The organism is Enterobacter sp. Taxon_8 (assembly GCF_058354585.1).
Window position 1 is genome coordinate 342,801 of the sequence record NZ_CM177989.1, and the last position, 111,691, is coordinate 454,491.

120 protein-coding genes, 2 tRNA genes and 4 rRNA genes (2 of these 126 only partly in view) are annotated in these 111,691 nt (G+C 54.4%); 84 read left to right on the top strand and 42 right to left on the bottom strand.

Annotated elements, in window-relative coordinates:
* A protein-coding gene (malT, locus tag AC4IBF_RS01565; RefSeq protein WP_008503059.1) for an HTH-type transcriptional regulator MalT crosses the window boundary here: on the bottom strand, window positions 1–1,694 show its 5' portion. Its footprint begins 1,012 nt before the window's first position; the window shows 1,694 of its 2,706 coding nt (coding positions 1–1,694); its start codon is at window positions 1,692–1,694; the stop codon falls past the left edge of the window.
* Window positions 1,695–2,279: 585 nt separating this feature from the next.
* Here malT and malP point away from each other — a divergent pair.
* A complete protein-coding gene (gene malP / locus AC4IBF_RS01570; protein ID WP_252093622.1) occupies window positions 2,280–4,673 on the top strand; it encodes a maltodextrin phosphorylase in 2,394 nt (797 codons plus the stop codon).
* 9 nt (window positions 4,674–4,682) lie between these two features.
* On the top strand, window positions 4,683–6,761 hold the full coding sequence (gene malQ, locus AC4IBF_RS01575; protein ID WP_115876846.1) for a 4-alpha-glucanotransferase: 2,079 nt from the start codon (window positions 4,683–4,685) through the stop codon (window positions 6,759–6,761).
* A gap of 87 nt (window positions 6,762–6,848) precedes the next feature.
* Here the strand turns inward: malQ and gntT are convergent, their stop codons facing one another.
* The 3 genes from gntT to gntX form a co-directional block, all read right to left on the bottom strand.
* Window positions 6,849–8,165, bottom strand: a complete 1,317-nt coding sequence (gene gntT, locus AC4IBF_RS01580; protein WP_024907902.1) for a gluconate transporter — start codon at window positions 8,163–8,165, stop codon at window positions 6,849–6,851.
* 316 nt (window positions 8,166–8,481) lie between these two features.
* Window positions 8,482–9,057 carry a Fe-S biogenesis protein NfuA gene (nfuA, locus tag AC4IBF_RS01585; RefSeq protein WP_008503055.1) on the bottom strand — a complete coding sequence of 192 codons (576 nt, stop codon included), beginning with the start codon at window positions 9,055–9,057 and terminating at the stop codon, window positions 8,482–8,484.
* A gap of 61 nt (window positions 9,058–9,118) precedes the next feature.
* A complete protein-coding gene (gene gntX, locus AC4IBF_RS01590) occupies window positions 9,119–9,802 on the bottom strand; it encodes a DNA utilization protein GntX (RefSeq protein ID WP_127732505.1) in 684 nt (227 codons plus the stop codon).
* A 35-nt stretch (window positions 9,803–9,837) separates the two neighbouring features.
* Between gntX and bioH the strand changes: the two genes are divergently transcribed.
* Both bioH and AC4IBF_RS01600 read left to right on the top strand, forming a co-directional pair.
* Entirely contained in the window at window positions 9,838–10,611 is a 774-nt protein-coding gene (gene bioH / locus AC4IBF_RS01595; RefSeq protein ID WP_136195947.1) for a pimeloyl-ACP methyl ester esterase BioH, read from the top strand.
* A gap of 111 nt (window positions 10,612–10,722) precedes the next feature.
* Entirely contained in the window at window positions 10,723–10,992 is a 270-nt protein-coding gene (locus AC4IBF_RS01600; protein WP_048976276.1) for a YdgH/BhsA/McbA-like domain containing protein, read from the top strand.
* 33 nt (window positions 10,993–11,025) lie between these two features.
* On the opposite strand, the gene feoC is transcribed toward AC4IBF_RS01600, so the two are convergent.
* The 5 genes from feoC to greB form a co-directional block, all read right to left on the bottom strand.
* Window positions 11,026–11,262: a [Fe-S]-dependent transcriptional repressor FeoC gene (gene feoC / locus AC4IBF_RS01605; RefSeq protein ID WP_136195946.1), complete on the bottom strand. Its 237-nt coding sequence runs from the start codon at window positions 11,260–11,262 to the stop codon at window positions 11,026–11,028.
* Between the two features lie 10 nt (window positions 11,263–11,272).
* Complete coding sequence (gene feoB / locus AC4IBF_RS01610) at window positions 11,273–13,591, bottom strand: Fe(2+) transporter permease subunit FeoB (protein ID WP_127732501.1); 2,319 nt, start codon at window positions 13,589–13,591, stop codon at window positions 11,273–11,275.
* A 30-nt stretch (window positions 13,592–13,621) separates the two neighbouring features.
* Entirely contained in the window at window positions 13,622–13,849 is a 228-nt protein-coding gene (gene feoA, locus AC4IBF_RS01615) for a ferrous iron transporter A (protein WP_008503050.1), read from the bottom strand.
* Window positions 13,850–14,152: 303 nt separating this feature from the next.
* Window positions 14,153–16,483, bottom strand: a complete 2,331-nt coding sequence (locus AC4IBF_RS01620; protein ID WP_115876851.1) for a Tex family protein — start codon at window positions 16,481–16,483, stop codon at window positions 14,153–14,155.
* Window positions 16,484–16,571: 88 nt separating this feature from the next.
* A complete protein-coding gene (greB, locus tag AC4IBF_RS01625) occupies window positions 16,572–17,045 on the bottom strand; it encodes a transcription elongation factor GreB (RefSeq protein WP_133295259.1) in 474 nt (157 codons plus the stop codon).
* A gap of 232 nt (window positions 17,046–17,277) precedes the next feature.
* Here greB and ompR point away from each other — a divergent pair, with 232 nt between their 5' ends.
* Complete coding sequence (gene ompR / locus AC4IBF_RS01630) at window positions 17,278–17,997, top strand: osmolarity response regulator transcription factor OmpR (RefSeq protein ID WP_001157751.1); 720 nt, start codon at window positions 17,278–17,280, stop codon at window positions 17,995–17,997.
* Window positions 17,994–19,340: a two-component system sensor histidine kinase EnvZ gene (gene envZ / locus AC4IBF_RS01635; protein WP_136195945.1), complete on the top strand. Its 1,347-nt coding sequence runs from the start codon at window positions 17,994–17,996 to the stop codon at window positions 19,338–19,340. The genes ompR and envZ overlap by 4 nt, the downstream gene beginning before the upstream one ends.
* Window positions 19,341–19,406: 66 nt before the next feature.
* Here envZ and pckA read toward each other — a convergent pair whose 3' ends face one another.
* The 5 genes from pckA to AC4IBF_RS01660 form a co-directional block, all read right to left on the bottom strand.
* Window positions 19,407–21,026, bottom strand: a complete 1,620-nt coding sequence (gene pckA, locus AC4IBF_RS01640; RefSeq protein ID WP_023309493.1) for a phosphoenolpyruvate carboxykinase (ATP) — start codon at window positions 21,024–21,026, stop codon at window positions 19,407–19,409.
* A 360-nt stretch (window positions 21,027–21,386) separates the two neighbouring features.
* Window positions 21,387–22,271, bottom strand: a complete 885-nt coding sequence (gene hslO / locus AC4IBF_RS01645) for an Hsp33 family molecular chaperone HslO (RefSeq protein ID WP_161495995.1) — start codon at window positions 22,269–22,271, stop codon at window positions 21,387–21,389.
* Between the two features lie 17 nt (window positions 22,272–22,288).
* Window positions 22,289–22,690 carry a ribosome-associated heat shock protein Hsp15 gene (gene hslR / locus AC4IBF_RS01650; RefSeq protein WP_115876852.1) on the bottom strand — a complete coding sequence of 134 codons (402 nt, stop codon included), beginning with the start codon at window positions 22,688–22,690 and terminating at the stop codon, window positions 22,289–22,291.
* Entirely contained in the window at window positions 22,687–23,370 is a 684-nt protein-coding gene (gene yrfG / locus AC4IBF_RS01655; RefSeq protein WP_032641117.1) for a GMP/IMP nucleotidase, read from the bottom strand. The genes hslR and yrfG overlap by 4 nt, the downstream gene beginning before the upstream one ends.
* Window positions 23,371–23,436: 66 nt before the next feature.
* A complete protein-coding gene (locus tag AC4IBF_RS01660; RefSeq protein ID WP_491463124.1) occupies window positions 23,437–25,572 on the bottom strand; it encodes an intracellular growth attenuator family protein in 2,136 nt (711 codons plus the stop codon).
* A 324-nt stretch (window positions 25,573–25,896) separates the two neighbouring features.
* Here AC4IBF_RS01660 and nudE point away from each other — a divergent pair, with 324 nt between their 5' ends.
* Entirely contained in the window at window positions 25,897–26,457 is a 561-nt protein-coding gene (nudE, locus tag AC4IBF_RS01665; RefSeq protein ID WP_008503041.1) for an ADP compounds hydrolase NudE, read from the top strand.
* Window positions 26,458–26,537: 80 nt separating this feature from the next.
* On the opposite strand, the gene mrcA is transcribed toward nudE, so the two are convergent.
* A complete protein-coding gene (mrcA, locus tag AC4IBF_RS01670) occupies window positions 26,538–29,090 on the bottom strand; it encodes a peptidoglycan glycosyltransferase/peptidoglycan DD-transpeptidase MrcA (protein ID WP_164850641.1) in 2,553 nt (850 codons plus the stop codon).
* Window positions 29,091–29,210: 120 nt separating this feature from the next.
* On the opposite strand from mrcA, the gene AC4IBF_RS01675 reads away from it, so the two are divergent.
* The 12 genes from AC4IBF_RS01675 to trpS all read left to right on the top strand — a co-directional run bounded on the left by AC4IBF_RS01675 (window position 29,211) and on the right by trpS (window position 39,194).
* Window positions 29,211–29,987, top strand: coding sequence for a type IV pilus biogenesis protein PilM (locus tag AC4IBF_RS01675; protein WP_252093615.1), 777 nt, complete (start codon window positions 29,211–29,213; stop codon window positions 29,985–29,987).
* Complete coding sequence (locus tag AC4IBF_RS01680; protein WP_133295254.1) at window positions 29,984–30,478, top strand: PilN domain-containing protein; 495 nt, start codon at window positions 29,984–29,986, stop codon at window positions 30,476–30,478. Before AC4IBF_RS01675 ends, AC4IBF_RS01680 begins: the two co-directional genes overlap by 4 nt.
* Before the next feature lie 51 nt (window positions 30,479–30,529).
* Entirely contained in the window at window positions 30,530–30,937 is a 408-nt protein-coding gene (locus tag AC4IBF_RS01685; RefSeq protein ID WP_248175403.1) for a HofO family protein, read from the top strand.
* Window positions 30,927–31,331 (top strand): HofP DNA utilization family protein, encoded by a 405-nt coding sequence (locus AC4IBF_RS01690; protein WP_133295253.1) that lies wholly within the window; start codon window positions 30,927–30,929, stop codon window positions 31,329–31,331. The genes AC4IBF_RS01685 and AC4IBF_RS01690 overlap by 11 nt, the downstream gene beginning before the upstream one ends.
* The gene (gene hofQ / locus AC4IBF_RS01695) at window positions 31,243–32,481 is read left to right on the top strand and encodes a DNA uptake porin HofQ (RefSeq protein WP_133295252.1); all 1,239 of its coding nucleotides are present in this window, start codon (window positions 31,243–31,245) and stop codon (window positions 32,479–32,481) included. Before AC4IBF_RS01690 ends, hofQ begins: the two co-directional genes overlap by 89 nt.
* Before the next feature lie 286 nt (window positions 32,482–32,767).
* On the top strand, window positions 32,768–33,289 hold the full coding sequence (gene aroK, locus AC4IBF_RS01700) for a shikimate kinase AroK (protein ID WP_003861630.1): 522 nt from the start codon (window positions 32,768–32,770) through the stop codon (window positions 33,287–33,289).
* A 57-nt stretch (window positions 33,290–33,346) separates the two neighbouring features.
* Complete coding sequence (gene aroB, locus AC4IBF_RS01705) at window positions 33,347–34,435, top strand: 3-dehydroquinate synthase (protein WP_491463125.1); 1,089 nt, start codon at window positions 33,347–33,349, stop codon at window positions 34,433–34,435.
* A 92-nt stretch (window positions 34,436–34,527) separates the two neighbouring features.
* Window positions 34,528–35,844 carry a cell division protein DamX gene (gene damX / locus AC4IBF_RS01710; protein ID WP_133295250.1) on the top strand — a complete coding sequence of 439 codons (1,317 nt, stop codon included), beginning with the start codon at window positions 34,528–34,530 and terminating at the stop codon, window positions 35,842–35,844.
* Window positions 35,845–35,911: 67 nt separating this feature from the next.
* A complete protein-coding gene (gene dam, locus AC4IBF_RS01715) occupies window positions 35,912–36,724 on the top strand; it encodes an adenine-specific DNA-methyltransferase (protein WP_111963774.1) in 813 nt (270 codons plus the stop codon).
* A 41-nt stretch (window positions 36,725–36,765) separates the two neighbouring features.
* Complete coding sequence (rpe, locus tag AC4IBF_RS01720) at window positions 36,766–37,443, top strand: ribulose-phosphate 3-epimerase (protein ID WP_133295249.1); 678 nt, start codon at window positions 36,766–36,768, stop codon at window positions 37,441–37,443.
* Window positions 37,436–38,197: a phosphoglycolate phosphatase gene (gene gph / locus AC4IBF_RS01725; RefSeq protein WP_127732478.1), complete on the top strand. Its 762-nt coding sequence runs from the start codon at window positions 37,436–37,438 to the stop codon at window positions 38,195–38,197. The genes rpe and gph overlap by 8 nt, the downstream gene beginning before the upstream one ends.
* On the top strand, window positions 38,190–39,194 hold the full coding sequence (trpS, locus tag AC4IBF_RS01730) for a tryptophan--tRNA ligase (protein WP_288462050.1): 1,005 nt from the start codon (window positions 38,190–38,192) through the stop codon (window positions 39,192–39,194). Before gph ends, trpS begins: the two co-directional genes overlap by 8 nt.
* 143 nt (window positions 39,195–39,337) lie before the next feature.
* Here trpS and AC4IBF_RS01735 read toward each other — a convergent pair whose 3' ends face one another.
* The 4 genes from AC4IBF_RS01735 to nirB form a co-directional block, all read right to left on the bottom strand.
* The gene (locus AC4IBF_RS01735) at window positions 39,338–39,508 is read right to left on the bottom strand and encodes a YhfL family protein (RefSeq protein ID WP_491463126.1); all 171 of its coding nucleotides are present in this window, start codon (window positions 39,506–39,508) and stop codon (window positions 39,338–39,340) included.
* Window positions 39,509–39,651: 143 nt separating this feature from the next.
* A complete protein-coding gene (gene cysG / locus AC4IBF_RS01740) occupies window positions 39,652–41,025 on the bottom strand; it encodes a siroheme synthase CysG (RefSeq protein ID WP_491463127.1) in 1,374 nt (457 codons plus the stop codon).
* 135 nt (window positions 41,026–41,160) lie between these two features.
* Window positions 41,161–41,487: a nitrite reductase small subunit NirD gene (nirD, locus tag AC4IBF_RS01745; RefSeq protein ID WP_143345612.1), complete on the bottom strand. Its 327-nt coding sequence runs from the start codon at window positions 41,485–41,487 to the stop codon at window positions 41,161–41,163.
* The gene (nirB, locus tag AC4IBF_RS01750) at window positions 41,484–44,027 is read right to left on the bottom strand and encodes a nitrite reductase large subunit NirB (protein ID WP_127732470.1); all 2,544 of its coding nucleotides are present in this window, start codon (window positions 44,025–44,027) and stop codon (window positions 41,484–41,486) included. Before nirB ends, nirD begins: the two co-directional genes overlap by 4 nt.
* Window positions 44,028–44,267: 240 nt before the next feature.
* Between nirB and AC4IBF_RS01755 the strand changes: the two genes are divergently transcribed.
* Complete coding sequence (locus tag AC4IBF_RS01755) at window positions 44,268–45,569, top strand: cytosine deaminase (RefSeq protein ID WP_288462042.1); 1,302 nt, start codon at window positions 44,268–44,270, stop codon at window positions 45,567–45,569.
* Window positions 45,570–45,587: 18 nt separating this feature from the next.
* On the opposite strand, the gene tsgA is transcribed toward AC4IBF_RS01755, so the two are convergent.
* A complete protein-coding gene (tsgA, locus tag AC4IBF_RS01760; RefSeq protein WP_136195933.1) occupies window positions 45,588–46,772 on the bottom strand; it encodes an MFS transporter TsgA in 1,185 nt (394 codons plus the stop codon).
* A gap of 277 nt (window positions 46,773–47,049) precedes the next feature.
* Between tsgA and ppiA the strand changes: the two genes are divergently transcribed.
* The 4 genes from ppiA (at window position 47,050) to argD (ending at window position 50,214) form a co-directional block, all read left to right on the top strand.
* Window positions 47,050–47,622, top strand: a complete 573-nt coding sequence (gene ppiA / locus AC4IBF_RS01765) for a peptidylprolyl isomerase A (protein ID WP_014885514.1) — start codon at window positions 47,050–47,052, stop codon at window positions 47,620–47,622.
* Window positions 47,623–47,728: 106 nt separating this feature from the next.
* Complete coding sequence (locus AC4IBF_RS01770; protein ID WP_115876871.1) at window positions 47,729–48,313, top strand: putative adenosine monophosphate-protein transferase Fic; 585 nt, start codon at window positions 47,729–47,731, stop codon at window positions 48,311–48,313.
* A gap of 30 nt (window positions 48,314–48,343) precedes the next feature.
* Window positions 48,344–48,907, top strand: a complete 564-nt coding sequence (gene pabA / locus AC4IBF_RS01775; protein WP_115876872.1) for an aminodeoxychorismate synthase component 2 — start codon at window positions 48,344–48,346, stop codon at window positions 48,905–48,907.
* Window positions 48,908–48,993: 86 nt separating this feature from the next.
* Entirely contained in the window at window positions 48,994–50,214 is a 1,221-nt protein-coding gene (gene argD, locus AC4IBF_RS01780; RefSeq protein ID WP_205734057.1) for a bifunctional acetylornithine/succinyldiaminopimelate transaminase, read from the top strand.
* On the opposite strand, the gene AC4IBF_RS01785 is transcribed toward argD, so the two are convergent.
* Window positions 50,211–52,298 carry a YccS/YhfK family putative transporter gene (locus tag AC4IBF_RS01785; RefSeq protein ID WP_136195981.1) on the bottom strand — a complete coding sequence of 696 codons (2,088 nt, stop codon included), beginning with the start codon at window positions 52,296–52,298 and terminating at the stop codon, window positions 50,211–50,213. The genes argD and AC4IBF_RS01785 overlap by 4 nt on opposite strands.
* 57 nt (window positions 52,299–52,355) lie before the next feature.
* On the bottom strand, window positions 52,356–52,988 hold the full coding sequence (gene crp, locus AC4IBF_RS01790; RefSeq protein ID WP_000242758.1) for a cAMP-activated global transcriptional regulator CRP: 633 nt from the start codon (window positions 52,986–52,988) through the stop codon (window positions 52,356–52,358).
* A 311-nt stretch (window positions 52,989–53,299) separates the two neighbouring features.
* On the opposite strand from crp, the gene AC4IBF_RS01795 reads away from it, so the two are divergent.
* Window positions 53,300–53,704: an OsmC family protein gene (locus tag AC4IBF_RS01795; protein ID WP_008503018.1), complete on the top strand. Its 405-nt coding sequence runs from the start codon at window positions 53,300–53,302 to the stop codon at window positions 53,702–53,704.
* A 66-nt stretch (window positions 53,705–53,770) separates the two neighbouring features.
* On the opposite strand, the gene AC4IBF_RS01800 is transcribed toward AC4IBF_RS01795, so the two are convergent.
* The 4 genes from AC4IBF_RS01800 to AC4IBF_RS01815 all read right to left on the bottom strand — a co-directional run bounded on the left by AC4IBF_RS01800 (window position 53,771) and on the right by AC4IBF_RS01815 (window position 57,925).
* Window positions 53,771–54,640, bottom strand: a complete 870-nt coding sequence (locus tag AC4IBF_RS01800; RefSeq protein WP_008503017.1) for a phosphoribulokinase — start codon at window positions 54,638–54,640, stop codon at window positions 53,771–53,773.
* Window positions 54,641–54,670: 30 nt separating this feature from the next.
* Window positions 54,671–54,889 carry a YheU family protein gene (locus AC4IBF_RS01805; RefSeq protein WP_008503016.1) on the bottom strand — a complete coding sequence of 73 codons (219 nt, stop codon included), beginning with the start codon at window positions 54,887–54,889 and terminating at the stop codon, window positions 54,671–54,673.
* On the bottom strand, window positions 54,886–55,908 hold the full coding sequence (locus AC4IBF_RS01810) for a hydrolase (protein ID WP_115876875.1): 1,023 nt from the start codon (window positions 55,906–55,908) through the stop codon (window positions 54,886–54,888). Before AC4IBF_RS01810 ends, AC4IBF_RS01805 begins: the two co-directional genes overlap by 4 nt.
* Window positions 55,909–56,020: 112 nt before the next feature.
* The gene (locus AC4IBF_RS01815; RefSeq protein ID WP_248223047.1) at window positions 56,021–57,925 is read right to left on the bottom strand and encodes an ABC transporter ATP-binding protein; all 1,905 of its coding nucleotides are present in this window, start codon (window positions 57,923–57,925) and stop codon (window positions 56,021–56,023) included.
* A gap of 138 nt (window positions 57,926–58,063) precedes the next feature.
* Between AC4IBF_RS01815 and kefG the strand changes: the two genes are divergently transcribed.
* From kefG to slyD, 4 genes are all read left to right on the top strand, one after another.
* Entirely contained in the window at window positions 58,064–58,615 is a 552-nt protein-coding gene (gene kefG / locus AC4IBF_RS01820) for a glutathione-regulated potassium-efflux system ancillary protein KefG (RefSeq protein ID WP_014885493.1), read from the top strand.
* A complete protein-coding gene (gene kefB, locus AC4IBF_RS01825) occupies window positions 58,615–60,420 on the top strand; it encodes a glutathione-regulated potassium-efflux system protein KefB (RefSeq protein WP_491463128.1) in 1,806 nt (601 codons plus the stop codon). The genes kefG and kefB overlap by 1 nt, the downstream gene beginning before the upstream one ends.
* A gap of 13 nt (window positions 60,421–60,433) precedes the next feature.
* Window positions 60,434–60,634 (top strand): YheV family putative zinc ribbon protein, encoded by a 201-nt coding sequence (locus AC4IBF_RS01830; RefSeq protein ID WP_010436300.1) that lies wholly within the window; start codon window positions 60,434–60,436, stop codon window positions 60,632–60,634.
* Between the two features lie 94 nt (window positions 60,635–60,728).
* Window positions 60,729–61,319 carry a peptidylprolyl isomerase gene (slyD, locus tag AC4IBF_RS01835; RefSeq protein WP_288462032.1) on the top strand — a complete coding sequence of 197 codons (591 nt, stop codon included), beginning with the start codon at window positions 60,729–60,731 and terminating at the stop codon, window positions 61,317–61,319.
* Window positions 61,320–61,370: 51 nt separating this feature from the next.
* Here the strand turns inward: slyD and AC4IBF_RS01840 are convergent, their stop codons facing one another.
* A complete protein-coding gene (locus AC4IBF_RS01840; RefSeq protein ID WP_008503009.1) occupies window positions 61,371–61,589 on the bottom strand; it encodes a protein SlyX in 219 nt (72 codons plus the stop codon).
* A 238-nt stretch (window positions 61,590–61,827) separates the two neighbouring features.
* Between AC4IBF_RS01840 and fkpA the strand changes: the two genes are divergently transcribed.
* From fkpA to bfr, 11 genes are all read left to right on the top strand, one after another.
* Window positions 61,828–62,649, top strand: a complete 822-nt coding sequence (gene fkpA, locus AC4IBF_RS01845; protein WP_111963789.1) for an FKBP-type peptidyl-prolyl cis-trans isomerase — start codon at window positions 61,828–61,830, stop codon at window positions 62,647–62,649.
* A 165-nt stretch (window positions 62,650–62,814) separates the two neighbouring features.
* Window positions 62,815–63,537 carry a helix-turn-helix transcriptional regulator gene (locus tag AC4IBF_RS01850; protein ID WP_003861697.1) on the top strand — a complete coding sequence of 241 codons (723 nt, stop codon included), beginning with the start codon at window positions 62,815–62,817 and terminating at the stop codon, window positions 63,535–63,537.
* Window positions 63,537–63,923 (top strand): sulfurtransferase complex subunit TusD, encoded by a 387-nt coding sequence (tusD, locus tag AC4IBF_RS01855; RefSeq protein ID WP_115876878.1) that lies wholly within the window; start codon window positions 63,537–63,539, stop codon window positions 63,921–63,923. The genes AC4IBF_RS01850 and tusD overlap by 1 nt, the downstream gene beginning before the upstream one ends.
* Window positions 63,923–64,282 (top strand): sulfurtransferase complex subunit TusC, encoded by a 360-nt coding sequence (gene tusC / locus AC4IBF_RS01860; RefSeq protein WP_111963791.1) that lies wholly within the window; start codon window positions 63,923–63,925, stop codon window positions 64,280–64,282. Before tusD ends, tusC begins: the two co-directional genes overlap by 1 nt.
* Before the next feature lie 7 nt (window positions 64,283–64,289).
* A complete protein-coding gene (gene tusB, locus AC4IBF_RS01865; protein WP_045909310.1) occupies window positions 64,290–64,577 on the top strand; it encodes a sulfurtransferase complex subunit TusB in 288 nt (95 codons plus the stop codon).
* 124 nt (window positions 64,578–64,701) lie between these two features.
* Window positions 64,702–65,076, top strand: a complete 375-nt coding sequence (rpsL, locus tag AC4IBF_RS01870) for a 30S ribosomal protein S12 (protein ID WP_000246815.1) — start codon at window positions 64,702–64,704, stop codon at window positions 65,074–65,076.
* A gap of 96 nt (window positions 65,077–65,172) precedes the next feature.
* On the top strand, window positions 65,173–65,643 hold the full coding sequence (gene rpsG / locus AC4IBF_RS01875; protein ID WP_004106370.1) for a 30S ribosomal protein S7: 471 nt from the start codon (window positions 65,173–65,175) through the stop codon (window positions 65,641–65,643).
* A gap of 96 nt (window positions 65,644–65,739) precedes the next feature.
* Window positions 65,740–67,854, top strand: coding sequence for an elongation factor G (gene fusA, locus AC4IBF_RS01880; protein WP_008503004.1), 2,115 nt, complete (start codon window positions 65,740–65,742; stop codon window positions 67,852–67,854).
* A 69-nt stretch (window positions 67,855–67,923) separates the two neighbouring features.
* Window positions 67,924–69,108: an elongation factor Tu gene (gene tuf, locus AC4IBF_RS01885; RefSeq protein ID WP_014068448.1), complete on the top strand. Its 1,185-nt coding sequence runs from the start codon at window positions 67,924–67,926 to the stop codon at window positions 69,106–69,108.
* Between the two features lie 179 nt (window positions 69,109–69,287).
* Window positions 69,288–69,482, top strand: coding sequence for a bacterioferritin-associated ferredoxin (bfd, locus tag AC4IBF_RS01890; protein WP_008503493.1), 195 nt, complete (start codon window positions 69,288–69,290; stop codon window positions 69,480–69,482).
* A 72-nt stretch (window positions 69,483–69,554) separates the two neighbouring features.
* Window positions 69,555–70,031, top strand: coding sequence for a bacterioferritin (gene bfr / locus AC4IBF_RS01895; protein WP_143345607.1), 477 nt, complete (start codon window positions 69,555–69,557; stop codon window positions 70,029–70,031).
* Here the strand turns inward: bfr and AC4IBF_RS01900 are convergent.
* On the bottom strand, window positions 70,015–70,488 hold the full coding sequence (locus AC4IBF_RS01900; RefSeq protein ID WP_133295476.1) for a prepilin peptidase: 474 nt from the start codon (window positions 70,486–70,488) through the stop codon (window positions 70,015–70,017). The genes bfr and AC4IBF_RS01900 overlap by 17 nt on opposite strands.
* Before the next feature lie 380 nt (window positions 70,489–70,868).
* On the opposite strand from AC4IBF_RS01900, the gene rpsJ reads away from it, so the two are divergent.
* The 31 genes from rpsJ to AC4IBF_RS02055 all read left to right on the top strand — a co-directional run bounded on the left by rpsJ (window position 70,869) and on the right by AC4IBF_RS02055 (window position 85,699).
* A complete protein-coding gene (gene rpsJ, locus AC4IBF_RS01905; RefSeq protein WP_001181005.1) occupies window positions 70,869–71,180 on the top strand; it encodes a 30S ribosomal protein S10 in 312 nt (103 codons plus the stop codon).
* Between the two features lie 32 nt (window positions 71,181–71,212).
* Window positions 71,213–71,842 carry a 50S ribosomal protein L3 gene (rplC, locus tag AC4IBF_RS01910; RefSeq protein WP_003863274.1) on the top strand — a complete coding sequence of 210 codons (630 nt, stop codon included), beginning with the start codon at window positions 71,213–71,215 and terminating at the stop codon, window positions 71,840–71,842.
* A 10-nt stretch (window positions 71,843–71,852) separates the two neighbouring features.
* Window positions 71,853–72,458, top strand: a complete 606-nt coding sequence (gene rplD / locus AC4IBF_RS01915; RefSeq protein ID WP_000424395.1) for a 50S ribosomal protein L4 — start codon at window positions 71,853–71,855, stop codon at window positions 72,456–72,458.
* Window positions 72,455–72,757 carry a 50S ribosomal protein L23 gene (gene rplW / locus AC4IBF_RS01920; protein WP_000617546.1) on the top strand — a complete coding sequence of 101 codons (303 nt, stop codon included), beginning with the start codon at window positions 72,455–72,457 and terminating at the stop codon, window positions 72,755–72,757. The genes rplD and rplW overlap by 4 nt, the downstream gene beginning before the upstream one ends.
* Before the next feature lie 17 nt (window positions 72,758–72,774).
* A complete protein-coding gene (rplB, locus tag AC4IBF_RS01925; protein ID WP_008457150.1) occupies window positions 72,775–73,596 on the top strand; it encodes a 50S ribosomal protein L2 in 822 nt (273 codons plus the stop codon).
* A gap of 16 nt (window positions 73,597–73,612) precedes the next feature.
* A complete protein-coding gene (gene rpsS / locus AC4IBF_RS01930) occupies window positions 73,613–73,891 on the top strand; it encodes a 30S ribosomal protein S19 (protein ID WP_001138117.1) in 279 nt (92 codons plus the stop codon).
* 14 nt (window positions 73,892–73,905) lie between these two features.
* On the top strand, window positions 73,906–74,238 hold the full coding sequence (gene rplV, locus AC4IBF_RS01935) for a 50S ribosomal protein L22 (RefSeq protein WP_002919773.1): 333 nt from the start codon (window positions 73,906–73,908) through the stop codon (window positions 74,236–74,238).
* Between the two features lie 17 nt (window positions 74,239–74,255).
* A complete protein-coding gene (gene rpsC, locus AC4IBF_RS01940; protein WP_000529945.1) occupies window positions 74,256–74,957 on the top strand; it encodes a 30S ribosomal protein S3 in 702 nt (233 codons plus the stop codon).
* 12 nt (window positions 74,958–74,969) lie between these two features.
* On the top strand, window positions 74,970–75,380 hold the full coding sequence (gene rplP / locus AC4IBF_RS01945; RefSeq protein ID WP_002919759.1) for a 50S ribosomal protein L16: 411 nt from the start codon (window positions 74,970–74,972) through the stop codon (window positions 75,378–75,380).
* Window positions 75,380–75,571: a 50S ribosomal protein L29 gene (gene rpmC, locus AC4IBF_RS01950; RefSeq protein WP_003863282.1), complete on the top strand. Its 192-nt coding sequence runs from the start codon at window positions 75,380–75,382 to the stop codon at window positions 75,569–75,571. Before rplP ends, rpmC begins: the two co-directional genes overlap by 1 nt.
* A complete protein-coding gene (gene rpsQ, locus AC4IBF_RS01955) occupies window positions 75,571–75,825 on the top strand; it encodes a 30S ribosomal protein S17 (protein WP_008503489.1) in 255 nt (84 codons plus the stop codon). The genes rpmC and rpsQ overlap by 1 nt, the downstream gene beginning before the upstream one ends.
* 166 nt (window positions 75,826–75,991) lie before the next feature.
* Complete coding sequence (rplN, locus tag AC4IBF_RS01960; protein WP_002919748.1) at window positions 75,992–76,363, top strand: 50S ribosomal protein L14; 372 nt, start codon at window positions 75,992–75,994, stop codon at window positions 76,361–76,363.
* Between the two features lie 10 nt (window positions 76,364–76,373).
* Window positions 76,374–76,688: a 50S ribosomal protein L24 gene (gene rplX / locus AC4IBF_RS01965; RefSeq protein WP_003863287.1), complete on the top strand. Its 315-nt coding sequence runs from the start codon at window positions 76,374–76,376 to the stop codon at window positions 76,686–76,688.
* A 14-nt stretch (window positions 76,689–76,702) separates the two neighbouring features.
* On the top strand, window positions 76,703–77,242 hold the full coding sequence (gene rplE, locus AC4IBF_RS01970; RefSeq protein WP_001096202.1) for a 50S ribosomal protein L5: 540 nt from the start codon (window positions 76,703–76,705) through the stop codon (window positions 77,240–77,242).
* A gap of 14 nt (window positions 77,243–77,256) precedes the next feature.
* Complete coding sequence (gene rpsN, locus AC4IBF_RS01975) at window positions 77,257–77,562, top strand: 30S ribosomal protein S14 (protein WP_003863291.1); 306 nt, start codon at window positions 77,257–77,259, stop codon at window positions 77,560–77,562.
* A gap of 30 nt (window positions 77,563–77,592) precedes the next feature.
* Window positions 77,593–77,985, top strand: coding sequence for a 30S ribosomal protein S8 (gene rpsH, locus AC4IBF_RS01980; RefSeq protein ID WP_006178918.1), 393 nt, complete (start codon window positions 77,593–77,595; stop codon window positions 77,983–77,985).
* 12 nt (window positions 77,986–77,997) lie between these two features.
* On the top strand, window positions 77,998–78,531 hold the full coding sequence (gene rplF / locus AC4IBF_RS01985) for a 50S ribosomal protein L6 (RefSeq protein ID WP_003863296.1): 534 nt from the start codon (window positions 77,998–78,000) through the stop codon (window positions 78,529–78,531).
* A gap of 9 nt (window positions 78,532–78,540) precedes the next feature.
* Window positions 78,541–78,894 carry a 50S ribosomal protein L18 gene (gene rplR / locus AC4IBF_RS01990; RefSeq protein WP_003863297.1) on the top strand — a complete coding sequence of 118 codons (354 nt, stop codon included), beginning with the start codon at window positions 78,541–78,543 and terminating at the stop codon, window positions 78,892–78,894.
* Between the two features lie 14 nt (window positions 78,895–78,908).
* A complete protein-coding gene (gene rpsE, locus AC4IBF_RS01995; protein WP_003863299.1) occupies window positions 78,909–79,409 on the top strand; it encodes a 30S ribosomal protein S5 in 501 nt (166 codons plus the stop codon).
* A gap of 6 nt (window positions 79,410–79,415) precedes the next feature.
* Window positions 79,416–79,595, top strand: coding sequence for a 50S ribosomal protein L30 (rpmD, locus tag AC4IBF_RS02000; RefSeq protein ID WP_003863301.1), 180 nt, complete (start codon window positions 79,416–79,418; stop codon window positions 79,593–79,595).
* 3 nt (window positions 79,596–79,598) lie between these two features.
* Window positions 79,599–80,033: a 50S ribosomal protein L15 gene (gene rplO / locus AC4IBF_RS02005; protein ID WP_003863304.1), complete on the top strand. Its 435-nt coding sequence runs from the start codon at window positions 79,599–79,601 to the stop codon at window positions 80,031–80,033.
* 7 nt (window positions 80,034–80,040) lie between these two features.
* Complete coding sequence (gene secY / locus AC4IBF_RS02010; protein WP_003863305.1) at window positions 80,041–81,372, top strand: preprotein translocase subunit SecY; 1,332 nt, start codon at window positions 80,041–80,043, stop codon at window positions 81,370–81,372.
* 31 nt (window positions 81,373–81,403) lie between these two features.
* A complete protein-coding gene (rpmJ, locus tag AC4IBF_RS02015) occupies window positions 81,404–81,520 on the top strand; it encodes a 50S ribosomal protein L36 (RefSeq protein ID WP_000868187.1) in 117 nt (38 codons plus the stop codon).
* A gap of 146 nt (window positions 81,521–81,666) precedes the next feature.
* Entirely contained in the window at window positions 81,667–82,023 is a 357-nt protein-coding gene (rpsM, locus tag AC4IBF_RS02020; protein ID WP_003863308.1) for a 30S ribosomal protein S13, read from the top strand.
* A 16-nt stretch (window positions 82,024–82,039) separates the two neighbouring features.
* The gene (gene rpsK / locus AC4IBF_RS02025) at window positions 82,040–82,429 is read left to right on the top strand and encodes a 30S ribosomal protein S11 (RefSeq protein ID WP_003863312.1); all 390 of its coding nucleotides are present in this window, start codon (window positions 82,040–82,042) and stop codon (window positions 82,427–82,429) included.
* A 33-nt stretch (window positions 82,430–82,462) separates the two neighbouring features.
* Window positions 82,463–83,083, top strand: a complete 621-nt coding sequence (gene rpsD / locus AC4IBF_RS02030) for a 30S ribosomal protein S4 (RefSeq protein WP_004868345.1) — start codon at window positions 82,463–82,465, stop codon at window positions 83,081–83,083.
* Between the two features lie 25 nt (window positions 83,084–83,108).
* Window positions 83,109–84,098, top strand: a complete 990-nt coding sequence (locus AC4IBF_RS02035; RefSeq protein WP_002919219.1) for a DNA-directed RNA polymerase subunit alpha — start codon at window positions 83,109–83,111, stop codon at window positions 84,096–84,098.
* A 40-nt stretch (window positions 84,099–84,138) separates the two neighbouring features.
* Window positions 84,139–84,522, top strand: a complete 384-nt coding sequence (rplQ, locus tag AC4IBF_RS02040; RefSeq protein ID WP_001216368.1) for a 50S ribosomal protein L17 — start codon at window positions 84,139–84,141, stop codon at window positions 84,520–84,522.
* 107 nt (window positions 84,523–84,629) lie between these two features.
* Window positions 84,630–84,998, top strand: coding sequence for a DnaJ family domain-containing protein (locus tag AC4IBF_RS02045; RefSeq protein WP_491463129.1), 369 nt, complete (start codon window positions 84,630–84,632; stop codon window positions 84,996–84,998).
* Window positions 84,999–85,000: 2 nt separating this feature from the next.
* The gene (gene zntR, locus AC4IBF_RS02050) at window positions 85,001–85,426 is read left to right on the top strand and encodes a Zn(2+)-responsive transcriptional regulator (RefSeq protein ID WP_491463130.1); all 426 of its coding nucleotides are present in this window, start codon (window positions 85,001–85,003) and stop codon (window positions 85,424–85,426) included.
* Window positions 85,427–85,483: 57 nt separating this feature from the next.
* The gene (locus AC4IBF_RS02055) at window positions 85,484–85,699 is read left to right on the top strand and encodes an alternative ribosome-rescue factor A (protein ID WP_115874279.1); all 216 of its coding nucleotides are present in this window, start codon (window positions 85,484–85,486) and stop codon (window positions 85,697–85,699) included.
* On the opposite strand, the gene mscL is transcribed toward AC4IBF_RS02055, so the two are convergent.
* The 5 genes from mscL to def form a co-directional block, all read right to left on the bottom strand.
* Window positions 85,700–86,110: a large-conductance mechanosensitive channel protein MscL gene (mscL, locus tag AC4IBF_RS02060; RefSeq protein ID WP_023309449.1), complete on the bottom strand. Its 411-nt coding sequence runs from the start codon at window positions 86,108–86,110 to the stop codon at window positions 85,700–85,702. It lies immediately after the preceding gene.
* 146 nt (window positions 86,111–86,256) lie between these two features.
* A complete protein-coding gene (trkA, locus tag AC4IBF_RS02065) occupies window positions 86,257–87,633 on the bottom strand; it encodes a Trk system potassium transporter TrkA (RefSeq protein ID WP_008503482.1) in 1,377 nt (458 codons plus the stop codon).
* Between the two features lie 22 nt (window positions 87,634–87,655).
* On the bottom strand, window positions 87,656–88,942 hold the full coding sequence (rsmB, locus tag AC4IBF_RS02070) for a 16S rRNA (cytosine(967)-C(5))-methyltransferase RsmB (RefSeq protein WP_111966071.1): 1,287 nt from the start codon (window positions 88,940–88,942) through the stop codon (window positions 87,656–87,658).
* Window positions 88,943–88,994: 52 nt separating this feature from the next.
* A complete protein-coding gene (gene fmt, locus AC4IBF_RS02075) occupies window positions 88,995–89,942 on the bottom strand; it encodes a methionyl-tRNA formyltransferase (RefSeq protein ID WP_115874278.1) in 948 nt (315 codons plus the stop codon).
* A 23-nt stretch (window positions 89,943–89,965) separates the two neighbouring features.
* Complete coding sequence (def, locus tag AC4IBF_RS02080) at window positions 89,966–90,475, bottom strand: peptide deformylase (protein WP_008503479.1); 510 nt, start codon at window positions 90,473–90,475, stop codon at window positions 89,966–89,968.
* Window positions 90,476–90,602: 127 nt separating this feature from the next.
* Here def and dprA point away from each other — a divergent pair, with 127 nt between their 5' ends.
* From dprA to AC4IBF_RS02110, 6 genes are read left to right on the top strand one after another with little or no spacing between them, the layout of a single operon-like run.
* Window positions 90,603–91,727, top strand: coding sequence for a DNA-protecting protein DprA (gene dprA / locus AC4IBF_RS02085; RefSeq protein ID WP_491463131.1), 1,125 nt, complete (start codon window positions 90,603–90,605; stop codon window positions 91,725–91,727).
* Window positions 91,699–92,172, top strand: a complete 474-nt coding sequence (smg, locus tag AC4IBF_RS02090) for a DUF494 family protein Smg (protein WP_008503477.1) — start codon at window positions 91,699–91,701, stop codon at window positions 92,170–92,172. The genes dprA and smg overlap by 29 nt, the downstream gene beginning before the upstream one ends.
* Window positions 92,173–92,198: 26 nt before the next feature.
* Complete coding sequence (locus AC4IBF_RS02095) at window positions 92,199–92,753, top strand: DNA topoisomerase family protein (RefSeq protein WP_045909528.1); 555 nt, start codon at window positions 92,199–92,201, stop codon at window positions 92,751–92,753.
* The gene (gene tsaC / locus AC4IBF_RS02100; RefSeq protein ID WP_063622998.1) at window positions 92,746–93,318 is read left to right on the top strand and encodes an L-threonylcarbamoyladenylate synthase type 1 TsaC; all 573 of its coding nucleotides are present in this window, start codon (window positions 92,746–92,748) and stop codon (window positions 93,316–93,318) included. The genes AC4IBF_RS02095 and tsaC overlap by 8 nt, the downstream gene beginning before the upstream one ends.
* Before the next feature lie 4 nt (window positions 93,319–93,322).
* Entirely contained in the window at window positions 93,323–94,141 is an 819-nt protein-coding gene (gene aroE, locus AC4IBF_RS02105) for a shikimate dehydrogenase (protein ID WP_491463132.1), read from the top strand.
* The gene (locus AC4IBF_RS02110; RefSeq protein ID WP_491463133.1) at window positions 94,138–94,386 is read left to right on the top strand and encodes a DUF1488 family protein; all 249 of its coding nucleotides are present in this window, start codon (window positions 94,138–94,140) and stop codon (window positions 94,384–94,386) included. The genes aroE and AC4IBF_RS02110 overlap by 4 nt, the downstream gene beginning before the upstream one ends.
* On the opposite strand, the gene AC4IBF_RS02115 is transcribed toward AC4IBF_RS02110, so the two are convergent.
* Window positions 94,362–94,916: a gamma carbonic anhydrase family protein gene (locus AC4IBF_RS02115; RefSeq protein ID WP_491463134.1), complete on the bottom strand. Its 555-nt coding sequence runs from the start codon at window positions 94,914–94,916 to the stop codon at window positions 94,362–94,364. The genes AC4IBF_RS02110 and AC4IBF_RS02115 overlap by 25 nt on opposite strands.
* Window positions 94,917–95,387: 471 nt before the next feature.
* On the opposite strand from AC4IBF_RS02115, the gene AC4IBF_RS02120 reads away from it, so the two are divergent.
* The 6 genes from AC4IBF_RS02120 to rrf (AC4IBF_RS02145) all read left to right on the top strand — a co-directional run bounded on the left by AC4IBF_RS02120 (window position 95,388) and on the right by rrf (AC4IBF_RS02145) (window position 100,612).
* A 16S ribosomal RNA gene (locus AC4IBF_RS02120) occupies window positions 95,388–96,927 on the top strand.
* Between the two features lie 84 nt (window positions 96,928–97,011).
* Window positions 97,012–97,087, top strand: a tRNA-Glu gene (locus AC4IBF_RS02125).
* Window positions 97,088–97,271: 184 nt separating this feature from the next.
* Window positions 97,272–100,175: ribosomal RNA gene (locus tag AC4IBF_RS02130) — 23S ribosomal RNA — on the top strand.
* 72 nt (window positions 100,176–100,247) lie between these two features.
* Window positions 100,248–100,363 (top strand): 5S ribosomal RNA (rrf, locus tag AC4IBF_RS02135).
* A 14-nt stretch (window positions 100,364–100,377) separates the two neighbouring features.
* A tRNA-Thr gene (locus AC4IBF_RS02140) sits at window positions 100,378–100,453 on the top strand.
* Window positions 100,454–100,496: 43 nt separating this feature from the next.
* Window positions 100,497–100,612: ribosomal RNA gene (gene rrf / locus AC4IBF_RS02145) — 5S ribosomal RNA — on the top strand.
* The 16S, 23S and 5S rRNA genes sit together here with 2 tRNA genes alongside, the layout of an rRNA operon.
* 106 nt (window positions 100,613–100,718) lie before the next feature.
* On the opposite strand, the gene AC4IBF_RS02150 is transcribed toward rrf (AC4IBF_RS02145), so the two are convergent.
* The 7 genes from AC4IBF_RS02150 to AC4IBF_RS02180 all read right to left on the bottom strand — a co-directional run bounded on the left by AC4IBF_RS02150 (window position 100,719) and on the right by AC4IBF_RS02180 (window position 110,132).
* Window positions 100,719–101,477: an amino acid ABC transporter ATP-binding protein gene (locus tag AC4IBF_RS02150; RefSeq protein WP_014171880.1), complete on the bottom strand. Its 759-nt coding sequence runs from the start codon at window positions 101,475–101,477 to the stop codon at window positions 100,719–100,721.
* A 7-nt stretch (window positions 101,478–101,484) separates the two neighbouring features.
* Window positions 101,485–102,588, bottom strand: a complete 1,104-nt coding sequence (locus AC4IBF_RS02155) for an amino acid ABC transporter permease (RefSeq protein WP_133295475.1) — start codon at window positions 102,586–102,588, stop codon at window positions 101,485–101,487.
* A 9-nt stretch (window positions 102,589–102,597) separates the two neighbouring features.
* A complete protein-coding gene (locus tag AC4IBF_RS02160) occupies window positions 102,598–103,779 on the bottom strand; it encodes an amino acid ABC transporter permease (protein WP_133295232.1) in 1,182 nt (393 codons plus the stop codon).
* Between the two features lie 66 nt (window positions 103,780–103,845).
* The gene (locus AC4IBF_RS02165) at window positions 103,846–104,871 is read right to left on the bottom strand and encodes an amino acid ABC transporter substrate-binding protein (protein ID WP_024906309.1); all 1,026 of its coding nucleotides are present in this window, start codon (window positions 104,869–104,871) and stop codon (window positions 103,846–103,848) included.
* Window positions 104,872–105,344: 473 nt separating this feature from the next.
* A complete protein-coding gene (locus AC4IBF_RS02170) occupies window positions 105,345–105,566 on the bottom strand; it encodes a lipoprotein (protein WP_008502867.1) in 222 nt (73 codons plus the stop codon).
* A gap of 304 nt (window positions 105,567–105,870) precedes the next feature.
* The gene (locus AC4IBF_RS02175; protein WP_252093507.1) at window positions 105,871–108,984 is read right to left on the bottom strand and encodes an efflux RND transporter permease subunit; all 3,114 of its coding nucleotides are present in this window, start codon (window positions 108,982–108,984) and stop codon (window positions 105,871–105,873) included.
* Window positions 108,985–108,995: 11 nt separating this feature from the next.
* Entirely contained in the window at window positions 108,996–110,132 is a 1,137-nt protein-coding gene (locus AC4IBF_RS02180) for an efflux RND transporter periplasmic adaptor subunit (protein ID WP_136195020.1), read from the bottom strand.
* A gap of 385 nt (window positions 110,133–110,517) precedes the next feature.
* On the opposite strand from AC4IBF_RS02180, the gene envR reads away from it, so the two are divergent.
* Window positions 110,518–111,234: an acrEF/envCD operon transcriptional regulator gene (gene envR, locus AC4IBF_RS02185; protein WP_133295229.1), complete on the top strand. Its 717-nt coding sequence runs from the start codon at window positions 110,518–110,520 to the stop codon at window positions 111,232–111,234.
* Here the strand turns inward: envR and AC4IBF_RS02190 are convergent.
* Window positions 111,153–111,691, bottom strand: partial view of a putative bifunctional diguanylate cyclase/phosphodiesterase gene (locus AC4IBF_RS02190; RefSeq protein ID WP_111965003.1) — the 3' portion only. The gene runs 1,540 nt beyond the window's last position; the window shows 539 of its 2,079 coding nt (coding positions 1,541–2,079); the start codon falls outside the window, past its right edge; it ends in the stop codon at window positions 111,153–111,155. The genes envR and AC4IBF_RS02190 overlap by 82 nt on opposite strands.

A 111,691-nucleotide genomic window follows, 5' to 3' on the forward strand; every position in this document is an offset into this window, starting at 1 on the left:
TGTTCCAGATGCTGTTCACGAATCAACTGGAACGCTTTTTCCTGGTTTTCCCAGGCAGCCTGCAGGAACCCCTGCGCGAATAAAATCTCGCTCTGTTGGATCAGGCTCCACAGGGCGTAATGCCAGACATCATGACGACGCGCCATCTGTTCGGTTTGCTGCATCAGTGAAAGCGATCGCGTGAGATCGCCTTTGCAGTGCAGCACTTCGCCGTGCACGGAGGTCGCCACGATGCGGCTGTAGAAGTTGGCCAGCGGCAGTTCATCCAGCGCGACCATCGCCAGCCGTTCAGCTTCGTCCGGGTCGCCATCGTTAATCGCCACCTGAGCGCGCAGCGCGTTGAACTCGCCGTGCAGGGTGGTATCCATTTCGCTTTCCATCTCCTGCTCGGCGCGCGCCAGCAGGGTGTTCACTTCGCTGTAGCGATGCTGGCTCTGCATCAGCCAGGCCTGCAGCAGCACCAGACGCGGATTCTCAAGCAGGCTTTCCCACGGCAGCGCTTTCAGGGATTCTTCCAGCAGCGTCAGCTCGCTGTGGTTAAACAGGCCCCACGCATGATTGAGGAGGATATCACGTAGCATGCTGGCATCACCGGCTGCCAGCGCGTGGTGGATGGCTTCGCTCGGGAAGCCTTGCGCCATCCAGCTTTCGGCAGCGGCGCGGTGGATCTCCGGCAGTTCAACCGCCAGCTCCCACTGACAGCGCTGGCGCAGGAAGCTGCCAAACAGCGGATGATAGCTAAACCACTCGCCCGGATCGTCCATGCGCGTCAGGAAAAGGCCCTGACGTTCAATCTCTTCGAGCTGCAGCTGGCCGTTTTCACAGCCCGTCACCCGCACGATGAGCGCATCGTTCATGGAGCGCAGCAGAGAGCTTTTCAGCAGGAAATTACGCGTTGAGGGATCGACGCTGTCCAGCACCTCATCCACGAGATAGTCAGAAAGGTGGCTGGCGTTAATGCCCGCCAGGCGCCGCGCAGACTGATGCGCCGGACTGTTGTTTTGCCGGGCAGAGAGCGCGATGAGCTGCAGCGCCGTGGCCCAGCCGGCAACGTCATCACACAGGCGGCTGCTTTCGGCGGCCTCAATCGGTGAGTTCAGGCGGCAGTCAAAGAACTGTTTCGCTTCCTGGTGGGTAAAGGCCAGCTGCTGGCTGCCCACTTCCAGGAGCTGATCGCGCACGCGCAGGTTGGCAATACCCAGCTGCGGCAGGTTGCGTGACAGCACGACTAAGGTCAGGTTTTCCGGCTGATGGCGCAGGAAGAAACGCATCGATTCATGAATTACCGGGTTAGTGATGAGATGGTAATCATCAATCACCACGTAAAGCGGGCGATGCCATTCGGCCAGTTCGATAAACAGCTGAGAGAAAAGGGAGGACAGGCTTGCGTACTGGCGCTTTTGCACCATCACCTCACTGGCGACACAGTGTCCATGGGTTGCTTGCTGTATGGCGGCAATCAGATAGCTGGCAAAACGCTCCTGCTGGTTATCGCCCTCGTCGAGAGAGTACCAGCCAAGATCGCTCTTACCCGCGGCCCATTGCGAAATGAGCGTTGTTTTTCCATAACCTGCAGGGCTCGTAACCAGCGCCAGTCGGAAATTATGCGCGCCGGAAAGTTTAGCCAACAGACGCTCGCGGACCACTGTATGGTCAAGGCGAACCGGGCGACTTAATTTAGACGGAATCAACATAGGTTTCACTTCACTGTGGGGAACGAGAGATTTTATTTTTTTTGCGCTTCGTAATTAATGGATATAAGGTCGGCCAATAAGTTAACTATTGCAAGTTATGTCTGGATTTGGTGGCTGTGAATTTGCACTCTGTCACAAAACATTCAGGCAGAGGAGGGAACTTTCTGAAAAGGTCTTTGATGCCCCGTCAATGCTGGCTTGTATGGCTGTGCTGCGGCTGCGCTGAAACTGGTTTCAGAAAGGGATAGTGACGTCGAATTTAATATACTTCTGGTAAAGTTAAGGGAGATTAATAATCTCCTTAGCGATTTCCCGATTGCCGAAATATTATTCTACGTAAGTAATTATTTCGGCGGGGTTTAATTTCACCCGAAACCGCATTTCATTTCTTTGACATTCTCCTCGGTTACTTTTTTATCTTCCGGGCACACTCGAACTATGCTCTGAGAGTGGCCTCGATCACACTTTTATGCTCATCCCCGCTACTCCTCCCTGTCTAATCCCCCACAGGAGGAGGAAGAGGGGAAATGAGCCAGGCACACTAGCGCCAACTTGTGTTTTCTTTCTAAAGGATGCCGATCCCCTATGTCACAGCCTACCTTCAACAAAGCTCAATTCCAGGCTGCCCTGACGCGTCAGTGGCAGCGTTTTGGCCTTCATGCTGCAAACGAAATGACGCCTCACCAGTGGTGGCAGGCAGTGAGCGGTGCGCTCGCAGAGCAGCTGGATGCTCAACCCCTGGCAAACCCGGTAAAAGGCCAGCGCCATGTAAACTACATTTCAATGGAATTCCTGATTGGCCGTCTGACGGGCAACAACCTGTTGAACCTCGGCTGGTATCAGGAGGTCGGTGACGTTCTTAAAGAACACGACATTAACCTGACCGACCTGCTGGAAGAAGAGATTGACCCGGCGCTGGGCAACGGCGGCCTGGGACGCCTGGCGGCCTGCTTCCTGGACTCCATGGCGACCGTCGGCCAGTCGGCGATTGGCTATGGTCTGAACTATCAGTACGGCCTGTTCCGTCAGTCGTTTGCCGACGGGCATCAGATGGAAGCGCCGGACGACTGGCATCGCAATACCTATCCGTGGTTCCGCCACAACGCGCAGCTGGACGTACAGGTTGGCATTGGCGGGAAAGTGACAAAGCAGGGTCTCTGGGAACCGGCGTTCACCATCACCGGCGAAGCCTGGGATCTGCCGGTGCTTGGCTACCGTAACGGCGTGGCGCAGCCGCTGCGTCTGTGGCAGGCGAAGCACGCGCATCCGTTTAACCTGACCAAATTCAACGACGGCGATTTCCTGCGCGCCGAGCAGCAGGGCATCGACGCCGAGAAGCTGACCAAAGTCCTCTATCCGAACGACAACCACCTGGCCGGTAAAAAGCTGCGCCTGATGCAACAGTACTTCCAGTGCGCCTGCTCCGTGGCGGACATTCTGCGTCGCCATCACCTGGCGGGCCGCAAGCTGGCGCAGCTGCCGGACTTTGAAGTGATTCAGCTCAACGACACGCACCCGACCATTGCCATCCCGGAGCTGCTGCGCGTGCTGATCGACGAGCACCAGCTGAGCTGGGATGACGCCTGGGCCATCACCAGCCGTACCTTTGCCTACACCAACCACACCCTGATGCCAGAAGCGCTTGAGTGCTGGGATGAGAAGCTGGTGAAAGCGCTGCTGCCGCGCCACATGCAGATCATCAACAAGATTAACGACCAGTTTAAAAAGCTCGTGGATAAAACCTGGCCGGGCAACAAGGCGGTCTGGGCGAAGCTGGCGGTGGTTCACGATAAGCAGGTGCGCATGGCGAACATGTGCGTGGTCAGCGGCTTTGCGGTGAACGGCGTGGCGGCGCTGCACTCGGATCTGGTGGTCAAAGATCTCTTCCCGGAATACCACCAGCTGTGGCCAACCAAATTCCACAACGTGACCAACGGCATCACGCCGCGTCGCTGGATCAAGCAGTGCAACCCGCTGCTGGCCGGCCTGCTGGATAAGACCCTGAAGAAAGAGTGGGCCAACGATCTGGACCAGCTCATCAACCTGGAAAAATACGCTGACGACGTGAAATTCCGCGAGCAGTACCGGGCGATCAAGCTTGAGAACAAGGTTCGCCTGGCGGAGTTTGTGAAAGTGCGTACCGGGATTGAGATCAACCCGAACGCCATATTCGATATCCAGATCAAACGTCTGCACGAGTACAAACGCCAGCACCTGAACCTGCTGCACATTCTGGCGCTGTACAAAGAGATCCGCGAGAACCCGCAGGCCGACCGCGTGCCGCGCGTGTTCCTGTTCGGTGCGAAAGCGGCGCCGGGCTACTACCTGGCGAAAAACATTATCCTCGCCATCAATAAAGTAGCGGCGGCGATCAACAGCGATCCGAAAGTGGGCGACAAGCTGAAGGTGGTGTTCCTGCCGGATTACTGCGTCTCGGCGGCGGAAATGCTGATCCCGGCGGCGGATATCTCCGAGCAGATCTCAACCGCAGGGAAAGAAGCCTCCGGTACCGGCAACATGAAGCTGGCGCTGAACGGCGCGCTGACCGTCGGCACGCTCGACGGGGCGAACGTCGAAATCGCCGAGAAGGTGGGCGAAGAGAACATCTTTATCTTCGGCCATACCGTGGAAGAGGTGAAAGCCATCAAGGCCAAAGGCTATGACCCGGTGAAATGGCGTAAGAAAGACAAAGTCCTCGATGCGGTGCTGAAGGAGCTGGAGAGCGGTAAATACAGCGACGGCGATAAGCACGCGTTTGACCAGATGCTGCACAGCATGGACAAACACGGCGGTGACCCGTATCTGGTAATGGCGGACTTCACGGCCTACGTTGAAGCGCAAAAGCAGGTCGACGTGCTGTATCGCGACCAGGAAGCGTGGACCCGCGCGTGCATCCTGAATACCGCCCGCTGCGGTATGTTCAGCTCTGACCGCTCAATCCGTGATTATCAGGCCCGTATCTGGCAGGCAAAACGCTAAGGAAGCGCGATGGAGAGTAAACGTCTGGACAGTGCCGCGCAGGCGGCGGGAATTAGCCTCAGTTACATCAATGCGCACGGCAAACCGCAGTCTATTGGTGCGGACACCAAAAGACGTTTGCTGGATGCCATGCACAAAACCGACGCGAAAGCGTCGGCTGCTCCGGTGCCGAACGTGAAGGTATTCACCGCAGGCAAAAAGATGCCGCTGGCGGTGGAGGGGCGCGGCGAGTTTAGCTGGCTTCTTACCACCGAAGAGGGGCATCAGCATAAAGGCCACGCCACCGGCGGCAAAACGTTAAACCTTCCGGCAAAGCTGCCGGAGGGGTATCACACCTTAACGCTCACCCAGGACGATCTGCGTTTCCACTGCCGGGTGATCGTCGCGCCAAAACGCTGCTACGAGCCGCAGGCGCTGCTTGAAGGCAAAAAGCTGTGGGGCGCCTGCGTGCAGCTCTACACTCTGCGTTCCGACAGCAACTGGGGCATCGGTGATTTTGGCGATCTGAAAAAGATGCTGGCATCCGTGGGCGAGCGCGGCGGCGCGTTTATCGGTCTCAACCCGATCCACGCGCTCTATCCGGCCAACCCGGAGAGCGCCAGCCCGTATAGTCCGTCGTCCCGTCGCTGGCTGAACGTTATTTATATCGACGTTAACGCCTTAGATGATTTCAAAAACAGCCAGGAGGCGCAGGCGTGGTGGAAACTCAGCACCACACAGCAGGCGCTGAAGCAGGCGCGCGAAGCCGACTGGGTGGACTATTCCACCGTCACGGCGCTGAAAATGGCCGCGCTGCGTCTGGCGTGGAAAGGCTTTTCGCAGCGCGATGACGAGCAGATGGCGGCGTTCCGCCAGTTCGTGACGCAGGAGGGCGAGAGCCTGTACTGGCAGGCGGCGTTCGATGCGCTGCACGCATATCAGGTAAAAGAGGACGAAATGCGCTGGGGCTGGCCGGTCTGGCCCGAAGCGTATCAGAGCGTCGACACGCCTGAAGTGAAAGCGTTCTGTAAAAAAAATGCCGATGAAGTGGACTTCTACCTGTGGCTGCAGTGGCTGGCTTACAGCCAGTTTGCCGCCTGCTGGCAGGTGAGCCAGGGCTATAAAATGCCGATTGGCCTGTACCGCGATCTGGCCGTGGGCGTGGCGGAAGGCGGCGCGGAGACCTGGTGTGACCGTGAGCTTTACTGTCTGAAAGCCTCTGTCGGCGCGCCGCCGGATATCCTTGGCCCGCTGGGCCAGAACTGGGGATTGCCGCCGATGGATCCGCACGTCATGGCGGAGCGCGCCTACGAGCCGTTTATCGACCTGCTGCGCGCTAACATGCAAAACTGCGGCGCGCTGCGTATTGACCACGTAATGTCCGTTCTGCGTCTGTGGTGGATCCCATACGGTGAAACAGCCGATCACGGGGCGTATGTGCAGTATCCGGTTGACGATCTGCTGTCGATCCTGGCCCTGGAAAGCAAGCGCCATCAGTGCATGGTGATCGGTGAAGATCTCGGTACCGTGCCGGTGGAAATTGTCAGCAAGCTCCGCGACAGCGGCGTCTACTCCTATAAAGTGCTCTATTTTGAAAACGACCATGAGAAAACCTTCCGCGCGCCGCAAGCGTACCCTGAACAGTCAATGGCAGTCGCGACGACGCATGACCTTCCTACGCTTCGTGGCTATTGGGAAAGCGGCGATCTGACGCTCGGCAAAACGCTGGGCCTGTATCCTGATGAGGAGGTGTTACGCGGCCTGTATCAGGATCGCGAGCTTTCCAAACAGGGGCTACTGGATGCGCTGCACAAGCAGGGCTGTCTGCCGAAACGTGCGGGACATAAAGCGTCATTGATGTCGATGACCGCGACCCTCAACCGCGGTTTGCAGCGCTATATTGCCGACAGCAACAGCGCGCTGCTGGGGCTGCAGCCGGAAGACTGGATTGATATGGCGGAGCCGGTGAACATCCCAGGCACCAGCTATCAGTACAAGAACTGGCGTCGAAAGCTGTCCACCACGCTTGAGGCGATGTTTGCCGATGATGGGGTGAACAGGCTGATCAAGGATTTGGATAAGCGGCGAAAAGCTGCTGGTAAGAAGTAATAAAAAACCCGCCAGTGGCGGGTTTTTTATTATCAGGCGGTGCTCATGCAGGTCGGGTAAGGCGTAGCCGCCACCCGACTTAGGGTATCAGACCACCATGTTGAGCAGCAGCACCCCGACCAGACCACACACCGAAATAATGGTTTCCAGCGCGGACCAGGACTTGATGGTTTCACCGATCGTCAGGTTGAAGTACTCCTTGAACAGCCAGAAGCCAGGGTCGTTAACGTGAGAGAAAATCACGCTACCGGAACCGACGGCGATAACCATCAGCTCAGGGCTTACGCCCGTGGTCGCAATCAGCGGGGCAACGATACCGCCTGCGGTGATCGCCGCAACGGTCGCTGAACCCAGCGCAATACGCAGAACCGCGGCAATAGACCAGGCCATCAGGAGCGGCGATACGTTGGTTTCATGCATCATGGCGGCGATGTATTTGTCCACGCCGCTGTCGACCAGAACCTGCTTGAATGCACCGCCACCGCCGATGATCAGGAGCATCATGGCAATGATTTTGATTGAAGAGGTCAGCGTGTCGTTGATCTGATCCATGGAGCGGCCACGGTTCAAACCGAAGGTGAACATCGCGATCAGCACGGCAATCAGCGTTGCCATCACCGGGTCACCCAGGAATTCCGCCACGGACAGGAACGCATGACCTTTAGGCAGGATCATCTCCGCCACGGCGCGCATCGCCATCAGGATCACCGGTACCAGGGAGGTCCAGACGCTGACGCCAAAGCCCGGCATCTCTTCTTCGGTGAAGGTTTTGGCGCTGTACAGACCTTCCGGAATCGGCTTATCAATGCCTTTCAGGAAGCGGGCATAAACCGGGCCGGCCAGAATCACCGTCGGGATCGCCAGAATCGTACCGAACAGCAGAGTTTTACCCATATCCGCGTGGAAGATGGTCGCGATAGCGGTTGGACCCGGGTGCGGCGGCAGGAAGCCGTGGGTCACGGACAGCGCCGCAGCCATTGGCACGCCGACATACAGCAGCGGGATGCTCGCGGCAGCCGCAATGGTGAACACCAGCGGCAGCATCAATACGAAGCCCACTTCATAGAACAGCGCGAAACCAACGGTAAAGCCGGTTAACACCACTGCCCACTGAATGTTCTTCTTACCGAATTTGTCGATAAGCGTGGTGGCAATACGCTGCGCGCCCCCGCAGTCCGCCAGCATTTTACCGAGCATGGCGCCGAAGCCCATGATCAATGCCAGGCTGCCGAGCGTGCCGCCGACACCGGCTTTAATCGAGCTGATAACTTTCACCAGCGGCATCCCCTGCATCAGACCGACTGCAAGTGCCACCAGAACCAGAGCGATAAATCCGTTCATTTTGAAACGGATCATCAAGAGCAGTAATAACACAACACCGATAGCAACGATGACTAATGGCATGATTTACCTGGCCTTTGAATTGTTATGGGTAACGTCATTGTTTCAACGACAAATTCCGATTGTCCCAACTGGGAACAGAGAAGTAACGGCACTAATACTGATGCCTTTTAAACGATTAAGTTTAGTCGGCTGTTATGGGTGTGCTTAGTGCCCATGAGAATGATACGGGTAACATGACGTGATTGAGAATCACCCTGGCAGGCAAAATGTGAATTATGAGACGCAGGTCAACATATAGAGGGGAGCGAAGAGGGGGAGCAGGGTTTTGTAGGCCCGGTAAGCGCAGCGCCACCGGGCAATACAGATGGGCAATGAATCAGTAGTAAGAGTGCTCGCCGCGCTGGTGTTCGGTCAGGTCACGCACGCCTTTCAGTTCCGGGAACTCGTTCAGCAGCTGCTTCTCGATCCCCTCTTTCAGGGTGACATCGACCATTGAACAACCGTTACAACCGCCGCCAAACTGCAGAATGGCAAAACCTTCGTCGGTGATTTCCATCAGGGAAACACGGCCGCCGTGGCCCGCCAGCTGTGGGTTGATCTGGGATTGCAGCAGATACTCAACGCGCTCCATCAGAGGGGCATCGTCAGACACTTTACGCATTTTCGCGTTCGGCGCTTTCAGGGTCAGCTGAGAACCCAACTGATCGGTGACGAAGTCGATCTCCGCATCTTCAAGATACGGTGCGCTCAGCTCATCAACATAGGCGGTGAGCTGTTCAAACTTAAGGGCAGTGTCAGTAGCTTCCACAGCGTCCGGAGGACAATAAGAAACACCACATTCTGCATTCGGCGTGCCTGGATTGATCACAAACACACGGATCTGCGTCCCTTCTTCCTGATTTGCCAGCAGTTTGGCAAAGTGCGCTTGTGCAGAATCGGAAATACGGATCATAGCTTTGGCCTAATAGTTGACTAAATTACCTGGGTATAATCATACGCCCATTGAAGAAGGGCTACAAGGTACGGCACAGACACCATACCTGAACCGATGCGGCGCCGCTTTGCAAAAGCAGTCGGGAAAGTTCAGCAACGGTACTGCCTGTGGTGACAACATCATCCACAATCGCGATATGGAGCCCGTCGACCGGCAATTCAAGGCGAAAGGCATTTTTGAGGTTTCTTTTGCGAAGCCGGGCGCTGAGCTGATGCTGGATGGCGGTGGCATGAACACGTGTCAGCGCGCGGGCATCATACCGACAGCCGAGCCACCGTGCGAGGGGACGGCAGAGCAGGTCACTCTGGTTATAGCCGCGCCGCCAGTGACGACGTCGGTAAAGGGGGACACTCACCACCATGTCGATTTTCGGCAGTGCCCGCTGACGTCGCGCCTGCAAAACCGCCAGCAACAGCAGGCGAGCAAGGGGCTGTGCCAGCGAGCTCTGCCCGGAAAACTTCAGCGCGTGGATCAGCCTGTTCAGCGGTGGAACATAATCATCCACCGCCACCATCGCGCTCCACGGCGGGGACTTTTTCAGGCAACGGCCACAGGGCAAAGCGGGATTCGTGGCCGGTAAACCACATTGTGGGCAGATCCCGATACGCCATTGCAGCGATCGCGTACAGACGGAGCAGATGCCCCACCCGCCTAGTGCCAGCGGCATTCGGCATAGCCAGCACAACCCAGGTACTGTTAGCATGTGCAACCTCCATGTGAAAAAGAGAACAGTAACTGATGAAGACGCTGTGGTGGCAGACCGTCGGGACAGGAAATTGCCATCTTGTGCTGCTGCACGGATGGGGACTGAATGCTGAAGTATGGCGTTGCGTAAGCGAGGAACTCGCCTCGCATTTCACGCTGCATCTGGTGGATTTGCCGGGTTATGGCCGCAGCCGCGGTTTTGGGGCCATGTCGCTTGATGAGATGGCGGAGCAGGTTCTGAACGCTGCTCCGCAAAATGCCATCTGGCTGGGCTGGAGCCTGGGCGGGCTGGTGGCGAGCCAGATTGCGCTGTCGAGACCTGACCGCGTAAAAGCGCTAGTGACCGTGGCGTCGTCGCCCTGTTTTAGCGCGCAGGACGCGTGGCCAGGGATAAAACCCGAGGTACTGGCGGGCTTTCAGCAGCAGCTGAGCGACGATTTCCAGCGGACCGTAGAGCGGTTCCTCGCGCTGCAGACGATGGGTACCGAAACCGCGCGTAAGGATGCCCGAACGCTGAAGCAGACCGTGCTTTCGCTGCCGATGCCGGAGGTTGAGGTGCTAAACGGCGGACTTGAGCTCCTGAAAACGGTTGACCTGCGCGAGCCGCTGGCCGCGCTGACGGTGCCGCACCTGCGTATCTACGGTTATCTCGATGGGATTGTGCCGCGCAAAGTGGTTCCGCTGCTGGATTCGCTCTGGCCGGAGAGTGAATCGCAGATCATTGCCAAAGCCGCACATGCCCCGTTTATCTCTCATCCGACGGAATTTTGTTCAGCGCTGATTGCGTTAAGTCAACGTTTCGACTGATTATTTTCTATCCTGCCTGGAAAAAGTAACACACCGCAACCATACTCCAGATGTCGTTGCGGTTGTTCTGCCTTCGATAATCAAAACAACAATCCTATGGAGAGTCAGGCTATGAAACTTGTTACAGGTATTGTCACTTCTCTGGTTATTGGGTCACTGTCATTTGGCGTCTTTGCGGCAAAAGAGCTGGAAAAAGATAAAGTTGCCAGCATGAATCTGACGAAAATTGGTGAGATTTCTACGTCTGACACCACCGCGCCGATGGATGCTCGCAGAGAGCTGTCGAAGAAAGCGGATGAGCTGGGCGGAACGTACTACGTCGTCACCAGTGCAGAAAAACAGACCAAAAACGTACGCGCAACGGCGGACGTCTACAAGTAATACGATAAAGCCGGGCAGCGATGCCCGGCTTTGTTAACGCAGCGTCCACCACTCCCTGAGGCAGGCCTTTCCTTCCGGACAGCTTTTACAACTGCCGGAGAGACAGCCGTCAGCGTCTTCCTGAATCCGCACGGCTTTCCCCATGGCTTCCAGTCTTTCCAGCATGGCATCGATCATCGGCTGCGGCGTATGCAGGCTGAGGCTCAGCTGTTTCGCCTCCATTCGCCCCTGCAGTGCCAGCAGGTCACGAACCTGAATCAACGATGCCATGGTTTACTCCTTAGTGACAGTCGCCCGCCGGGCTGCTGCAGCAGGTCGCGGCGGTTTTACGGTTTGCCAGCAGGTCGATGTCGACGCGGCTGCGCGCACGCCGCAGCAAACCGAGCACTATCACGTTAAACAGCACAACCGCGAGAATGCAGACCAGGCTGTAGCGCGGATGCTGGCTGAAATTAACGGTTTGATAAAAGAGCGTCGAAAGCGAGTACGCAATGTTTAACCCCCACAGGATGGAGAAGCCCATCCAGCCGCGGCTGGACTCGCGGGCAATCGCCCCCATCACGGAGATGCACGGAATGTAGAGCAGGACAAAGATGAGGTAGCTGTAGGCCGCGGACGCGCTGCCAAATTTCTCGCCCATCACGCCCATGGCTCCCGTCGCCATTTCGCCGTCGCCTTTGCTGGCCTCAATAGGGTTCGCCAGCACGCTCAGGCTGAAGGTGTCTTTCAGGCTCTGCCAGGTCTCCTCTACGGCACCCAGCAGTTCATGACCGAGATGAAACTCTGCCGGATTAAATTCCTGTTCCTGAATGTTCTCTGCGGTGTAAAGCGTGTTCAGGGTGCCGACAACCACCTCTTTCGCCATCGCGCCGGTGAACAGCCCGACGGTTGCCTGCCAGTTATCCTCATGCACGCCAATCGGTTTAAAGACCGGCGTGATGACGCGGCTGACGGAGGCGAGGGCAGAGTCGTTAATGTTATCTGCCGCCTGTCCGCTGAGGGTGAAGCTGTTCAGCGCGCTCAGGAAAATGCTGACGATGACAATCACCTTACCGGCGCGCAGCACAAAGCCCTTCAGGCGCTGCCAGGTCTGGATCGCCAGGCTTTTCAGATGCGGCACGTGATACACCGGCAGCTCCATTACAAACGGTGACGCTTCACCGCGCATGATGGTGTGCTTCAGCATCAGACCGGTGAGGATCGCCATCACGATGCCCAGCACATACAGCGAGAAGACCGCCAGCGCGCCCTGCTGACCAAAGAAGGCTGCGGCAAAGACCGCAAAGATGGCCAGACGGGCACCGCAGGACATAAACGGCGCCATCATGATGGTCATCAGACGTTCACGCGGCGCATCCAGGGTGCGTGCGCCCATCACCGACGGTACGTTACAGCCGAAGCCGACAATCAGCGGGACGAAGGATTTACCCGGCAGACCCAGCGCCTGCATCAGACGATCCATCACGAACGCGGCGCGCGCCATGTAGCCGGAATCTTCCAGGAACGAGAGGAACAGATACATCATGCCGATCTGCGGCACCAGAGGCAGAACGGTGTTGATACCGCCGCCGATCCCCTGCGCGAGGAAGATGGTTAACCATTCCGGGAAGTGAAGGGTGTATCCCACCCACTGAATGCCGTGCACGAAGACCGCGACGGAACCGGCGTCAAAAATCGGCTGCAGTGCGCCACCGATGTTAATGGCAAGCAGGAACATCACGTACATCACCAGCAGAAAGATCGGCAAACCCAGGAAGCGGTTAAGCACGACCTTATCCACCGCCGCCGTAAAGCGGCTGGGTTCCGCCGTCAGCGCGTTACTCACCACGTCGCAAATCGAGGCGATGGCCTGGTAACGGGCATCGGCGATGTGCAGCGCCGGGTCGTCCAGCTCGTCGCTAAGACGGGCCACCGTCGCGTCCAGCTTATCGGCCGCATGCCCGGCGTAAGCGCGGCTGTAGATATCCCCTTCCAGCATCTGCAGGCCAAGCCACAGGCGCTGTTTTGCTGGCATACCGGTGTCCATCTCCTGCGCCAGCACGTTGGCTTCGCGCAGGAGAGGCTGGGCGTAATGCACCAGCTCAACGTCGCGATTTCCCGCGTGACGGTCAATGGCCAGCTTCAGCGCATCAATACCGCGAGCCCGCGTCGAAACCAGCGGAACGACCGGGCATCCCAGGCGCGCGGAGAGGGCATCGACGTCGATGCGCAGCTTTTGTTTCTCTGCGATGTCGAGCATGTTGAGCGCCACGATGCAGGGGATACCCAGCTCCAGCAGCTGCAGCGTCAGATAGAGGTTACGCTCGAGGTTTGAGGCATCGACCACGTTGATCAGCAGATCCGCGTCGCCGCCAAGAATATAGTGACAGGCGATTTGCTCATCGAGCGAGGTTTGTGACGAAATGGTGGTTAAGGAGTAGGTGCCGGGAAGGTCAACCAGCGTCACCTGGTTGTCTGTCGTCGTGAACTGGCCCTCTTTACGCTCAACCGTCACGCCCGCCCAGTTGCCTACGCGCTGGCGTGCCCCGGTCAGCTGGTTAAAAAGCGTGGTCTTGCCGGAATTAGGATTGCCAATTAAGCCAATAGTTAACTTTTTCATTTTTTTAGACTCACTGAAACCGCTGGCTTGTTATCGGGATAAGGCTTCGACTTCTATTAATGCGAGGTCTTTCTTACGCAGCACCAGATTTACGCGGCGGGTTTCGATATGAACCGGATCGCCCAGCGGCGCCACGCGCACGACCTGGAATGACGAGCCGGGCAGCATGCCCAGCGACAGCAGCTTTTGCCGATAGGCAGGGCTAATTTCGCGGGTAAAACCGGTAATCTTCCATGCACTGTCTGGAGTGAATTGCATAACGCCTGATTCCACGAAAGGTTAAATTATCTACTATGGGATGATAATGAGAATAGTTTTTATCAGCAATATTAAAACTGTGACGGAATGTTGTTTACGGTATTAATTTACGGCCTGTTTGACCTGGCTCAATATTTGCTGAATTGCCTGGAAAACGAAAAGGGGAGTATTTGTTAACGGGGTGATAATTCGTGGTTTAAATATGGCTATGCAATCGGTTTCATATATTTCGATATGATTATTCCCCTCATCCCGGCCCTCTCCCTTCTGGGGAGAGGGTTAGGGTGAGGGGCATTTACAACCTTAGCGTTTTTTACCCATCGCAGCCGCCAGCGCATCCATCATCGCGCTGTTGCCTGCAGGCTGAGTATCACGTCCGCGCGGTTTTGCCGCTTTCGCGGCGGGACGCTGCTGTTCGCGGCCTCCGCCATTGCCGCCGCGGCGCGCGTTGGTGTCGCCCGGCTGCTCGTCCAGACGCATGGTCAGCGCGATACGCTTGCGCTGCAGATCCACTTCCAGCACTTTGACCTTCACGATGTCGCCCGCTTTGACCACGGTGTGCGGGTCTTCAACGAACTTGTCGGCAAGGGATGAGATATGCACCAGACCATCCTGATGCACGCCGATATCCACGAACGCGCCAAAGTTGGTGACGTTGGTCACCGCGCCTTCCAGCACCATGCCGGGCAGCAGGTCGTTCATGGTTTCCACGCCGTCGGCAAAGGTCGCCGTTTTGAACTCAGGACGCGGATCGCGGCCCGGCTTTTCCAGCTCTTTAATAATGTCGGTGACGGTTGGCACACCAAATTTGTCGTCGGTGAAATCAACGGCTTGCAGGTTGCGCAGGGCGCTACTGTCACCCATGAGATCTTTCAGCGCCTGCTGGGTGGCGGCCAGGATGCGTTCCACCACAGGGTACGCCTCCGGGTGCACGGTGGAGGCATCCAGCGGGTTATCGCCGTGGTTGATGCGCAGGAAGCCCGCACACTGCTCAAAGGCTTTTGGCCCCAGACGGCTCACCTTCAGCAGCTGCTGACGGTTCTGGAACTGGCCGTTCTCATCACGCCAGGCGACGATGTTCTGCGCCATCATGCGGGTTAAGCCCGCCACGCGGGTCAGCAGGGGAACGGAGGCGGTATTCAGGTCAACGCCAACGGCGTTTACGCAGTCTTCCACCACCGCATCCAGCTTGCGCGCCAGCTGAGTCTGGCTCACGTCATGCTGATACTGGCCCACGCCGATGGATTTCGGATCGATCTTCACCAGCTCCGCCAGCGGATCCTGCAGGCGGCGAGCGATAGAAACCGCCCCGCGCAGGGAAACGTCCAGGTCCGGGAATTCCTGGGCCGCCAGCTCGGACGCGGAATAGACGGACGCCCCGGCCTCGCTGACGATCACTTTCTGTGCCGTCACTTTCGGGAACTGCTTCTGCACGTCGAGGTAGAAACGCTCGGTTTCACGAGAGGCCGTACCGTTGCCGATGGCAACCAGCTCGACGTTGTATTTTTCGCACAGCGCCGCCACCACGACGGCCGCTTTCGCTGCCTGGCCGGTGTGCGGATAAATGGTATCGGTCGCCACCAGCTTGCCGGTGCCGTCAACCACAGCGACCTTCACGCCGGTACGCAGACCCGGGTCGAGACCCATTGTCGCGCGCAGGCCGGCAGGGGCGGCCATCAGCAGGTCGTGCAGGTTACGGGCGAAGACGTTAATCGCTTCATCTTCGGCGCGTTCGCGCACGGTGCCCATCAGCTCGGTTTCGAGGTGCATCAGCACCTTGATGCGCCAGGTCCAGCTTACTACGCCTTTACGCCAGCTGTCCGCCGGGGCGTTGTTCAGGCGCAGGCCGAGATGGTCGATAATGATCTGCTCGCAGTGGCTCTCTTTCGGCGGCTCGTCAAACTGCGGATCGGCGTTCAGGGAGAGCTGGAGCACGCCTTCGTTGCGGCCGCGGAACATTGCCAGCGCGCGGTGGGAAGGGGTGGTGGAAATCGGTTCGTGGTGATCGAAATAGTCGCGGAATTTCGCGCCTTCTTCCTCTTTACCCGCGACGACGGTAGAGACGATGTGGGCATTCTTCCACAGGTAATCACGCACTTTAGCGAGCAGCGCGGCGTCTTCGGCGAAGCGCTCCATCAGAATGTAGCGTGCGCCGTCGAGGGCGGCCTTGGTGTCCGCCACGCCTTTGTCAGCGTCGATAAATTTCGCCGCTTCGGTTTCCGGATCGTGCGATGGCTCGTTCCACAGCAGGTCGGCCAGCGGCTCAAGGCCCGCTTCAATCGCAATCTGCCCGCGCGTGCGGCGCTTCGGTTTGTACGGCAGATAGAGATCTTCTAATTCGGTTTTGCTTAGGGTGCCGTTAATGGCGCTTTCCAGATCGCTGGTCAGTTTGCCCTGTTCGCCGATGGATTTGAGGATCGCCTGACGACGTTCTTCCAGTTCGCGCAGATAACCGAGACGGGTCTCCAGGTTACGCAGCTGCGTGTCATCCAGACCGCCGGTGACTTCCTTACGATAGCGTGCAATAAACGGCACGGTGTTCCCTTCATCAAGCAGGCGAACGGCAGCTTCTACCTGTTCGGCTCTGGCCTGAATATCACCCGCAATAATGCGGCAGAGCGAATCATTCATCATGGCTTTATCATCTGTTGAGTCGAAAAAATCAGGGGATAGTTATACGGGCTGACACGGCAAAATGCCAGCCGGGGAGGGCGCTCTCGGACTATTTTACGTAGATGATCTCATTGACGTACCAGCTGGCTTCACCAGCTGGAGTCTGAACGATGGCCAGATCGCCCACTTCCTTTTTCAGCAGCGCGCGGGCCATCGGGGAGTCGATGGAGATGTAATCCTTACGACCAAAAATTTCATCGTAGCCGACAATGCGAAAACGCAGGGTGTCACCATCGTCGTTTTCAATCTCCACCCACGCGCCGAAGAACACTTTGCCCTCCTGCTGCGGAGAGTAATCGACAATTTTAAGATTCTCGAGGCACTTCGTCAGATAGCGAACCCGGCGGTCAATTTCGCGTAGCCGCTTTTTGTTGTACTGGTAGTCAGCGTTTTCGCTGCGATCGCCCAGGCTTGCCGCCCAGGTCACCTTTTTGGTTACTTCAGGACGCTCTTCGCGCCAGAGGTAATCCATCTCTTTTTTGAGCTTTTCGTACCCTTCGCGGGTGATCAGGGGCGTTTTCATGGTAAAGCCTTTGCTGCCTGCCGGTTAACTGTCTTGCGCACAATACGTACCACACAGTGTAACAGACAGGATTAATAATGATTTATGTGATGAAATGAGCAGATAAGCTGCTGTTAAATATGCTTTGTAACAATTTCGACTAGAATTTATACCAGAATTAACTGGTCGAATACGTGCACTTTTTTAGAATACGCTGTTACAAAGACTATCCGAACCTTTGGGAGTACACACAATGCAAGAGAACTACAAAATTCTGGTCGTGGATGACGACATGCGCCTGCGTGCGCTGCTGGAGCGTTATCTGACCGAGCAGGGCTTCCAGGTTCGTAGCGTCGCGAACGCTGAGCAGATGGACCGTCTGCTGACCCGTGAATCTTTCCACCTGATGGTTCTCGACCTGATGCTGCCTGGCGAAGACGGGCTTTCTATTTGCCGCCGTCTGCGCAGCCAGAGCAACCCGATGCCGATTATCATGGTGACGGCGAAGGGCGAGGAAGTTGACCGTATCGTGGGCCTCGAAATCGGCGCGGACGACTACATTCCAAAACCGTTTAACCCGCGTGAACTGCTGGCACGTATTCGCGCCGTGCTGCGCCGTCAGGCGAACGAGCTGCCGGGCGCGCCGTCGCAGGAAGAAGCCGTTATTGCCTTCGGCAAGTTCAAGCTGAACCTCGGCACGCGCGAAATGTTCCGTGAAGACGAGCCGATGCCGCTCACCAGCGGCGAGTTTGCGGTCCTGAAAGCGCTGGTCAGCCACCCGCGTGAACCGCTTTCCCGTGACAAGCTGATGAACCTGGCGCGCGGTCGCGAATACTCCGCAATGGAACGCTCTATCGACGTGCAGATCTCCCGTCTGCGCCGCATGGTGGAAGAAGATCCGGCGCATCCTCGTTATATTCAGACCGTATGGGGTCTGGGCTACGTGTTCGTCCCGGACGGCTCTAAAGCATGAGGCGAATGCGCTTCTCGCCGCGAAGCTCGTTTGCCCGCACCCTGTTACTGATCGTCACCCTGCTGTTCGTCAGCCTGGTGACGACCTACCTGGTGGTGTTGAACTTTGCGATCCTGCCGAGCCTCCAGCAGTTCAATAAGGTCCTGGCCTACGAGGTCCGTATGCTGATGACCGATAAACTGCAGCTGGAGGACGGCACGCAGCTCGTCGTTCCCCCGGCGTTTCGCCGTGAAATCTACCGTGAACTGGGCATTTCGCTCTATTCCAACGAAGCGGCGGAAGACGCTGGCCTGCGCTGGGCGCAGCACTACGAATTCCTAAGCCAGCAGATGGCGCAGCAGCTGGGCGGTCCAACGGAAGTGCGCGTTGAGGTCAACAAAAGCTCGCCCGTCGTCTGGCTGAAAACCTGGCTGTCACCCAATATTTGGGTTCGCGTTCCGCTGACCGAAATCCATCAGGGCGATTTCTCACCGCTGTTCCGCTATACCCTGGCGATTATGCTGCTGGCGATAGGCGGCGCGTGGCTATTTATCCGTATACAGAACCGACCGCTGGTCGACCTTGAGCACGCTGCGCTGCAGGTCGGTAAAGGGATTATTCCTCCTCCGCTGCGCGAGTATGGCGCCTCGGAAGTCCGTTCAGTGACGCGTGCCTTTAACCATATGGCGGCAGGCGTGAAGCAGCTGGCGGATGACCGTACGCTGCTGATGGCGGGCGTCAGCCACGACCTGCGCACGCCGCTAACGCGTATTCGTCTGGCGACGGAGATGATGGGAGAAGAGGACGGTTACCTTGCCGAGTCCATCAATAAGGACATTGAAGAGTGTAACGCCATCATTGAGCAGTTCATCGACTACCTGCGCACCGGGCAGGAGATGCCAATGGAGATGGCGGATCTGAACGCGGTGCTGGGCGAAGTCGTGGCGGCGGAAAGCGGCTACGAGCGCGAGATTGATACCGACCTTCAGGCCGGTGAAATTCAGGTTCGTATGCACCCGCTCTCCATTAAACGTGCGATCGCCAACATGGTGGTCAACGCGGCGCGCTACGGCAACGGCTGGATTAAGGTCAGCAGCGGGTCTGAGCTCAACCGCGCCTGGTTCCAGGTGGAAGACGACGGTCCGGGCATCAAGCCCGAGCAGCGTAAGCATCTGTTCCAGCCGTTTGTGCGCGGCGATAGCGCGCGCAGCACCAGCGGTACGGGCTTAGGCCTGGCGATTGTGCAGCGTATTGTGGATAACCACAACGGACTGCTGGAGATTGGCACCAGCGAGCGCGGTGGGTTGAGCATTCGCGCCTGGTTGCCGGTTCCGGTGACGCGAGGGCAGGTGAAAGAGAGTTGAAAAAAGGGTGGCACGAGCCACCCTTTTTTGTAGGTCGGGTAAGGCGAAGCCGCCACCCGACATGGACTACAGTTTTGGACCCGCACTCACCAGCGCAGCACCCGCCGGGGTATCGGTATACTTCTCGAAGTTCTCAATAAACAGCTTCGCCAGCGATTCCGCCTTCTCGCGCCACTGCTCCGGAGAACCGTACGTGTTGCGCGGGTCGAGGATATGCGTATCCACACCCGGCAGCGACGTTGGGATCGCCAGGTCAAACATCGGCAGCGTGAAGGTTTCGGCGTCGTCCAGAGAACCATCCAGAATGGCGTCGATAATGGCGCGGGTATCTTTGATAGAGATACGTTTGCCGGTGCCGTTCCAGCCGGTGTTCACCAGGTATGCCTGCGCGCCGGATGCCTGCATGCGTTTCACCAGCACTTCAGCATACTGCGTCGGGTGCAGCGACAGGAAGGCCGCGCCGAAGCAGGCGGAGAAGGTTGGGGTTGGCTCCGTCACGCCGCGCTCGGTACCCGCCAGCTTGGCGGTGAAACCGGAAAGGAAGTGGTACTGCGTTTGGCTGGCCGTCAGGCGAGACACCGGAGGCAGAACGCCGAACGCATCCGCCGTCAGGAAAATAACCTTCGTGGCATGACCCGCTTTTGACACCGGCTTCACGATATTGTCGATGTGGTAGATCGGATAAGAGACGCGGGTGTTTTCCGTTTTCGACGCATCGTCGAAGTCGATGGAGCCGTCGGCACGCACGGTGACGTTTTCCAGCAGCGCATCGCGACGGATCGCGTGGAAGATATCCGGCTCGGCCTCTTCAGACAGGCGAATGGTCTTCGCGTAGCAGCCGCCTTCAAAGTTGAATACGCCATCGTCATCCCAGCCGTGTTCGTCATCGCCAATCAGGCGACGTTTTGGATCGGTGGACAGGGTGGTTTTACCGGTGCCGGACAGGCCGAAGAAGACCGCCACGTCGCCTTTTTCACCGACGTTAGCCGAGCAGTGCATGGAGGCAATGCCCCGCAGCGGCAGCAGGTAGTTCATGACGGAGAACATCCCTTTCTTCATTTCGCCGCCGTACCAGGTACCGCCGATCAGCTGGATACGCTCGGTCAGGTTGAAGGCCACAAAGTTTTCGGAGTTCAGACCCTGCTCTTTCCACTGTGGGTTGGTGCATTTCGCGCCGTTCATCACGATGAAATCAGGGGTGAAGTCCTGCAGCTCTTCGTCGGTTGGACGGATAAACATGTTTTTCACGAAATGCGCCTGCCAGGCCACTTCGGTGATAAAACGCACGGAGAGACGGGTATCGGCGTTAGCGCCGCAGAAAGCGTCGACAATAAACAAACGCTTGCCGGAAAGTTGATGGGTGACGAGCCCTTTCAGGTGCTGCCAGGTTTCCGGGGAGAGCGGTTTGTTGTCGTTCTTCCCTTTGCCCTTGTCAGCCCACCACAGCGTATCGCGGGTGGTTTCGTCTCGGACGATATACTTATCTTTCGGCGAACGACCGGTAAAAATACCGGTATCGACGGCGATAGCACCAAGATTTGTCAACACACCACGCTCGTATCCTTCCAGTGCTGGATTGAGCTCTTCCTGATACAGCGTATCGTAGTCGGGGTTGTAGACGATTTCCTGGACGTCGTGAATACCATAAGCCTTGAGATCTTGCGGGGTTAAACCAGTAACACGCATATCACTGCTCCTTAGCCAATATGTACTGCCTGAAATTGTAGGGTTTTTCTGAGGTTGTTTACCGCGACGGGGCTCATAGATTCACGCATCTGGACAAAACCCTTACTAACGGAAAACGCTGCGACTCCAGTCACGGCGCAGGCGGATTATCGCAGGAATCGCTTTTTGGGTGGGGAAAATGTTCCGAAAAGGTTAAAGGCTGGTGATTTTATCGGAAAGAATGTGAATGTAATCGCATACACGTAAGAAAATTACGTAAGAGTTACATTGGGAAAACGATTCAGCTTGGGTGGAGTTTTTTGCCCCTCAGCCCAGCCCTCTCCCCTTTGGGGAGAAGGTTAAGGTGAGGGGAAGAGAGGTTTAATGAACCTGCGGATCCGCCGGGGAGGCGTTGTTGCGGATCTCAGCGATATCCATCGAATTGAATACATAGTGCGTACCGCAGTAGTCACAGTGCATATCAATTTCGCCGTCTTCCGCCATGATGCTGTCGATCTCTTCATCCGGCAGGGTTTTCAGTGCGCCAGCGCAGCGCTCGCGGGAGCAGGTGCACTTAAACTCCACGGACTGCGGGTCGTAGACGGTCACTTCTTCTTCGTGGTACAGACGCCACAGCACGTCTGTCGCCGACAGGTTGAACAGCTCTTCCGCCTTGATGGTTTCGGTCAGCGTCGCCAGGTGCTCAAAATCATTGGTCTGAGCGTCCTGGGCAGGCAGAACCTGCAGCAGCATACCGCCCGCAGCAGGCTGGCCGTCCACTTCACCGGTGCGGATGAACAGACGCGTCGGCAGCTGCTCGGAGCGCATGAAGTAATCTTCCAGGCAGGCTGCCAGGGTATCGCCTTCCAGACCGACCACGCCCTGATAGCGCTCACCTTCCTCTGGGGAGATGGTGATCACCAGGTAGCCATTACCTACCAGCGTTTTGAGGTCAGCATTCTCAGGCACGTCGCCCTGAACGCGCGCCACGCCGCGCATCTGCTGCTGGTTATTGCCGTTGATGACCGCCAGCGTCATCGGGCCGTCGCCCTGCAGCTGCACGGTGATATCCCCGGCAAACTTCAGCGTTGCGGTAAGCAGGCTGGTGGCAACCAGCAGTTCGCCCAACAGGGTCTTCACCGGCAGCGGGTAATTGTGGTTTTCCAGAATCTGTTTCCAGGTTTCGGATACGGTGACCAGCTCGCCGCGCACGGCGAATTGTTCAAACAGATAGCGGTGTAATTGGTCGTGTTGGGCCATTTTCATCTCTCGTGCGGGTGAGGTTAATCAGTCTCACCGTGTTTAAATTTCATCAGATCGCGGCGCTCTTTTTTGTCCGGCCGCCGGTCCGGGTGAGGCATCGTCAGCGCGTTCATTTTGCGCGCCAGCGCGGTCTTCTCGCGCTTTTCAATGCTCTCCGCCGTCTCTTCATAAAGCATTACGGCTTCCGCTGCGGGTCGACGTTGTTCGGTAATGGCTTTAACCACCACCGTACGTTCATCGTTGCCCTGACGCAGCGTTAAGGTGGCATTCAGCTCAACCATCTTGCTCGGTTTGCTGCGCTGGCCGTTGTAATGCACTTTTCCGCCGTCAACCATCTCGCGGGCAAGGGCGCGCGTTTTATAAAAACGCGCTGCCCACAGCCATTTATCCAGTCTTACCCCGTCTGAGGGTTTTTCTTTCATGGCGTCTCCTTCACGGTCAGTGAGGGGATCATCTGGCGATAGTCGTTCAGTCCCGGGTGGCGCAGATAGCTTTTTTCAGCCAGGCCAGAGTCAGGATTGGTGACGCCCAGACAGTAGCGAATGCCAAACCTTGCGGCAGAATCCAGAATGGGCTCGCTGTCATCAATGAACAACGTACGTTCCGGCTGCAAACCCGTCTCTTCCTTCACCGCATGCCACAACCGCTGATCCTCTTTCGGATAACCAAATGTGTGGGTGGAAAGTAATAAATCAAGGTGCGACGCCAGACCCGTATGTTCCAGCTTCACCGCCAGATTATGTGGATGCGCGTTGGTCAGCAAGATACGACGCTTGCCGCTTGCTTTCAGCGCATCCAGAAAGGGCACTGTATCTTCGCGCAGAACGGCGCGCGGGCCCTGGGCGGTAGTCATGGCACAAATATCCAGACCGAGGCGCTCGCTCCAGTAGTCAAGACAGTACCAGTTTAGCGTATGTTGCACGGCGCTATATTGTGAACGAATGAATGCCTGCGCTTCTGCCGGGGAGATCCCCTGCTGTTCGCCATAGGTTTCTGGAACCAGCGTTTGCCAGAAATAGTTATCAAAGGCGAGATCGAGCAGCGTGCCGTCCATATCCAGCAGAACGGTATCAACCTCCTGCCAGGCGATATCAAGATGCATTAGGGGAACTCCAGCCAGATGAAACGTGCGCGACAGGGTAGCACATCTTGTCGCGCAACGACGTTATCAGATCAGGCTCTCAGACGAGGGGATCAGCTTAGGATTGAGGCAGTTTTCGTAATATTGCTGGATGTCGGCAAGCCGCGTGCGCGAGCGCTGGTAGCGGCGCAGGGCCATAAAACCGTTCCAGAAAATGGCGATCAGCATCGCGGTCATCAGCAGCGAGGTGCCGATGTAGCGCCACAGCCCAGCGCTATCCGGCATCCGGTGCAGGCCGATATGGCGAGTGCCGTTGGCGTCGGTATAAATACTCGTGACAATCCCTTCTGCGCTGAACGGCGTTTGCATCAGCATCTGCGCCAGGCGCTGGAATTGGCTCCACTGCTCCTGCGCCGGATAATCATAAAGCGCCACCTGCGGATAAGGCTGATCGACCAGGTCGCTGCCCTCATCGCTTGCAATTACAAAGCCGCCCGGTGCCGGGCTGTTCAGCGCCTGAGCCGCACGGGTGGTCTCGCGCATCATGAACGGTGACGTCGAGGTAGCGACCAGGTTATCCAGAGATTCAGCGCTAACCGGCCGCAGCAGCACGTTAACGCCATCCAGTCGTCCCGCTTCGGCGCGTTTCACCAGCGAGTCCCAGTCTTTACTGTTCCCGAGGTTTACCAGGGCATTTTTAAGACGTATGCACTCATCCTGAGAGGAACAAAGATCCTGCGTTTTCAGGACGATGTCACCAAAATCATCCAGCAGAACCATGCCTGATTTTTGAATGGCCGAACGCAGTGCGGGACTAACGCGTGAATCATCGTCCGGTTTCGGGTGCAGCTGGCGGTTAACCGTCTGGGTAAGAGCCGTGGCTTTATTCACGACTTCGGATTCCGGTAGCGGCAGCGGCGGTGCGTCGTTCCAGATAATTTGTGAGCAATCGAACGGCATAAACGGTGAGTTCTGGCGCGTGTTCCACGCCCCCGGGGTGTGAATATTACACATTCCGGTTCCCTTCAGGCGCAGCGTGTCCCCCACGCGCACACCGGCTTCATCCAGTTTGTTGACGCTGGTCGCTTCAATGGTTTGCGCCCCTTTGATCCACGACAGGGTGAATTTAATGGGCATATCCAGCGGCACGAAAAGCAGCAGCATGACTAAGACCAGCGCGGCGCCGCCGGCAATGACCGTGCTGCGAAGCCAGTGCTGAAGCGGGAAATTTTTCACTTCATCATGCAGGGATAAGAAGCGCCCCTGACGCACAACGTGGCGGTCAAGGTAGATATCAATATCGGTTTTCTGCCCCAGGTCCTGCGCGATCCACGGTTGCCAGTGGCGCGGGTAGATCAGGTCGATAATACCGAGCGAGATATTGTTGAGATGTTCCTGATCGTTTTCACCGAAGAGGCCCCAGCGCTTTGGCGTTCCGCGCAGGCAGTGGATTTCGCGCAACGAGGTTCTGGCCGGTGGGGCAAAGAGCCCCCAAAGCCCGCCCGCCAGCAGCAGAACCGCACCTCCAGCCAGCCAGGGGACAAACACATCCGGCATGAGGAGGCAGATAAAAAAGAGCAGGAAGGCAGCAACGATCAGAATGGCTTCGCGGATGCCGTCCGGGCGGCTCAGAGCGTACTCTTCATGGGTTTCCTGGCGAATATTCAGCAGTTCAATCTGCTCAGTCTCTTCGCCACGAATGGAGGCCTGCGTTGAACTGGCGCGTTCCAGCGCAAAACGAGGGGCTTCCTGAAGGTATTCATTCAGCGTATGGCCGTTAAGCGAGATAACCAGGGGCAACGAGTCGGTGTGAATCAGCTCAACGCTGTTTTCGTCGTTAATGTATTGCTCCCAGGACGGGGGCAGATGCACTTCGACGGAATCAAGGTAATAGCGCCATTTGTTAGGGTCATCAGTAGTGATGCCATAGCGCGTGATGGAGCGCGTCACGCAGAGCACGGTATCACTTTGTGCATTAAGATTTAGCGCGACGGGCGCAGCGGTGGCTCCCGTTGGCCCAGGCGTTAATTGAGTACGGTTCAGGATTTCGAGATAGTTTTCAACCGCATCGCGCTCGTCTTGCGTAAGTTTACGCGTGCTTGCACCCGCAAATGCATTTAAAAAGGGCAGGCGATAACGGCGCTGTACGCGGCGCCTGTAAAACCACCCTGCAACCAACGCACCGGCCAGCATAGCAGCGAGAACAATCAAAATGGTGCTCATGCTTTCCCCATCTTACTTATCTTCTTACAGGTGTAGTCAGTAGCACCTTTACATTGAATGAGAGTCTGTGGTTGGCTATCGGCAAGTATGGAGTCGAACTTGAGCATTCTGAAGCGCATCCCAGTGACCGGTGATGATAGCAAAGCCTGTTATGGCGCGATATCAGCAAATTCCTGGAAACATTTCAACCTCTTGACATTTGTTTTGAATTGAGGATTGATCTCAAATACGTTGCATAAATGTAAATAAAGAACAATTGACATTGCCGAAACCGTGCAGCGTATCGCACAATAACGCCAGTTCTCACTGCTAAGACCCATCAAGATGAGCAAACCACTACAAAAACCCACCATTCTGAATGTTGAAACTGTCGCCAAATCGCGCCTGTTTAATGTCGAAAGTGTGGATCTGGAGTTCAGCAACGGTGTGCGTCGCGTTTATGAACGTATGCGCCCTTCTTCGCGCGAAGCGGTGATGATTGTTCCCATTGTCGACGATCATCTGATTTTGATCCGCGAATACGCTGTGGGAACGGAATCTTACGAGCTCGGGTTCTCGAAAGGGCTTATCGACCCGGGTGAAACCGTCTTTGAAGCGGCAAACCGCGAGCTGAAAGAAGAGGTGGGGTTCGGGGCGAATGAGCTTTCATTCCTGAAAAAGCTGAGCATGGCACCGTCCTATTTTTCCAGCAAAATGAATATTGTGGTGGCTGAAGATCTCTATCCTGAATCGCTGGAAGGGGATGAGCCGGAGCCGTTGCCGCAGGTTCGCTGGCCGTTAGCGCACCTGATGGATCTGCTGGAAGACCCTGACTTTAATGAGGCCCGCAACGTGAGCGCGCTGTTCCTGGTACGGGAGTGGTTGAAGGGGCAGGGGCGACTGTAGGCCATAAAAAAAGCCGGGTGGCGACTTCGCCTTACCCGGCCTACGATGCTTTGCCCGGTTTTTACCGGGCATTCTTATTTTTAGAACAGCTCGTGCGTTTCGCCGTTATCGATAATCTCTGTACCCACCTCGTGCACCGCCTGTGTGGTTGGCTGGGTGCCCTCAATGAAATACTCTTCGCGACTATTACCGCCGTTGGCAAGCTGACCGGTGCTGCGGTCGATATTGACCGTCACCACGCCTGGCGGCGGCGTTAACGGCTGCTCCGGCACACCTTCAAGAACGGACTTCATGTAGGCATCCCAGGCCGGCTGCGCGCTCTTCGCTCCGCCTTCGTAGCCGGAAATCTGATCCTTAATCGCGCCGGATGCCGTGGTACGACCTAAATCACGGCGGTGATCGTCGAAGCCGATCCAGACTGATGTCACCACGCCCGGGCCGTAGCCGGAGAACCACGCATCTTTCGAGCTGTTGGTTGTCCCCGTTTTACCGCCGATATCATGGCGCTGCAAATCACGCCCTGCGCGCCAGCCGGTACCCTGCCAGCCCGGTTCACCGAAGATGTTGGTGTTCAGCGCGCTCTTAATCAGGAACGACAGCGGCGTGTTGATCACATGCGGTGCGTACTCCTGCGCGCCGGTCTGCGCCACCAGTGCCTGGTTCGCCTGCTCGAGCTGCGGCTGCGGCACAACGCCGTTCTGCTGCTCCTGCGACACGGCAGGGTCTTCCATGTCCTTATTCTCAAGCACCTCGGATTTCGGCGTATTGCCGTAAATGACCGGGATATCGCACTCAGGACAGGCAATTTTCGGCTTCGCTTCGAACAGCACGCCGCCCTGATCGTTCTCGATTTTACTGATGAAGTACGGGTCAACCAGGAAGCCGCCGTTAGCCATCACCGAGTACCCGCGTGCGACCTGAAGCGGCGTAAAGGAGGCCGAGCCTAACGCCAGCGACTCGGTGCGAACGATGTTCTGTGCCGGGAAACCAAAGCGCTGCAGATACTCTGCGGCATAGTCGACGCCCATCGCGCGCATGGCGCGCACCATCACCACGTTTTTCGACTGCCCCAGACCCTGACGGAGACGAATAGGACCGGCATACTCCGCAGGGGAATTCTTCGGCTGCCAGTCGGAACCCGCACCGGCATCCCAGCGGGAGATTGGCACGTCGTTGAGGATGCTGGCGAGGGTCAGTCCCTTATCCATCGCGGCCGTGTAGAGGAACGGTTTGATATTGGAACCGACCTGACGCAGCGCCTGCGTGGCGCGGTTAAATTTGCTCTGGTTGAAATCAAACCCGCCGACCAGGGCCAGGATCGCACCGTTCTGTGGATTGATAGAGACCAGGGCCGAGTTGACGTCCGGCACCTGTGCCAGCCACCAGGCTTCGCCTACTTTGCGCACCCAGATTTGCTGCCCGGTCTGGACGGCATCGGTCACTTTACGCGGCGTTGCGCCCTGTAGGGTATCCGAGCGGTACGGACGCGCCCAGCGGACACCGTCCATGCGCAGAGAGACGGAGGTGCCGTCCGCGAGCGTCGCAACGGCTTCCTGAGGATCGGCCTGCGTCACCACGGCAGGCAGGAGCGGACCATAGGTTGGCAGCGCCTTCAGCGTACTGGTGATTTTTTTGCTGTCCCACGCGCTTTCGCCCACTTTCCAGAGCACGTTTGACGGGCCGCGATAGCCGTGACGCATATCGTAGTCCATCACGTTGTTCCGTACCGCTTCCTGAGCCGCCTGTTGGACTTTGCGGGTGACGGTGGTGTACACGCGATAGCCATCTTCATAGGCCTTGTCACCATAGCGATTCACCATCTCCTGGCGAACCATTTCGGTCAGATAAGGAGATGCAAAGGCGATCTCAGGGGCGTGGTAGTTAGCGTCAATGACATCGTTACGCGCCTGGTCGTATTCGCTCTGGCTGATGTAGCCTTCGCTCAGCATACGTGACAGGACGACGTTGCGACGCGCGGTGGCGCGATCGAGCGAGTAGAGCGGGTTAAACGTGGATGGCGCTTTTGGCAGACCTGCTATGGTGGCCATTTCGCTTAAGGTGAGTTGCTCAACAGGCTTGCCGAAGTACACCTGTGCGGCAGCCCCCACGCCATAGGCGCGGTAGCCCAGGTAGATTTTGTTGAGGTACAGCTCAAGGATTTCGTCTTTGCTCAGCAGCTGCTCAATACGGATCGCAAGGAACACCTCTTTGATCTTACGTATCAGCGTCTTTTCAGGGCTGAGGAAGAAGTTACGCGCCAGCTGCTGCGTAATGGTGCTCGCCCCCTGAGAGGCGTGACCAGAGAACAACGCAATGCTCGCGGCACGGAAAATTCCCACCGGATCGACACCGTGGTGCTCGTAAAAACGGCTGTCCTCCGTGGCGATAAAGGCTTTCACCATCACGGGGGGAATTTGGTTTAAGGTCAGCGGAATACGACGCTTCTCGCCATACTGCGCCATCAGCTCGCCATCGGCGCTATAGACTTGCATCGGGATCTGGAGTCGCACATCGCGAAGCGTGGCGACATCAGGTAGCTGTGGCTCAATATATTTGTACAAACCGTAAATCGAGCCTGCTCCCAGCAGAATGCAACAGACTGCAAGGATGAATAAATACTTTACGAACTTCACCGGAGATTTCCCATTTGGTTTCACTTGGGCAGTTTCTAAACAATCGCGCGGTAGTATAAAGGCAAGCCTGATTCATTGATATAGCCGTCAGGGTGACGGGCGATAAGGAGATCGTGAAGCATGGCTTTCAAAACATGGCAAACGGGCATTCATATTCAACAGGATAGGGTACTGATCGTCGCACTGGCCCGGGAGAAGTCCGGCTGGTGTGTGCGGCGCTGGTGGGCAATCCCGCTGGCCGAAGGCATTATTCGTGACGGCAAAATTTATCAGCCAGAACAGCTGGTTGATGCGTTACGCGACTGGCGAAAAACGCTGCCGCACTACCACCGGGCGTTCCTCTCTTTCCCGGCTGCACGCACCCTGCAGCGGTCGCTTGCCCGTCCGACCGTTGCGCTGCGCGACAGCGAGCAGCTCTCATGGCTTGGCGCCGCGCTCGCCCGCGAACTGGAGATGTCTGCCGATACGCTCTGTTTCGATTACGTGCAGGATACGTTCAGCAATACCTTTCACGTGACTGCCGCGCAAAATAACGAGGTCGACACCCTACTGGCGCTGGCGAAAACGCTGCGTTTGCGGCTGGTAACCATTACTCCGGATGCCAGCGCGCTGGCGAATCTTCTTCCTGCGGTGGCACCAGCGAAATGCATCGCCTGGCGGGACGATCGGCAGTGGCTCTGGGCCATGCGCCACCAGTGGGGACGCCGCTTAACTACCGAAGCAGAAAGCATGGCTGAGCTGGCGGCGCTGCTGGCTCTTGGGCCGGATGACATCGCGCTGTTTGATAGCCGACGTGACCCGTGGGAAATCCTGGAACGTTACCATGCTCCATTACCGGACTGCGGCGCTGATTATACCGTTGCGCTGGCTTTGGCCATGAGCGAGGTACCCGCATGAGCATCATGAACTTTCTGCCGTGGCGACAGCAGCGGCGCTCGCGATGCCTGCGCTTCTGGGGCGCAATGTGTGTCGGCACAGTGCTGTTGCTGTGCGTGACCATTTTCTGTCTGCGGATGAACCATCTCGTGAAGCTGCGCGCGCTGCAAACGGATCTGACGGGAATGCAGACCGTGCAGCACGCGCTTGTCGCCCGGCAAAGACTGACCGCACAGGCGCAGATGCCCGTGCAGACCGTGCAACAACGGGCATGGCAACCGGTGCTGGAATCACTTTCCCGCGCCGTTCCGGCACAGGTCTGGCTGACGGAGTTGCGCTATCAGCCCCCTGCTCTGATGCTGAGCGGGTATGCCATAACCCTGCCGGCCCTGTCTGCTCTGCGCGATGCGCTTGGCCTAATAGCGGATTTTACGCCCGGGACGACGGGTGAGCTTCGGCAGGACAGCCAGGGGCGATGGATGTTCACCCTTCATCTTAAAAGCGAGGGGTAACGCGTGGATACCCTGTTAGAACGCTGGTGCGAAAGCCGTCCCTGGAATCGGGTGCTCTTCTGGTTTCTGGCGAGCCTCCTGGCTGGACTGGCAGCGTGGGGCACCATGCTCAGACCGGTAGACGGGCAGAGTGCCGAACGACAACGCCAGCTGATTCAGGACGTGAGGACGAATGCAGCGTTATGGTCTGCCGTCAGAAAGACGCCGTTTCGTCCGAAAATAACGGAAGCACTGGAGAAGACGCCGTTCTCCCCGCTCGATTTTCAGGGCGATGACGCGACGCTCGTTCACTGGAAGCCGCTACAGAACGGAGGAGAACTGATGCTGGAGGTAGAGTGGCAGGCTATCCCGGCGCTTTTTTCCCGGCTGGCGCAGCGGGATGTGCAGATCGCCGCTTTCGCGATTACACCACATGGCACAGCGTTGCGCCTGCGGCTGGAGCTAGAACATGCGAAATAGCACGCGATGTTTGCTGGTTTGCTCTGCGCTGCTACTGACCGGTATGCGCGATCCCTTTCACCCGCCGGACGATCCCTGCGCCATTGCCGAGCTGGCGCAGTGGCACTATCGCGGCATGGTGGGAGGACAGCAGGCTATCGGCATTTTACAGGATGGGCAAAAGCGCTGGTATCGGCTGAAAACGCATGAGCGCTTTCCGGAAGGCTGGACGATAACAACCATCAATGAAACGGAACTGGTTGTTGATGTGGGTGACACATGTGAACCAGGAAAATGGACGTGGCAACGAGAAGGAACGGATAAGAATGAATTTACGGATAATGCTGTGGCTGCTGGCGTTCAGCCATCCGCTGTGGGCCGCCGCGCCAAAACCGGTCACGCTGGTGGTGGATGACGTTCCTGTAGCCCAGGTACTACAGAGTCTGGTTGCCCAGGAGAATAGAAATCTGGTGATATCGCCTGATGTCGGCGGCACGCTTTCGCTCAATCTGAAGCGCGTCCCCTGGCGACAGGCATTACAGACGGTTGTCGCCAGCGCTGGCCTCGTTTTGCGAGAGGAGGGCGGCATTTTTTATGTGTATACCTCGGCCTGGCAGCGTGAACAGCAGGAACGCTCGGAACAGGAGCGGGCCCGAAGACAGCTTGATGCGCCGCTGGTGTCTCACAGCATCGCTTTTTCCTATGCCGATGCCGGAGAGCTGCAGAAAGCCGCGGAAAAACTCCTGAGTCCAAAGGGGAGTTTATCCGTTGACACGCGTACCAACCGGCTGCTGATTCGGGATAACCAGACGGTGGTGGAGACTCTACAGCGCTGGGCCGCCCAGATGGATATTCCCGTCGAACAGGTCGAGCTGGCGGCGCACATTGTGACCATTAATGAAAAAAGCCTGCGCGAGCTAGGGGTGAAGTGGAATCTCGCCGACGCCACCGACGCGGGCAAAGTTGGACAGCTCACCACGCTTGGCAGCGATCTTTCCGTTGCCAGCGCCACCAGCCACGTGGGTTTTAACATCGGACGGATCAATGGTCGGCTGCTTGATCTGGAACTCTCTGCGCTGGAGCAAAAACAGCAGGTCGATATTATCGCCAGCCCGAGGCTTCTGGCCTCGCATATGCAACCAGCCAGCATCAAGCAGGGGAGTGAGATCCCGTATCAGGTCTCAAGCGGTGAAAGTGGGGCGACCTCAGTTGAGTTTAAGGAGGCGGTATTAGGCATGGAGGTCACGCCGGTGGTATTGCCGGGGGGGCGCGTGCGCCTGAAATTGCATATTAGTGAAAATATGCCGGGGCAGGTTCTGCAGCAGGCTGACGGCGAAACGCTGGCGATCGACAAACAGGAGATTGAAACCCAGGTGGAGGTAAAAAGTGGAGAAACGCTGGCGTTGGGCGGAATTTTTTCGCAGAAAAACAAAACCGGCAGTGACAGCGTGCCCGGGCTCGGGAAAATCCCCTGGCTTGGGCAGCTTTTTCGTCACGATGGTAAGGATAATGAACGGCGCGAGTTAGTGGTGTTTATTACGCCACGTCTGGTCGGTATTCGCTGACGGGTAACGATCCCCGCAATGATTTTGCATTCAGTTTGTTGCAGATGTTTGACGTGGGGCATGAATTAGCATACAAGGAGTACCGATTTGAGTTGGACTTACGTCTTATTACCTTATGCGCCCGACGCGGTGATTTAATCAGTTGCCAAACAAGCCGGAGTATTGAGATAATTTTTAGTCTGACTCTCGCTCTATTGCATATGAGGTTTCAGTTCATGTCCTGCTACGCTGGGTGTCTGCGAAGCGGGGATTACCATTAACGAATAGTCTTAGTAGTACCGATAAAATGGCAGAGAAACGCAATATCTTTCTGGTTGGGCCTATGGGTGCCGGCAAAAGCACTATTGGGCGTCAGTTAGCTCAACAACTCAATATGGAATTTTACGATTCTGATCAAGAGATTGAGAAACGAACCGGAGCTGATGTGGGCTGGGTTTTCGATGTAGAAGGCGAAGAAGGTTTCCGTGACCGAGAAGAAAAAGTGATCAACGAACTCACGGAAAAACAGGGCATCGTTCTGGCAACAGGCGGCGGTTCTGTGAAATCTCGCGAAACCCGTAACCGTCTCTCCGCCCGTGGCGTAGTGGTCTATCTTGAGACGACTATCGAGAAACAGCTGGCACGTACGCAGCGCGATAAAAAGCGCCCGCTGCTGCAGGTTGAAACGCCACCACGCGAAGTTCTGGAAGCATTGGCCGATGAACGCAATCCGCTGTATGAAGAGATTGCCGATGTGACCATTCGTACTGACGACCAGAGCGCTAAAGTGGTTGCAAACCAGATTATTCATATGCTGGAAAGCAACTGATTCTGGCTTTATATACACTCGCCTGCGGGTAAAAGCATTAAAGGTGGATGTCGCGTCATGGAGAGGATTACAGTTACTCTCGGGGAACGTAGTTACCCTATCACCATCGCGGCTGGTTTGTTTAACGACCCAGCTTCCTTTTTACCACTGAAAGCGGGTGATCAGGTGATGCTGGTCACCAATGAGACGCTGGCTCCGCTTTATCTCGACCGCGTACGCCATCTGCTTGAGCAGGCGGGCGTAAAAGTCGACAGTGTGATTCTCCCCGATGGCGAGCAGTATAAAAGCCTGACGGTACTGGATACCGTCTTTACCGCATTGCTGCAAAAACCGCACGGTCGCGATACAACACTGCTTGCCCTGGGCGGCGGTGTTGTGGGCGATCTGACCGGCTTTGCGGCCGCAAGCTATCAGCGCGGCGTCCGTTTTATTCAAATCCCAACCACGTTGCTGTCCCAGGTCGACTCCTCTGTGGGTGGCAAAACGGCAGTCAACCATCCGCTCGGCAAAAACATGATTGGCGCGTTCTACCAGCCTGCATCGGTGGTGGTGGATCTCGACTGTCTGAAAACCCTGCCGAAGCGCGAACTGGCTTCGGGTCTGGCGGAAGTGATCAAATACGGCATTATTCTGGATGGCGAGTTCTTTAGCTGGCTTGAAGAGAATATGGATGCGCTGCTGTGCCTGAATGAGGCTACACTGGCATACTGCATTCGTCGTTGCTGTGAGCTGAAAGCAGAAGTTGTCGCTGCAGACGAGCGTGAAACGGGCTTACGTGCTTTACTGAATCTTGGGCATACGTTTGGTCACGCGATTGAAGCCGAAATGGGTTACGGCAACTGGCTGCACGGTGAAGCCGTCGCGGCCGGAATGGTCATGGCAGCCCGCACCTCTGAACGCCTCGGACAGTTCAAACCGGAAGAGACGGCACGTATCATTGCGCTGCTTGAACGTGCAGGTTTGCCGGTGACCGGGCCGCAGGAGATGTCGGCGCAAGCGTATTTACCCCACATGATGCGCGATAAAAAAGTATTGGCAGGTGAGATGCGTCTTGTACTCCCGCTTGCAATAGGGAAGAGTGAAGTGCGCGGCGGAGTGCCGCACGATGTCGTTCTTGGCGCTATCGCTGATTGGCAGCAGGCGTAACAACTAGAAAGGTCAGGCCACTGTCGCAGGTGGTCGTTTAGCTTCAGGTGAAATGCAAAGTCGTTGGCATAAGCCTTTGAGTGGGGTGTTAAATGGATGAATTCAAACCAGAAGACGAGCTGAAACCCGATCCCAGCGATCGTCGTACTGGTCGTTCTCGTCAATCTTCAGAACGTGATAACGAGCCGCAGATCAACTTTGACGATGTTGATCTGGATGCAGACGATCGTCGCCCTTCGCGCAGCCGCAACGCGCACGAAGAGCGAGCAGAAGAGGATTATGAGTCCGAAGAAGATTCAATGGACGAACAGCCTGTAGAGCGTCGCCCGCGTAAACGTAAAAAAGCCGCTGCGCCGAAACCGGCTTCCCGCCAGTACATTATGATGGGCCTTGGCGTTCTGGTGCTTGTGCTGTTGATTGTCGGCATTGGCTCCGCGCTTAAAGCACCGTCAACGAACTCAACCGAGCAAACGGCTTCCGCTGAGAAGAGCATCAACCTGTCCGGTAACGATGCGTCCAATCAGGCGAATGGCGCACAGCCAGCGCCGGGAGCGACTTCCGCAGAGCAGACCGCAGGCAACACCACAGCGCAGCAGGATGTTTCTCTGCCGCCCGTTTCTTCAACCCCAGCTCAGGGTCAGGCACCTGCTGCGCCTGAAGGTCAGCAGCGTGTGGAAGTTCAGGGAGACCTGAACAATGCGCTGACTCAGCCGCAGAACCAGCAGCAGGTTGATAACGTCGTGGTTAACTCTACGCTGCCAACTGAACCTGCAACCGTTGCCCCGATTCGCGGTGGTAACGCCCAGCCACAAACGGCTGCGACGGAAACCAAACCGCGCCAGACGCAAACTGCGACACGTCCTGAACGTAAGCAGGCGGTGATTGAGCCTAAGCGTGAAACCAAACCTCAGTCAGTAGTCAAAGCGCCTGAAGTGAAAGCCGTACCGGCACAGCCGAAACATACTGAAACGGCGGCGGTGAGCGAGCCTGCGAAAGCGCCAGTCACGCAGACGGCGCCGAAAGCAACGGCGACCACAACAGCACCGGCTGCCACAGCTGCGCCTGCAGCAACGACTCCAGCAGCCACGGCAACAGCCTCCAGCAGCGCCGCAGGCAAAACTGCAGGTAACGTTGGTTCGCTGAAGTCTGCGCCATCCAGCAACTACACGCTGCAGCTGAGCAGTTCGTCTAACTATGACAACCTCAACAGCTGGGCGAAGAAATCAAATCTGAAAAACTATGTTGTTTATCAGACGACCCGTAACGGTCAACCGTGGTACGTGCTGGTCAGCGGCGTGTATTCGTCCAAAGATGAAGCGAAACGTGCCGTTGCGGCACTGCCAGCGGATGTTCAGGCGAAAAACCCCTGGGCGAAGCCGATTCATCAGGTTCAGGCCGATCTGAAGTAATGTTTAAAGCGCAGGATGCTGTCGGAGCTTTCTCCACAGCCGGAGAAGGTGTAATCAGTTAGTCAGCATGAAAAAAAATCGCGCTTTTCTGAAATGGGCAGGGGGGAAATATCCCCTGCTCGATGATATTAAAAAGCACCTGCCTGAAGGCGAGTGTCTAATCGAGCCTTTCGTGGGTGCAGGATCGGTGTTCCTCAACACCGATTTTTCTCGTTATATCCTGGCGGATATCAACAACGATCTTATCAGCCTCTATAACATCGTTAAGCTGCGTACCGAAGAGTATGTCGCAGAGGCGCGCAAGCTGTTTACGCCAGAGAACAACACCCCTGACGTCTACTATCAGTTCCGCGCGGAGTTTAATCAGAGCCAGGATCCGTTCCGCAGAGCGCTGCTATTTCTCTATCTCAACCGTCATGGTTACAACGGCCTGTGCCGGTATAATCTTCGTGGGGAATTTAACGTGCCGTTTGGTCGCTATAAGCGCCCGTATTTCCCGCAGGACGAGCTGTATCACTTTGCCGAAAAAGCGCAGAACGCTGAGTTTCATTGCCTCTCCTATGAAGAGTGTATGGAGCTGGCAGGCGTAAACTCGGTGGTTTACTGTGATCCGCCTTACGCACCATTGTCTGCAACGGCGAATTTCACCGCTTATCACACCAACAGCTTCAGCCCGGCCGAACAGGCTCGTCTGGCTGAGATGGCGGAAAAGCTGGTCAGCAAAAGAATTCCGGTGTTAATTTCGAATCACGACACGCCTGATACGCGCGAATGGTACAAAGCCGCGAAGCATTTTCAGGTTAAGGTGCGGCGTAGCATTAGCAGCAACGGCGGCACGCGTAAAAAGGTGGACGAACTTCTGGCTCTTTATCGCCCCTGAGCCGTTTTGCCCGCCGGTAAACACATTTCAAGGAGAAGCGGATGAAACAGTTTTTGATTGCTCCCTCAATTCTGTCGGCCGATTTTGCCCGCCTGGGTGAAGACACTGCCAAAGCTCTCGCGGCTGGTGCAGATGTTGTCCATTTCGACGTTATGGACAACCACTACGTCCCTAATCTGACAATTGGCCCAATGGTGCTCAAAGCATTACGTAACTACGGCATTACCGCCCCGATCGACGTTCATCTTATGGTGAAGCCTGTTGATCGCATCGTGCCTGACTTCGCCGCAGCGGGTGCCAGCATCATCACTTTCCATCCGGAAGCCTCTGAACACGTAGACCGCACGCTGCAGCTGATCAAAGAGAACGGTTGTAAAGCGGGCCTGGTGTTTAACCCGGCCACGCCGCTGAGCTATCTCGATTATGTCATGGATAAACTGGACGTGATTTTGCTGATGTCCGTTAACCCGGGCTTTGGCGGTCAGTCGTTTATCCCCCACACGCTGGATAAGCTGCGTGAAGTACGCCGTCGCATTGATGAGTCAGGTTACGATATTCGTCTGGAAGTGGACGGCGGTGTGAAAGTGAATAACATTGGTGAAATTGCGGCGGCAGGTGCGGATATGTTCGTTGCCGGTTCAGCCATTTTCGACCAACCGGATTACAAAAAAGTCATTGATGAAATGCGCCGCGAGCTGTCGAAGGTAAGTCATGGATAAATTGCAGGCAATTCGGGGTATCGCATTTGACCTCGACGGCACGCTGGTCGACAGCGCGCCGGGCTTAACGAGCGCCGTAGACCAGGCGCTGTACGCGCTTGAACTCCCCGTTGCGGGTGAAGAGCGTGTCGTCACGTGGATTGGCAACGGGGCCGATGTTCTGATGGAGCGCGCGTTGACGTGGGCGCGTCAGGAGCGTGCGTCACAGCGTTCCGCCCAGGGTAAACCGAGCGTCGATCACGCGGATATCCCGCAGGAAGAGCAGCTGCGTATTCTGCGCAAACTGTTCGATCGTTTCTATGAAGAGACGGTCGAAGAGGGCAGCTTCCTGTTCCCGGACGTTCAGGAAACGCTGAGCGCGCTGTCCGCGAAGGGCATTCCGCTGGGACTGGTGACCAACAAACCGACACCTTTTGTCGCACCTCTGCTGGAAGCGCTCGATATCGCGAAGTATTTCTCCGTCATTGTGGGCGGCGACGATGTGCAAAACAAAAAGCCCCATCCGGAACCGCTGCTGCTGGTGGCAGGAAAATTATCCTTAACGCCTGCGGAGCTGCTCTTTGTCGGCGATTCACGCAATGATATTCTGGCTGCCCGCGCGGCCGGGTGTCCTTCCGTGGGGTTAACCTATGGCTACAACTACGGTGAAGCCATCACGCTGAGTGAGCCGGACGTCGTTTTCGACCACTTCAAAGATTTGTTGCCCGCACTCGGGCTTTCGCACAGTGAACATCAGGAATTGAATAATGACTAAGCCCATCGTTTTTAGTGGCGCACAGCCTTCAGGTGAATTGACCATTGGTAACTACATGGGTGCGTTACGTCAGTGGGTCAGCATGCAGGATGACTACCATTGCATTTACTGCATCGTCGATCTCCATGCGATCACCGCGCGTCAGGATCCTGAGAAGCTGCGCAAAGCCACGCTGGACACCCTGGCGCTGTACCTGGCCTGCGGTATTGATCCAGAGAAGAGCACCATCTTCGTTCAGTCTCACGTGCCGGAGCACGCGCAGCTGGGCTGGGCGCTGAACTGCTACACCTATTTCGGCGAGCTGAGCCGCATGACCCAGTTCAAGGATAAATCTGCCCGATACTCTGAAAACATCAACGCCGGTCTGTTTGACTATCCGGTGCTGATGGCGGCAGACATCCTGCTGTATCAAACCAACCAGGTGCCGGTGGGTGAAGACCAGAAGCAGCACCTGGAGCTGAGCCGCGATATCGCCCAGCGCTTTAACGCGATCTATGGCGATGTGTTTAAAGTGCCTGAGCCATTTATTCCGAAGTCCGGCGCGCGCGTCATGTCGCTGCTTGAGCCGACCAAGAAGATGTCCAAGTCTGACGATAACCGCAATAACGTTATCGGCCTGCTGGAAGATCCGAAATCGGTAGTGAAAAAACTCAAGCGCGCGGTGACCGATTCCGACGAGCCGCCTGTAGTGCGCTACGACGTGCAGAACAAAGCGGGCGTCTCCAACCTGCTGGATATCCTCTCCGGCGTCACCGGCCAGAGCATCCCTGAGCTGGAAAAACACTTCGAAGGCAAGATGTACGGCCACCTGAAAGGCGAAGTGGCAGATGCCGTTTCCGGCATGCTGACCGAGCTGCAGGAGCGTTATCACTGCTACCGTAACGACGAAGCTTTCCTGCAGAAAGTGATGAAAGAGGGCGCGGAAAAAGCCAGCGCGCGCGCGTCCGAAACCCTGAAAGCGGTGTACAACGCGATTGGGTTTGTTGCGAAGCCTTGAGTCTGCTTGCCGGGTGTCGCTAACGCTTACCCGGCCTACAGGATCGTGTAGGTCGGGTAAGGCAAAGCCACCACCCGACAAAAAACACACTCTCCAAAACTAAAAAACCGGGACATCCCGGTTTTTTTACGCCTGTAAAACGCTTACTGCTGTGCCGCCGGACCGCAACCACCGATGATCTTCGAAATGGTGATCGCCGGGTGCAGCAGGTAATCGTAGCTGCAGTTATTTTTGGTGTTCTGTACATGACCGGTACAGGCAGTCAGAGTCGATAACAGGCCAACCAGAACGGCGACCTTTGCCAGTTTGAACATACGCATTCCTTGTCTTAAAAACGAAAGTTAGATGTATATCAAGGGAATAAAGGGGAAAGTTCCACTTCGGGGCAGTATGTTATCGACAGCGGTAAGAGCGGAGTAGTCCGCATAGGGACTACTCCGGAAAGGAAGAATATGCGTTAGTGATTCGAGAACCAGTTCAGCTTATCGCGCAGCTCAACCACGCGGCCCACCACGATCAGCGCCGGGCTTTCGACCTGCTGCGCCAGCTCGCCTAGCTGCGTCAGCACGCCATCCACCACGCGCTGCGTAATGGCGGTGCCGTTTTCGACCAGCGCGACGGGCATATCCGCATTCATACCGTGTTCCAGCAGCTTCGCCTGAATCGTGGCGGCCTGGTTTAGCCCCATGTAGAACACCAGCGTCTGCTTTTCGGCGGCCAGGTTATGCCAGTCCAGCTCGCTGCCGGTTTTAAGATGCCCCGTCACCAGACGCACGCTTTGGGCGTAGTCGCGGTGGGTCAGCGGAATGCCAGAGTACGCTGAACAGCCGGATGCCGCCGTAATGCCCGGCACGACGGAGAAGGGAATACCCGCGTCACAGAGAGTTTCCAGCTCCTCGCCGCCGCGACCAAAGATAAACGGATCGCCACCCTTAAGGCGCACTACGCGTTTACCTTTCTGCGCCTCGCGCAGAAGGATCTGGTTAATCTCCTCCTGCGGCACGCAGTGGTAGCCCGCCCGTTTGCCCACGAAGACGCGGTCGGCATCGCGGCGAACCAGGTTCATAATGTCATCGGAGACCAGGCGATCGTAAACCACGGTATCGGCCTGCTGGATCTGCTGTAGTCCTTTTAGCGTCAGCAAGCCCGCATCGCCGGGGCCTGCGCCCACCAGCACCACTTCACCGCGATGGTCCAGCGGTTCGCTCAGCAGCTGTTCGGTGGTCTCTTCAACGGCTTTGGTGTCCTGATTCGCCAGCGACTGCGCCAGCCTGTCGTTCACAAAGAATTTTTCCCAGAAGCGACGACGCTCGCCCACGGTCGAAAAGGTTTGCTTCACGCGGGAGCGGAGCTGCCCGGCGTAATGCGCAATCTGACCAAGATGCTGGGGCAACAGGGCTTCCAGCTTTTCCCGCAGCAGGCGGGCGAGAACCGGGGAGCGTCCGCCGGACGATACGGCTATCATCAGCGGCGAGCGGTCGATAATCGACGGCATGATGAAGCTGGCCTCTTTCGGCGCATCCACCACGTTGCAGAAAATTCTGCGCGCTTCGCAGGCATCGCTCACGCGCTGGTTCACTTCATCGTCATCCGTCGCTGCAATAGTCAGCCAGCAGGTATCCAGCAGGGACTCATCAAACTCTCCCTCTTCCAGCGTGAGCATCCCTTCCTGAGCCCAGACCTCAAACTGTGGGGCGAAGGCAATGGCGTTAACGGTCAGTCGGGCGCCAGCCTCTAACAGCAGGCGCGCTTTGCGTTCAGCTACGTCGCCGCCGCCCACGAGCAGGCAGTCGCGGTTGCGTAATTGACAAAAAATCGGCAGGTGATCCACGACGTTACCTCGCAGCATTCATGGAGGGGGTAAGAATTGACGTCAGGATAACAGCAGGAATCGTACAGAACATACGGTTTTTCCTGCCGTTACCCATAAGGGGTCATAAGCCTTTCCTATTGAAAAGGCGAGGGGTTACGCTTTCAGCTGCACCTCGCCGTCCTTCACGCGGACGTCGTAGTGTTTGACCGAGAAGCTTTCATCTTCCATGCAGAGTCCGTCGGTTAAGCGGAAACGCTGCTTTTTCAACGGGCTGGCGACCCACAGTTCACCCTGATGCTCGGCAATCAGTCCGCGGGAGAGCACGCTGGCCTCGAAGAACGGGTCGATATTGCTGATGGCAAAAACCTGTTCATCGTGGCGAGGGCGGAAAATCGCCACCTGCTCGTTGCCCAGCAGCGCGCACACGCCGGTGGCGGGGATAATGTCGTTAATATCGCAAATGTTTATCCACTGGCTCATGCGTTTTCCTCCACCAGCGTAACCGGAATACGTTCATACGGCGTGGCCGGACGATGCTGTTCGCGCTCCGGCACTACCTGCACGTTCGGGTCGCGCTGGGTGCTGTTGATAAAGTGTTTGAAGCGCGTCTGCGCCGCCGGGGTGTTGACGGTTTCAGTCCACTCGCAGATCACCGCCTCGCGCAGGCGCGCCATTTCCGCTTCCAGATGCTCGTTCAGGCCCAGCTTGTCGTCGATAATGACTGATTTAAGGTAGTCGATGCCGCCTTCCAGGTTATCGAGCCAGGAGGCGGTACGGGTCAGCTTATCGGCGGTGCGGATATAGAACATCATGAATCGGTCGAGATACTGAATCAGCGTGTCGCGATCGAGATCCGCCGCCAGCAGGTCCGCATGGCGCGGTTTCATCCCGCCGTTGCCGCACACATAGAGGTTCCAGCCTTTCTCGGTGGCAATAATACCCACGTCTTTACCCTGCGCTTCCGCACATTCGCGGGTGCAGCCGGAGACGCCGAACTTCATTTTGTGCGGGGTACGGATGCCTTTGTAGCGGTTTTCCAGCTCAACGCCGAAGCCCACGCTGTCGCCGACGCCGTAGCGGCACCAGGTGCTGCCCACGCAGGTTTTCGCCATGCGCAGCGCTTTTGCGTACGCGTGGCCGGTTTCGAAGCCGGCTTCAATCAGCTGACGCCAGATTTCCGGCAGATCGTCTTTCTGCGCGCCAAACAGGCCGATACGCTGGGAGCCGGTGATTTTGGTGTACAGGTTAAATTCCCGTGCGATGCGGCCCACCGCGACCAGCCCTTCCGGCGTGATTTCGCCGCCGGCGGAACGTGGAATCACGGAGTAGGTGCCGTCTTTCTGGATGTTGGCCAGGAAATTGTCGTTGGTGTCCTGCAGCGGCGTATGCTCGGGCTTGAGCACGTACTCATTCCAGCAGGAGGCCAGCAGGGAGCCGACGGTCGGTTTACAGACTTCGCAGCCGTAGCCCTGGCCGTGCTTCGCCAGCAGTTCGTCGAAGGATTTGATGCCCTCCACGCGGATCAGGTGATACAGCTCCTGGCGAGAATACGCGAAGTGCTCGCACAGGTTGTTGTTCACCTCGATGCCCTGTTTCGCCAGTTCGGCGTTCAGCACCTGAGTGACCAGCGGAATACAGCCGCCGCAGCCGGTACCGGCTTTGGTTTCGGCTTTCAGGGCCGCAACGGTGTGGCAGCCTTTGTTGATGGCGGAGATCAGCATGCCTTTGGTAACGTCGAAGCAGGAGCAAATCTGCGCGCTGTCCGGCAGTTTATCCACGCCGATTGACGGCTTGCCGCTGGAGGCATGAGCCGGAAGGATCAGCGCGTCCGGGTTTTCCGGCAGCTCGATGGCGTTGAGCACCAGCTGGAGCAGGTTGCCGAAGTCGCTGGTGTCGCCCACCAGCACCGCGCCGAGCAGGGTTTTGTTGTCCTGGCTGACGATGAGTCGTTTGTAGACCTCTTTGCTTTCGTCGAGATAGACATAGCTGCGGGAATTCGGGGTGCGGCCATGCGCATCGCCAATACCGCCGACATCTACGCCCAGCAGCTTCAGCTTGGCGCTCAAGTCTGCGCCGGTAAAGGCGTTTTCGCTGCCGAGGATATGGTCCACTGCGACCTGTGCCATTTTGTAGCCGGGCGCCACCAGACCGTATACGCGGTTGTTCCAGCTGGCGCATTCGCCAATCGCGTAGATATCCGGATCGGAGGTCTGGCAGGTGTCGTTAATCATGATCCCGCCGCGCTGCGCCACGGCAAGACCGCACTGGGTCGCCAGCTTGTCGCGCGGACGAATACCGGTGGAGAAGACGATGAAGTCCACTTCCAGCTCGCTGCCGTCGGCAAAGCGCATGGTTTTGCGCGCTTCAGTCCCTTCCTGAACGATCTCTTTGGTGTTCTTGCTGGTGTGAACCTTCACACCCATGCTTTCGATTTTACGACGCAGCTGGTCACCGCCCATGTGGTCGAGCTGTTCTGCCATCAGCATCGGGGCAAATTCGATGACGTGGGTTTCAACGCCGAGGTTTTTCAGCGCGCCTGCCGCTTCCAGGCCCAGCAGGCCGCCGCCCACCACCGCGCCGCGTTTGCTTCGACGCGCGCAGGATTCGATGGCGTTAAGGTCTTCAATGGTACGGTAGACGAAGCAATCCTGAGTTTCCGAGCCCTTAATTGGTGGGATCCACGGATAGGAGCCCGTCGCCATGATCAGCTTGTCGTAAAAAACCGTACGCCCGGCGCTGGAGTGGATCACTTTTTCCTGACGGTTGATGGTGATAGCGCGTTCGCCCACCAGCACTTTTACGCCATGCTTCTCGTAGAAACCTTCACGCACCAGAGAGAGCTCTTCGGCGGTATGATGGGAGAAGTAGGAAGACAGGTGCACACGGTCGTACGCCTTGCGGGGTTCTTCACAGAACACGGTAATATCGAACTGCTCAGCATCGGCCTTATCGAGAAGATCCTCAATAAAGCGGTGGCCGACCATGCCGTTACCGATGATAGCGAGTCTGAGTTTGCTCATTATTGCCTCGATTTCTTTTCTATTATTGCCTACCTTAACGATTCAGCAGGGGCGCTTATTGATGCAAATCAAATACGTCTTAGCCTACTCCTTAGGTGGTATGCGACTGATTTGTCAGGATTTTTATAAGTGGCGGAAATCGCAGGCTTTTCGTGCTCGTTGAATTTGTGTACAAATCAGGAGAGGGTTTTGCCAAAATCGATACGCCTGAAAATCAGCGGCGTTTTTTAGGGGAAGGGTATGTCTACAACACCGTTATGGCTTGTTCAGAATGTTCGTTTACCGGGTCGGGAAGGGCTGTGGCAGCTCGCCATTGAGAACGGGCGATTTGGTGACATCACCCCGATGGACGACACCCACGCCGAAAGTTATGAAGTATTGAATGCGCGCGGTGGGCTGGCTATCCCGCCGTTCATTGAGCCGCATATCCATCTTGATACGACCCAGACGGCGGGCGAACCGAACTGGAACCAGTCCGGCACGCTGTTTGAGGGCATTGAGCGCTGGGCGGAGCGCAAGGCGTTGCTCAGCCATGACGACGTGAAAGCGCGCGCCTGGAAAACGCTGAAGTGGCAAATCGCTAACGGCATCCAGTTTGTCCGCACCCATGTGGATGTCTCCGACCCGACGCTTACCGCCCTGAAGGCGATGCTCGAGGTGAAGCAGGAGGTGGCCCCGTGGGTAACGCTGCAAATCGTTGCGTTTCCGCAGGAAGGGATTCTCTCTTACCCGAACGGCGCGGCGCTGCTGGAAGAGGCGTTAAAGCTGGGCGCCGACGTGGTGGGGGCGATCCCACACTTCGAGTTCACCCGCGAGTATGGCGTGCAGTCGCTGCACATCGCTTTTGAACTGGCGAAGAAGTATGACCGTCCGCTGGATATCCACTGCGATGAAATCGACGACGAGCAGTCGCGGTTTGTCGAGACGGTGGCAGCGCTGGCGTATGAGGCCGGCATCGGCCCGCGCGTGACGGCCAGCCATACCACCGCCATGCACTCCTACAACGGCGCTTACACCTCGCGGCTCTTCCGTCTGCTGAAGATGTCGGGGATTAACTTCGTCGCAAACCCGCTGGTCAATATCCACCTGCAGGGGCGCTTTGATGACTATCCGAAGCGCCGCGGCATCACCCGGGTAAAAGAGCTGCAGGAAGCGGGCATTAACGTCTGCTTTGGTCACGACGACGTCTTCGACCCGTGGTACCCGCTCGGCACCGGCAATATGCTGCAGGTGCTGCATATGGGGCTGCACGTCTGTCAGATGATGGGGTATCCGCAAATCGACAATGGCCTAAACCTGATCACCCACAACAGCGCCCGTACCTTCGGCCTGAGCGATTACGGTATTGAAACGGGAAATCCGGCAAACCTGATTATTCTGCCTGCGGAGAGCGGGTTTGAAGCGGTGCGCTGTCAGGTGCCGGTGCGCTGGTCGATTCGTCAGGGGCGAATTATTGCCACCACGCAGCTGGCGCAGACCTGGATCCAGATGGATAACGGAGGAGAAGAGGTGAGCTTCGCCAGAAATAGCCCCTCTGCGTAATGCAAAGGGGCGCAGGGTTTAGTGCGATGCCGCTACCGCGTTGTGCTGGCGGTGGCGGGTCACGAAGCCCAGAACGAAGCACATGATGAACACCACGGCGTACAGACCGTTCGCGGTGTGCAGCGCGGCCAGCGGGCCGCTGTGGGCAACGATCGGGCCCGTCACCACGAAGGTCAGCATGGTGCCGATGGTGCCGCAGGTCAGAACGAAGTTAACCAGCTTCGGCGAAGCCACTTTGGTCTGCAGGGAGCCCAGGGTGATGATCGAGGTGTAAATCGCGCTGGAGAAGAAGCCCAGGGTCAGAATGAACCACGGCATATGTTCCGGGGAGCCGTTAATGAACAGATACATCAGCACGGTCGCCAGGCCCGCCAGCACGGTCAGAATGCGCTGCAGGTCGAAGAAGCGCAGGATGAAGCTAAACGCCCACATTCCGAACATGTAAGACATCCAGAAATCGCTCACCAGTTTGCCCGCATCGTTCAGGCTCATGCCCAGACCTTTGGCGTATTCCGGTACCCAGGAGATAAAGCCCAGCTGGCCCAGGATGTAGCACAGGGCGGCGATGGAGAGGAACAGTACGCCGATACCCCATTTCTCTTTCGCGACGGGTTCTGCGGTAGTTTGCGCTTTCTTGCCCAGCACCGGGAACTCGCAGCCGAAGGTCAGAATAAAGATCGCCACGTAGACCAGACCAATGCAGGCATAGACCCAGTACCACTCAATGCTGCGGGCCAGGAGAACGGCCGCGACCATTGGGAAAATCATCCCGGCCATGCTGAAGAAGGAGTCGGTAAACAGCAGACGCGCGCCGCGCTGGCGGCCTTCATACATATGGGTAATCAGGAACGTACCGATCGACATGGTGATCCCGCTGACCAGACCGAGCACGAACATGGCGGCGGAGAACAGGGCGATGCTGTGGCTTAGCATCAGACCCGCCACGGCGGCGACCATCAGTACAAAGCCGAAGCGTAACTGGGTTTTCAGCGGGACGATTTCCATCAGCCAGGCATTCAGGAAGATAGAGATCAGGATCCCCGCGTTGAGGAAGGTGAAGGTGTTACTCATGCTGGAAACGGGCAGATGGAAGTAGTCTGCGATATTCCCCATCACCATCCCGGTGACGATCACCAACGCGCCGGTCAGGGCGTAGGAGAAGAAGCTGATCCATGTGAGCTTGATGCGATTGCTGTTAGTCATGTCTGGCCTGTTCAGAAAAGAGAAGCGCCCAGGGGGCGCTGAGAGCGGGCAGATTTTAGTCGTTAAAGTGATCTATTCCTATCTTTTAAGGGCAATGAATGTGTCATTGCAGTTTTTAGTGTGATCTAAATCACATTAATTGGCGGCATAACCAATCGTTTGCGTAGTAATAATTGTTTCAACTTCGTAAAATTAGGTAAAAGGCTGGTCTCCGTTCATACTGCTCTTTAGAATCAAGCCATTCGCTTTTTATACTGCGCTTTGTTAAGGAATTCTCATGCTCAAATCAACACTGGCGGCTGTCGCAGCTGTGTTTGCTCTTTCTGCCGTTTCCCCTGCTGCGCTGGCAGCAAAAGGGGACCCTCACGTTCTGCTGACCACCTCCGCCGGGAATATTGAGCTGGAACTGAATAGCCAGAAAGCCCCTGTTTCCGTGAAAAACTTTCTCGACTATGTGAACAGCGGTTTCTACAACAACACCACTTTCCACCGCGTGATCCCAGGCTTCATGATTCAGGGGGGCGGTTTCAACGAGCAGATGCAGCAGAAACAGCCAAACCCGCCTATTAAAAACGAAGCGGACAACGGCCTGCTGAACAAGCGCGGTACCATCTCAATGGCGCGTACCGCGGACAAAGACAGCGCGACCAGCCAGTTCTTCCTCAACGTAGCGGATAACGCCTTCCTCGACCACGGTCAGCGCGACTTTGGCTATGCGGTCTTTGGTAAAATCGTGAAAGGGATGGACGTGGCTGACAAGATTTCTCAGGTGCCTACTCACGACGTCGGTCCGTATCAGAATGTCCCGTCAAAACCAGTGGTTATCCTGTCCGCCAAAGTTCTGCCGTAACTCTTCTGAGCGCGGGCTTCTCCGGCCCGCGTTATGTAGCCCTCCCTGCGAAAGCGCGTTTTGCTGCTTATACTTGTGGCAAACGGACTATTCAGGGAGGCGTTAAGTGAAAAAACTCACCGACAAGCAAAAATCCCGTCTCTGGGAACAGCAGCGTAACGTCAATTTACAGGCCAGTTGTCTCCTTGAAAAAGGTAATGGTCCCTCAGAACCCCATATTGAGACGCTGGAGCTTGGGCCTTCCGCGCCCGGGCTACCCCATCTGTGCCTTATTCATCGTCATTTGTACCGCAGTGAGATGAAGCGGGCAGGTGAGCTCCGTACCGAGGATATTTTTAAAGGTGACATTCCCTTCTGCCATTTTGAGTACATCGAAAAGATGGGGAACGAGCTGATGGCGGCGCTGGAAAGCGAAAAATATCTTGTGGGTCTTGAGAAAGCGGCGTTTGTTGACAGAGTTAGCCACTACTACTGCGAAATCAACATGCTGCATCCGTTTATGGGCGGCAACGGCATTGCCCAACGCGTTTTCTTCGAGCAGCTGGCGCTCCACGCGGGCTACTCGCTGGACTGGCGTGATATCGACCCCGAGCAGTGGGTTGCGGCTAACCGAAGTGGCGCAACGGGAGATTTAACCGCGTTAAACGCTATCTTTGCCAAAGTAGTGAGCGAAGCGCGGGAATCTGAGTAGAATAGGGCGGCATTTTTTTCGGGAGCCGCCATGATTCTGCTGATTGATAACTACGATTCCTTCACCTGGAACCTTTACCAGTATTTTTGTGAACTGGGTGCAGAGGTGGTTGTCCGCCGTAACGACGAGATCGCTCTCGCCGATATCGAGACGCTGGCGCCGCAGAAAATAGTGATTTCACCCGGCCCCTGCACCCCGTCGGAATCGGGTATTTCGCTGGAGGTTATCCAGCACTATGCCGGCAAGCTGCCGATCCTGGGCGTCTGCCTGGGGCATCAGGCAATTGCCCAGGCGTTTGGTGCCACCATCGTGCGCGCCGCGAAAGTGATGCACGGTAAAACCTCTCCGGTCACCCACGCCGGCACCGGGGTGTTCACGGGGCTCAATAATCCTTTAACCGTGACGCGCTACCATTCCCTGGTCATTGACCCGTCGACGCTGCCCGACTGTTTTGAGGTGACCGCCTGGAGCGATACGCAGGAGATCATGGGGATTCGCCACCGCGAATGGGATCTCGAAGGCGTGCAGTTCCACCCGGAAAGTATCCTCAGCGAGCAGGGGCACGCGCTGCTGGCAAATTTCCTCAATCGCTGAAAATCTGTTGCCTTGTTGTGATTTTTTATGCATATTTTGTGATTATATTTTCACATTCACTGTGACATAAAATGGATGGTCATGACATGGCAACTGAACAACCAGCAATTACCCGCGCGACATTTGATGAAGTGATCCTGCCGATTTATGCACCGGCTGAATTTATCCCGGTGAAGGGAAAAGGCAGCCGCGTCTGGGATCAGCAGGGTAAAGAGTATGTAGATTTCGCGGGGGGTATTGCGGTCACGGCGCTGGGTCATTGCCATCCCGCGCTGGTGGAGGCGCTGAAAACCCAGGGCGAAACCCTGTGGCACACCAGCAACGTGTTCACCAACGAACCGGCGCTGCGCCTGGGCCGCAAGATCATTGATGCGACCTTCGCGGAACGCGTGCTGTTTATGAACTCCGGCACTGAAGCCAACGAAACTGCCTTTAAGCTGGCGCGCTACTACGCGACTACGCGCCACAGCCCGTACAAAACCAAAATTATCGCCTTCCACAACGCCTTCCACGGACGCTCCTTCTTTACCGTCTCCGTTGGCGGCCAGCCGAAGTATTCCGACGGGTTTGGCCCAAAACCGGCCGATATCGTCCACGTGCCGTTTAACGATCTGCACGCGGTGAAAGCGGTGATGGACGACCACACCTGCGCAGTTGTTGTCGAGCCGATCCAGGGTGAAGGCGGCGTGACCGCGGCAACCCCGGAATTCCTGAAAGGGCTGCGCGCGCTGTGCGACGAGCATCAGGCGCTACTGGTCTTTGATGAAGTGCAGTGCGGGATGGGGCGTACCGGCGATCTGTTCGCTTATATGCACTACGGCGTGACGCCGGATATTCTGACCAGCGCCAAAGCGCTTGGCGGTGGTTTCCCGGTGAGTGCGGTACTGACGACACAGGAGATCGCCTCCGCGTTCCACGTCGGTTCTCACGGCTCCACCTACGGCGGTAACCCGCTGGCGAGCGCCGTGGCGGGTGCCGCATTCGACATCATCAACACGCCAGAGGTGTTGAACGGCGTTAGCGCAAAGCGCGAGCTGTTTGTGAAGCACCTGAAAAAGATTGATGAGCAGTACGACGTGTTCAGCGAGATCCGCGGGATGGGGCTGCTGATTGGCGCCGAGCTGAAGCCGCGGTACAAGGGCCGCGCGCGAGACTTTCTGCACGCCGCCGCTCGCGAAGGGGTGATGGTGCTCAACGCCGGGCCGGACGTGATGCGCTTTGCGCCGTCGCTGGTGGTGGAGGATAAGGATATTGAAGACGGGTTAACCCGCTTTGCCGCGGCGGTTGCGAAGATCGTTAAAGGCTAATATTCGGTTCGTTTCAACCGGCGCGTTAACCAAATGCCGTGATGCGGACGCTGACGCCATGCCACCGACGAAATGGTGTGCATGGTGTTCAGATGCCCCAGCACGCGCTGCAAGTGCTGCTCCAGCGTGCTCATTGGCCCGTGGGTCAACGTTTCCGGCGCTTCCAGAATGTTTGAGTCTCCCGACTCGCCCGGCGCGTCATACTCCAGACGCTGCTGACACCTCTGCAACGCAATTTCACATGACTGCAGATAGCGCTGCGCCAGGTTCGGCGTCAGCATCGTGTGCTCGCGCGCCAGCGTGGTCATGGCGTTAATGTGCTCGACGATAAACTGGCTGTGCGTCACCCAGAGCTTCATATCGGCAAGATAGTGCGAGTTAAAGCCTGGCTCCTGCATCGCCTGGTTGAGCGAGTTGAAAAGGGCGTTGTGCGCCTGGTTGACCTTCATGCGCTGATACGCCAGCGGGGACGGCTGCGGGTCGTCGCTCAGGATCAGGCGAATGGCCTGCTGGTCGGCCTCCAGCGCGTCGTGGGCGTTCTGTCTCAGCAGCCCGCTCTGCCATTGCGGCCAGAGCCAGACCATGCCGCCAAAGGCAATCAGGCAGCCGATCAGAGTATCAATCAGCCTGGCGACAATAAACTGTTCGCCATTGAGCGTAAGCAGCTGCAGGGTATATACCGCCGTCACCGTAAAGCCCACCATCGCCCAGCCGTAGTTTTTGCGGATAATTAGATAGCTCACCAGCGTGATCGCCAGCATCCCTGCAAGGGTATAGCCTTCCGGCACGTGGAAGTGCAGCGTCACGCCCGCAATGATCAGTCCGGCCATGGTGCCGCCCGCCCGGTGCAGAATACGCACCCGCGTGGCACCGTAGCCGTTCTGGGTGACAAACAACACGGTCATTAAGATCCAGTAGGGCTTCGGCAGATGCAGCGCCATGCCCATCAGGCTGGCGGTACTGAGCATCACGCTAATCCTTGCGGCGTTGCGCAGGGCGGAAGATTTAAAAGAAAGATAGCTTTTGAGCGCGGGCAATAACGGCAGCCGTTTTTGCTTATCCGCCATCAGGTCTCGTGGATAAAGCGGACGCTGGGTGCGCAACACCCGGGCGATGCGGCTGAAGTGCCAGGCGGCAAACTGTCCGACCGGGTTATCCGGATGCTGGCGGGCGATTTTCTCCAGCGCGCCGAGCTGTTTATCCATGTTAAAGCGCGTCGGGTAGCGGTGGTAGAGAATATCATCGGCCAGCACCCGCAGGCGTGCGGAGACGGTCTGCGCGTTCCAGCGGATCACCGCTTCGGCGTGGCTGCGCTCGACCAGCTTTTGTACCTCCTGCGGGTGGTGCAGGCTCACGGAGATATGTTCCTGTAGATCCAGCCCGACCTGGAAGGTGCGCAGCAGGCGTTTGTACTCGTGGTTCTTGTTGGCGGCGAGCATGTGTAGCTGCTGATAGCACTGGCTTATGAGATCCACCACCTTCTGCTGGCGCGTCAGCAGCGGCGGTAAGGATTTTTCCGGATCGGTATGCTGGGTGAGCAGGGTGTATTTGGCCTCGCAGTAATCCGCAAGCTGCACATAGAGCAGGCTCAGGGATTCGCGCAGCGGCTGTTCCCGCCACAGCCAGAACCAAAACCAGTTAAACAGCCCGTACCAGAGCGTCCCCAGAGCGTAGATCAGCAGCGGCTCCCACACCGGCATATTCCCGGCGAGACTCAGCGTGAAGATGGCCGCAATCAGCGACGCGGGAAGCAGGCGGGCGTGCAGCGAACTGATTTCCGCCGTGACGCCGAGGGTCATCGCCAGCACGGTCAGGATCAGCGGCAGCGGGATATCACGAGCCAGTAAAAGCTGTACGGCGAGGCTACAGCCCGCAAACAGGCAGCCGCCAACGATCAGGCGTTTGAAAAAGCGCTTATGCGGCGTGTCCAGACCGGCGATGTTGCAGCAGGCGGGCACGAGGGAAAACAGCAGGCCCTGCTGAAGATGTCCGAGGATCAGGCCTATGGCCACAGGAAGACACAACACCAGCGTTTGTCGCAGTGCGTAGTTAACTTCCGGGTGATAGATCAGCCTGCGCCACATGGGGAGTAGAGACAAAAACGGCGTGACACCTTGCGATGGCACGCCGTTTAAGCGGAATTAACGCGTTCCGTAGACCACGATGGTTTTACCGTGGGCGGAGATCAGGTTTTGATCTTCCAGCATTTTCAGGATACGGCCTACTGTTTCACGGGAGCAACCGACGATCTGACCAATTTCCTGACGGGTAATTTTAATTTGCATGCCGTCCGGGTGGGTCATGGCGTCTGGCTGTTTCGCCAGGTTCAGCAGGGTTTGTGCGATACGGCCGGTAACGTCCAGGAAGGCGAGGTTACCCACTTTCTCTGAGGTGACCTGCAGACGGCGTGCCATCTGGGAAGAAAGACGCATCAGAATGTCAGGATTAACCTGAATCAGCTGACGGAACTTCTTGTAAGAAATTTCAGCCACTTCACATGCTGTCTTTGCACGAACCCAGGCGCTACGTTCCTGGCCCTCTTCAAACAGGCCCAGTTCACCGATGAAATCGCCCTGGTTCAGATAAGAAAGGATCATCTCTTTCCCTTCTTCATCTTTGATCAGCACTGCCACCGAGCCTTTAACGATGTAATACAACGTTTCCGCTTTTTCACCCTGGTGAATCAGCGTGCTCTTTGATGGGTACTTATGAATGTGGCAATGAGACAAGAACCATTCGAGAGTCGGGTCTGTTTGCGGTTTGCCAAGCACCATGCGCTGTTATCCTCTGTTATAAGCTGTCACCAGAGTCATCAGATGCATCCGGACTCTGGGGTTGCAATCGAATTCTTACCCATACCCTGGGAAGTCGGCTACCGTAACGTTTCGCAGCCAGTAAAGTTTGATGTCCTCTGCATACATGTGTAACGTCAATGTATTACTGTAGCATCCAGAGTGTTTTAGCATAGCTTTCGCCGCGTGTCTCCTGGTGTCTCGCTTCAGCATGATGCAGGTCGCCTTCCATTGCGAGAAATGTAACGCACGCGTAATCTGTCACCAAAAATGCAACGTTGGAGTTTAAGAATATGCAAGCGCGCGTGAAATGGGTTGAAGGTTTAACGTTCCTGGGCGAATCCGCGTCAGGGCACCAGATTTTAATGGACGGTAACTCCGGCGATAAAGCGCCAAGCCCAATGGAAATGGTGCTGATGGCGGCAGGCGGATGCAGCGCCATTGACGTGGTGTCGATTCTGCAAAAAGGTCGTCATGACGTGACGGATTGTGAGGTTAAACTCACCTCAGAACGGCGTGAAGAGGCGCCACGTCTGTTCACCCATATTAACCTGCACTTTGTGGTCACAGGTAAAGAACTAAAAGACGCGGCGGTCTCGCGTGCGGTGGATCTGTCTGCGGAGAAGTACTGCTCTGTGGCATTAATGCTGGAGAAAGCGGTAAAAATCACGCATTCGTATGAAGTGATCGAGGCGTGATTGATGGGGCATCGTGCGTGTTGATGCCCTCACCCTAACCCTCTCCCACAGGGAGAGGGAACATGCTCACGCAATCTGCTTCCCTTCCATCAGTCGCTCCACCAGCGGCGTCATGATGAGCTCCATCGCCAGCCCCATTTTTCCGCCCGGCACGACCAATGTATTCATGTGCGAAATAAACGAGCCCTGCAGCATGGCCAGTAGCCAGGGGTAATCAATGCCTTCGAGATTGCGGAAATGGATCACCACAAAGCTCTCATCCAGGGATGGGATACTTTTGGCGGCAAACGGGTTGGAGGTATCCACCGTCGGCACGCGCTGGAAGTTGATATGGGTGCGGGAGAACTGCGGCGTCAGGAAGTTGATGTAATCTTCCATGGAGCGTACCACCGAGTCCATTACCGCCTCTCGCGAATGGCCACGTTCGCTCATGTCGCGCGTCAGCTTCTGGATCCACTCCAGGTTCACGATAGGGACCACACCGACCAGCAGGTCCACGTGGCGCGCCACATCGTGTTGCGGGGTGACCACGCCGCCGTGTAATCCTTCGTAAAACAGGACGTCAGTGGGTTCCGGCAGCGGTTGCCATGGGGTAAAGGTTCCCGGCACCTGATTCCAGGGAACGGCTTCATCATAGGTATGCAGATACTTGCGGGACTGCCCTTTGCCGCTCTGACCATACTCGATAAAGGTTTGTTCCAGCAGGCCGAAGTCGTTGGCCTCCGGGCCGAAGTAGCTGATGTGTTTACCCAGATCGCGCGCCTTACGGATGGCCATGTCCATTTCAGGACGCGTGTAGCGGTGAAAGCTGTCGCCCTCGACCTCCGCCGCACGGAGATTCAGCTGGGCGAAAATCTTGCGAAATGCGAGGCTTGTGGTGGTGGTTCCCGCACCACTCGACCCCGTAACGGCTATAACCGGATGTCTGGCAGACATAGCAACTCCCTGACTGAAAAGGGTGGAAGATCAGCCGTGAAACGCGTTGCGGGGCATGATATTGACCGTCTCATGCAGTTCTGACCACACCAGCACCACGTCGCCGCTTTTCAGCTGGCGCTTTACATCGTTGACCTTTTGCTCAAGCGAGCGTTCCTGTTCACCATAATCGGTGCCTTCGCGTAATACAAAGCTTTCAATCAGATTATCGAGCGTTTCGGGAGCCAGATCCTGCCAGGGAATAATCATTTTGCACCGTCCAGATAAGGGGTTAGCCAGTCAGGAATACGCGCCTCAAGCCACATTTTCGGGCGGCGCAGCGTGCCGCCGATAAACCCGACGTGGCCGCCGTGCTCGGTCAACTGATAGTGAACGTTGTCGGGCAGGAATTCCTGCGCGGGGATCGAGTGATGATCCATAAACGGGTCATCTTTGGCATGAATAATCAGCGTTGGCTGCGTGATCTTGCTGAGCAGCGGCATGGCGCTGCACTGACGATAATAGTCAATCGCATCGGCGAAGCCGTGAATTTTCGCGGTGATCAGGTCGTCGAACTCGCGAATACGGCGTACCTTTTTCAGCTGGCGCAGGCTGACCGGCAGGGTATCCGGGTAGGCCTTCAGTTTACGTGCCGCATTGGCCTTCAGGAGGTTGAGGAGGTAACGCTGGTAGACGCGGGAGAAGCCTTTATCCATATGGTAGCTGCACTGCTCGAGCATAAACGGCGCGGAGACAATGACGGCGGCCTCCAGCGGCACGCTTTCGCCCTCTTTGGCCAGCAAGCAGGCCAGCATATTGCCGCCCAGCGAGTAGCCCACGGCGGCCGTTGGCACGGTGCCATAATTTTCACGCAGCCAGTGTAAAAACCACGTCCCGTCTTCTGTTTCACCCGAGTGATAAATGCGTTTCTGACGATTCGGTTCGCCGCTACAGCCGCGAAAATGCATCACCACGCCGAGCCAGCCGCGCGCCTTTGCCGCCTCAATTAGCCCATGGGCATACGGGCTGTGCAGGCTGCCTTCCAGGCCGTGAAAGACCACCAGACGCGGCTTATGGCGAGCCTGTTCCGGCGCTTCGCTCCAGGCGAGATCCAGAAAATCACCGTCTGGCAGGTCAAGCCGTTGCCAGTGCGGGGTGAACTGAACCTTGCGGCGGATCAGTCGCGGCAGCATGGTCTGCAAATGGGGATTGGCCACGCCGCGCATAGGCACGAACTCAGTGCTGTCTTCGACCGCAATGTCGAAGTCTGATGGGATGATTTGGGTCATAAGCGCGATGCTGATTCTTGTCGGAAATTTACGATACTTTCCGAATTGTACCCCGTTTAAGCTGGATTTCCGAACCCGGTACGGATTCTGTTCTTAAAACGGGGTAAACAGGTCAGTCAGCCTGCAGCATCGCTTCCAGCTGTTCCTGCGCGTCGAGCCACGCCATCTCACACTCTTCAAGGCTGGATTTGGTCTTCGCCTGGGTTTGCAGGCAGTCCGTCAGTTCAGCTTTACGGCTCTGGTCATACAGGCCGCTGTCGCTGAGCTTCTCTTCAACGGTAGCAAGCGTGGCGTTGAGCTTTTCCATCTCTTTTTCGAGACGGGCAATCTCTTTACGCAGCGGCTGCGTCTGGGTGCGCAGCTCCGCTTCACGGCGTTTCTGGTCTTTACGTGCCTGCGCGCTGTTGGCGTTGTCTTTCGCTGACTCCTCCGGCTGGTTCTCCTGCTTCTGCACGTCCGTCAGCCACTGCTGATAGTCTTCCAGATCGCCATCGAACGGTTCCACTTTGCCATCGTGCACTAAGTAGAGATCGTCCGTGGTGGAGCGGATCAGGTGGCGGTCGTGCGAAACCACCACCAGCGCGCCTTCGAACTCAATCAGCGCTTCGGTCAGCGCCTGACGCATATCGAGATCCAGGTGGTTGGTCGGTTCATCGAGCAGCAGCAGGTTCGGACGCTGCCAGACGATCAGCGCCAGCACCAGACGGGCTTTTTCGCCCCCGGAGAAGCGCTCGGTGTTTTCAGTCACCTTATCGCCCTGGAAGCCGAAGCCGCCGAGGTAGTCGCGCAGCTTCTGCTCCATCTCCTGCGGCGCCAGACGCGCCAGGTGCTGAATCGGGGATTCATCCGCGCGTAAAAATTCCAGCTGATGCTGGGCGAAATAGCCCAGCTTGATGCCCTTCGCCAGGCCGATTTCACCCTTGACCGGGTTAAGCTCGCCCGCCAGCAGTTTGATCAGCGTCGATTTACCGGCGCCGTTGCGTCCCAGCAGGCCAATACGTGAACCCGGCACCAGGTTGAGCTTGATGGAGTCGAGAATAATGCGGTCGGCATAGCCCGCGCTGACTTTTTCCATCTTCAGCAGCGGGTTCGGCAGGCTTTCCGGGGCGCGGAAGCTGAAGTGGAACGGGTTATCCACGTGCGCCGGGGCGATCATCTCCATGCGTTCCAGCATCTTGATGCGGCTCTGGGCCTGCTTCGCTTTTGAGGCTTTGGCCTTGAAGCGATCCACGAAGCTCTGCAGGTGTGCCACGCGCTGCTGCTGGCTTTCGTACATGGACTGCTGCTGGGCAAGACGCGTCGCGCGCTGGCGCTCGAAGGAGCTGTAGTTGCCGGTGTACTCGAACATCGTTTGCTGTTCGATATGAATGATTTTATCCACCACCGGGTCGAGGAAGTCGCGGTCGTGGGAGATCAGAATCAGAGTGCCCTGATAGCTCTTGAGCCACTTCTCCAGCCAAATAACCGCATCGAGATCGAGGTGGTTAGTCGGTTCATCGAGCAGAAGCAGGTCAGAGCGGCAGATCAGCGCCTGCGCCAGGTTGAGGCGCATACGCCAGCCGCCGGAGAAGTCGCTGACCGGGCGTTCCAGCTGTTCATTGCTGAAGCCCAGGCCGTGCAGCAGGCTGGAGGCGCGGGAGCGAATGGTCCACGCGTCAATAGCGTCCAGCTTGCCGTGAACCGTGGCAATGGCGTGGCCGTCGTTGCGCTCGTTAGCGGCGTTAAGTTCCGCCTCGAGCTTACGGTACTCACGGTCACCGTCGATAACATAGTCGAGTGCCGGTTCGCTCAGCGCCGGAGTCTCCTGGTTTACCCAGGCGAGCTGCCAGTTTCCCGGGAAGGTAAAGTTACCGCCATCCGCGCTAATCTCGTTTTTCAGCAGCGCCAGCAGGGTGGATTTACCACAGCCGTTTTTGCCGACCAGACCCACTTTTTGGCCTGGGTTGATGGTAGCAGTGGCGTTATCCAGCAGGACGCGCACGCCGCGACGAATTTGTAACGAGGAGAAAACAATCATAGAAGCGCCGTATGTTCCGACTATGTTAATTTGTCATTATGATAATGTAAGGTGTGGGCCATTTTCCGCACCGGGCCGCCATGGTAGCCCAAAACAACAACGATACACAAAAACAGAAACAAGACCGGGAGGGGAATGATGTCTCAGACAGCAAAAGTGCTGCTGCTGTATGCCCATCCGGAATCTCAGGACTCGGTGGCAAACCGGGTGCTGCTTAAGCCGGCCACACAGCTCAGTAACGTGACGGTGCACGATCTCTACGCGCACTATCCTGATTTCTTTATTGATATCCCTTACGAGCAGGAACTGCTGCGTCAGCATGACGTGATTGTGTTCCAGCATCCGCTTTATACCTACAGCTGTCCGGCGCTGCTCAAAGAGTGGCTGGACCGCGTGCTGAGCCGGGGTTTCTCCAGCGGGGTAGGGGGCAATCAGCTGGCGGGAAAGTACTGGCGTAGCGTGATTACGACCGGTGAACCCGAAAGCGCTTACCGCCACGACGGGCTGAACCGCTATCCGATGAGCGACATTCTGCGGCCTTTTGAGCTGACGGCGGCCATGTGCCGTATGCACTGGATGAGTCCGATTATTGTCTACTGGGCCCGTCGTCAGGATCCTAAAGAACTGGCCAGCCACGCCAGAGCCTACGGTGAATGGCTGGCGTCACCGATTCCGGCAGGAGGTCGTTAATGGAAGGATCGAATTTGCTCCTCGCCGGGGTGCTGTTTTTATTTGCGGCCGTCGTCGCTGTGCCGCTTGCTGCACGTATTGGTATCGGTGCGGTACTGGGGTATCTGCTGGCGGGGATCGCGATTGGCCCCTGGGGACTGGGATTCATCAGCGATGTAGATGAAATTCTTCACTTCTCCGAACTGGGCGTGGTGTTCCTGATGTTCATCATCGGCCTTGAGCTGAACCCTTCTAAATTGTGGCAGCTCCGACGCTCCATCTTTGGCGTGGGTGCCGCGCAGGTGGTGTTCAGCGCCGCGATTCTGGGGGGCCTGTTAATGCTGACGAATTTCTCCTGGCAGGCGGCGGTGATAGGCGGGATAGGCCTTGCGATGTCGTCGACGGCGATGGCCCTGCAGCTGATGCGCGACAAGGGGATGAACCGCAACGAAGCCGGTCAGCTGGGTTTTTCGGTGCTGCTGTTCCAGGATTTGGCGGTCATCCCGGCGCTGGCGCTGGTGCCGCTGCTGGCGGGCTCCGGGGACGATCACTTCGACTGGGCAAAAATTGCCATGAAGGTGCTGGCCTTCGCGGGCATGCTGATTGGCGGACGTTTTCTTTTACGTCCGGTGTTCCGCTTTATTGCCGCGTCGGGCGTGCGCGAGGTCTTTACGGCCGCGACGCTGCTGCTGGTGCTGGGGTCGGCGTTGTTTATGGATGCGCTGGGGCTGTCGATGGCGCTCGGGACCTTTATCGCCGGGGTGCTGCTGGCGGAGAGCGAGTATCGGCACGAGCTGGAAATTGCCATCGATCCCTTCAAAGGGCTGCTGTTAGGCCTGTTCTTTATTTCGGTGGGGATGGCGCTCAACCTTGGCGTGCTCTATACCCATCTGCTGTGGGTTGTGGTGAGCGTAGCCATCCTGGTAGCGGTGAAAACGCTGGTACTGTACGCCTTGGCGCGCATTTACGGCTTGCGCAGTTCGGAACGCATGCAGTTTGCCAGCGTGTTAAGCCAGGGAGGTGAGTTTGCGTTTGTGCTGTTCTCTACCGCCTCCTCCCAGAAGCTGTTTAAAGACGATCAGATGGCGCTTTTGCTGGTGACGGTCACGCTGTCAATGATGACCACGCCGCTGCTGATGAAGCTGGTGGATAAACTCCTGTCGCGCCGCCTGAACCCGTCAGACGATGAAGACGAAGCGCCGTGGGTGGAAGATGATAAGCCTCAGGTTATCGTGGTGGGCTTTGGCCGCTTCGGACAGGTGATCGGACGTTTGCTGATGGCGAACAAAATGCGCATTACGGTGCTGGAGCGTGATATCAGCGCGGTCAACCTGATGCGCAAATATGGCTATAAGGTTTACTACGGCGATGCGACCCAGCTCGAGCTGCTGCGCTCGGCGGGGGCAGAAGCTGCAGAGTCCATCGTGATTACCTGTAACGACCCGGAAGACACGATGAAGCTGGTGGATATGTGTCAGCAGCATTTCCCGCATCTGCATATTCTGGCGCGTGCGCGGGGACGTGTTGAAGCTCACGAATTATTGCAGGCGGGTGTGAAACACTTCTCCCGTGAGACATTCTCCAGTGCGCTGGAGCTGGGGCGCAAGGCGTTGATCTCGCTCGGCATGCATCCGCATCAGGCGCAGCGCGCCCAGATGCACTTCCGCCGGCTGGATATGCGGATGCTGCGCGAGCTGATGCCGGTACATACCGATACGGCGCAGATCTCCCGCGTGCGGGAAGCGCGTCGCGAGCTGGAGGAGATCTTCCAGCGCGAGATGCAGCAGGAAAGACGCCAGCTCGATGGCTGGGATGAATTTGAATAAAGGGTAACGAAAGATGGCTGTACGTAAACGCTTTATCGCGGGTGCAAAATGCCCGACCTGCCAGGCGCAAGATACCCTGGCGATGTGGCGGGAAAATAATATTGATGTTGTTGAGTGTGTTAAGTGCGGTCACCAGATGCGTGAGGCCGACAAAGAGGCCCGCGATCACGTTCGCAAAGAAGAGCAAGTGATCGGCATTTTTCATCCAGACTAGCGATATGCTCTGAGTTTTTTTAAGCTTAAGGGTACACGGGTGCAGATTTCCGCTACAATCTGCGCCAGCAATTTTCCCACGCTCAGGAGATATCATGAAAGTAGCAAAAGACCTGGTGGTCAGCCTGGCCTATCAGGTACGTACAGAAGACGGTGTGTTGGTTGATGAGTCTCCGGTGAGTGCGCCGCTTGACTACCTGCATGGTCACGGTTCCCTGATTTCCGGCCTGGAAAACGCGCTGGAAGGTCATGAAGTTGGCGACAAATTTGACGTTGCTGTAGGCGCGAACGACGCTTACGGTCATTATGACGACAACCTGGTTCAGCGCGTTCCTAAAGACGTGTTCATGGGCGTTGACGAACTGCAGGTTGGCATGCGCTTCCTGGCGGAAACCGACCAGGGCCCGGTTCCTGTTGAAATCACCGAAGTGGAAGATGACCACGTCGTGGTTGACGGCAACCACATGCTGGCTGGCCAGAACCTGAAGTTCAACGTCGAAGTTGTTGCGATCCGCGAAGCGACCGAAGAAGAGCTGGCTCATGGCCACGTTCACGGTGCGCACGGTCACGACCATGACCACGATCACGGCCACGATGGCTGCTGCGGTGGTCACGGCCACGACCATGGTCATGATCACGGCCACGGTAAAGGTGGTTGCGGTAACGGCGGCTGCGGCTGCCACTAATTCCGTCATGCGGAAAATAAAAAAGCGGGATTATCCCGCTTTTTTTACGCCTCAATAATGAGGAGGTGGCGTCTCTTCTGACTGAGAGGCAATGTTCGACGGCTGCGTAGCCTTCAGCTTTTCCGTCAGCAGGCGCATATGATCCCGCAGTTTCGCCATTTCGAGCTCATGTGCGGTTACGGTCTGGTTTAGCTCTTCGATGGTGATGTCCTGAAAAGCCAGGCGGCTTTCCAGCTCAGCCATTCTCGCTTCTATCGTTGTATCCTTCATCATTCACCTCGTTTGTTTCAGATTCACCATAATGGCACTGCGGCGGCGCAGTTTAACTGAGTTTATCCTTAAGTACAGTCTGCATCCCCTTGGCAGGAAACTTATTTAAACAAAAATAGTCTGAAAAGTGGCGAGAATTGGAAGTGTCTGTCTGTAGATTTCTTCCGCAACGTTTTATAGTACGTCACTCATTTACGTTTAATGCTGGGGTGAGAGTCCCCAGGCCCTGGAGATATGGATGAAATCACTGTTTAAAGTAACGCTGCTGGCGACGACGATGGCTGTTGCGCTGAACGCGCCGCTGTCATTCGCTGCTGATACTGCTGCGAAGCCTGCTGCCACTGCAGACAGCAAAGCGGCGTTCAAAAATGACGACCAGAAATCCGCCTACGCACTGGGCGCATCTCTGGGTCGTTACATGGAAAACTCTCTGAAAGAACAAGAGAAGCTGGGCATCAAACTGGATAAAGCTCAGCTGATCGCGGGCGTTCAGGACGCATTTGCAGATAAGAGCAAGCTGTCTGACCAGGAAATTGAACAGACTCTGCAGGCGTTCGAAGCGCGTGTGAAGGGTGCCGCGCAGACCAAGATGGACGCGGACGCGAAAGACAACGAAGCGAAAGGCAAAGCCTACCGCGATACCTTTGCTAAAGAGAAGGGTGTGAAAACCTCTTCTACTGGCCTGGTGTACAAAGTTGAGAAAGAAGGCACCGGCGATGCGCCTAAAGACAGCGACACCGTTGTTGTGAACTACAAAGGTACGCTGATCGACGGTAAAGAGTTCGATAACTCTTACACCCGTGGTGAGCCGCTCTCCTTCCGTCTGGATGGTGTGATCCCTGGCTGGACTGAAGGCCTGAAAAACATCAAGAAAGGCGGCAAGATCAAGATGGTCATCCCACCGGATCTGGCCTATGGCAAAACCGGCGTTCCGGGAATCCCAGCCAACTCTACGCTGGTCTTTGACGTAGAGCTGCTGGACATCAAACCGGCACCGAAAGCGGATGCTAAAGCGGACGCACCTGCTGAAGAAAAAGCAGCGACAGACGCTAAGAAGTAATGTGATAAAAACCGCCGCCTTTCAGGCGGCGGTTTTTTTATTGTGGGGCAGATATAATTAACACTGGAAAGCGCTATACACGCTGTATTAATTTAGTTGTCCGTGTAGATAATGAGCCTGCCCTGAAAACCTAACGACAGGCTCCTGAAAAGGAGTGTTTTTTTCATGTCCAGGTCGCTTTTAACCAACGAAACCAGTGAACTTGATTTGCTGGATCAACGTCCTTTCGATCAGACCGACTTCGATATTCTGAAATCCTATGAAGCGGTAGTGGACGGGTTAGCGATGCTCATTGGCTCCCACTGCGAAATCGTATTGCACTCCCTGCAAGATCTGAAGTGTTCCGCCATCCGCATTGCGAATGGTGAGCATACTGGCCGTAAAATTGGTTCGCCAATCACCGACCTTGCATTGCGTATGTTGCATGACATGACCGGCGCGGACAGCAGCGTCTCCAAATGCTATTTCACCCGCGCCAAAAGCGGCGTGCTGATGAAATCAGAAACTATCGCGATTCGAAACCGCGAGCATCGTGTGATTGGGCTGCTGTGCATCAACATGAACCTTGATGTGCCTTTCTCGCAGATCATGAGCACCTTTATTCCACCAGAAACGCCGGATGTTGGCTCTTCTGTTAACTTTGCCTCTTCCGTCGAAGATCTCGTCACTCAGACGCTTGAGTTCACCATTGAAGAAGTGAATGCCGATCGCAACGTCTCGAACAACGCCAAGAATCGCCAGATCGTGCTCAATCTCTATGAAAAAGGGATTTTTGATATTAAAGACGCCATCAACCAGGTGGCCGATCGTCTGAACATCTCCAAGCACACGGTCTACCTCTATATTCGCCAGTTCAAAAGCGGTGATTTCCTGGGACAAGATAAGTAATGCGTTTTGCGTTAATGGTGACAGGCCCGGCGTACGGGACTCAGCAGGCCAGCAGCGCGCTGCAGTTTGCGCATGCGCTGCTGGCGGCCGGACATGAGCTGGCGAGCGTCTTCTTCTATCGGGAAGGGGTGTACAACGCGAACCAGTTTACGTCGCCGGCGAACGATGAGTTTGATGTGGTGCGCGGCTGGCAGGCATTAAACGAAAAGCAGGGCGTAGAACTGCACATCTGCGTGGCGGCGGCACTGCGCCGCGGCGTAACCGATGCAACCGAAGCTGCGCGTCTTGGTTTATCGGGTTCTAACCTGCAGCCCGGTTTTTCGTTAAGTGGTCTGGGCGCGCTGGCACAGGCGGCGTTAACCTGCGACAGAGTGGTGCAATTCTGATGAAGCGTGTGGCATTTGTTTTTAAGTCTGCGCCGCACGGCAGCGCTTCTGGCCGCGAAGGGCTGGATGCGTTACTTGCAACGTCCGCGCTGACCGAAGATATCGGCGTCTTCTTTTTGGGGGACGGGGTGTTTCAGCTTTTGGCTGGGCAACAGCCTCAGGCCATTCTGGCGCGGGATTACATCGCTACCTTTAAAGTGCTGCCGCTGTACGACATCGAAACCCTTTATGTCTGCGCCGATTCGCTGGCCGCTCGCGGTTTGGATGATAAGACGCCTTTCGTGCTGGATGTGACAGTCCTGTCTTCAGCTGCATTGCGCGAACACCTTTCCCACTACGACACCGTTCTGACTTTCTGAGGCTGATATGCTCCATACTCTGAGCCATTCACCGTGGCAATGTGATATCGACGCGTTACTGAGTATGCTGCGCGACGGTGATGACCTGCTGCTGATTCAGGATGGCGTACTTGCTGCACTGGAAGGCAGTCGTTTCGTTGAAATTCTCACGAATGCCCCCATAACAGTCTCTGCGCTGAAGGACGATCTGGATGCGCGGGGTCTTTCTGGTCAAATTTCAGCCAAAATTGACGTGGTTGGCTATACTGATTTCGTCAATCTTACTGTGACGCACGCCAGTCAAATGAACTGGTGATTTGAGATCGCTGTATATTTCTTGACACCTTTTCGACGTAGCCCTAAAATTTCGCGTCCTCATATTGTATGAGGTCGTTTTATTACGTGTTTACGAAGCAAAAGCTAAAACCAGGAGCTATTTAATGGCAACAGTTAACCAGCTGGTACGCAAACCACGTGCACGCAAAGTTGCGAAAAGCAACGTGCCTGCGCTGGAAGCCTGCCCGCAGAAACGTGGCGTATGTACTCGTGTATATACCACCACTCCTAAAAAACCAAACTCCGCACTGCGTAAAGTATGCCGTGTGCGTTTGACTAACGGTTTCGAAGTGACTTCCTACATCGGTGGTGAAGGTCACAACCTGCAGGAGCACTCCGTGATCCTGATCCGTGGCGGTCGTGTTAAAGACCTTCCGGGTGTTCGTTACCACACCGTTCGTGGTGCGCTGGACTGCTCAGGTGTTAAAGACCGTAAGCAGGCTCGCTCCAAGTACGGCGTGAAGCGTCCTAAGGCTTAATGGTTCTCCGTTAAGTAAGGCCAAACTGATTTATCTTAATGTCACACTAAACTCTTTGAGTTTTGGACAATCCTGAATTAACAACGGAGTATTCCCATGCCACGTCGTCGCGTCATTGGTCAGCGTAAAATTCTTCCAGATCCGAAATTCGGATCAGAACTGCTGGCAAAATTTGTAAATATCCTGATGGTAGATGGTAAAAAATCTACTGCAGAAGCAATCGTATACAGCGCGCTTGAGACCCTGGCTCAGCGTTCTGGTAAAAATGAACTGGAAGCTTTCGAAGTCGCTCTCGACAACGTTCGCCCAACTGTAGAAGTTAAGTCCCGCCGCGTTGGTGGTTCTACTTATCAGGTTCCAGTTGAAGTTCGTCCGGTCCGTCGTAATGCCCTGGCAATGCGTTGGATCGTTGAAGCTGCTCGTAAACGCGGTGATAAATCCATGGCTCTGCGTCTGGCGAACGAACTTTCTGATGCTGCAGACAACAAAGGTACTGCAGTTAAGAAACGTGAAGACGTTCACCGTATGGCAGAAGCCAACAAGGCGTTCGCACACTACCGTTGGTAATCCCTTCGGAGTCTTAGTCACCAGGCGGGCGCTTCAGAGAAGCCGCCCGCTCTGGGTAACTTAACTGAACGCCTAAAGATATAAACGAGGAATCAAATGGCTCGTACAACACCCATCGCACGCTACCGTAACATCGGTATCAGTGCGCACATCGACGCCGGTAAAACCACTACTACCGAACGTATTCTGTTCTACACCGGTGTAAACCACAAAATCGGTGAAGTTCATGACGGCGCAGCCACCATGGACTGGATGGAACAGGAGCAGGAGCGTGGTATCACTATCACCTCCGCAGCGACTACTGCATTCTGGTCAGGTATGGCTAAGCAGTACGAACCGCATCGCGTAAACATCATCGACACCCCAGGGCACGTTGACTTCACCATTGAAGTAGAACGTTCCATGCGTGTTCTTGACGGCGCGGTAATGGTTTATTGCGCAGTTGGTGGTGTTCAGCCACAGTCTGAAACCGTATGGCGTCAGGCGAACAAATATAAAGTTCCACGCATCGCGTTCGTTAACAAAATGGACCGTATGGGTGCTAACTTCCTGAAAGTTGTTGGTCAGATCAAAACCCGTCTGGGCGCGAACCCTGTTCCGCTGCAGCTGGCAATTGGTGCTGAAGAAGGCTTCACCGGCGTTATCGACCTGGTGAAAATGAAAGCCATCAACTGGAACGATGCAGACCAGGGCGTTACCTTCGAATACGAAGATATCCCAGCTGCAATGCAGGACCTGGCTGACGAATGGCACCAGAACCTGATCGAATCCGCTGCTGAAGCTTCTGAAGAGCTGATGGAGAAATACCTGGGTGGTGAAGAACTGACTGAAGAAGAGATCAAAAAAGCTCTGCGTCAGCGCGTTCTGAACAACGAAATCATCCTGGTAACCTGTGGTTCTGCGTTCAAGAACAAAGGTGTTCAGGCGATGCTGGATGCGGTAGTTGACTACCTGCCATCCCCGGTTGACGTTCCTGCGATCAACGGCATCCTGGACGACGGTAAAGATACTCCGGCTGAGCGTCACGCAAGCGACGAAGAGCCATTCTCTGCACTGGCGTTCAAAATTGCTACCGACCCATTCGTGGGTAACCTGACCTTCTTCCGCGTTTATTCTGGTGTGGTTAACTCCGGTGACACCATCCTGAACTCCGTGAAAGCGGCGCGTGAACGTTTTGGCCGTATCGTACAGATGCACGCTAACAAACGTGAAGAGATCAAAGAAGTTCGTGCGGGCGACATCGCTGCAGCTATCGGTCTGAAAGACGTGACCACTGGTGACACCCTGTGTGACCCGGATCACCCGATCATTCTGGAGCGTATGGAATTCCCTGAGCCGGTAATCTCCATCGCAGTTGAACCAAAAACCAAAGCTGACCAGGAAAAAATGGGTCTGGCTCTGGGCCGTCTGGCGAAAGAAGACCCATCATTCCGCGTATGGACTGATGAAGAATCTAACCAGACCATCATCGCTGGTATGGGTGAACTGCACCTGGACATCATCGTTGACCGTATGAAGCGTGAATTCAACGTTGAAGCGAACGTGGGTAAACCTCAGGTTGCTTACCGCGAAGCGATTCGCGCGAAAGTTACCGACATTGAAGGTAAACACGCTAAGCAGTCTGGTGGTCGCGGTCAGTACGGTCACGTTGTGATCGACATGTACCCACTGGAGCCGGGCTCTAACCCGAAAGGTTACGAGTTCATCAACGACATCAAAGGTGGTGTAATTCCTGGCGAATACATCCCTGCCGTTGATAAAGGCATCCAGGAACAGCTGAAAGCGGGCCCTCTGGCTGGCTATCCGGTTGTTGACATGGGTGTTCGTCTGCACTTCGGTTCTTACCACGACGTTGACTCCTCTGAACTGGCGTTTAAACTGGCTGCGTCTATTGCCTTTAAAGAAGGCTTTAAGAAAGCAAAACCAGTTCTGCTTGAGCCAATCATGAAGGTTGAAGTAGAAACTCCTGAAGAGAACACCGGTGACGTTATCGGTGACTTGAGCCGTCGTCGCGGTATGCTGCGTGGTCAGGAATCCGAAGTAACTGGCGTTAAGATCCACGCTGAAGTTCCGCTGTCTGAAATGTTCGGATATGCGACTCAGCTGCGTTCTCTGACCAAAGGTCGTGCATCATACACCATGGAATTCCTGAAGTATGATGATGCGCCTAACAACGTTGCTCAGGCCGTTATTGAAGCCCGTGGTAAGTAATCCACAGGATTAAAACCTAAGTCCCGTGCTCTCTCCAGAGGGGAGAGCACTATAGTAAGGAATATAGCCGTGTCTAAAGAAAAATTTGAACGTACAAAACCCCACGTCAACGTTGGTACTATCGGCCACGTTGACCATGGTAAAACTACCCTGACTGCTGCAATCACTACCGTTCTGGCTAAAACCTACGGTGGTTCTGCTCGTGCATTCGACCAGATCGATAACGCACCAGAAGAAAAAGCTCGTGGTATCACCATCAACACCTCTCACGTTGAGTACGACACCCCGACTCGCCACTACGCACACGTAGACTGCCCAGGCCACGCCGACTATGTTAAAAACATGATCACCGGTGCTGCGCAGATGGACGGCGCGATCCTGGTTGTTGCTGCGACTGACGGCCCAATGCCTCAGACTCGTGAGCACATCCTGCTGGGTCGTCAGGTAGGCGTTCCTTTCATCATCGTGTTCCTGAACAAGTGCGACATGGTTGATGACGAAGAGCTGCTGGAACTGGTAGAGATGGAAGTTCGTGAACTGCTGTCTCAGTACGATTTCCCAGGCGACGATACTCCAATCGTTCGTGGTTCTGCTCTGAAAGCGCTGGAAGGCGAAGCTGAGTGGGAAGCGAAAATCATCGAACTGGCTGGCTTCCTGGATTCTTACATCCCAGAACCAGAGCGTGCGATTGACAAGCCATTCCTGCTGCCAATCGAAGACGTATTCTCCATCTCCGGTCGTGGTACCGTTGTTACCGGTCGTGTAGAGCGCGGTATCATCAAAGTTGGTGAAGAAGTTGAAATCGTTGGTATCAAAGAGACTGCGAAGTCTACCTGTACTGGCGTTGAAATGTTCCGCAAACTGCTGGACGAAGGCCGTGCTGGTGAGAACGTTGGTGTTCTGCTGCGTGGTATCAAACGTGAAGAAATCGAACGTGGTCAGGTTCTGGCGAAGCCAGGCTCAATCAAGCCACACACCAAGTTCGAATCTGAAGTGTACATTCTGTCCAAAGACGAAGGCGGCCGTCATACTCCGTTCTTCAAAGGCTACCGTCCACAGTTCTACTTCCGTACAACTGACGTGACCGGTACCATCGAACTGCCAGAAGGCGTTGAGATGGTAATGCCAGGCGACAACATCAAGATGGTTGTGACTCTGATCCACCCAATCGCGATGGACGACGGTCTGCGTTTCGCAATCCGTGAAGGCGGCCGTACCGTTGGCGCGGGCGTTGTTGCTAAAGTTCTGGGCTAATTAATTATCCCCGAATAAAAAAGGACGCTTCGGCGTCCTTTTTTGTTTTCTGCCGCTCAGGTATTTGTCACAAAATTTCGCATTTTTTGCCTGCTCCCGCCCCGCATTCTGGCGTTTGTGCTATTGTAATCATAACCATTCTCACTTACACTTTGCGCATAATTTGAACGGGAGTTTATATGTACGTTTGTTTATGTAATGGTGTAAGCGACAAAAAAATACGTCAGGCCGTTCGCCAGTTCCAGCCCCAGTCATTCCAGCAGCTTCGCAAATTTGTTCCGGTGGGAAATCAATGCGGTAAATGTGTACGTGCTGCGCGAGAGATCATGCAGGACGAACTGATGCAGATCCCGGAATACAAAGAGATCGCGTAAGCGCCCATCTTTTTTTTGACATCCCTGTAGCCCGATCTACGCTTCAATGAGTGGAAGCGGAGGGACTATATAATGAAAGGTGATGTTAAAATCATAAGTTATCTCAATAAATTATTGGGAAATGAGCTTGTCGCAATCAACCAGTACTTTCTTCACGCGAGAATGCTCAAAAACTGGGGACTCAAACGTTTAAACGACGTTGAGTACCATGAATCTATAGATGAGATGAAACACGCTGATAAATATATCGAGCGTATTTTATTCCTTGAAGGCATTCCAAACCTGCAGGATCTCGGCAAGCTGGGCATCGGAGAAGATGTCGAAGAGATGCTGCGTTCCGACCTCAGGCTGGAGCTTGAAGGTGCCAAAGATCTCCGTGAAGCCATTGCATATGCTGACAGCGTACATGACTACGTCAGTCGCGATATGATGATCCAGATCCTGGCCGATGAAGAAGGCCATATTGACTGGCTGGAAACGGAGCTGGATCTCATTGCTAAAATTGGCCTGCAAAACTATCTTCAGTCACAGATTAAAGTGGAAGAATAAGCAACGTCTTCCAGCCAACGCATAAACCCGCTGCTGCCAGAAATGGCCCAAAAGGCAGCGGGTTTTTTATTGCCTTCTTATCAGGGCGGATTAACGAAAAAACAAGAATGCAGAGAAGCGCCATCAGTGCTGCAAGCAACGCCAGCGTAGGCAGTACGCACCAGCCATGCCATGCGCCAAGCGCAGCCAGGTATTTTACATCGCCATATCCCATACCTTCACGCCGGCAGATAAACCAGTAGCCCCAGTAAATAATGGCAAAGGCAATATATCCGGCCATCGCACCCACCACCGCACGTGGCAGAAAATCCGGATGGATACAGAGCTGAAAGAGCAGGCCCGCCCATAGCAGCGGGCAGAGAAATTTATCGGGAAGCAGACCGTAGCGAATATCGGCATGTACAAGTAAGGCAGTCAGCGAAAGATAGATCAGCAGAAAGGGGAGGGTGGTTAGCATGAAAAAGGCCTCAAGCGGGTTTGCGCGCATACTCGTTATAATCGGCCTTGCCGGCAACGCATAAAAAACGGAGATGCGTAGCGGCTCGAAACAAAGCATCGACGCAGATTACATTGCATAAAATGTTGCGCGCTCTTATGAATACTGCGCCTCTGGCGCTTAATTTCTAAACGGCACTTGCGTCTTGCCCAGATTTACGTATAATGCGCGGGCTTGTCGTAATTGACGGCGGGTTCAATCAGAACCAGAGTAGCTCATTTTGTTACTCAACAATGCTCCCAATTGGGGAGCTACGTAAGAACGGTTACACTCTCCCATCAATCGTAATGGGTTTGAGGAGTAATCATTTTCGTTTATAAAATAATTGGAGCTCTGGTCTCATGCAGAACCAAAGAATCCGTATCCGCCTTAAAGCGTTTGATCATCGTCTGATCGATCAATCAACCGCGGAAATCGTCGAGACTGCTAAGCGCACTGGTGCGCAAGTCCGTGGTCCGATCCCGCTGCCGACCCGCAAAGAGCGCTTCACCGTTCTGATCTCTCCGCACGTTAACAAAGACGCGCGCGATCAGTACGAAATCCGCACTCACAAGCGTCTGGTTGACATCGTTGAGCCAACTGAGAAAACCGTTGATGCTCTGATGCGTCTGGATCTGGCTGCCGGTGTAGACGTGCAGATCAGCCTGGGTTAATCAGGTCATCGAGCGATTGAGAGGTTGAAACAATGATTGGTTTAGTCGGTAAAAAAGTGGGTATGACCCGCATCTTCACTGAAGATGGCGTTTCTATCCCAGTAACCGTAATCGAAGTTGAAGCAAACCGCGTTACTCAGGTTAAAGATCTGGCTAACGATGGCTACCGCGCTATTCAGGTTACCACTGGTGCTAAAAAAGCTAACCGTGTAACCAAACCAGAAGCGGGTCACTTCGCTAAAGCTGGCGTAGAAGCTGGCCGTGGTCTGTGGGAATTCCGTCTTGCTGAAGGCGAAGAGTTCACCGTAGGTCAGGACATTAGCGTTGAGTTGTTTGCTGACGTTAAAAAAGTTGACGTAACCGGTACCTCTAAAGGTAAAGGTTTTGCTGGTACCGTTAAGCGCTGGAACTTCCGTACCCAGGACGCTACTCACGGTAACTCCTTGTCTCACCGCGTTCCGGGTTCTATCGGTCAGAACCAGACTCCGGGCAAAGTGTTCAAAGGCAAGAAAATGGCAGGTCAGCTGGGTAACGAACGTGTAACCGTTCAGAGCCTGGACGTAGTACGTGTTGACGCTGAGCGCAACCTGCTGCTGGTTAAAGGTGCAGTTCCGGGTGCAACCGGTAGCGACCTGATCGTTAAACCAGCTGTGAAGGCGTAAGGGGATAGCAATGGAATTAGTATTGAAAGACGCGCAGAGCGCGCTGACTGTTTCCGAAACTACCTTCGGTCGTGATTTCAACGAAGCGCTGGTTCACCAGGTTGTTGTTGCTTATGCAGCTGGTGCTCGTCAGGGTACTCGTGCTCAGAAGACTCGTGCTGAAGTAACTGGTTCTGGCAAAAAGCCATGGCGCCAGAAAGGTACCGGCCGTGCGCGTTCAGGTTCTATCAAGAGCCCGATCTGGCGTTCAGGTGGCGTGACCTTCGCTGCGCGTCCACAGGACCACAGTCAAAAAGTTAACAAAAAGATGTACCGCGGCGCGCTGAAAAGCATCCTGTCCGAACTGGTACGTCAGGATCGTCTGATCGTTGTCGAGAAGTTCTCTGTTGAAGCGCCTAAAACTAAGCTGCTGGCACAGAAACTGAAAGACATGGCTCTGGAAGATGTGCTGATCATCACCGGTGAGCTGGACGAGAACCTGTTCCTGGCCGCACGTAACCTGCACAAGGTTGACGTACGCGATGCGACTGGTATCGACCCGGTTAGCCTGATCGCCTTCGACAAAGTCGTAATGACTGCTGATGCTGTTAAGCAAGTTGAGGAGATGCTGGCATGATTCGTGAAGAACGTCTGCTGAAGGTGCTTCGCGCACCGCACGTTTCTGAAAAAGCGTCTACTGCGATGGAAAAAACAAACACCATCGTTCTCAAAGTTGCTAAAGACGCGACCAAAGCAGAGATCAAAGCTGCTGTGCAGAAACTGTTTGAAGTCGAAGTCGAAGTCGTTAACACCCTGGTAGTTAAAGGGAAAGTTAAACGTCACGGACAGCGTATCGGTCGTCGTAGCGACTGGAAAAAAGCTTACGTCACCCTGAAAGAAGGCCAGAATCTGGACTTCGTTGGCGGCGCTGAGTAAGTCGGAGGAGTAATACAATGGCAGTTGTTAAATGTAAACCGACATCTCCGGGTCGTCGCCACGTAGTTAAAGTGGTTAACCCTGAGCTGCACAAGGGCAAACCTTTTGCTCCGTTGCTGGAAAAAAACAGCAAATCCGGTGGTCGTAACAACAATGGCCGTATCACCACTCGTCACATCGGTGGTGGCCACAAGCAGGCTTATCGTATTGTTGACTTCAAACGCAACAAAGACGGTATCCCAGCAGTTGTTGAACGTCTTGAGTACGATCCGAACCGTTCCGCGAACATCGCGCTGGTTCTGTACAAAGACGGCGAACGCCGTTACATCCTGGCCCCTAAAGGCCTGAAAGCTGGCGACCAGATTCAGTCTGGCGTTGATGCTGCAATCAAAGCAGGCAACACCCTGCCGATGCGCAATATCCCGGTTGGTTCTACCGTTCATAACGTAGAAATGAAACCAGGTAAAGGCGGTCAGCTGGCACGTTCCGCTGGTACTTACGTTCAGATCGTTGCTCGTGATGGTGCTTATGTCACTCTGCGTCTGCGTTCTGGTGAAATGCGTAAAGTCGAAGCAGACTGCCGCGCTACTCTGGGCGAAGTTGGCAATGCTGAGCATATGCTGCGCGTTCTGGGTAAAGCAGGTGCTGCACGCTGGCGTGGTGTTCGTCCTACCGTTCGCGGTACTGCGATGAACCCAGTCGATCACCCACATGGTGGTGGTGAAGGTCGTAACTTTGGTAAGCACCCGGTATCTCCGTGGGGCGTTCAGACCAAAGGTAAGAAGACCCGCAGCAACAAGCGTACTGATAAATTTATCGTACGTCGCCGTAGCAAATAATTTTAGAGGATAAGCCATGCCACGTTCTCTCAAGAAAGGTCCTTTTATTGACCTGCACTTGCTGAAGAAGGTAGAGAAAGCGGTGGAAAGCGGAGACAAGAAGCCCCTGCGCACTTGGTCCCGTCGTTCAACGATCTTTCCTAACATGATCGGTTTGACCATCGCTGTCCATAATGGTCGTCAGCACGTTCCAGTCTTTGTTACCGACGAAATGGTTGGTCACAAACTGGGTGAATTCGCACCGACTCGTACTTATCGCGGCCACGCTGCTGATAAAAAAGCGAAGAAGAAATAAGGTAGGAGGAAGAGATGGAAACTTTAGCTCAACATCGCCATGCTCGTTCTTCTGCTCAGAAGGTTCGCCTTGTTGCTGACCTGATTCGCGGTAAGAAAGTGTCGCAGGCCCTGGACATCCTGACCTATACCAACAAGAAAGCTGCGGTATTGGTCAAGAAAGTACTGGAATCTGCCATTGCTAACGCTGAACACAACGATGGCGCTGACATCGACGATCTGAAAGTCGCGAAAATTTTCGTAGATGAAGGCCCAAGCATGAAGCGCATTATGCCGCGTGCGAAAGGTCGTGCAGATCGCATCCTGAAGCGCACCAGCCACATTACTGTGGTTGTGTCCGATCGCTGAGACTCTGGAGACTAGCAATGGGTCAGAAAGTACATCCTAATGGTATTCGCCTGGGTATTGTAAAACCATGGAACTCTACCTGGTTTGCGAACACCAAAGAATTCGCTGACAACCTGGACAGCGATTTTAAAGTACGTCAGTACCTGACTAAGGAACTGGCTAAAGCGTCTGTATCTCGTATCGTTATCGAGCGTCCAGCGAAGAGCATCCGTGTGACTATTCACACTGCTCGTCCTGGCATCGTTATCGGTAAGAAAGGCGAAGACGTAGAAAAACTGCGCAAGGTCGTAGCGGATATCGCTGGCGTTCCTGCACAGATCAATATCGCTGAAGTTCGTAAGCCTGAACTGGACGCTAAATTGGTTGCTGACAGCATCACTTCACAGCTGGAACGTCGTGTAATGTTCCGTCGTGCTATGAAGCGTGCTGTACAGAACGCAATGCGTCTGGGCGCTAAAGGTATCAAAGTTGAAGTTAGCGGCCGTCTGGGCGGCGCGGAAATCGCACGTACCGAATGGTACCGTGAAGGTCGCGTACCGCTGCACACTCTGCGTGCTGACATCGACTACAACACCTCTGAAGCGCACACCACTTACGGTGTAATCGGCGTTAAGGTATGGATCTTCAAAGGTGAGATCCTGGGTGGTATGGCTGCTGTTGAACAACCGGAAAAACCGGCTGCTCAACCTAAAAAGCAGCAGCGTAAAGGCCGTAAATAAGGAGCGTCGCTGATGTTACAACCAAAGCGTACAAAATTCCGTAAAGTGCACAAAGGCCGCAACCGTGGTCTGGCGCAGGGTACGGATGTTAGCTTCGGCACTTTCGGTCTGAAAGCTGTTGGCCGTGGTCGTCTGACTGCACGTCAGATCGAAGCAGCACGTCGTGCAATGACCCGTGCAGTTAAGCGTCAAGGTAAGATCTGGATCCGTGTATTCCCGGACAAACCGATCACCGAGAAGCCGCTGGAAGTTCGTATGGGTAAAGGTAAAGGTAACGTGGAGTACTGGGTTGCCTTGATCCAACCGGGCAAAGTCCTTTATGAAATGGACGGTGTTCCGGAAGAGCTGGCCCGTGAAGCCTTCGGCCTGGCAGCAGCGAAACTGCCTATCAAAACCACCTTTGTAACTAAGACGGTGATGTAATGAAAGCAAAAGAGCTGCGTGAAAAAAGCGTTGAAGAGCTGAACGCTGAGCTGCTGAACCTGCTGCGTGAGCAGTTCAACCTGCGTATGCAGGCTGCAAGTGGCCAGCTGCAACAGACTCACCTGCTGAAGCAAGTGCGTCGCAATGTTGCACGCGTTAAGACTTTACTGACTCAGAAGGCGGGTGCGTAATGACCGATAAAATCCGTACTCTGCAAGGTCGTGTTGTTAGCGACAAAATGGAGAAATCCATTGTTGTAGCTATCGAACGTATTGTGAAACACCCGATCTACGGTAAATTCATCAAGCGTACGACCAAACTGCACGTACATGACGAGAACAACGAATGTGGTATCGGCGACAAGGTTGAAATCCGTGAATGCCGCCCACTGTCCAAGACTAAGTCCTGGACGCTGGTTCGCGTTGTAGAGAAAGCGGTTCTGTAATACAGTACGCCTTCTCAATACGAATAAACGGCTCAGCGATGAGCCGTTTATTTTTTCTACCCATATTGCAGAAGCGGTGTTATAATGCCGCGCCCTCGATATGGGGCTTTTTAACGGCTCTGATTTTAGAGTCTCAGGTAGTAGTTGACATTAGCGGAGCACTAAAATGATCCAAGAACAGACTATGCTGAACGTCGCCGACAACTCCGGTGCACGTCGCGTAATGTGTATCAAGGTTCTGGGTGGCTCGCACCGTCGCTACGCAGGCGTAGGCGACATCATCAAGATCACCATCAAGGAAGCAATTCCACGTGGTAAGGTCAAAAAAGGTGATGTGCTGAAGGCGGTAGTGGTGCGCACCAAGAAGGGTGTTCGTCGCCCTGACGGTTCTGTCATTCGCTTCGATGGTAATGCATGCGTTATTTTAAACAATAACAGCGAGCAGCCTATCGGCACGCGTATCTTTGGGCCGGTAACTCGTGAACTTCGTACTGAGAAGTTCATGAAAATTATCTCTCTGGCACCAGAAGTACTCTAAGGAGCGAATCATGGCAGCGAAAATCCGTCGTGATGACGAAGTTATCGTGTTAACCGGTAAAGATAAAGGTAAACGCGGTAAAGTAAAAAATGTTCTGTCTTCCGGCAAACTTGTCGTTGAAGGTATCAACCTGGTTAAGAAACATCAGAAGCCGGTTCCGGCCCTGAACCAACCAGGTGGCATCGTTGAAAAAGAAGCTGCTATTCAGGTTTCTAACGTTGCAATCTTCAATGCGGCTACCGGCAAGGCTGACCGTGTAGGCTTTAGATTCGAAGACGGCAAAAAAGTCCGTTTCTTCAAGTCTAACAGCGAAACTATCAAGTAATTTGGAGTAGTACGATGGCGAAACTGCATGATTACTACAAAGACGAAGTAGTTAAAAAACTCATGACCGAGTTTAACTACAATTCTGTCATGCAAGTCCCTCGGGTCGAGAAGATCACCCTGAACATGGGTGTTGGTGAAGCGATCGCTGACAAGAAACTGCTGGATAACGCAGCAGCTGACCTGACAGCAATCTCCGGTCAAAAACCGCTGATCACCAAAGCACGCAAATCTGTTGCAGGCTTCAAAATCCGTCAGGGCTATCCGATCGGCTGTAAAGTAACTCTGCGTGGCGAACGCATGTGGGAGTTCTTTGAGCGCCTGATCACTATTGCTGTTCCACGTATCCGTGACTTCCGTGGCTTGTCCGCTAAGTCTTTCGACGGTCGTGGTAACTACAGCATGGGTGTCCGTGAGCAGATCATCTTCCCAGAAATCGACTACGATAAAGTCGACCGCGTGCGTGGTTTGGATATTACCATTACCACTACTGCGAAATCTGACGAAGAAGGCCGTGCTCTGCTGGCTGCCTTTGACTTCCCGTTCCGCAAGTAAGGTAGGGTTACTGAATGGCTAAGCAATCAATGAAAGCACGCGAAGTAAAGCGCGTAGCTTTAGCTGATAAATTCTTCGCTAAACGCGCTGAACTGAAAGCGATCATTTCTGATGTGAACGCTTCCGACGAAGATCGTTGGAATGCGGTTCTCAAGCTGCAGTCTCTGCCGCGTGATTCCAGCCCGTCTCGTCAGCGTAACCGCTGTCGTCAAACAGGTCGTCCACATGGTTATGTGGGCAAGTTTGGGTTGAGCCGTATCAAACTGCGTGAAGCCGCCATGCGCGGTGAAGTGCCAGGCTTGAAAAAGGCTAGCTGGTAATTACCAATTGAATCACGGGAGTAAAGACAGATGAGCATGCAAGATCCGATCGCGGATATGCTGACCCGTATCCGTAACGGTCAGGCCGCGAACAAAGTTGCGGTCACCATGCCTTCCGCCAAGCTGAAAGTGGCAATTGCCAACGTGCTGAAGGAAGAAGGTTTTATCGAAGATTTTAAAGTTGAAGGCGACACCAAGCCGGAACTGGAACTTACTCTCAAGTATTTCCAGGGTAAAGCTGTTGTAGAAAGCATTCAGCGTGTCAGCCGCCCAGGCCTGCGCATCTATAAGAAAAAAGATGAGCTGCCAAAAGTTATGGCTGGTCTTGGTATCGCAGTTGTTTCTACCTCTAAAGGTGTTATGACTGATCGTGCAGCGCGCCAGGCTGGTCTTGGTGGCGAAATTATCTGCTACGTAGCCTAATCGGAGGAAAGAATGTCTCGTGTTGCTAAAGCACCGGTCGTTATTCCTGCCGGCGTTGATGTAAAAATCGACGGTCAGGTTATTACGATCAAAGGTAAAAACGGCGAGCTGACTCGTACCCTCAACAAAGCTGTTGAAGTTAAACATGCAGATAACGCTCTGACCTTCGGTCCACGTGATGGTTTCGTGGATGGATGGGCTCAGGCTGGTACCGCGCGTGCCCTGCTGAACTCAATGGTTGTTGGTGTTACCGAAGGCTTCACTAAAAAGCTTCAGCTGGTTGGTGTAGGTTATCGTGCAGCTATCAAAGGGAATGCAGTAGGCCTGTCTCTGGGCTTCTCACACCCTGTTGAGCATCCGCTGCCGGCCGGTATCACTGCAGAATGCCCGACTCAGACTGAAATCGTGCTGAAAGGCGCTGATAAACAGCTGATCGGTCAGGTTGCAGCAGATCTGCGCGCCTACCGTCGTCCTGAGCCTTACAAAGGCAAGGGTGTTCGTTACGCCGACGAAGTCGTGCGTACCAAAGAGGCTAAGAAGAAGTAAGGTAACACTATGGATAAGAAATCTGCTCGTATCCGTCGTGCGACCCGCGCACGCCGCAAGCTCAAAGAGCTGGGTGCAACTCGCCTGGTGGTACATCGTACCCCGCGTCATATTTACGCACAGGTAATTGCACCGAACGGTTCTGAAGTTCTGGTAGCTGCTTCTACTGTAGAAAAAGCTATCTCAGAACAATTGAAGTACACCGGTAACAAAGACGCCGCTGCAGCTGTAGGTAAAGCTGTTGCTGAACGCGCTCTGGAAAAAGGCATCAGCAATGTTTCCTTTGACCGTTCCGGGTTCCAATATCATGGTCGTGTCCAGGCACTGGCAGATGCTGCCCGTGAAGCTGGCCTTCAGTTCTAAGGTAGAGGTGTAAGATGGCTCACATCGAAAAACAGGCTGGCGAACTGCAGGAAAAGCTGATCGCGGTAAACCGCGTATCTAAAACCGTTAAAGGTGGTCGTATTTTCTCCTTCACAGCTCTGACTGTAGTAGGCGATGGTAACGGTCGCGTTGGTTTTGGTTACGGTAAAGCGCGTGAAGTTCCAGCAGCGATCCAGAAAGCGATGGAAAAAGCCCGTCGCAACATGATTAACGTCGCGCTGAACAACGGCACCCTGCAGCACCCAGTTAAAGGTGTTCACACGGGTTCTCGTGTATTCATGCAGCCAGCTTCAGAAGGTACCGGTATCATCGCCGGTGGTGCAATGCGCGCCGTTCTGGAAGTTGCTGGGGTTCATAACGTTCTGGCTAAAGCATATGGTTCCACCAACCCGATCAACGTGGTTCGTGCAACTATTGATGGCCTGGAAAATATGAATTCTCCAGAAATGGTCGCTGCCAAGCGTGGTAAATCCGTTGAAGAAATTCTGGGGTAATTGACCATGGCAAAGACTATTAAAATCACTCAAACCCGCAGTGCAATCGGTCGTCTGCCGAAACACAAGGCAACGCTGCTTGGCCTGGGTCTGCGTCGTATTGGTCATACCGTTGAGCGCGAGGATACTCCTGCTGTTCGTGGTATGGTCAACGCGGTTTACTTCATGGTTAAAGTTGAGGAGTAAGAGATGCGTTTAAATACTCTGTCTCCGGCCGAAGGCTCTAAAAAGGCGGGTAAACGCCTGGGTCGTGGTATCGGTTCTGGCCTCGGTAAAACTGGTGGTCGTGGTCACAAAGGTCAGAACTCTCGTTCTGGCGGTGGCGTACGTCGCGGTTTCGAGGGTGGCCAGATGCCACTGTACCGTCGTCTGCCGAAGTTCGGCTTCACCTCTCGCAAAGCAGCGATCACAGCGGAAATCCGTCTGTCTGACCTGGCGAAAGTTGAAGGCGGCGTTGTAGACCTGAACACGCTGAAAGCAGCAAACATTATCGGTATTCAGATCGAGTTCGCGAAAGTGATCCTGGCTGGTGAAGTTTCTACTCCGGTAACTGTTCGTGGCCTGCGTGTTACTAAAGGTGCTCGTGCTGCTATCGAAGCTGCTGGCGGTAAAATTGAGGAATAAGTAGCAGATGGCTAAGCAACCGGGATTAGATTTTCAAAGTGCCAAAGGTGGATTTGGCGAGCTGAAACGCAGACTGCTGTTTGTTATCGGCGCGCTGATTGTGTTCCGTATTGGCTCTTTTATTCCGATCCCTGGTATCGATGCCGCTGTACTTGCCAAACTGCTTGAGCAACAGCGAGGCACCATCATTGAAATGTTCAACATGTTCTCTGGTGGTGCTCTCAGCCGTGCTTCTATCTTTGCATTGGGTATTATGCCGTACATTTCGGCATCTATTATTATCCAGCTGCTGACGGTCGTTCATCCGGCCCTGGCAGAGTTGAAGAAAGAAGGGGAGTCTGGACGTCGTAAGATTAGTCAGTACACCCGTTACGGTACTCTGGTGCTGGCAATATTCCAGTCGATCGGTATTGCTACCGGTCTGCCGAATATGCCTGGTATGCAGGGCCTGGTGTTAAACCCGGGCTTTGCATTCTACTTCACCGCTGTTGTAAGTCTGGTCACAGGGACAATGTTCCTGATGTGGCTCGGCGAACAGATTACTGAGCGTGGTATCGGTAACGGTATCTCAATCATCATCTTCGCCGGTATTGTTGCGGGCCTCCCGCCAGCCATCGCCCATACTATCGAGCAAGCGCGTCAAGGCGACCTGCACTTCCTCCTGTTGCTGTTGGTTGCAGTATTAGTATTTGCAGTGACGTTCTTTGTTGTCTTCGTTGAACGTGGTCAACGCCGCATTGTGGTGAACTACGCTAAACGTCAGCAAGGTCGTCGTGTCTATGCTGCACAGAGCACACATTTACCGCTGAAAGTGAACATGGCGGGGGTTATCCCGGCTATCTTCGCTTCCAGTATTATTCTGTTCCCGGCGACCATCGCGTCATGGTTCGGGGGCGGTACTGGTTGGAACTGGCTGACAACAATTTCGCTGTATTTGCAGCCTGGGCAACCACTTTATGTGTTACTCTATGCGTCTGCGATCATCTTCTTCTGTTTCTTCTACACGGCGTTGGTCTTCAACCCGCGTGAAACAGCAGATAACCTGAAGAAGTCCGGTGCATTTGTACCAGGAATTCGTCCGGGAGAGCAAACGGCGAAGTATATCGATAAAGTAATGACCCGCCTGACTTTGGTTGGTGCGCTCTATATTACTTTTATCTGCCTGATCCCGGAGTTCATGCGTGATGCAATGAAAGTACCGTTCTACTTCGGTGGGACCTCACTGCTTATCGTTGTTGTCGTGATTATGGACTTTATGGCTCAAGTGCAAACTCTGATGATGTCCAGTCAGTATGAGTCTGCATTGAAGAAGGCGAACCTGAAAGGCTACGGCCGCTAATTGGTCGCCTGAGAAGTTACGGAGAGTAAAAATGAAAGTTCGTGCTTCCGTCAAGAAATTATGCCGTAACTGCAAAATCGTTAAGCGTGATGGTGTCATCCGTGTGATTTGCAGTGCCGAGCCGAAGCATAAACAGCGCCAAGGCTGATTATTTCGCATATTTTTCTTGCAAAGTTGGGTTGAGCTGGCTAGATTAGCCAGCCAATCTTTTGTATGTCTGTACGTTTCCATTTGAGTATCCTGAAAACGGGCTTTTCAGCATGGTGCGTACATATTAAATAGTAGGAGTGCATAGTGGCCCGTATAGCAGGCATTAACATTCCTGATCAGAAACATGCTGTGATCGCATTAACTTCGATCTACGGCGTCGGCAAGACCCGTTCTAAAGCCATTCTGGCTGCAGCGGGTATCGCTGAAGATGTTAAGATCAGTGAGCTGTCTGAAGAACAAATCGACACGCTGCGTGACGAAGTTGCCAAATTTGTCGTTGAAGGTGATCTGCGCCGTGAAATCAGCATGAGCATCAAGCGCCTGATGGATCTTGGTTGCTATCGCGGTTTGCGTCATCGTCGTGGTCTGCCAGTGCGCGGTCAGCGTACTAAGACCAACGCACGTACCCGTAAGGGTCCGCGCAAACCGATCAAGAAATAATCGGGGTGATTGAATAATGGCAAAGGCACCAGTTCGTGCACGTAAACGTGTAAGAAAACAAGTCTCTGACGGCGTGGCTCATATCCATGCTTCTTTCAACAACACCATCGTTACTATTACTGATCGTCAGGGTAACGCATTGGGTTGGGCAACAGCCGGTGGTTCCGGTTTCCGTGGTTCTCGCAAATCCACTCCGTTCGCAGCTCAGGTTGCAGCAGAGCGTTGCGCTGAAGCCGTAAAAGAATACGGCATCAAGAATCTGGAAGTTATGGTTAAAGGTCCGGGTCCGGGTCGTGAATCTACTGTTCGCGCTCTGAACGCCGCTGGTTTCCGCATCACGAATATTACTGATGTGACTCCGATCCCTCATAACGGTTGTCGTCCGCCGAAAAAACGTCGCGTATAACGCTCCGTTTTTTAGGTTAGTTGGAGATAGAAAATGGCAAGATATTTGGGTCCTAAGCTCAAGCTGAGCCGTCGTGAGGGCACCGACTTATTCCTTAAGTCTGGCGTTCGCGCGATCGATACCAAGTGTAAAATTGAACAAGCTCCTGGCCAGCACGGTGCGCGTAAACCGCGTCTGTCTGACTATGGTGTGCAGTTGCGTGAAAAGCAAAAAGTTCGCCGTATGTACGGTGTGCTGGAGCGTCAGTTCCGTAACTACTATAAAGAAGCAGCACGTCTGAAAGGCAACACAGGTGAAAACCTGCTGGCTCTGCTGGAAGGTCGTCTGGACAACGTTGTATACCGTATGGGCTTCGGCGCTACTCGTGCTGAATCACGTCAGCTGGTTAGCCACAAAGCAATCATGGTAAACGGTCGTGTTGTTAACATCGCTTCTTATCAGGTTAAAGCGAATGACGTTGTTAGCATTCGTGAGAAAGCGAAAAAGCAATCTCGCGTGAAGGCCGCTCTGGAGCTGGCTGAGCAGCGTGAAAAGCCAACCTGGCTGGAAGTTGATGCTGGCAAGATGGAAGGTACGTTCAAGCGTCAGCCAGAACGTTCTGATCTGTCTGCGGACATTAACGAACACCTGATCGTCGAGCTTTACTCCAAGTAAAGCTTAGTACCAAAGAGAGGACACAATGCAGGGTTCTGTGACAGAGTTTCTAAAACCGCGCCTGGTAGATATCGAGCAAGTGAGTTCGACGCACGCCAAGGTGACCCTTGAGCCTTTAGAGCGTGGCTTTGGCCATACTCTGGGTAACGCACTGCGCCGTATTCTGCTCTCATCGATGCCGGGTTGCGCGGTGACCGAGGTTGAGATTGATGGTGTACTTCATGAGTACAGCACCAAAGAAGGCGTTCAGGAAGATATCCTTGAAATCCTGCTCAACCTGAAAGGGCTGGCGGTGAGAGTTCAGGGTAAAGATGAAGTTATTCTTACTCTGAATAAATCTGGCATTGGCCCTGTGACTGCAGCCGACATCACCCACGACGGTGATGTTGAAATCGTCAAGCCGCAGCACGTGATCTGCCACCTGACCGATGAGAACGCAGCGATTAGCATGCGTATCAAAGTTCAGCGCGGTCGTGGTTATGTGCCGGCTTCTGCCCGAATTCATTCGGAAGAAGATGAGCGCCCAATCGGCCGTCTGCTGGTCGACGCATGCTACAGCCCTGTAGAGCGTATTGCCTACAATGTTGAAGCAGCGCGTGTAGAACAGCGTACCGACCTGGACAAGCTGGTCATCGAAATGGAAACCAACGGCACAATCGATCCTGAAGAGGCGATTCGTCGTGCGGCAACCATCCTGGCAGAACAACTGGAAGCTTTCGTTGACTTACGTGATGTACGTCAGCCGGAAGTGAAAGAAGAGAAACCAGAATTCGATCCGATCCTGCTGCGCCCTGTTGACGATCTCGAGTTGACTGTCCGCTCTGCTAACTGCCTCAAGGCAGAAGCTATCCACTATATCGGTGATCTGGTACAGCGTACCGAGGTTGAGTTGCTGAAAACGCCGAACCTGGGTAAAAAATCTCTTACTGAGATTAAAGACGTGCTGGCTTCTCGTGGTCTGTCTCTGGGCATGCGCCTGGAAAACTGGCCACCGGCAAGCATTGCTGACGAGTAACCGGATCACAGGTTAAGGTTTTACTGAGAAGGATAAGGTCATGCGCCATCGTAAGAGTGGTCGTCAACTGAACCGCAACAGCAGCCATCGCCAGGCTATGTTCCGCAACATGGCAGGTTCACTGGTTCGTCATGAGATCATCAAGACGACCCTGCCTAAAGCGAAAGAGCTGCGTCGCGTAGTTGAGCCGCTGATTACTCTTGCCAAGACTGACAGCGTTGCTAATCGTCGTCTGGCATTCGCCCGTACTCGTGATAACGAGATCGTGGCAAAACTGTTTAACGAACTGGGCCCGCGTTTCGCGAGCCGTGCAGGTGGTTACACTCGCATTCTGAAGTGTGGTTTCCGTGCAGGCGACAACGCGCCGATGGCTTACATCGAGCTGGTTGATCGTTCAGAGAAAGCAGAAGCTGCTGCAGAGTAATCTGCAGTAACGTAAAAAAACCCGCTTCGGCGGGTTTTTTTATATCCGCGATATCCCCACTTCTCTACAATATCTGTATCAATTCTGTTCATCTCCTGGAGCGGGTAATGTGGTTGCTTGACCAGTGGGCAGAACGCCATATTCGTGATGCCCAAAAAAAAGGTGAATTCGACGATCTTCCGGGAAGCGGCGAACCTCTTGTGCTTGACGATGACTCGCACATCTCGCCTGAACTACGGGCGGGCTACCGTTTACTGAAAAATGCAGGCTGTCTCCCTCCGGAGCTTGAACAGCGTAGAGAGGCTGTTGAACTGGCCGATCTGCTTAAAGGCATCCGTCAGGACGATCCGCGACATTCTGAACTTAGCCGTCGTCTCGCCCTGATTGAACTCAAGCTTCGCCAGGCAGGAATGAACACTGACTTTCTGCACGGTGAATACGGTGAACGCTTGTTGCGAAGAATAAACGAGGAGTAGCTATGTACCGTATCGGTGAACTTGCGAAGCTCGCGAACGTGACGCCGGATACTATCCGATATTACGAAAAGCAGCAGATGATCGATCATGAAGTTCGTACTGAAGGTGGCTTTCGACTTTATACCGATAACGATCTGCAGCGCCTGCGGTTTATTCGTTATGCGCGCCAGCTCGGCTTCACATTAGACTCGATCCGCGAGCTATTATCGATCCGCATCGATCCGGCACATCACACCTGCCAGGAGTCTAAAAGCATTGTGCAGGCCCGTCTGGATGAAGTGGAAGCACGCATTCAGGAGCTGCAAACCATGCAGCGATCTCTGCAAAGGCTGAATGATGCCTGCTGCGGTACGACCCACAGCAGTATTTATTGTTCCATTCTCGAAGCCCTTGAACAGGGGGCCAGTGGAGAAACGCAGGGCTGTTGATTTTTAGTCAAACCGGGTCTAGACTCCCGTCGTCATAAACCAAGCTCAGGAGAATTTATGAGCCGCTATCAGCACACGAAAGGTCAGATCAAAGACAATGCCATTGAGGCACTACTTCACGACCCGCTATTCAGACAGCGCGTTGAGAAGAATAAAAAAGGGAAAGGAAGTTATCTGCGTAAAGACAAGCATGAAAAACGGGGTAACTGGGAGGCCAGTGGCAAGCAAGCGAATCGCTTATTTACCACTGGCCTTCCTGCTTTAAGCTCTTGATTAAACGCGGTTGTTCTGCTCTTTTAACAGATCGCGGATCTCACTCAGCAGCACTTCTTCTTTCGTTGGTGCAGGTGCTGCAGCTGGCTCTTCTTTCTTACGATTGAGCCTGTTGATCAGCTTGATAGCCATAAAAATGGCAAACGCGACAATCACAAAATCAAATACGTTCTGAATAAAAACGCCGTAGTGCATCACGACTGCCGGCACATCACCCTGTGCTTCACGCAGCGTGAAAGCGAACTGTTTGAAATCAATGCCCCCGATTAACAACCCTAAAGGTGGCATGATAATGTCGGCCACTAATGATGAAACAATCTTGCCGAATGCCGCACCAATAATGACACCCACAGCTAAATCCACCACGTTCCCGCGCATCGCAAATTCGCGAAATTCTTTAATAAAACTCATTGTTCTCTCCTTGTGCCAGCTGACGAGTTTAAGTTTAACAAATGATTAGCCAATTGCCATTCGGGATAATTAAACATTATAAAAAATAAAAGGCACAGAAATGAAAAGGATAAAGTAAGGGTGCTCTTTCTGGAGCACCCAATTCTTTAAAGGAAGAATGGACTTGGCTGGAATAAACGTTCGACGTCGGTAATAAACTTTTTATCGGTAAGGAACATAATAACGTGATCGCCTTGCTCAATTCGTAAATTATCATTGGCAATCATGACATCATTCCCGCGCACAACGGCGCCGATGATCGTGCCTGGTGGAAGCTTAATTTCATCGATTGACCGGCCCACGACGCGTGACGTGGTTTCATCTCCGTGAGCAACAGCTTCAATGGCTTCCGCCACGCCACGGCGGAGCGATGACACACCGACAATATCCGCTTTACGAACATGGCTCAGAAGCGCTGAAATTGTTGCCTGCTGAGGCGAAATGGCAATATCAATAACGCTGCCCTGAACCAGATCGACATACGCCTTGCGCTGGATAAGCACCATGACTTTTTTTGCCCCCATGCGCTTCGCGAGCATGGCGGACATTATATTTGCCTCGTCATCGTTGGTGACGGCAATAAAGAGATCGACTTGATCAATATGCTCTTCAGCCAGTAGCTCCTGATCGGACGCATCACCATAAAATACGATCGTATTTTGAAGTTTTTCCGCCAGTTCAGCAGCACGCTGTTGATCGCGCTCGATCAACTTCACGCTGTAATCTTTTTCTAACCGATGTGCCAGACCTGCACCGATATTGCCGCCGCCGACCAGCATAATGCGTTTATAGGGTTTTTCGAGACGCTGTAGTTCACTCATCACCGCACGAATATGCTGTGAGGCCGCAATAAAGAAGACCTCATCACCGGCTTCGACAATCGTGGAGCCCTGCGGGCGAATGGGTCTGTCGTGACGGAAAATGGCTGCGACGCGCGTATCGATATGCGGCATGTGCTCGCGCATGGTGGAAAGCGCATTGCCAATCAATGGTCCGCCGTAATAGGCCTTAACCACTGCCAGACTCACTTTGCCCTCGGCAAAGTTTACCACCTGCAGGGCACCCGGATATTCGATCAGGCGGTAGATATTGTCGATAACCAGCTGTTCTGGGGCGATGAGATGATCAATAGGGACCGCTTCTGAGTTAAACAGCTTCTCAGCATCGCGGACATAGTCCGGAGAGCGGATGCGCGCGATTCGGTTTGGCGTGTTGAAAAGCGAGTAGGCCACCTGACAGGCCACCATATTAGTTTCGTCAGAACTGGTTACCGCAACCAGCATGTCGGCATCGTCGGCGCCTGCCTCACGAAGAACACGTGGGTGCGAACCATGACCCTGCACCACGCGCAGGTCAAATTTGTCCTGTAAAACACGCAGGCGATCGCCGTTGGTATCAACTATGGTGATGTCGTTGTTTTCCCCAACCAGGTTTTCCGCCAGCGTTCCGCCAACCTGTCCTGCGCCCAGAATGATAATCTTCATATCTCGTGACCTGTTCTCAACATCACTCTTTGATTAGCTTAGCGTAAAAGAAGCCATCACCCTCTTCTGCACCCGGCAGATTCTGCTGACCCGGGCATTCAGGCGTTCCCGTATCGCGCAGCGCTGCATCCGGGGTACGCTTAAGGAAGGCCGCGATTTGCTGACTGTTTTCTTCCGGCAGCACTGAGCAGGTCGCATAGACCAGCGTGCCGCCGGGTTTAAGATGTGGCCAGATGGCGTCGAGAATGTCGGATTGCAGTTGGGCAAGCTCGTTAATATCACGATCGCGACGCAGCCACTTGATATCCGGATGACGACGAATCACGCCGGTGGCAGAGCAGGGGGCATCCAGCAAAATGCGATCGAATTGTGTTTCGCCACACCATTCTGCTGGTTTGCGTCCATCGCCTTGCTTAACCTGTGCCTTCATGCCCAGGCGCTTGAGGTTGTCGTAGACGCGTGAAAGACGCTGCTCATCAACGTCCACTGCCATCACGCTGGCCTGCGGAGCCACTTCAAGAATATGCGTCGTTTTGCCCCCTGGTGCGGCGCAGAGATCGAGGATCTGCTCACCGTTTTGGGGTTCAAGCCAGGTCATGCAACCCTGAGCCGAGGCATCCTGTACAGTTACCCAACCGTCTTCAAAGCCGGGCAGTGCATGTACCGGTGCAGGCGATGCTAAGCGCACGGCATCAGGGTATGCGTCATGGGTGAAGCCGCTCATTCCAGCTTCTTCAAGTAATGCCAGCCATGCGTCACGGGTGTGGTGATTACGATTCACGCGTAACCACATTGGTGGACGCTGGTTGTTAGCATCGGCAATGTCCTGCCATTGCTGCGGATAAGCTTTTTTCAGGCGCTTCAACAGCCAGTCCGGATGCAGGAAGCGCGCTTCGCTTTGGGCAAATTCAGCCAGAAGCTCTTCCTGCTGTCTCTGGAACTGACGCAGTACGCCGTTGATCAGCCCTTTCAGCTGAGGACGTTTAATCGCAACGGCACCTTCCACCGTCTCTGCCAGCGCGGCATGGGGTGGGATGCGGGTATGAAGAAGCTGATAAAAACCCACCATAATCAAATAGTGTACGGTGCGCTGTTTGCCTGTCATTGGGCGTGACATCAGCTTATTAATCAACCACTCAAGTTGAGAAAGCGTGCGCAGGACGCCAAAGCAAAGCTCCTGAAGCAGGGCTTTATCCTTATCAGAGACTTTTTGCTGCAGGGGAGGCAGGACATTGCTCAATGACTGGCCCTGCTCAATAACCTGCTCGACGGCCTGAGCCGCCATACTGCGTAGATTTTGTTTTTTCATAACCGTAAAAATAAAAATGCCCGGAAACACCGGGCCTTAAGAATAAATTTGCTCAGGCAAGACGGTTGCCCGGGATAAACCATTCGCGACGGGAATTTAACAGATCCTGAGCGCTCATGGCTTTCTTACCGGCCGGTTGGAGCGATTCAAGATTCAATATCCCTTGTCCAGTCGCCACCTGGATGCCGTTCTTGTTGGCGTCAACAATCGTACCGGGTTCAGCCGTGGTAGTACCGCTAATGACGGAGGCTTTCCACACTTTCACCGGCTGCTCATCAATCTCTATCCAGCTCATCGGCCACGGATTGAAAGCGCGAATGCAGCGTTCAAGCTGAGCGGCCGACAGGGACCAGTCGATCCGCGCTTCTTCTTTGCTCAGCTTTTCGGCATATGTCACCAGCGCGTCATCCTGAACTTCCGGTTTCGCCGTATTGTCAGCAAGCTGCTGGAGCGTCTCGATAAGCCCTTGTGGACCGAGGTCTGCCAGTTTGTCATACAGCGTGGCGCTGGTATCGTCTGACGTAATGGGGCAGGCCAGTTTATACAGCATATCGCCGGTGTCTAAACCTACGTCCATCTTCATAATGGTAACGCCCGTTTCGGCATCACCAGCCCACAGCGAGCGCTGAATAGGTGCAGCACCACGCCAGCGCGGGAGCAAAGACCCATGCACGTTGATGCAACCCAGGCGAGGCATATCGAGCACAGCTTTTGGCAGGATTAAACCGTAAGCCACCACCACCATTACGTCGGCATTTAGGTCAGCGACCAGCTGCTGATTTTCCTGTGGGCGTAACGATGCGGGCTGGAAAACGGGTAGCCCATGCTCTTCTGCCAGCACTTTTACCGGGCTGGGCATCAGTTTTTTGCCGCGACCAGCAGGACGGTCCGGCTGGGTAAAGACGCCAACAACCTTGTGACCAGAAGATAACAGCGCGTCAAGATGACGCGCTGCAAAATCAGGGGTTCCCGCGAAGATAATTCGTAGTGTTTTAGACACGGTGATCCTTGTATCCGGGGGCGTTATGCGCGAGAACGCAAACGATCCAGTTTTTCTACTTTCTGACGAATACGCTGCTGTTTCAGCGGTGAGAGGTAATCGATAAAAAGTTTACCGACAAGGTGATCCATCTCATGCTGAATACAAATCGCCAGCAGGTCATCTGCTTCCAGTTCGAACGGATTACCGTCACGATCCAGGGCGCGAATTTTCACCTTTTCAGCTCGCGGCACTAACGCACGCTGTTCAGGAATAGACAGACAGCCTTCCTCAATACCGGTTTCGCCACTCTTTTCGAGCAGCTCAGGGTTGATCAGCACCAGGCGGCCATCGCGATTTTCAGAAACATCAATCACGATAATACGCTTATGAATGTCTACCTGCGTCGCCGCCAGACCAATGCCTTCTTCGGCGTACATGGTATCGAACATATCATCAACGATACGCTGGATTTCTGCATTCACTTCTTTGACCGGTTCAGCGACGATGCGAAGGCGCTCGTCCGGAATATGTAACACTTGCAAAACTGCCATAAATTTCCAGAGTCGTGTTCAGGAGTTGATAAGAATACTATCTCTATTCTAGACAAATCCCCCATCGATTGACAGCATCAGTGACCAATCGCAATGATTGCGGAGGCCGCTTATGGCAGGGGAAAGGATGACGTTGACCGAGATATGGCTACGGCTAATACACACAGGGTCTCTGTGTGGTGATGTAATGCTGGAAGCGGCTGCACGACTGCAGAAGCAGGAAGGCATCGACACGCTTGTCTTAAGAAATGCTGGACTGACAGCAAAGCAGGCTGAACGGTTCTTTGCGTTCAATGAGAGTGAGCTGGAACGTAGCCTGCTATGGCTTGAACAGCCGGGGCATCATTTATTAACGGCCAACCATCCCCTTTATCCCCCTTTGCTCCGCACGATCCCTGATTATCCCGGTGCATTATTCATAAAAGGTAACCCAGAGACGCTTAATACCGTTCAGCTGGCGGTGGTAGGCAGTCGTGCGCCGTCATGGTACGGCGAGCGATGGGGGAAAATCCTGTGCGAACAGCTTACACAAAGTGGTTTCACGATTACCAGCGGGCTGGCCTGCGGTATTGACGGCGTTGCCCACAGCGCGGCGCTGTCAGTAAAAGGGCGAAGTGTCGCGGTGCTGGGGAACGGTCTTTTTAGCATTTATCCACGCCGACATCAGGCATTGGCGATGCGGCTTATTGAGTCTGACGGCGCGATAGTGTCTGAGTTTCCGCTTTCCGCGCAGCCCCGACCGGCAAACTTTCCGCGTCGTAATCGCATCATCAGCGGCCTTAGCAAAGGCGTGTTGGTCGTTGAAGCCGCGCGGCGAAGCGGTTCGCTGGTCACGGCACGGTGCGCGCTCGAACAGGGGCGAGAAGTCTTCGCCTTGCCAGGCCCGATAGGTAATCCTGGATGCGAGGGACCGCACTGGCTGATTAAGCAGGGGGCAACACCGGTAACGGAAGTAGGGGATATTCTTGAAAATTTGCAATATGGGCTGCAATGGCTGCAGGAAGATCCCGAAAAGCGACAATATTCATCAGATCAGGGAAAGGTGGCATTGCCATTTCCCAAGCTCCTGGCTAACGTAGGAGATGAGGTAACACCTGTTGACGTTGTCGCTGAACGTGCCGGCCAACCTGTGCCAGTAACGGTAGCACAGCTACTCGAACTGGAGTTAGCAGGGTGGATCGCAGCTGTACCCGGCGGCTATGTCCGATTAAGGAGGGCATGCCATGTTCGACGTACTGATGTATTTGTTTGAGACTTACATCCATAACGAAGCAGAAATGCGAGTGGATCAGGACAAATTGACACAGGATCTTACCGATGCGGGGTTTGAGCGGGAAGACATCTATAATGCGTTGATGTGGCTGGAAAAACTGGCTGATTATCAGGAAGGCCTCGCCGAACCGATGCAGCTTGCTTCTGATCCATTGTCAGTACGCATTTATACCGCTGAAGAGTGTGAAAGGCTGGACGCCAGCTGCCGGGGATTCATCTTATTCCTTGAGCAGATTCAGGTGCTGAACCTCGAAACGAGAGAAATGGTGATAGAGCGCGTCATGGCGCTGGATACGGCAGAATTCGAACTGGAAGATCTCAAATGGGTGATCCTGATGGTTCTGTTTAATATCCCGGGCTGTGAAAATGCCTATCAGCAAATGGAAGAATTACTCTTTGAAGTGAATGAAGGTATGCTGCACTAATTCAATGTGCAGCACCAAGAGTTGTTATGGCCAAATCAGCACTATTCACGGTGCACAAAAACGAGCCCTGCCCGCAGTGCGGGGCTGAACTTGTTATTCGGTCCGGGAAACACGGCCCGTTTCTCGGTTGTTCTCACTATCCGGAATGTGATTATGTTCGTCCTCTGAAAAGCCAGGCGGATGGGCATATCGTTAAAATTCTGGAGGGACAGCTGTGCCCTCTCTGCGGGGGCGAACTCGCGCTACGCCAGGGGCGTTTCGGCATGTTTATTGGATGTAGCCGCTACCCGGAATGTGAACATACGGAACAAATTGATAAGCCTGATGAAACGGCAATTGCCTGCCCTCAGTGTCAGCGCGGTCAGCTGGTACAGCGCCGTTCCCGTTATGGTAAGACCTTCCATTCGTGCGATCGCTACCCTGACTGCCAGTTCGTTATCAATTTTAAGCCGGTAGCGGGAATCTGCCCTCATTGCAATTATCCGCTACTGATAGAGAAGAAAACCGCGCAAGGCATGAAACGCTTTTGCGCCAGTAAACAATGTGGAAAGCCGGTAACGGCGGATCAATATAGTGAATAATAACCTGCCATCAGGCTCCATTGCGTATGCAGTGGACGTACTGAAAAATGAAGAAGTCATCGCCTATCCAACTGAAGCTGTTTTTGGGGTCGGTTGCGATCCTGACAGCGAGACGGCTGTGAGCCGTCTGCTTACCCTGAAACAAAGACCCGTCGAGAAAGGACTGATTTTGATCGCTGCGAATTACGAGCAGCTTAAACCTTATATCGATGACTCTATGCTGACGCCGGCGCAGCGCGAGACAATCTTCTCCGCGTGGCCTGGACCGGTCACCTTTGTTTTCCCGGCGCAGCCGACAACCCCGCGCTGGTTAACCGGACGCTTTGATTCCCTTGCTGTTCGCGTAACCGACCATCCGCTGGTGGTTGAGCTTTGTCTGGCATTTGGTAAACCACTGGTCTCAACCAGCGCCAACCTGACCGGGCAGCCGCCTTGTCGGACAACCGAAGAAGTGCTGGCGCAGTTCGGGAATGACTTCCCTGTCGCTGTCGGTGAAACGGGAGGGCGCCTGAATCCATCTGAAATTCGCGACGCTTTGACCGGCGAACGTTTTCGCCAGGGGTAATCTCATGGAAACCTATGCTGTTTTTGGTAATCCCATTGCACACAGCAAGTCACCGTTGATCCATCAGCAGTTCGCGGAGCAGCTGCAGATAGATCACCCCTATGGTCGCGTACTGGCGCCAGTGGATGCCTTTATCCCTACGCTTGAGGCCTTTTTCGCCGCGGGGGGCAAAGGCGCGAATGTGACGGTCCCGTTTAAAGAAGAAGCCTTCGAACGTGCGGATGAGCTGACCGAACGCGCTTCACTTGCTGGTGCAGTCAATACCCTAAAACGGCTTGAGGATGGACGCCTTCTGGGGGACAACACCGACGGGATTGGTTTACTCAGCGATCTGGAAAGACTCTCCTTTATCAATCCCGGATTCCGAATCCTGCTGATTGGCGCGGGTGGCGCATCGCGGGGCGTTTTGCTGCCTCTGCTTTCACTGGACTGTTCGGTGACCATCACGAACAGAACCTTTTCCCGGGCAGAAGCGCTGGCGGCGTTGTTTGCGCATACCGGCAGCGTGAGCGCGGTAGCGCTTGACGATCTTGCCGAACGTGAGTTCGATCTTGTCATTAATGCCACATCCAGCGGCATCAACGGTGAGATCCCGGCGATCCCCGCTTCGCTGGTCAGTGCGCATATGTACTTCTATGACATGTTCTATCAGAAAGGGAAGACGCCTTTCCTGAACTGGTGTGAACAACACGGCGCGAAACAGTTAGCCGATGGGCTGGGAATGCTGGTGGGGCAGGCTGCGCATGCGGTGCTGCTCTGGCACGGCGTGTTGCCTGCGGTCGAGCCGGTCATTGAAAAGCTAAAGCAGGAGCTTTCGGCGTGAATCAGGCTATTCATTTCCCGGACAGAGAGCGCTGGGATGAGCATAAACAAGCGGTCTGTTTTCCGGTGCTGGTGCAGGGCATGCAACTTACCTGTGCCATTCATGGGGAAACGCTGTTGCATCGTTTTGGCGGCACAGACCCGCTAGCAGTATTTTGCGAAAATCGCTGGGATCTGGAAGAGGAAGCCAGCGATTTAATCCGCGAAGAGCAGGAAGACGATCAGGGTTGGGTTTGGCTATCCTGATCCAAATAATCATTTTTCCATTTTACGTAGTTGTTCGCCGAGTATTTTAATCCTTCGATCTCTGCCTCCTTAAGGGGGCGGATCTGTTTTACCGGACTTCCCAGATAGAGATAGCCGCTCTCCAGCCGTTTGTTCTGCGGGACCAGGCTACCGGCACCAATCATTACGTCATCTTCTACTATGACGCCATCCAGCAAAATCGACCCCATGCCAACAAGGACGCGATTTCCGATCGTGCAGCCGTGGAGCATCACTTTATGGCCGACGGTAACATCCTCTCCAATGATGAGGGGATTACCCTCGGGGTTATAGGAGGATTTGTGCGTGACATGCAGAACGCTACCGTCCTGAATGTTGGTACGTGCACCAATCGACACATAGTTAACATCTCCCCTGATGGCGACGAGCGGCCAGATGCTGACATCCTCGGCCATTCGGACATCACCAATCACCACGCTGCTGGCATCGATCATCACGCGATCGCCTTTTTGGGGGAACAGATCTTTATAAGGACGTAATACTGCGGGCATATCTACCTCTAACAATGAGCGCTATACAGAAGACTTTGATCGTATTAATGGATCGAGGCAAGGCAAAATACGTCAATATTTAAGCAGATCGGGCGGGATTTCAGCGAAAAGCGCGGAAAATCAGCAGTCGGAAAAAAAGATCTAAAAAATACTTGTGCTAAAAAATGGGATCCCTATAATGCGCCTCCATCGACACGGCGGATGTGAATCACTTCACAAACAGCCCGGTCGGTTGAAGAGAAAAAATCCTGAAATAACGGGTTGACTCTGAAAGAGGAAAGCGTAATATACGCCACCTCGCAACGGTGAGCGAAAGCCGCGTTGCACTGCTCTTTAACAATTTATCAGACAATCTGTGTGGGCACTCAAAGTGACATGGATTCTTAACGTCGCAAGACGAAAAATGAATACCAAGTCTCTGAGTGAACATACGTAATTCATTACGAAGTTTAATTCACGAGCATCAAACTTAAATTGAAGAGTTTGATCATGGCTCAGATTGAACGCTGGCGGCAGGCCTAACACATGCAAGTCGAGCGGTAACACAGGGAGCTTGCTCCTGGGTGACGAGCGGCGGACGGGTGAGTAATGTCTGGGAAACTGCCTGATGGAGGGGGATAACTACTGGAAACGGTAGCTAATACCGCATAACGTCGCAAGATCAAAGAGGGGGACCTTCGGGCCTCTTGCCATCAGATGTGCCCAGATGGGATTAGCTAGTAGGTGGGGTAATGGCTCACCTAGGCGACGATCCCTAGCTGGTCTGAGAGGATGACCAGCCACACTGGAACTGAGACACGGTCCAGACTCCTACGGGAGGCAGCAGTGGGGAATATTGCACAATGGGCGCAAGCCTGATGCAGCCATGCCGCGTGTATGAAGAAGGCCTTCGGGTTGTAAAGTACTTTCAGCGGGGAGGAAGGCGTTGTGGTTAATAACCACAGCGATTGACGTTACCCGCAGAAGAAGCACCGGCTAACTCCGTGCCAGCAGCCGCGGTAATACGGAGGGTGCAAGCGTTAATCGGAATTACTGGGCGTAAAGCGCACGCAGGCGGTCTGTCAAGTCGGATGTGAAATCCCCGGGCTCAACCTGGGAACTGCATTCGAAACTGGCAGGCTAGAGTCTTGTAGAGGGGGGTAGAATTCCAGGTGTAGCGGTGAAATGCGTAGAGATCTGGAGGAATACCGGTGGCGAAGGCGGCCCCCTGGACAAAGACTGACGCTCAGGTGCGAAAGCGTGGGGAGCAAACAGGATTAGATACCCTGGTAGTCCACGCCGTAAACGATGTCGACTTGGAGGTTGTGCCCTTGAGGCGTGGCTTCCGGAGCTAACGCGTTAAGTCGACCGCCTGGGGAGTACGGCCGCAAGGTTAAAACTCAAATGAATTGACGGGGGCCCGCACAAGCGGTGGAGCATGTGGTTTAATTCGATGCAACGCGAAGAACCTTACCTACTCTTGACATCCAGAGAACTTTCCAGAGATGGATTGGTGCCTTCGGGAACTCTGAGACAGGTGCTGCATGGCTGTCGTCAGCTCGTGTTGTGAAATGTTGGGTTAAGTCCCGCAACGAGCGCAACCCTTATCCTTTGTTGCCAGCGGTTAGGCCGGGAACTCAAAGGAGACTGCCAGTGATAAACTGGAGGAAGGTGGGGATGACGTCAAGTCATCATGGCCCTTACGAGTAGGGCTACACACGTGCTACAATGGCGCATACAAAGAGAAGCGACCTCGCGAGAGCAAGCGGACCTCATAAAGTGCGTCGTAGTCCGGATTGGAGTCTGCAACTCGACTCCATGAAGTCGGAATCGCTAGTAATCGTAGATCAGAATGCTACGGTGAATACGTTCCCGGGCCTTGTACACACCGCCCGTCACACCATGGGAGTGGGTTGCAAAAGAAGTAGGTAGCTTAACCTTCGGGAGGGCGCTTACCACTTTGTGATTCATGACTGGGGTGAAGTCGTAACAAGGTAACCGTAGGGGAACCTGCGGTTGGATCACCTCCTTACCTTAAAGAACCTGCCTTTGCAGTGCTCACACAGATTGTCTGATGAAAAGTAAATAGCAAGGCGTCTTGCGATTGAGACTACACGTCCCCTTCGTCTAGAGGCCCAGGACACCGCCCTTTCACGGCGGTAACAGGGGTTCGAATCCCCTAGGGGACGCCACTTGCTGGTTCGTGAGTGAAAGTCACCTGCCGTCATATCTCAAAACTGACTTACGAGTCACGTTTGAGATATTTGCTCTTTAAAAATCTGGATCAAGCTGAAAATTGAAACGACACATCTTTAATGGTGTGTTCGAGTCTCTCAAATTTTCGCAATCTTGAAGTGAAACATCTTCGGGTTGTGAGGTTAAGCGACTAAGCGTACACGGTGGATGCCCTGGCAGTCAGAGGCGATGAAGGACGTGCTAATCTGCGAAAAGCGCCGGCGAGGTGATATGAACCTTTGACCCGGCGATGTCCGAATGGGGAAACCCAGTGCAATTCGTTGCACTATCGTTAACTGAATACATAGGTTAACGAGGCGAACCGGGGGAACTGAAACATCTAAGTACCCCGAGGAAAAGAAATCAACCGAGATTCCCCCAGTAGCGGCGAGCGAACGGGGAGCAGCCCAGAGTCTGAATCAGCTTGTGTGTTAGTGGAAGCGTCTGGAAAGTCGCACGGTACAGGGTGACAGTCCCGTACACGAAAGCACACAGGCTGTGAACTCGAAGAGTAGGGCGGGACACGTGGTATCCTGTCTGAATATGGGGGGACCATCCTCCAAGGCTAAATACTCCTGACTGACCGATAGTGAACCAGTACCGTGAGGGAAAGGCGAAAAGAACCCCGGCGAGGGGAGTGAAAAAGAACCTGAAACCGTGTACGTACAAGCAGTGGGAGCACCTTCGTGGTGTGACTGCGTACCTTTTGTATAATGGGTCAGCGACTTATATTCTGTAGCAAGGTTAACCGTATAGGGGAGCCGAAGGGAAACCGAGTCTTAACTGGGCGTTAAGTTGCAGGGTATAGACCCGAAACCCGGTGATCTAGCCATGGGCAGGTTGAAGGTTGGGTAACACTAACTGGAGGACCGAACCGACTAATGTTGAAAAATTAGCGGATGACTTGTGGCTGGGGGTGAAAGGCCAATCAAACCGGGAGATAGCTGGTTCTCCCCGAAAGCTATTTAGGTAGCGCCTCGTGAACTCATCTTCGGGGGTAGAGCACTGTTTCGGCTAGGGGGCCATCCCGGCTTACCAACCCGATGCAAACTACGAATACCGAAGAATGTTATCACGGGAGACACACGGCGGGTGCTAACGTCCGTCGTGAAGAGGGAAACAACCCAGACCGCCAGCTAAGGTCCCAAAGTCATGGTTAAGTGGGAAACGATGTGGGAAGGCACAGACAGCCAGGATGTTGGCTTAGAAGCAGCCATCATTTAAAGAAAGCGTAATAGCTCACTGGTCGAGTCGGCCTGCGCGGAAGATGTAACGGGGCTAAACCATGCACCGAAGCTGCGGCAGCGACACTATGTGTTGTTGGGTAGGGGAGCGTTCTGTAAGCCGTTGAAGGTGTGCTGTGAGGCATGCTGGAGGTATCAGAAGTGCGAATGCTGACATAAGTAACGATAAAGCGGGTGAAAAGCCCGCTCGCCGGAAGACCAAGGGTTCCTGTCCAACGTTAATCGGGGCAGGGTGAGTCGACCCCTAAGGCGAGGCCGAAAGGCGTAGTCGATGGGAAACAGGTTAATATTCCTGTACTTGGTGTTACTGCGAAGGGGGGACGGAGAAGGCTATGTTAGCCGGGCGACGGTTGTCCCGGTTTAAGCATGTAGGCGGAGGTTCCAGGTAAATCCGGTACCTTTTAACGCTGAGGTGTGATGACGAGGCACTACGGTGCTGAAGTAACAAATGCCCTGCTTCCAGGAAAAGCCTCTAAGCATCAGGTAACACGAAATCGTACCCCAAACCGACACAGGTGGTCAGGTAGAGAATACCAAGGCGCTTGAGAGAACTCGGGTGAAGGAACTAGGCAAAATGGTGCCGTAACTTCGGGAGAAGGCACGCTGATATGTAGGTGAAGCCCCTGCGGGTGGAGCTGAAATCAGTCGAAGATACCAGCTGGCTGCAACTGTTTATTAAAAACACAGCACTGTGCAAACACGAAAGTGGACGTATACGGTGTGACGCCTGCCCGGTGCCGGAAGGTTAATTGATGGGGTTAGCGGCAACGCGAAGCTCTTGATCGAAGCCCCGGTAAACGGCGGCCGTAACTATAACGGTCCTAAGGTAGCGAAATTCCTTGTCGGGTAAGTTCCGACCTGCACGAATGGCGTAATGATGGCCAGGCTGTCTCCACCCGAGACTCAGTGAAATTGAACTCGCTGTGAAGATGCAGTGTACCCGCGGCAAGACGGAAAGACCCCGTGAACCTTTACTATAGCTTGACACTGAACACTGGTCCTTGATGTGTAGGATAGGTGGGAGGCTTTGAAGCGTGGACGCCAGTCTGCGTGGAGCCGTCCTTGAAATACCACCCTTTAATGGCTGGTGTTCTAACGTAGACCCGTGATCCGGGTTGCGGACAGTGTCTGGTGGGTAGTTTGACTGGGGCGGTCTCCTCCCAAAGAGTAACGGAGGAGCACGAAGGTTAGCTAATCCTGGTCGGACATCAGGAGGTTAGTGCAATGGCATAAGCTAGCTTGACTGCGAGAGTGACGGCTCGAGCAGGTGCGAAAGCAGGTCATAGTGATCCGGTGGTTCTGAATGGAAGGGCCATCGCTCAACGGATAAAAGGTACTCCGGGGATAACAGGCTGATACCGCCCAAGAGTTCATATCGACGGCGGTGTTTGGCACCTCGATGTCGGCTCATCACATCCTGGGGCTGAAGTAGGTCCCAAGGGTATGGCTGTTCGCCATTTAAAGTGGTACGCGAGCTGGGTTTAGAACGTCGTGAGACAGTTCGGTCCCTATCTGCCGTGGGCGCTGGAGAATTGAGGGGGGCTGCTCCTAGTACGAGAGGACCGGAGTGGACGCATCACTGGTGTTCGGGTTGTCATGCCAATGGCACTGCCCGGTAGCTAAATGCGGAAAAGATAAGTGCTGAAAGCATCTAAGCACGAAACTTGCCCCGAGATGAGTTCTCCCTGAGACTTTAAGTCTCCTGAAGGAACGTTGAAGACGACGACGTTGATAGGTCGGGTGTGTAAGCGCAGCGATGCGTTGAGCTAACCGATACTAATGAACCGTGAGGCTTAACCTTACAACGCCGAAGGTGTTTTGGCGAAGAGACAGAACAATCAATTTCAGCCTGATACAGATTTAACAGAATTTGCCTGGCGGCTTTAGCGCGGTGGTCCCACCTGACCCCATGCCGAACTCAGAAGTGAAACGCCGTAGCGCCGATGGTAGTGTGGGGTCTCCCCATGTGAGAGTAGGGAACTGCCAGGCATCAAATTTAGCGTGCTGATATGGCTCAGTTGGTAGAGCGCACCCTTGGTAAGGGTGAGGTCCCCAGTTCGACTCTGGGTATCAGCACCACTTTATACTTAGGTTAAAGTTCGGCAAGAAGTAAAAGAATTTGTCTGGCGGCTTTAGCGCGGTGGTCCCACCTGACCCCATGCCGAACTCAGAAGTGAAACGCCGTAGCGCCGATGGTAGTGTGGGGTCTCCCCATGTGAGAGTAGGGAACTGCCAGACATCAAATAAGTGAGAAGGCCATCCGAAAGGATGGCCTTTTTGCGTTATGATTCTCGTGAAAACCGTAAGCCCGGTAAGCGCAGCGCTACCGGGCAAAAACTGCTGATTAATGAATCACCTGCGACAGGAATGCTCGCGTACGCTCTGACTTCGGATGCGCAAAGAACTCATCCGGTGGCGCCTGCTCAACAATCTCCCCACGGTCCATAAAGATCACCCGATCGGCGACGGTTCGTGCAAAACCCATCTCATGCGTCACGCACAGCATGGTCATGCCGGATTGTGCCAGCCCAATCATGGTGTCCAGAACCTCTTTCACCATTTCCGGATCGAGGGCAGATGTCGGTTCATCAAACAGCATAATTTTCGGTTTCATACACAGAGAACGGGCGATAGCCACACGCTGCTGCTGGCCACCCGATATCTGGCCAGGGAACTTATTGGCATGCTCTGCGATGCGCACTCGCTCCAGGTAGTGCATTGCCAACGCCTCGGCTTCCTTTTTCGGCATCTTCCGTACCCAAATCGGTGCAAGCGTACAGTTCTGCAGAACGGTCAGGTGCGGAAACAGATTAAAGTGCTGAAAGACCATACCCACTTCCTGACGCACGCGTTCGATATTGCGGATATCTTCATTCAGCTCGATACCATCAACCACAATGCGTCCTTGCTGATGTTCTTCAAGATGATTAATACAGCGAATGGTTGTGGATTTCCCGGAGCCAGAAGGGCCGCAAAGGACGATGCGTTCTCCCTGCTTTACCTTAAGATTAATGTCCTTCAGGACATGAAACTGTCCGTACCATTTATTCACATTTTCCAGCGTAATCATCGCGTCGGCGGGTGTCATAGTTATTTGGCTCATAATTTCCTCAGTGCGGTGTACGCCCGGTGTTAAAGCGCTTTTCCAGATGCTGGCTGTAGCGCGACATGCTAAAACAAAAGATCCAGTAGATCAGGGCAGCAAAGACATATCCTTCGGTGGACATACCCAGCCAGACTGGGTCAACGGTCGCCTGTTGCACGCTGCTAAAGAGATCGAACAATCCAATGATGATCACCAGGCTGGTATCCTTGAAGAGGGCAATGATCGTGTTGACCAGACCCGGGATGACCAGCTTGAGTGCCTGGGGAAGAATGACCAGCCCCTGCGTTTTCCAGTAGCCGAGAGCCAGTGATTCCGCCGCTTCGTACTGCCCTTTAGGCAACGCCTGCAGACCACCACGTACGACTTCAGCGACATAGGCGGACTGGAAGAGAATTACCCCGACCAGGGCACGGATCAGTTTGTCGATCGTTGTGCCTTCTGCCATGAATAGCGGCAGCATGACCGACGACATAAAGAGAACGGTAATAAGCGGGACGCCGCGCCAGAACTCAATGAAGATAACGGAGAGCACGCGTACAATCGGCATTTTTGAACGCCGTCCCAGGGCCAGTAAAATCCCCCACGGTAGCGCACCGGCTATCCCCACAGAAGCGATAATCAGCGTCAGCGTCAGCCCGCCCCACTGGCGTGTTTCAACGCGTTCCAGCCCCAGGAAACCGCCATACAACAGCACCCAGACAATAATCGGATAAACCACCGCCCAGACGGCAATATAGCGTCCACGGTGAGGCAGCTTTTTCCAGAACATGACTGCGACAGATATCAGGCCGATAATCAGCGCCAGATTAATCCGCCAGCGCTGTTCGTGGGGATACAGCCCATACATGAACTGACCGAAGCGTTCATGGATAAACACCCAGCAGGCGCCGGCTTTTGTACAGTCTGCCCGAGTTGAACCGACCCAGTTGGCCTGTAAAAACGCCCAGTTCAGCAGGGGAGGAATCAATTCCCACATGAGCCACAGGCAGACAATCGTCAGCAGGCTGTTACTCCAGCTGGAGAACAGGTTCTTGCGCGCCCAGAGAATGAAACGTCCACCTGTCGAGTTGGCAGGGCGCGAGGAGTGCGACAGTATCGCTTTTGTCATCATAAATCCTTAGCGCTCGACCAGTGCTATACGACGGTTATAGAGGTTCATCAGCAATGAAATCACCAGGCTGATGATCAGATAGACAGACATCGTGATGGCGATGGTTTCAATGGCTTGTCCGGTCTGGTTAAGCACGGTTCCGGCGAAGAGTGACACCATATCCGGATAACCAATAGCGGCGGCCAGCGACGAGTTTTTAACGATGTTGAGATACTGGCTGGTCAGAGGCGGAATGATGACCCGTAAAGCCTGCGGGATGATGACCTGGCGAAGCGTCACGGTATGGGGTAATCCCAGCGAGCGTGCCGCTTCGTGCTGCCCGTAAGGTACGGCCTGGATCCCGGCACGAATAATCTCGGCAATAAACGCGGACGTATAAATCGACAGCGCCAATGTTAGAGCTGCCAGCTCGGGAATTAACACCATTCCACCCTGGAAGTTAAAGCCTCGTAGGTGTGGAACATCCCAGTGCAACGCGGCCCCAAACAGCCAGTGTGCCACCAGCGGCAGGCTAACGAGCAGGATAACTGCCGTGGGCCAGGTTCTGCGAAGCTGACCGGTTTTGATCTGATGCTTGCGGTTAAAACGGAATGCCCCGGCAGACAGAGCAAACGCTATCACAATCGCGCCGATAAAAGCGTACAGACCTTCACCCGGCAGAGGAGAAGGGATAGACAACCCACGGTTGCTCAGGAAAAAAAGCTCAAACGCGTCGACGGCCTGACGGGGGCCGGGTAGGTTACGCAATACGGCAAAATACCAGAAGAAGATCTGCAGGAGCGGGGGGATATTGCGGAACGTTTCAATATAAACAGTCGACAGCTTCCGCAGGAGCCAGTTTTCAGAAAGACGCGCCAGACCAATAAAGAAGCCCAGAATCGACGCGAAGACGATACAAAGCGCCGATACCAACAGCGTATTCAGTAAACCGACCACGAACACGCGTCCATACGTGTCACCTTCCTGGTAATCAATAAGATGCTGAACAATGCCAAACCCCGCGCTGCGATCTAAAAACGCGAAACCGGAGGTAATGCCGCGATTATTCAGGTTAGTGATGGTGTTATGGATGAGATACACGGCGATGAGAACAACCGCAACAATAGCAATAATCTGGAATAGCCAGGCGCGGACCGCGGGATGAGAAAAGGATAGCGATCCTTTTACGGCTGAGCGGCGATGGGACATAAGAAACCTCAGTAACCATGACTCTGGAGTGGGCACTGCCGGAGCAGTGCCCGTTACAGCTATGACTTAACGTACTGGTGGTGCGTACTGAATACCGCCGTTGTTCCAGAGATTGTTCTGGCCGCGTTTGATCTTCAGCGGGCTTTCCGATCCCACGTTGCGTTCAAAGATCTCAGAGTAGTTGCCCACCTGTTTGATGATGTTGTAGGCCCACTTGTTATCCAGCTTCAGATCCTTGCCGAAATCACCTTCTGTACCCAGCAGGTGTGCCATATCCGGGTTGGATGGCTTAGCCGCTTTCTCATCCACGTTTTTCGAGTTGATCCCCATCTCTTCTGCGTTCAGCATGGCAAACAGCGTCCAGCGAACAATGGAGAACCAGTCTTCATCGCCACGACGTACCACCGGTCCGAGAGGTTCTTTGGAGATCACTTCAGGCAGAACAATCCATTCAGCCGGGTTGCTCAGCTTAATGCGTAAGGCATACAGCTGTGACTGGTCAGAGGCCAGCGTGTCGCAACGGCCGGATTCCAGCGCTTTAGCCGATTCATCCGAGCGGTCGAATGTCACTGGCGTATATTTCATGTTATTTGCTTTGAAATAATCGGCGACGTTCAGCTCGGTATCGGTGCCCGCCTGGATGCAAACGGTGGCCCCATCCAGCTCCTTAGCGCTTTTCAGGCCGGCTTTGTTGTGGGTCAGGAAGCCGATGCCGTCATAATAGGTCACGCCCGTAAATGACATCCCCATGCCTGCATCACGGGATGACGTCCAGGTGGTATTACGGGAGAGCATGTCGACCTCGCCGGACTGCAGTGCCGTAAAGCGTTCTTTCGCCGTCAGCGGGGTGTATTTTACTTTGCTGTCATCACCAAAAACGGCGGCTGCAACGCCACGGCAGACATCCACATCAATACCGGTAAATTTGCCGTTCGCATCGGCATAAGAGAAGCCAGGCAAACCGTCACTGATACCGCATTGAACAAAACCTTTCTTTTTAACGGCATCCAGTGTCGTTCCCGCATGGGCTTGACCGGCTACGGCAAACAACATGCCTGCAGCGGCCAGGCTGGCTATCATCGTCTTTTTCATAATGCATCCTGTGTGGCGAAATTTATCGTTATAGAGGCGTTTTTAAACGCTTTACCTGTCTGTGGCTTTGGCCAACGTTTATAAAGCAAACGTAATGCCAGTTTTGCGTCCGACAAAATTAGAGATGAGTGAACGCTTAATGCTGAGTTTAGACAGGCTTAAATAAAACGAGCGCCCTGAAACGGTGCGAAATTACAACCTGCGCCACAAATTGGAGCAAAAGTTTTGAGTCGCGTCAGGAAAAAGACGAGATAGTTTCTAGCGTGAATATTGGCAGGATATTCAATAATATTAATGTGTGAAAATCATCACAATAGAACCGGTAATTTAAATGAGTATACGAAAAAGATGTGACTGGCTTCAGCATGAAATGAACAGCGTGAATAAATACGGGGCTATTTTTTTACTTATTTGAAAATAGTGCACTGATTAAAAGCAAAAGCGCGGTCAGAGCCGCGCTTTCTTAACAGCAGTTACTTCGTCAGGGCAACAATACCCAGCGTCAAACCCGCCACTGCGGCAGCACCGCCGGCGATAGCACCCGCAGTTTCCCAGTTATCCTGGGTGGTGCCTTTCATACAGGTATTGGTATGAACCAGTCGGCCCTGGTCGTCGTAAACCGGTACACATGGAGAGTCGTGCGCGCAACCAGCAAGCAGCGCAGCGAGGAGTGCAACGGAAATGAATCTTTTCATGATGTTACCTCAGTATTATTTCTCGTCCGCTATAAAGCCAGGAGGGCAATTAACGAACTGGAGGTTATTTTACCACCGGGGTAAGTCCACGTTACACGAGGAATAATCTCAAATTATGTAGTTTGTAAAAATCGTGGAGAAAAGTCGGTTTCAGGACGAATTAATGGAGACATTATGAAGGGATAATAGAGTGTTTTTACTTAATGCAAATCATCGTATTTTTAACATGACTTTTGCTTAATGCCTAATTCATTGTTTATCTTAAAAATAAAAAAGGCACCCGAGGTGCCTTTTTAGGGACATGTTAATCTTTATGACGGGTAAAGCGTCGACGGACAACCACAAAGAAGACGGGCACGAAGAAAATCGCCAGAAGCGTTGCGGAAAGCATTCCCCCCATCACGCCCGTACCGACGGCGTTTTGCGCGCCGCTCCCGGCCCCTGAGCTGATCACCAGCGGCATGACGCCAAGGATAAAAGCCAGGGAAGTCATCAGGATCGGTCGAAGGCGCATCCTTGACGCCTCCAGTGTGGCTTCAATAATGCCTTTACCTTCTTTCTCCATCAGGTCCTTAGCAAATTCGACGATCAAAATGGCGTTTTTCGCCGATAAACCAATCGTCGTCAGCAGACCGACCTGGAAATAGACGTCATTGTTTAATCCACGCAGCGACGCTGCGAGAAGCGCCCCAATGACCCCCAGCGGCACAACCAGCATAACGGAGAACGGAATGGACCAGCTTTCATACAGCGCTGCCAGACACAGGAACACCACGATCAGTGAAATGGCGTACAGGGCAGGTGCCTGGTTACCCGAAAGCCGCTCCTGATAAGACATCCCCGTCCAGTCATATCCGATACCGGAAGGCAGTTTTGCCGCGAGGCTTTCCATCATAGCCATAGCCTCACCGGTACTTTTACCCGGGGCTGACTCACCGAGGATCTCCATAGAGGGCATCCCGTTATAGCGCTCCAGTCGGGGTGAACCATAGACCCAGCGAGCGTTGCTAAAGGCTGAGAAAGGGACCATTTCTCCATTCGCGCTGCGCACGTAAAGGTTGTTAATATCTCCTGGCAACATACGGAATTTTGCGTCGGCCTGTACGTAGACTTTTTTCACGCGCCCATGATCGATAAAGTCGTTCACATAGGTGCCACCTAAGGCTGTTGAAATCGTCTGGTTGACGTCAGAAAGACTGACGCCCAGCGCCTGTGCTTTCTCCTGGTCGACATCCAGCTTGAACTGGGGCGTATCTTCAAGACCGTTAGGACGCACGCTAACCAGCAGATCAGAGTGCTCTTTCACCATGTTAAGCAGTTGGTTACGCGCCTGAGTCAGCTGGGTATGCCCCAGGTTAGCCTGATCGATCAATTCAAAATCGAAGCCCGTAGCGGTACCCAGTTCGATAATTGCAGGCAGGTTAAACGGGAACACGAGGCCATCTTTAATCTGACTGAAGGCTTTAGTCGCGCGACCGACAATCGCCTCAACGCCGTTTTTCTGTCCCGGGCGTTCCTCCCAGGGCTTCAGGCTGACGAAGGCAATGCCGGCGTTCTGACCCTGGCCGCTAAAGCTAAAGCCATTTACGGTAAAGACGGATTGGACGTTCGCCTTCTCTTTGTTCAGGTAATAGTCCTGTACCTGGTCGAGCACCTGTTGAGTACGCGTCTGAGTTGCACCTGCCGGGAGTTGAACCATCGTCATGAACACCCCCTGATCCTCTTCGGGCAGAAAGGAGGTAGGTAAGCGCAGGAAGAGCACCGCCATCCCACCGACGATGATGACGTACACCACCAGATAGCGCCCTGTCTTGCGCAAAATACCGCTCACGCTGTTGCTGTAGTGCTCCACGCTTTTATCAAAGAGCGCATTAAACCAGCTGAAAAAGCCACCTTTTTTCTGACGATGGTCGTCGGATACGGGCTTAAGCAACGTTGCGCAGAGTGCGGGCGTCAGGATTAGCGCAACCAGTACCGACAGCGCCATAGCGGACACGATAGTCAGTGAGAACTGGCGATATATTGCTCCAGTCGAGCCGCCAAAAAAGGCCATTGGAATAAAGACCGCCGAGAGCACCATGGCGATCCCCACCAGCGCACCCTGGATCTGCTCCATCGACTTCTGCGTGGCCTCTTTGGGCGGCAGGTTATCCTCGACCATGACGCGTTCAACGTTCTCAACGACCACAATAGCGTCATCGACCAGCAGACCTATCGCCAGCACCATGCCGAACATCGTCAGGGTATTGATGGAGAAACCAAATGCCGCCAGAACCGCGAAGGTACCCAGCAGAACGACCGGCACCGCGATAGTCGGGATGAGCGTTGCCCGCAGGTTTTGCAGGAAGAGGTACATGACCAGGAAGACGAGAATGATTGCTTCAAACAGGGTCTTCACCACTTCGTGGATAGAGATTTTTACAAAAGGCGTGGTGTCATAGGGATAGACAACTTTCAGACCCTGTGGGAAGAACTGCTGCAGTTGCGTCAGCTTGCTCTTAATGGCAGCCGCAGTGTCCAGCGCATTTGCTCCGGTTGCCAGCTTGATCCCGAGACCGGTTGCCGCCTGCCCGTTGATTTTAGTGACCATGTTGTAGTTTTCGCCACCGAGCTCAATGCGAGCCACATCCTTAAGATGAACCATCGAGCCGTCCTGATTCACCTTGAGCGTCACGCGGCCAAATTCCCCCGGTGATTTCAGGCGAGTTTGCGCGATGATCGAGGCATTCAGCTGCTGACCGGGAATGGACGGCGTTCCGCCCAGCTGGCCTGCCGCTATCTGGTCGTTCTGCGTTTTCAGCTGGCTGATAATATCCAGCGGCGTCAGCTGGTATTTGTTCATCGCGTTGCTGTCGAGCCAGATGCGCATCGCATACTGAGCACCAAACAGCTGCACGTCGCCAACGCCAGACGTTCGGCTGATGGCATCTTTGACGTTTGAGGCGACGTAATCAGAGATGTCGTTCTGCGTGAGATTTTTGTTGTCAGAAACAAAACCGGCGACCAGCAGGAAGCTGCTGCTGGATTTCTCCACGCCGATCCCTTGCTGCTGCACCTCTTGCGGCAGCAGCGGCATGGCGAGCTGCAGCTTGTTTTGCACTTGTACCTGAGCGATATCCGGATCGGTTCCTGACTCGAAGGTCAGAGTGATGGTGACGTTGCCCGCTGAATCGCTGGTGGATGACATATACATCAGGTTATCGATACCGTTCATGTTCTGTTCTATAACCTGAGTCACGGTATCCTGTACCGTTTGAGCGTCAGCTCCAGGGTAGGTCGCGGATATCGCCACGGCGGGAGGTGCAATGGTTGGGTACTGTGCGACGGGGAGTTTGAGAATGGCCAGCCCGCCAGCAATCATCAAAATGATAGCAAGTACCCAGGCGAAAACCGGTCTCTGAATAAAGAAATTAGCCATGTCGTCGTCCCTTAACCGGCTGGAGTCGTTGTGGTATCCGGCGTGGCGACGACGGTTACCCCCGGTCTGATTTTCTGTAGCCCGCTGACGATCACGCGGTCACCGTTTTTCAGCCCTTCGGTTACCAGCCAGCGGTCCCCAATCGCCTGAGGCGCAACGACGGTACGCGACTCAACCTGGTTTTTATCGTTCACCACCATCACGGTGGCTTCGCCTCGCGGCGTGCGGGTCACGCCTTGCTGGGGAACCAGAATCGCATCCGGCTGCGTACCTTCATCAATGCGGGCGCGAACGAACATGCCGGGTAACAGCAGATGTTGAGGATTCGGGAAAATGGCGCGCAGGGTAATCGAGCCGGTACTTTCGTCCACCGTGACGTCAGAGAACTGCAATGTGCCTTTCAGCGGATAGGGCTGTCCGTTCTCCATCAGTAGCTCAACGCTGCTGGCGTTACCGCCTTTTTGCAGGCTCGTTTGTTTAAGGCGCATAAAATCATTGCTGGACTGGGTGACATCGACATAAATAGGATCGAGCTGCTGGACCGTTGCCAGTGCAGCGGTTTGTCCGTTCGTCACCAGCGCCCCTTCCGTCACGCTGGATTTGCCGATGCGACCATCGACGGGAGACGTCACCTTGGTATAAGCAAGATTGATTCGTGCACTTTCAACGCCCGCTTTGGCGGCGACGACGCTGGCATCTGCCTGCTGGGCCGTGGCGACGGCCTGGTCATACTCTTGCTTGCTGACATACTGTGTGCCGACCAGCGGGAGATAACGTTTCACCGTCAGGTGCGCAATATTGGCCGCCGCCTGGGCCTTCGCCAGCTCGCCTTTCGCGTTATCGTATGCCGCCTGATAGGTTGCAGGATCAATCTGATAAAGCGAATCCCCGGCTTTTACATCGCTACCTTCCGTGAAGTTGCGGCGCAGGATGATACCGCTAACCTGCGGACGAACCTCTGCAACGCGGAACGCATCTGTTCTTCCCGGGAGTTCAGTGGTGACAGCCAGAGGCGCGCTTTGCACAATATGCACGCTGACCTGAGGTGCCTGCAGGTGTTGTTGATTTTCCTGACCATCGCATCCAGTGAGCAGTACCGCGCAGACAATGAAACCGGATAAGGGCAAGCGTCTGAAATGATTCGTCATTACTGTTCCTTTAAATACCCATAAACCGATATATGCCGCGAATCGGTAGCGGGGCAGAGGGATAAAAAATAAAATGTAGCTGCGTATAATAATGAGGGTATTTAATCTTTTTTAATTTATAAGTGCGAATGACCATGCTTACAGAAAAAATCAGAATCAGACCATGTCCATTCAGGGGTATACTTCATGTATATTAATCAGGTAAGTGAGTTTAATACTTCTTGTTATTCATGCCGCCAATTTAATTGATTTAATGTATTTGTATTAATTATAAATTAATAGAGGTGACTTTTTTTGTGCAAAATTAAAACGGATTTTAGTGAATACTTACATTTGCATGAACGCAATATTACCTTTAAACCTTCTGAGTCACGAGTAGTTGCCTATGGCGCGTAAAAAGAAAGAAGAAGCTCAACAAACCCGGCAGAAACTGATTGAGGCGGCTATCGGACAGTTTGCGACGCGTGGCGTAGCCAGCACGACGCTGACGGATATCGCTGATGCTGCTAAGGTGACGCGCGGCGCTATCTACTGGCACTTCACCAGTAAATCTGAAATATTTAATGCCATCTGGGAACAGCAATTACCCCTTCGCGACATTATCCGCGACAGGCTTCCCCTTTCCGATAGTGACGATCCCTTGTTAAAACTTCGTGAGCAGTTTATTACTGCGCTGCAGTATATTGCCCATGAACCCCGGCAATGTGCGCTTTTACAAATTCTGTATCATAAGTGTGAATTTAGCGGTGATATGATTTCAGAGCATGAAATCAGAAAACGTATTGGATTTAATGATGATACGCTCCGTGCCACGCTGGAGACCTGTATTTCGCGGAATATCATTTCGCCAAAGGTGAATGTTGATCTCACCTTGATTGTATTCCACGGGTTTTTTAGCGGAATAATTAAAAACTGGCTAATGAGTACCGACAGTTTTAATCTTTATCAGCAGGCCCCCGCCCTGGTTGATAGCATTCTGGCGACACTTCCTGTCATTCGCGTGTCGCCTGATGATGCTTACTACTCAGCGGCAGGTAACATTTCCCCTCGGGCACAAAGTGCTTCGATGGTTTCCGCGCTGACGGGTTTACCTAACAGATAACCCTGAAGGGTGTTACAGCCTAGCTCGGTCAAAAAGGCCTGCTGAGCTTCGGTTTCTACACCTTCAGCCACGACTTTCAGGTTAAGTGTTTTTGCAAGGGCTACAATCGCTGAGACAATAGTCGCATCCTCACTCTCCCCGCTAAGCTCTTGTACAAACGCCCTGTCGATTTTTAGTTCGCAGGCCGGTAAGCGTTTGAGGTACAGCAGGCTTGAATATCCGGTGCCAAAATCATCAATGGAGGCTTTCACCCCCGCATCCGTCAGCTCTGTCAGCACTCGTACGCTCTCATCCGGGTTGCTCATCGCCGTGGTTTCCGTCACTTCGAGGATCAACAATTCCGGTGGCACCTGGTGAAGTGCCAGGCAGTCGAGAACCGTTTTAACCAGCGAAGGTTGTTCAAACTGCAGTGTCGACAGGTTTACCGCCATTGACCAGCTTTGATGCCCCTGCAGAT

Coding starts and splice junctions, on each gene's coding strand:
- malP (WP_252093622.1), top strand. CDS start 2,280: ATGTCACAGCCTACCTTCAACAAAGCTCAATTCCAGGCTGCCCTGACG.
- malQ (WP_115876846.1), top strand. CDS start 4,683: ATGGAGAGTAAACGTCTGGACAGTGCCGCGCAGGCGGCGGGAATTAGC.
- gntT (WP_024907902.1), bottom strand. CDS start 8,165: ATGCCATTAGTCATCGTTGCTATCGGTGTTGTGTTATTACTGCTCTTG.
- nfuA (WP_008503055.1), bottom strand. CDS start 9,057: ATGATCCGTATTTCCGATTCTGCACAAGCGCACTTTGCCAAACTGCTG.
- gntX (WP_127732505.1), bottom strand. CDS start 9,802: ATGCTAACAGTACCTGGGTTGTGCTGGCTATGCCGAATGCCGCTGGCA.
- bioH (WP_136195947.1), top strand. CDS start 9,838: ATGAAGACGCTGTGGTGGCAGACCGTCGGGACAGGAAATTGCCATCTT.
- AC4IBF_RS01600 (WP_048976276.1), top strand. CDS start 10,723: ATGAAACTTGTTACAGGTATTGTCACTTCTCTGGTTATTGGGTCACTG.
- feoC (WP_136195946.1), bottom strand. CDS start 11,262: ATGGCATCGTTGATTCAGGTTCGTGACCTGCTGGCACTGCAGGGGCGA.
- feoB (WP_127732501.1), bottom strand. CDS start 13,591: ATGAAAAAGTTAACTATTGGCTTAATTGGCAATCCTAATTCCGGCAAG.
- feoA (WP_008503050.1), bottom strand. CDS start 13,849: ATGCAATTCACTCCAGACAGTGCATGGAAGATTACCGGTTTTACCCGC.
- AC4IBF_RS01620 (WP_115876851.1), bottom strand. CDS start 16,483: ATGATGAATGATTCGCTCTGCCGCATTATTGCGGGTGATATTCAGGCC.
- greB (WP_133295259.1), bottom strand. CDS start 17,045: ATGAAAACGCCCCTGATCACCCGCGAAGGGTACGAAAAGCTCAAAAAA.
- ompR (WP_001157751.1), top strand. CDS start 17,278: ATGCAAGAGAACTACAAAATTCTGGTCGTGGATGACGACATGCGCCTG.
- envZ (WP_136195945.1), top strand. CDS start 17,994: ATGAGGCGAATGCGCTTCTCGCCGCGAAGCTCGTTTGCCCGCACCCTG.
- pckA (WP_023309493.1), bottom strand. CDS start 21,026: ATGCGTGTTACTGGTTTAACCCCGCAAGATCTCAAGGCTTATGGTATT.
- hslO (WP_161495995.1), bottom strand. CDS start 22,271: ATGAAAATGGCCCAACACGACCAATTACACCGCTATCTGTTTGAACAA.
- hslR (WP_115876852.1), bottom strand. CDS start 22,690: ATGAAAGAAAAACCCTCAGACGGGGTAAGACTGGATAAATGGCTGTGG.
- yrfG (WP_032641117.1), bottom strand. CDS start 23,370: ATGCATCTTGATATCGCCTGGCAGGAGGTTGATACCGTTCTGCTGGAT.
- AC4IBF_RS01660 (WP_491463124.1), bottom strand. CDS start 25,572: ATGAGCACCATTTTGATTGTTCTCGCTGCTATGCTGGCCGGTGCGTTG.
- nudE (WP_008503041.1), top strand. CDS start 25,897: ATGAGCAAACCACTACAAAAACCCACCATTCTGAATGTTGAAACTGTC.
- AC4IBF_RS01675 (WP_252093615.1), top strand. CDS start 29,211: ATGGCTTTCAAAACATGGCAAACGGGCATTCATATTCAACAGGATAGG.
- AC4IBF_RS01680 (WP_133295254.1), top strand. CDS start 29,984: ATGAGCATCATGAACTTTCTGCCGTGGCGACAGCAGCGGCGCTCGCGA.
- AC4IBF_RS01690 (WP_133295253.1), top strand. CDS start 30,927: ATGCGAAATAGCACGCGATGTTTGCTGGTTTGCTCTGCGCTGCTACTG.
- hofQ (WP_133295252.1), top strand. CDS start 31,243: ATGAATTTACGGATAATGCTGTGGCTGCTGGCGTTCAGCCATCCGCTG.
- aroK (WP_003861630.1), top strand. CDS start 32,768: ATGGCAGAGAAACGCAATATCTTTCTGGTTGGGCCTATGGGTGCCGGC.
- aroB (WP_491463125.1), top strand. CDS start 33,347: ATGGAGAGGATTACAGTTACTCTCGGGGAACGTAGTTACCCTATCACC.
- damX (WP_133295250.1), top strand. CDS start 34,528: ATGGATGAATTCAAACCAGAAGACGAGCTGAAACCCGATCCCAGCGAT.
- dam (WP_111963774.1), top strand. CDS start 35,912: ATGAAAAAAAATCGCGCTTTTCTGAAATGGGCAGGGGGGAAATATCCC.
- rpe (WP_133295249.1), top strand. CDS start 36,766: ATGAAACAGTTTTTGATTGCTCCCTCAATTCTGTCGGCCGATTTTGCC.
- gph (WP_127732478.1), top strand. CDS start 37,436: ATGGATAAATTGCAGGCAATTCGGGGTATCGCATTTGACCTCGACGGC.
- trpS (WP_288462050.1), top strand. CDS start 38,190: ATGACTAAGCCCATCGTTTTTAGTGGCGCACAGCCTTCAGGTGAATTG.
- AC4IBF_RS01735 (WP_491463126.1), bottom strand. CDS start 39,508: ATGTTCAAACTGGCAAAGGTCGCCGTTCTGGTTGGCCTGTTATCGACT.
- nirD (WP_143345612.1), bottom strand. CDS start 41,487: ATGAGCCAGTGGATAAACATTTGCGATATTAACGACATTATCCCCGCC.
- nirB (WP_127732470.1), bottom strand. CDS start 44,027: ATGAGCAAACTCAGACTCGCTATCATCGGTAACGGCATGGTCGGCCAC.
- AC4IBF_RS01755 (WP_288462042.1), top strand. CDS start 44,268: ATGTCTACAACACCGTTATGGCTTGTTCAGAATGTTCGTTTACCGGGT.
- tsgA (WP_136195933.1), bottom strand. CDS start 46,772: ATGACTAACAGCAATCGCATCAAGCTCACATGGATCAGCTTCTTCTCC.
- ppiA (WP_014885514.1), top strand. CDS start 47,050: ATGCTCAAATCAACACTGGCGGCTGTCGCAGCTGTGTTTGCTCTTTCT.
- pabA (WP_115876872.1), top strand. CDS start 48,344: ATGATTCTGCTGATTGATAACTACGATTCCTTCACCTGGAACCTTTAC.
- argD (WP_205734057.1), top strand. CDS start 48,994: ATGGCAACTGAACAACCAGCAATTACCCGCGCGACATTTGATGAAGTG.
- AC4IBF_RS01785 (WP_136195981.1), bottom strand. CDS start 52,298: ATGTGGCGCAGGCTGATCTATCACCCGGAAGTTAACTACGCACTGCGA.
- crp (WP_000242758.1), bottom strand. CDS start 52,988: ATGGTGCTTGGCAAACCGCAAACAGACCCGACTCTCGAATGGTTCTTG.
- AC4IBF_RS01795 (WP_008503018.1), top strand. CDS start 53,300: ATGCAAGCGCGCGTGAAATGGGTTGAAGGTTTAACGTTCCTGGGCGAA.
- AC4IBF_RS01800 (WP_008503017.1), bottom strand. CDS start 54,640: ATGTCTGCCAGACATCCGGTTATAGCCGTTACGGGGTCGAGTGGTGCG.
- AC4IBF_RS01805 (WP_008503016.1), bottom strand. CDS start 54,889: ATGATTATTCCCTGGCAGGATCTGGCTCCCGAAACGCTCGATAATCTG.
- AC4IBF_RS01810 (WP_115876875.1), bottom strand. CDS start 55,908: ATGACCCAAATCATCCCATCAGACTTCGACATTGCGGTCGAAGACAGC.
- AC4IBF_RS01815 (WP_248223047.1), bottom strand. CDS start 57,925: ATGATTGTTTTCTCCTCGTTACAAATTCGTCGCGGCGTGCGCGTCCTG.
- kefG (WP_014885493.1), top strand. CDS start 58,064: ATGTCTCAGACAGCAAAAGTGCTGCTGCTGTATGCCCATCCGGAATCT.
- kefB (WP_491463128.1), top strand. CDS start 58,615: ATGGAAGGATCGAATTTGCTCCTCGCCGGGGTGCTGTTTTTATTTGCG.
- AC4IBF_RS01830 (WP_010436300.1), top strand. CDS start 60,434: ATGGCTGTACGTAAACGCTTTATCGCGGGTGCAAAATGCCCGACCTGC.
- slyD (WP_288462032.1), top strand. CDS start 60,729: ATGAAAGTAGCAAAAGACCTGGTGGTCAGCCTGGCCTATCAGGTACGT.
- AC4IBF_RS01840 (WP_008503009.1), bottom strand. CDS start 61,589: ATGAAGGATACAACGATAGAAGCGAGAATGGCTGAGCTGGAAAGCCGC.
- fkpA (WP_111963789.1), top strand. CDS start 61,828: ATGAAATCACTGTTTAAAGTAACGCTGCTGGCGACGACGATGGCTGTT.
- AC4IBF_RS01850 (WP_003861697.1), top strand. CDS start 62,815: ATGTCCAGGTCGCTTTTAACCAACGAAACCAGTGAACTTGATTTGCTG.
- tusD (WP_115876878.1), top strand. CDS start 63,537: ATGCGTTTTGCGTTAATGGTGACAGGCCCGGCGTACGGGACTCAGCAG.
- tusC (WP_111963791.1), top strand. CDS start 63,923: ATGAAGCGTGTGGCATTTGTTTTTAAGTCTGCGCCGCACGGCAGCGCT.
- tusB (WP_045909310.1), top strand. CDS start 64,290: ATGCTCCATACTCTGAGCCATTCACCGTGGCAATGTGATATCGACGCG.
- rpsL (WP_000246815.1), top strand. CDS start 64,702: ATGGCAACAGTTAACCAGCTGGTACGCAAACCACGTGCACGCAAAGTT.
- rpsG (WP_004106370.1), top strand. CDS start 65,173: ATGCCACGTCGTCGCGTCATTGGTCAGCGTAAAATTCTTCCAGATCCG.
- fusA (WP_008503004.1), top strand. CDS start 65,740: ATGGCTCGTACAACACCCATCGCACGCTACCGTAACATCGGTATCAGT.
- bfd (WP_008503493.1), top strand. CDS start 69,288: ATGTACGTTTGTTTATGTAATGGTGTAAGCGACAAAAAAATACGTCAG.
- bfr (WP_143345607.1), top strand. CDS start 69,555: ATGAAAGGTGATGTTAAAATCATAAGTTATCTCAATAAATTATTGGGA.
- AC4IBF_RS01900 (WP_133295476.1), bottom strand. CDS start 70,488: ATGCTAACCACCCTCCCCTTTCTGCTGATCTATCTTTCGCTGACTGCC.
- rpsJ (WP_001181005.1), top strand. CDS start 70,869: ATGCAGAACCAAAGAATCCGTATCCGCCTTAAAGCGTTTGATCATCGT.
- rplC (WP_003863274.1), top strand. CDS start 71,213: ATGATTGGTTTAGTCGGTAAAAAAGTGGGTATGACCCGCATCTTCACT.
- rplD (WP_000424395.1), top strand. CDS start 71,853: ATGGAATTAGTATTGAAAGACGCGCAGAGCGCGCTGACTGTTTCCGAA.
- rplW (WP_000617546.1), top strand. CDS start 72,455: ATGATTCGTGAAGAACGTCTGCTGAAGGTGCTTCGCGCACCGCACGTT.
- rplB (WP_008457150.1), top strand. CDS start 72,775: ATGGCAGTTGTTAAATGTAAACCGACATCTCCGGGTCGTCGCCACGTA.
- rpsS (WP_001138117.1), top strand. CDS start 73,613: ATGCCACGTTCTCTCAAGAAAGGTCCTTTTATTGACCTGCACTTGCTG.
- rplV (WP_002919773.1), top strand. CDS start 73,906: ATGGAAACTTTAGCTCAACATCGCCATGCTCGTTCTTCTGCTCAGAAG.
- rpsC (WP_000529945.1), top strand. CDS start 74,256: ATGGGTCAGAAAGTACATCCTAATGGTATTCGCCTGGGTATTGTAAAA.
- rplP (WP_002919759.1), top strand. CDS start 74,970: ATGTTACAACCAAAGCGTACAAAATTCCGTAAAGTGCACAAAGGCCGC.
- rpmC (WP_003863282.1), top strand. CDS start 75,380: ATGAAAGCAAAAGAGCTGCGTGAAAAAAGCGTTGAAGAGCTGAACGCT.
- rpsQ (WP_008503489.1), top strand. CDS start 75,571: ATGACCGATAAAATCCGTACTCTGCAAGGTCGTGTTGTTAGCGACAAA.
- rplN (WP_002919748.1), top strand. CDS start 75,992: ATGATCCAAGAACAGACTATGCTGAACGTCGCCGACAACTCCGGTGCA.
- rplX (WP_003863287.1), top strand. CDS start 76,374: ATGGCAGCGAAAATCCGTCGTGATGACGAAGTTATCGTGTTAACCGGT.
- rplE (WP_001096202.1), top strand. CDS start 76,703: ATGGCGAAACTGCATGATTACTACAAAGACGAAGTAGTTAAAAAACTC.
- rpsN (WP_003863291.1), top strand. CDS start 77,257: ATGGCTAAGCAATCAATGAAAGCACGCGAAGTAAAGCGCGTAGCTTTA.
- rpsH (WP_006178918.1), top strand. CDS start 77,593: ATGAGCATGCAAGATCCGATCGCGGATATGCTGACCCGTATCCGTAAC.
- rplF (WP_003863296.1), top strand. CDS start 77,998: ATGTCTCGTGTTGCTAAAGCACCGGTCGTTATTCCTGCCGGCGTTGAT.
- rplR (WP_003863297.1), top strand. CDS start 78,541: ATGGATAAGAAATCTGCTCGTATCCGTCGTGCGACCCGCGCACGCCGC.
- rpsE (WP_003863299.1), top strand. CDS start 78,909: ATGGCTCACATCGAAAAACAGGCTGGCGAACTGCAGGAAAAGCTGATC.
- rpmD (WP_003863301.1), top strand. CDS start 79,416: ATGGCAAAGACTATTAAAATCACTCAAACCCGCAGTGCAATCGGTCGT.
- rplO (WP_003863304.1), top strand. CDS start 79,599: ATGCGTTTAAATACTCTGTCTCCGGCCGAAGGCTCTAAAAAGGCGGGT.
- secY (WP_003863305.1), top strand. CDS start 80,041: ATGGCTAAGCAACCGGGATTAGATTTTCAAAGTGCCAAAGGTGGATTT.
- rpmJ (WP_000868187.1), top strand. CDS start 81,404: ATGAAAGTTCGTGCTTCCGTCAAGAAATTATGCCGTAACTGCAAAATC.
- rpsK (WP_003863312.1), top strand. CDS start 82,040: ATGGCAAAGGCACCAGTTCGTGCACGTAAACGTGTAAGAAAACAAGTC.
- rpsD (WP_004868345.1), top strand. CDS start 82,463: ATGGCAAGATATTTGGGTCCTAAGCTCAAGCTGAGCCGTCGTGAGGGC.
- AC4IBF_RS02035 (WP_002919219.1), top strand. CDS start 83,109: ATGCAGGGTTCTGTGACAGAGTTTCTAAAACCGCGCCTGGTAGATATC.
- rplQ (WP_001216368.1), top strand. CDS start 84,139: ATGCGCCATCGTAAGAGTGGTCGTCAACTGAACCGCAACAGCAGCCAT.
- AC4IBF_RS02045 (WP_491463129.1), top strand. CDS start 84,630: ATGTGGTTGCTTGACCAGTGGGCAGAACGCCATATTCGTGATGCCCAA.
- zntR (WP_491463130.1), top strand. CDS start 85,001: ATGTACCGTATCGGTGAACTTGCGAAGCTCGCGAACGTGACGCCGGAT.
- AC4IBF_RS02055 (WP_115874279.1), top strand. CDS start 85,484: ATGAGCCGCTATCAGCACACGAAAGGTCAGATCAAAGACAATGCCATT.
- mscL (WP_023309449.1), bottom strand. CDS start 86,110: ATGAGTTTTATTAAAGAATTTCGCGAATTTGCGATGCGCGGGAACGTG.
- trkA (WP_008503482.1), bottom strand. CDS start 87,633: ATGAAGATTATCATTCTGGGCGCAGGACAGGTTGGCGGAACGCTGGCG.
- rsmB (WP_111966071.1), bottom strand. CDS start 88,942: ATGAAAAAACAAAATCTACGCAGTATGGCGGCTCAGGCCGTCGAGCAG.
- def (WP_008503479.1), bottom strand. CDS start 90,475: ATGGCAGTTTTGCAAGTGTTACATATTCCGGACGAGCGCCTTCGCATC.
- dprA (WP_491463131.1), top strand. CDS start 90,603: ATGACGTTGACCGAGATATGGCTACGGCTAATACACACAGGGTCTCTG.
- smg (WP_008503477.1), top strand. CDS start 91,699: ATGTTCGACGTACTGATGTATTTGTTTGAGACTTACATCCATAACGAA.
- AC4IBF_RS02095 (WP_045909528.1), top strand. CDS start 92,199: ATGGCCAAATCAGCACTATTCACGGTGCACAAAAACGAGCCCTGCCCG.
- aroE (WP_491463132.1), top strand. CDS start 93,323: ATGGAAACCTATGCTGTTTTTGGTAATCCCATTGCACACAGCAAGTCA.
- AC4IBF_RS02115 (WP_491463134.1), bottom strand. CDS start 94,916: ATGCCCGCAGTATTACGTCCTTATAAAGATCTGTTCCCCCAAAAAGGC.
- AC4IBF_RS02150 (WP_014171880.1), bottom strand. CDS start 101,477: ATGAGCCAAATAACTATGACACCCGCCGACGCGATGATTACGCTGGAA.
- AC4IBF_RS02155 (WP_133295475.1), bottom strand. CDS start 102,588: ATGACAAAAGCGATACTGTCGCACTCCTCGCGCCCTGCCAACTCGACA.
- AC4IBF_RS02160 (WP_133295232.1), bottom strand. CDS start 103,779: ATGTCCCATCGCCGCTCAGCCGTAAAAGGATCGCTATCCTTTTCTCAT.
- AC4IBF_RS02165 (WP_024906309.1), bottom strand. CDS start 104,871: ATGAAAAAGACGATGATAGCCAGCCTGGCCGCTGCAGGCATGTTGTTT.
- AC4IBF_RS02170 (WP_008502867.1), bottom strand. CDS start 105,566: ATGAAAAGATTCATTTCCGTTGCACTCCTCGCTGCGCTGCTTGCTGGT.
- AC4IBF_RS02175 (WP_252093507.1), bottom strand. CDS start 108,984: ATGGCTAATTTCTTTATTCAGAGACCGGTTTTCGCCTGGGTACTTGCT.
- AC4IBF_RS02180 (WP_136195020.1), bottom strand. CDS start 110,132: ATGACGAATCATTTCAGACGCTTGCCCTTATCCGGTTTCATTGTCTGC.
- envR (WP_133295229.1), top strand. CDS start 110,518: ATGGCGCGTAAAAAGAAAGAAGAAGCTCAACAAACCCGGCAGAAACTG.